We start from the raw sequence: 110,469 nt of genomic DNA on the forward strand, positions 1-110,469 counted from the left end.
GGCGACCGCCAGATGGTTCTGCATCCTGAGCAGCGCATCGATCATGTCGTCGGAAAAGCCGGTGTTGTGGTCCGTCGACCAGGAACCCATCATGCCCTGCACCGAGCCGTCGCCGAAGGGCTGCACGAAGGCGAGGTAATCGGTGATGCCGTCCTTGCGCAGGTCCTCGAAAATCGGAAATTCGTTCGGCCCATCCTGGATCAGCCGGCGGCGGATGTGCTGCAGATTGTTGTCGAGCAGGTAATAATACGGGCTCTGCAGGAAGCGGTCCGGCTTTTGCCCCGCGGGCATGCGAAAGCCCTCGATGGTGACGCCGCTGGCGCGCCGCCAGGTGAAGCTCAGCGCATCGTAGAGCGGGTGCAGCATCGAAAAGGAAAGATGCACGCGCGCGAGCGGCAGGCCCGCGGCAGTCAGCCTTTCGCAAAAACCGCGGACAATGTTTTCAAGCTCGTCTCCGGCCAGCGAAGAGTTCGTCAGCCATTCAGCGACCCGGTCCAACAGGATGGACGACACGCTGGATTCGATCGTGCTCATTCTCGGTATGATCCTCATAAGGCACGCCATCCCCAAGAGCCAAAAGTCCCCCCGGCCGGCCCATTTTCATGCGCAGGTCACAAGGAAATCAGGATGTACGAGCGGTATTATTGTGTCAACGGATCCGCCGAAAGCCCGGCGGCGGCGCCCCTCGACTCCCCATGGCGGGATCGGACGGGTAATCCTTTCCAGGTGGTTCAATATCGAAAGTCAAAATAGGGATGCTGCAAGTGCGAAACAATGGGATCTATATTTTTTTGTGCGCTGAAGTTGCAGCAAACAGCATGGCCTGAGTCATTTCCGCAACACCCGACCAAGGGCCTTGTGCTGTTAGGAGATCGGCTGACGAGGGGCAGTCATCGACGCGAACAGGACAGCAGCACCGCCAGCGCAAGAGGAAGATCCGCGCCTGGGTTTAATTTGCCTGGATCATGCATTAGATCAACCTTCTCTTCCCCGTTTGAAAGATCCCGCCTTGGCCAGCTCCTCCTTCGATACGCTTTTGCAGAAGATCGAAACTCGCACGGCTCGCGCCGGCATCATCGGGCTTGGCTATGTCGGCCTGCCGCTGGCGATGGCGGTGGCGCGCAGCGGCTTTGCTGTCACCGGCTTCGACATCGACCCGGGCAAGATGGTGGCGCTCGATGCCCGCCGCTCCTATATCGACTCGGTGACCGACGCAGCACTTTCGGCCGAGATCGATGCCGGCCGCTTCAAGGCGACGAACGATTTCGCCGGACTTGCCGAGTGCGACGTTGTCATCATCTGCGTGCCGACGCCGCTCACCAAGCATCGCGATCCCGACCTTTCCTTCGTCGAGGCGACGTCGCGCTCGATCGCCGCGCATTTGCGCCCCGGTCAGCTCGTCGTGCTGGAATCGACCACCTATCCCGGCACGACCGATGACGTGGTGAAGGTCATTCTCGAAGGCACCGGGCTGAAATCCGGCTCGGACTTCTTCGTCGGCTTCTCGCCGGAGCGCGAGGATCCCGGCAACCAGCATTATCATACCGCCACGATCCCGAAGGTCGTCGCCGGCGACGGGCCCGAGGCGCTGGCGCTGATGAAGGCATTCTATGGTGCGGCGGTATCCTCGGTCGTTCCCGTCTCTTCGAATGCGACGGCCGAGGCCGTGAAGCTCACCGAAAACATCTTCCGCTCGGTCAATATCGCTCTCGTCAACGAACTGAAGACCGTCTACGCGGCCATGGGCATCGACGTCTGGGAAGTCATCGACGCCGCCAAGACCAAGCCCTTCGGCTACATGCCGTTTTATCCCGGCCCCGGCCTTGGCGGTCATTGCATCCCGATCGATCCCTTCTACCTCACCTGGAAATCGCGCGAATACGAGCTGCCGACCCGCTTCATCGAGCTCGCCGGCGAGATCAATTCGGCAATGCCGCGTTATATCGTCGGCAAACTCGCCGAAGCACTCGACATCCGCGCCGGCAAGGCGCTGAGCCGCAGCCGGGTGCTGGTGCTCGGGCTCGCCTATAAGAAGAACGTCGCCGATATCCGCGAGAGCCCGTCGCTGCGGCTGATCGAGATCATCGAGGAGCGTGGCGGACACGCGGACTACCATGATCCCTTCGTCGCCGAGATACCGCCGACGCGCGAATACCAGGCGCTGAAAGGCCGCAAGTCGGTGACGCTGACGCCTGATACCATTGCCGGCTATGATGCGGTGCTGGTCTCGACCGATCACGACAGGGTGGATTATACGGCGCTCGCAAATAGCGCCCCGCTGATCATCGACACGCGCAACGTCTTCAACCGGCTCGGACTTTCGGCCGATCACGTCATCAAGGCATGATGGAAACGCCTTTGCTCGGAATCAATTCAAGGGCGAAAGATCCGAGCCAAACAAGCGAGCAGAGCGGAAAGGGCGAACCGGAAGTCTTTCCGTTGTCGATAGTTTTGCGGGGCCTGCCCCGAGATAACCGCATATGGGCCAGGCGGCTCGATCAGTAGCGGGCGGGACATGATGGCGGCTGCCGTCACCATCCGGCAAATGTTGGGGTCAGCCCATCGGCCTACGAGGAGGCCTGTGAAGCCCTCGGGCAAGTCGGGGCGGCGAACGCAATCGCCTGCATCCACGAACGGGCGGGCCACATCAATTCGGCTGGCAGCCACCTTCGGGATTTGACAGCGAAGGCGCGGCGAGTTTTCGCAAGAGCCGATGTGTTTACGCAGCCAAGGCATCGCAATTCAAAACGTCTCCCGTTAGCAGGCGTCTGATCATCTCGGCGCCAGCCTCTGTGCTGAGGTTCCGTTCCGCCTTCTCTGCCATCCGCGGCCGACGGCCGTCTCATTCAACGCTTCGCCACTGCCCATGGCGACCCAGCGCAATCGATCCGGGAACATTTCGGACAGGATTGCGATGGGGTGAGCCAGCACCAGCTTCCCGGTATGGCGAGGCTCCCGAACGGGACTGTTGTTTTCGCCATGACTGCGCCGAGCGGGGCCCAGTTATTCCCGGAATTCCCCTGCCTCGAGCTCCACGGCGCAAGGTGATCCGAGGTTATCACAGCCTGAAATCCGGCCCCTCCGCTGCCTGGACGCGCTCCAGGAGCTGCCTAGGAGAGAATTGCTCGTGCGAAGCGTGGTAGCCGATCAGCATAGCTTGACCAAGAAAAAGCCCCCGCCATACTAGCGGGGGCGGGTACACGATTACTTGTTCAGCTCCGTTGCCATCTGAAGATGATGCTCCAAAGCCGGCCGGGTTTTTGCCGCCCAAGCCTTCAGCTCGGCATTTTCACCCTCGTCGCCGTAACGCTTGAATAGATCGACCGCGTCCTCATGCACGTCTTCCTGGTCAGAATGATACTGCTTGGTGAAGTCATCGCCCTGAAGTTTCGCCAGATCGTCTAGCATTCCCTGATGAGAAGAGGACATGGCTGCGGGGATCGTCCCCTTCACCTTTCCGGATGTGACCATAGCCTTCAACTCGTCCGACGTCTTCTGGTGGTCGGTCAGCATCTGCTGTGCAAATGCCTTGGTCTTGTCGTCCGACCGTTCCAGGGCGAGCTTGCTGGATTCAATCTCGAACATGTCGCTGCTGGCCGCCTCGACGACGAAATCTTCGGTCTTCGGTGCGACACCCATCACGGAGTTGACGCCGGTTTTCTCGGCCGTGGACTGGGCGAAGGTAGCGGATCCGGCGGTTGCCATGAGGATAGATGCCAGAATGAGGGTTTTTTTCATGCAGGATGCTCCCGTTGTCGATCGCCCCATAAACTTTCGCGACGCAATCGAGTTCCGAGAGAAGGAACAATTTCATATCCCCATGGTTTGCAGCGCAAGCAGGGAGAGCAGTAATGGTAGCCAATGACATTTTGAACGAGGACGTTTCGGATTTCGCGACCCGGCTTGAGGCGATGACGAGCGATGAGGTTTTTGCTGCCATGAGCTCGCTGGAAAAGCATAGCGAGCATGACATCAGGGATAGGGAGGAAACCCTGTCACGGATTACGCTCGTGGAAGAAGAGATCGAGCGGCGCTTTCCTGGGCAAATGCTGACCCCTTACCGGGACTGGAAGAAAGAGCAGCCTCTGCTGTCCTGAGTTACCTCGGCAGATAACGATAAGCCAAACAGGCTACGGATCAAATGGACCAAGACCAGCTGTCAATATCTCGGACACTCGGGGTCACCGCCGATTTCGATGCGGCGCTTGAGGTTCGGCGTCGCATCGATTTCCTGGGCCGTTATCTGCGCCAGGCTTCCTGCCGAACTTTCGTTCTTGGGATAAGCGGTGGCGTCGACTCGCTTGTCGCCGGTCTACTCGCGCAAGCCGCAGTCTCGGAAGTTCGAGCGGATGGATGCGATGCGCAGTTCATTGCAGTTCGACTGCCGTATGGTATCCAGGCCGACGAGACAGACGCGCAAAAGTCGCTAGACGTCATTGGCCCGGATCGTGTCGTCACGGTCGATATACAGCCAGCAGCAGACGCCATGCTCGACGCGGTCATGGCCGAGGGAGAAGATCTGGTGGAGCCGGCTCGCAAACATTTCCATCTCGGCAACATCAAAGCACGCCAGCGAATGGTCGCGCAGTACGCGCTGGCTGGGTTAACCAGAGGATTGGTGATCGGGACTGATCAAGCGGCCGAAGCTCTCATGGGGTTCTTCACAAAGTTCGGCGATGGAGCAGCTGACATATTGCCGCTTGCCGGCCTGACCAAGCGACGGGTGAGGGCCATGGCCGAGCATATGGGCGCTCCGCGGGAACTGGTATTCAAGGTGCCGACTGCGGACCTTGAATCTGACGCGCCTCTTCGTCCCGATGAAGATGTCTATGGCGTCACCTACGACAACATTGATGATTTTCTCGAGGGGAAGGCGATCGCCGAGCCAGCAAGGAAGCGTATTCTCAAAACTTACTGGGCAAGTGCGCACAAACGCGCGCTGCCCGTGGCGCCGATCGACGAAAGAGCGGGGTGAAAAGCGTCGGCCGCCGTTGGGAACCGCAGTCTGTGATGTTGGTTCGTGTTGGAGGGAGGAGACGATGAACGACAGCCACTGGATTCACTTGTGCATCGACATGCAGCGGATGTTCGCGGAAAACACGCCCTGGCATGTGCCGTGGATGAAGGAGGTCTCGCCTCAGATCCAGGAAATTTCGCGGCGCTATCCGCAGCGCACGGTGTTCACGCGCTTCGTGCCGCCCAAGCGGGCAGAGGACATGCATGGCATGTGGCGGAGCTACTACGAGAAATGGGACACCATGACCCTCGAACGACTGGGACCAGACATGGTCGATCTCGTCCCGTCACTCAAGGCGTTGGTTCCACCCGCCCGGATCTTCGACAAGATGACCTATTCTCCGTGGACCACCGGCGAGCTTCACCGCGTCCTGGCAGGGGAAGGGGTTCAGACCCTCGCGATCTCGGGCGGGGAGACGGACGTATGTGTGCTGGCTGCAGCCCTTGGAGCTATTGACCTTGGCTATCGTGTCATCCTTCTGAAGGACGCCGTTTGTAGCGGTGCCGATGATACTCATGACGCCTCGCTCGAATTGTTGGGGGATAGGTTCTCGGTGCAGTTGGAAATCTCGTCGACGGAGGACGTTCTCCGCCAGTTATGAACTAGCGCTGGAATCTTCCGGCGCGCAGCTACCTTCTCTTGCCGGACAGCGAAGTCAGATCTCCCATCCCTACAAGGACCGTAGATTCGCGGCGCGTCGCGGACTTTTTGACACGGGAACTCACCATGTTCAGTCACATCATGATCGGCGCTCGCGACCTTGAGACAATGGTTTCATTTTTCGACGATGTCTTGGCACCACTCGATCCGCGGCGAGTCGTCGAGTTAGAAGACGTGGCAGGTGTCATCCGGCGTAAACGCGAAAGGCGTTGGCCGCGGTTCGCTCTTCGGCGCCCGATCAATGGTTTGCGGGCGACATGCTACCTTGACAACACGCACGACCCCCGTCTGTCCGGTATCGTCAACACCGGCCTTTCGACCAGCCACCACCTTAATCAAATCAAGAAGCTTTCTGGCAAGCCTATAGCTACGACGCCAACCGCAATCTTCTCCGATGGTGAGCGGACTTACTCCCTTTCTTTTGTTAAGGCAGATTTCATCACCGCGCTTTAAGCTGCTGATCTTGCCACAACCATTTCGGGGGCGGATTGGATGAGTTCGAGGGAGGACTATCTTGAAGAGTTTTGTTGCCGCGGCTATCGCAATCGGTGTCATGTGCTCCTGCGCTTCTGTCGCATCCGCGCAGACCAAAGGCGACTGGGTTCTCGGAAACTACAAGGGGGCCGGTTATTGGTTCCCTGGCGTAATCGACAGCGCCTCGGGCGGGAAGGTCACGATCCGATATGATGACGGCGATAAGGAAACTGTTTCCTTGAGCGATGTGCGTCCTTACGACTGGGTCATCGGGATGAAGGTAGAGTGCAACTACAAGGGTGCTGGCGATTGGTATGCGGGCAAGATCACCTCGCTTGGCGGCGAGAAGATCGGTATTGCCTATGATGACGGCGACAAGGAAACCACGCGGACCGGTCGCTGCCGTTCACGATAAAGTCTTTGCTTGAACCAACGCGAGATCAGCCCGTCGCCGTCAAAGCGATGGGTTTATTTTTCTTCGGGCGATCACGTTTGATGCGGCGCCGTCGCAAGCACCTTGCCGGTCATCCGGCTTGCGGCCACCGCGTAACCGCCGGCCGCGCCGTCGATGAAATGCATGTGGTCGCGCGAGATCGGCGTCGGCACGAAGCAGGTCATCAGCGCCGAGGCCTGACGATGCAGGCCGTAGCGGGCAATGCCCTTGGCGCGTGCCGCTTCCAACAGCGTCTCGATCCGTTTCAGATGTTCGGCGTCGACGTCGATCGTCATCTTCAGCCCGTCATCGAACTTGCGGAAATCGGAATTGCCGGCGACGTCGCGCTTGTAGCGGCGGGCGTCGAAGCGGCCGAGTGGAATGCCGAGCCTGTAGAACACGACCGTGATGGCGAGCTGCAGGAAGATGATGAGCTTCTGCCGCAATCGCCGACCAGCCGGCGCGGTGGCCTTGGCCTCGCGGTTGATGCCGTGCAGCGAGAAGGCAAGGTCCGGACCATCCGCCGGCACCGGGTGGCTGTCCCGGTTCTGCTCGGTGGTGATGGCGACGATGCCGTTGACGAGGTCCCGAAATTCCTGTCCCGGCCGGCCTTCGCCGGGCACCGCGATGATCGAGACGATCTCGCCGTGCCTGGCGTCGATCGGGCTCCAACGGCAGGAAAGGCCGGTCAGATCCGGGCGTGTTCCCGGGGCCGCGCGATCGATACCGTAGCGGTCGAGCTTCATCTGTCTTTCGGCCCAGCTGGTGCCGCCGCCCCAGAACATCGCATAGGTGACATGAGGGCTTACGGAGTAACGGGCGACGCGGACGTCGAGGCCCTCGGCGCGGGTGTCGGCGACCGGCACGATGGCGATGCGCAGCGTCAGGCCCAGATCCTCCTCGACCCAGACCTGCACGGCGGCAAGGGCGTCGCGCGCCGGCTTTTCCAACGATCCCGGAAGCGCAATCAGCGCGCCGTCGCCGCCGAAGACGAAGGGATAATCGCCCTTGCCGACGGAATTCAACACCGCTGAAATCACACTGGCGCCCGCCATGTTGACGTCCTTGTAACGGCCGGCGGCGATCGCCGCCGTCGAGCCGACGATGTCGGCCAGCGCCAGCACCCAACCATCCGGCAGCGGCCGGTAGTTGGCGGCGTCGGTCACGCCCTCGAATTTGTTGAAGAGCGGCACTTCGGCAAAGAAATCTTCGTCGGTCACGGTTTTCATATCGTCCAGCTTAGCACAGACCCATGTCGCCACTGCAACGCCAATTCCCATTTACGGCAATCGACGTGGCAAGGTTTCATGTGCTAGAGCATTTCGTGCTTTTTCGGACCCACGGAAACGCTCTATCTTTTTGTTTTTACGCAATTCCGGACGCAAAACCGCTCTCGCACTTTTGCTGGAGTTCCACCAGGACCGCCGACGATTTCATGACGGATATAGATTAGATGAGCCGCCTCGACAGCTTCATTCGCCGGTTGACGGCCCAGCGAGACATTTTGAACTCGATCATCGATCTGGTGGGGGAAACGCCAGGCCCGGTGCTGGAGTTAGGCCTTGGCAACGGCCGCACCTATGATCATCTGCGCGAGAACTTTCCCGGCCGGCGCATCGTCGCTTTCGACTGGGAAGTCCGTTCCTATTCGGCCTCGACACCAGCGGCAGAAGACATGGTGACCGGCAATATCCGCGAGTCCGGCCAGGCCTTCGTCGGCATCGGCGCGGCCCTTGCCCATGCCGATATCGGCACCGGCCATGACGAGATCGACGCGGTGACGCTGACCTGGCTGCCGCAACTGATGGCCGGCGTGCTTGCCCATAACGGCATCGCCGTCAGCGGGCTGCCGCTGGAGCATCCGGAGCTGGTGGGGCTGCCGCTGCCTGACGGCATCAAGGAAGGCCGTTATTTCCTTTACCGGAAGACGTAAAGGACAGCATCGGCCTGACTTGCGTGATTCCTGAAATCGCCATCGATTTAGGGCTAAAATCATGCAGCCATTCAAAGTGCTACAGCGCCGCGGCTCTCGAAAAGACGCGGCGCTCTCGCGTTTTGGTTCACGCCACCAGACCCTTGGTCAGTTCCAGCGCCTGGCGCTCGAACAGCCGGCGATAGATACCGTTATTGAGCCGGATCAGCGCCTGGTGGTCGCCTTCCTCGACAATCTTTCCCTTGTCGAAGACCAGCAGCCGGTCGAGCGCCCGCACCGTGGACAGCCGATGGGCGATCACCAGCGTCGTGCGGCCGTTCATCAGGCGTTCCATGGCCTGCTGGATCTGCACTTCGCTTTCGCTGTCGAGGCTCGACGTCGCCTCGTCGAGGATCAGCACCGGTGCGTCGGCCAGGAAGGCACGGGCAATGGCGACACGCTGCCGCTCGCCGCCCGACAGCTTGACGCCGCGTTCGCCCACCATCGTCTCATAGCCCTTGGGAAGGTCCATGATGAAGTCGTGGGCGCTCGCCTGTTTCGCCGCCTGTTCGATCTCGCGCCGCGAGGCGTTCGGCCTGGAATAGGCGATGTTTTCCGCCAGCGTACGGTGAAACAGGATGGGCTCCTGCTGCACGATGGCGATCTGGCCGCGCAGGCTTGATTGCCTGACCGCTGCGATATCCTGTCCGTCGATGCGGATTTGGCCCGAGTTGACGTCATAGAGGCGCTGGATGAGCTTGACGAAGGTCGTCTTGCCGGAACCCGAATGTCCCACCAGGCCGACGCGCTCACCCGGCTTGATGGTGACCGAAAAGTCGTCATAAAGCGGCGTGGGATGGGCGCCATACTGGAAGGTGATGCGATCGAAGACGATCTCGCCCTCGCCAATCTCGATCGGCGGGGCGTTGGGCTTGTCCTCGATGCCGAGCGGCATCTTGTCGAGCAGCACCAGTTCCTCCATGTCGTTGACGGCACGCTGCAGATTGCGGATATCCTGGCCGACATTGCGCAGATAACCTTGTAGGACGAAGAACATCGCCAGCACGAAGGTGATGTCGCCAGGCGTCGCCAGCCCCTGCCGCCACATGATCAGGCCCGTTCCCAGAATACCGGCCTGCATGGAAACCATCAGGAAACCCTGGATCGTGCCGCTCAACGTGCCGCGCTTCCACGTCCGTCGCGTGCGGCTGTCCCATCTGGCCATCACCTGGCGCAGGCGCACCTCTTCACGGCCTTCGGCGCCGAAGGCCTTGACCACCGAGTTGCAGCTGATCGCATCCGCCAGCGCGCCACCAAGCTTGGTATCCCAGGCATTGGCAAGCCGTGCCGCCGGCGACACGAAGCCCATGGAAAGCGCCACGGTCACGCCGATATAGATCAGCGAGCCCGCGGCCACGATCAGGCCCATGATCGGCCAGTAGCTGCCGAGCACGATGCTGGCGCCGACCAGCATGACGATGGAGGGCAGCAGTGCGACCAGCAGCAGGTCGTTGAGCTGGTCGAGCGCCCACATGCCGCGGGTGATCTTGCGCACTGTCGAACCGGCAAAGCTGTTGGCGTGCCAGTCGGTCGAAAACCGCTGCACCTTGTGGAAACCGTTATTCGTCACATCCGCCATGGTGCGCAGCGTCAGCCGGATGATGCCGTTGAAGATGAACCAGCGCAGTGCCACGCTGGTCAGGCCGAGCGCCACGACAACGACGAAGGCGCGCAGCGCCCGCTCAGCCGCGTTGCCGCCGGCGATGGCATCGACGATCTGGCCGGAAAACACCGGCACCATGACTTCGGCCAGGGTGCTGGCAATGACCAGCACGACAATAATGCCCACCAGTAAAGGCCGATGGCGCCAATGATGGAAAACAAAGCCGAGCACATGGCGATAGGCATCGGCGCGGAAATCGAGCTTCTTGCGAGTCATTTTAATCGCTCGGCGCCGTGTCGGCAGCCGGTCCTCAGGATAGAGAGTTGGATGGCACGGCCCAAGCGGGAGACGAAATAACCCCCTCAGATCAATCGGGCTATGAATTAAGGGAAAACCGCGTGTCGGGCGCGCTTGCGGCGGGCCGCGAGTGGAAATGACCTAGTGTCGGGACATTTCGCAAGGGAAGGTTTCGATGATTGCTGGCATGCAACGCCTCCCTATGTTTGAACTAAAGCGGTGAGCGTTTTGTACCGAAGCATTTCGCCATTGCCAAGCGGATATTTGCAACCTTACAGAAAGTGATGCGGAAACGACACAGCTTGTGCGCTTGCAAGGTGACGGTTCGGCCGGCTCGTTCGCCCAAAGCGGCATCGACAAAGACCGTTATTCCACTACCGCAGGACGTAATCCCCGCTCAGGAAGCGCAAGAATAGGATGTGGCCGGGCGCGCGGTCAGTTTTGCCTCGAAGTCGGCGGCGATCTTGTCCAGCGTGACGCTGTCCAATCGCTGCAGCAGCAGGGCCTGGGCCTCCTTCATCGCGTCGCCGAGAACGACATTCACCGCCTGTTCCACCAGGCATTCCGGCTGGTCGTCGGCCGGGCCGATGGCGAAGAGGTGTGGTTCGCCGATGGCGCGGTAGACGTCGAGCAGGGTGATCTCGGACAGCGGACGCACCAGCGTCCAGCCGCCGCCATGGCCCTTTTCGGAGCGGACGTAGCCCTTTTCGCGAAGGCCGGCCATGGTGCGGCGGACGACGACGGGATTGGTGTTCAGCATCTTGGCAATCATGTCGGAGGTCGCCGAATGCTGGTGCTTATCCATGTGGATCAGCACGTGCAGCATGCGTGAAAGGCGGCTGTCATTGCGCATGGTTTTCTTCCTGTCGATCGGGCGGCTCATTATCGCAACCCGATCGTAACAAGACAAGTAACATGATGCTTGACGGCGCCAGTTCATGTAACTTATGTTGAGTCATGAGTTCAATATCCAAGGAGAGCCCCATGCCGTTCGACGCCATCATCATCGGCGGAAACTTCGCCGGCCTTTCGGCCGCGATGCAGCTCGCCCGGGCGCGGCGGCGGGTTCTGCTCGTCGATGCCGGCGCGCCGCGCAATCGGTTTTCTGAAGCCTCGCACGGGTTCTTGGGCCAGGATGGACAAACGCCAGCGGCCATCATGCGGGAGGGCAAACGGCAGCTTTCGCTTTATCCGACGATCACCATCCGCGAGGGGAAAGTCGTCCGCGCGCGGGGCGATGGTGACGCCTTCATTGTCGGCACCGAAGACGGCGGCGAAGAACGAGCCGCGCGCATCGTGCTTGCAACCGGCGTCAGCGACACGCTGCCCGAAATCCCCGGCCTGCGGGAGCGATGGGGCCGCTCCGCGCTGCATTGCCCCTATTGCCACGGTTTTGAGGTCAGCGGCGGCAAGCTCGGCGTTCTCGCAAACCATCCGCATTCGGCCCATTCGGCCGTAATGATCCCGGACTGGGGTGCGACGACCTTTTTCACTCAAGGGCTGTTCGAGCCCGATGAAGAGCAGTTGGTGAAGTTGACTGGCCGTGGCGTCCGGATCGAGCGCAGCCCAATCGTGGAACTGTTGGGCGACGATCCGAAGCTTGAGGCCGTTCGCCTCGCCGATGGCCGCATCCTGCCGCTCGACGCCGTCTTCGTCGCGCCTAAAACCTCGATGGCGAGCCCGGTTGCCGAACAGCTTGGCTGCGCCTTCGACGACGGCCCGTTTGGGCCGGTCATTCGCACCGGTGAGAACAAGGAAACCACCATCAAGGGTGTCTTCGCCGCCGGCGATGCGGCAAGCGCCATGCACAATGCCACACTCGCCTCCGCCTCAGGCGTGCTCGCTGGCGTGCATTGCCATCAATCGCTTGTCATGCAGTCGGTCGCATAGGGCGCAAACATCACGTTAGGCGGGCCGCTGGGGCAGTTGGCCGGTCGAGAGGCCATTCGTGCCAAGCCGGCAAGTTCGGGAGAGGGCGATAAACCGCAGCAATGCCGCAATGTGCGTACGCGAAAGACATGCTGGCCCGCCTTCCGCTCGCGTGCAGTCTTTTATGCATTGACATGGCAAGCGTTCGCCTGTTCCAGCAGCGAGGAAAGCGGCGGAGAAGGTGGGATCCAAAGAGGCGCGGCGCGCAGACCCTCCGAAGAACTTGATGTCCACGAGTGCCGTCGCCGCGAACTCGTGGATGACTACGACCGGCTGCTTTTCCGCCGGCTCGCCATCAGAACCGCGGATCCGGCCACGCCAGAGATCGCCGAACCGAGCAGAATGCCGATCTTGACCTTGTCCTGTACGGCTGGGTCATCGAAAGCGAGAAGACCGATAAAGAGACTCATTGTGAAGCCGATGCCGCAAAGAAGCGCGACACCGGTCATCTGCGTCCAGTTCGCCATTGCCGGAAGCTGCGCAAAACGTAGCTTCACCAGGAGACCAACGACGGAGAGAACCCCAAGCAACTTGCCAGCAAACAGTCCGGCGGCGACGCCAATTGTATGAGGGTCTCCCAAACTCGAGATGGACGTGCCGCGAAGGGAAACGCCGGCGTTGGCCAAGCCAAAGAGTGGGACGATGATGAATGCCACTGGTCGATGAAGCAGGTGTTCGAGCCGGTGCAGCGGAGATTCTTCGTCGCTAGCCTCCGGAGCGCCGGGAGAAAGCTTAATCGGTATCGTCAAGGCCAACAGCACGCCCGCAAGCGTGGCGTGGATCCCGGAGGTGAACATCAACACCCACAAGGCGACGCCAAGGCCGAGATAAAGCGTCAGCGTCTTCACGCCGGCTCGGTTCATGAAAAACAGCAGGGCAAGAACCGCGGCGGCTCCGGCAAGGGCCAGGAGGTTGACACCGTTTGTATAGAAGAGTGCGATGACCAGGACGGCGCCGAGGTCGTCGATAATGGCAAGCGCCGCCAGAAAGATTTTCAGGGACGCCGGAACCCGGTTGCCAAAGAGCGACAGCACTCCGAGCGCGAAGGCAATGTCGGTGGCCGTCGGTATCGCCCAACCGCGGAGGCTTGCTGGCGTCCCGGCATTGAAAGCCAGATAGACGAGGGCTGGGGCGAGCATTCCTCCGGCCGCGGCGGCACCGGGAAGAATTCGCCTGCTCCAGGTCGAGAGCTGGCCATCGAGCATTTCGCGCTTGATCTCCAGACCGACGAGCAGGAAGAACACGGCCATCAGGGCGTCATTGATCCAGTGCTGCAAGCTCAGTGGCCCGAGGTAAAGATGGAGGGCATGAAAATAGGCTTCCGCCAGCGACGAGTTCGCCACCGCAAGGGCCATGGCCGCGGCTGCCATCAAGACGACGCCGCCGGAGGCCTCGTTGTCAAGATATCCGCGGAGAGTGGATTGAATGCGACCGGTCGTGATCGGCAAGGACATGGTTTCGCGCTCCCTTCTGGAAGGTTGATCTTCGTCTCCGTCGATTTCGGGGAAGCCCGCGGCGCACGCAGCACACGCCATCCGGAAAGGGATACCTAAAAGCAGCAGGGATTTCCAGGGGGCCCCCCGACATCGTTCCCGTGTCGTAACGTTCGACGATGATGGACATCCAGTGTCGATCAGCGCTTGTCATAATAGGCGATGGAGCTTGGGATGCCGCGTCTATCACTGCCTTATATCGTCAGTTCTTCCGAGATGATCGGCAGAAAAAAACCCGCTCCAGCGGGGGAACCACGGAGCGAGCCAGGTGCCCTTGGCGTTCAAACGCCTCAGGAGAGCATCCTCAGATTACACCCACGGTCATGCGAAGTAAAATTATCGGCGGCTCTGATAGGTTCGATAGCCCGCTCGAGAGATGAACCATGGTTCGCCGCGATCTTCATTGGATCCGCCGACGAAAACGTAGGCTGACTGCCTGCTCCCATGCGACGAATTTAGACCTAGGGAAGCCTGGACGGAACGGTTGAACGTGAGCCTCCGTGCTCGGCGCGCGCGCCCGCGGTCGTGCCCGCGATCGACCTGCTGCAAAGGGGGTGATCTTCGGGCGCGATAGCGCTAGTAAAGGACAACCCCGCCCCGCATCGCCGAGCCCGACATGCCGCCATCCTATCGATATTCCAAGCTCTTTCGCCGCTCCCGCGTCTTATGGGGCTCTTTCTCAATTTGGCGGCCAAGACTGGTGTTTTGGTGCGGGGCCTTGGCAATCGGGGTGATCAGCGTCGGCTTTGCGAAGCTTGCGGATCTGGCGCAGAAGGGCTTCGGGTCTCTCACCTCCTCCGGTGAATGGGCCTTCCTGCTGCCACTTGCGCTGACCCCGCTTGGCTTCATGCTCTCGGCCTATCTGGCGGCGAGGCTGTTTCCGAACTCGCAGGGGAGCGGCATTCCGCAGGCGATTGCCGCCAGGCACCTGAGGGACGACGAAGACCGAACCCGGCTGCTGTCGCTGAAGATCGCCTGCGGTAAGATCGTACTGACGGTGCTCGGGCTCTTCTCCGGCGCCTCGATCGGCCGCGAGGGTCCGACTGTCCAGGTCGGCGCGTCGATCATGCTCGCTGTTGCCCGGTTCAGTGGCATGGCGCAGGCGCGCGGGCTGATCCTTGCCGGATCGGCGGCGGGCATTGCGGCCGCCTTCAACACGCCGCTCGCCGGCATCGTCTTCGCGATCGAGGAAATGAGTCGGACCTACGAGTCTCGGGCGAACGGGCTGGTGCTCACGGCAGTCATCCTCTCCGGCCTTGCCGCGCTCGGGATTTCCGGAAGCTACAATTATTTTGGCATGGCATCGGCTGCACCCACGGAGCTTGGCGACTGGGGACTGGTTCTGATCTGCGGCGTCGGCGGCGGCGCGCTCGGGGCAGCCTTCAGCGGTTTCGCGCTGCACTTTGGCCAGAAGATCCGCCGCTGGGCGCAGCCACAGCCGCTGAAGCGCATGCTGGCTCTTGCAGGCACCTGCGGACTGACGATCGCAGTTATCGGAGTGGCATCAGGTGGCACGACCTTCGGTACCGGCTATGAGCAGGCACGAACTGCGGTCGAAGGCAACGCCCTGCCTCTGCTCTTCTTCGTCGAGAAGTTCGCCGCAAGCTTCCTGTCGATGCTGTCAGGTATTCCGGGCGGCATCTTTGCGCCGTCGCTCGCCGTCGGCGCCGGTTTCGGCAGCACCGTCGGCTCCCTGCTCGGCACCAGCGTCGCGCTGGCGGCCATCCTCGGCATGGCCGGCTATTTCGCGGGCGTCGTGCAGGCGCCGATGACGGCCTTCGTCATTATCCTCGAAATGACAGGCGATCATCAGGCAGTCATCCCGATCATGGCAGTGTCCATGATCGGTTACGTGACTTCGCGCATTCTTTCGCGCGAACCGCTTTATCATGGCCTTTCGCGGGTCTTCGTTGCGGCGGCGATCCGGGCGCGGCGTGCGGTCGAACGGGAGTCGGAGCAACTTTAGTTCTGCACAGACGACCGGCGAATATGCGCGATCATCTGCCGAGTAGTTTGCTACGAACATGGACCTGACACCTGATGGCACTGTTCGATCTGTCCGGCGGCCTGGCGGCGGCAATTAAAACAGCTACCAGGTGCGTGCGTTTGCTTTCGCGGACATTATTTTAGCGGAGCACGGAATGAAACGAGCAGCCAGTTGTTCATGCGGCCAGCTTTCGATCACCGCCGACGGAGAACCTGTCAAAATCTCCGCCTGCCATTGCCGGGCCTGCCAACGTCGCACCGGCAGCGCGTTCGGAGCAGGCGTCTTCTTCCACGCCGATCAAATAGAGACGTCCGGGGTCTCGACCAGCTACGTGCGGTGGGGCGACAGCGGCAAATCGGTCGAATTCAGCTTCTGCCCGGCATGCGGGTCGACAGTTTTCTGGATACTGGAATCCAGGAAAGAGCTGGTAGCCGTCGCATTGGGACGCTTCGCCGATCCCTCGTCGCTCGCGCCAACGCAAAGCGTCTACGAGGAAAGTCGTCTGGAATGGGTGTCGTTCGATTTGACCTAGATGCCATACAGAATGACACGTTAACAGATACTGCCCCGAATGCCGGTAACAAGCAGCCTCTAAGGCAAAAACAGCACGTTGTACTGATCGAATTCGCCCGGCAGGTCGCGGACCTTCATCTCCTCTTCGCGATCCTCGAAGATGACGAGACAATTCTCGTAGAAGCCGGATAGCATTGATATGAAGGCCTTCGTTCCTTCTACTCCGTAAAAGAGCGGGGTGAATTCCATGTAGAGCGGCACGCGGCGGGTAAGCAGCGGCCGCATCGAGCGGCAGGCGACCGGCTCGTAGCCTTCGATATCCATCCAGACGAGGCCGATCGCGGCCGGGTCGATCGAAAGTCCGGCGAGGATCTCGGAAACCGGCTTCACCGGCACGCTGATCTTCTTGTCTGTCGGGCTTTGACGGATGGCGCTGCTCTTGCCGTGATTGCTGAGGTTGAGAAAGAAATCGATCTCGCCTTCGTGCTCGCCGGCGGCGCAGTTGACGAGGCGGACCTTCGCCTCCAGCCGATTCTGGCGGATGTTGAGGGCAAGCAGCGGGAAATTGCGCGGATCGGGCTCGACGCTGACGATATGGGCATAGGTGTCGCTGAGGGCGAAATAGACGGTCTGGGTGCCGATATTGCCGCCGATCTCGAGCAGCGTTGCGTCCTTTCTCACGAGGCCGCGCTCGCGCAGGATGACGATCAGCCGGTCGACGGCCTCGCGTTCGAAATGGCCCTTCCGGAAGACCTTGCGGCCGATATAGTCCGAAGGCGAGAAAGTCATCAGATGGTCGCCGGCGTCGACCGTCACCGAGACCACGCGCGGGCCGATATTCTCGATCAGCAGTCGGCGGCCAAAGCGGGTGTCGAAGAAGCGCGAAGCGGCGGCGTTGCGGGCCTTGCGAAACAGGCGGCTCCAGTATTTGGCGGTCAGCCAGGGCTTGCCGGGCATCAGGTTTTTCCTTCGAGCGGCTCTGCCGCTTTCTCTCTTGGAATGACGTAGACTTTCAAGGGCAGGGCCCGGCCGCGCACGCTGATTTCACGGCTTTCGATGCCGGAAAGGTTAGCACCCGAAAGGCTCGCCACCGGTTCGGAGATGACGATCGCCGCTTCGAATTCCTTGGCGGCTGTTTCCAAACGGCTCGCGACATTCACGGTATCGCCGATCGCCGTCATGCTGCGCACCCGGCCGTATCCCATCGTGCCGACGACGGCCGGGCCGGTGTGAATACCGATCGCGATCCGCAGCGGCAGCGCCAGTTCGTCGGCGAGTTCCGCCGCGAGTTTCTCGATCTCGGCGACGATCGCTGCTGCAGCGTTGAGCGCCTGGCGGCAGGCTTCCTCCGGCGCGGTGTTGAGCCCGAAGAGCGCCATGGCGCCGTCGCCGATGAACTTGTCGAGCCGTCCGCCCGACTGCTCCACCGCCTTGCCGATGATGGCGAAATAGCGGTTCAGCAGGAAGACGACGTCGAAGGGCAGGCGGGTTTCCGTCAGTGTGGTGAAATGGCGGATATCGACGAAGAGCACGGCGATCTCGCGCTCGCGGCCCGGGCTCGTCTCCTGGCTGTTGGCGGGAAGGGCCGTCTCGATCGCCGGCACGAGAAGTGGCGCGACGGCAACGTCGCGGTTCGGACGAAGCTGGCAGGCGAGCCGGACATCCGGGCCGGCATTGATGCGCTTCAGCGTCGTCTGCTCCATCTTGTCGGGGATCGGCAGGCTGTCGTAGTCGCCAAGGATCTGCACGCGGCAGGTGGAGCACTGGCCCTTGCCGCCGCAGACGGCATAATGCGGCAGGCCGCCAAGCCGGCTCGCTTCCAGAACCGAGAAGCCGCGCGGCACGCGGATCACCTCGCCGCCCGGATAGTTCACGGCGACTTGGTCAAGCCGCTCCTTCAGCTTGCGCCGGGCACGCGCGATGACGACGATGAGCAGCGAAGCCGAGAAGGCGCCGTAGAGCCCGGCGCGGATCATGGCGACCTCACGGTGAACTTGCGGGTTCGAGGCGTAACGGGTGTTGATGCCCTCCTTGTAGGCGCTGACCGTCATTGACTGCTGGTAGGAAGGGTCGGCGAGCGTTCGGCCCATTTCGACGAAGCCGAGTAGCGAAAGCACCGGCACGAGGATCGCAATCGCCAGCAGCAGCGGAGCGAAGTCCGGGTACCAGGAGCGGTAGCGCAACCAGAAATGGATGCCGATGCAGCCGTGGATCCAGACGGCGACGACGGCGAGCGCCTGCCGCAATCCGTTCGCCGGGTTCTTGATCCAGAGCATGCCGACAACCGTCTCGTAGTCATCGATGTAGCCGTAGAATTCGTGAGCAATGCGTGTGCCGATGACATGATCCATAAGCAACAGCGGGATCATCAGGCCGAGCACGATCTGGGCCATTTCCCCTTTCGGCATGACGAGGCTGCGGCGCATGTAGATGGCGCGCAGCACCAGCGCGATGTGGATGAGCACCGACGAATAGAAGATGGCGGTCCCCAGAGGATTGCGCCAGATCGCCAGAAAGAGGTGGGCGGCTTTATCGGCGGCGGCGACTGAAATCAGGCCAATCGCATGGTTCGACAAATGCAAGAGGACGAAGATGAAAATGACGAGGCCGGAACCGAGCCTCGCCCTTCTGATCGTACGTTCCGAAAAAATCCCTGTGGCCGAGACCGTCGTCATTCATTCCCGTTCTTGTCGATGTAACCGCAGGCCCATAGAGATTGAGAAAGAGGCGGAATTGCTTCGATCGCGATCACATTCCATATGCTTATGCGCAAGTTTTCGGCAAAGGGACAATAGCGGAATTTTCCCGACAGGCGTGAAAGTTGTAAACAGTGTGTCTTACCTGAGGTGTCCCGATGCGGGTGGCTTTCTACGCGCCGATGAAATCGCCGAACCATCCGGTACCGTCGGGCGACCGGCTGATGGCGCGACTGCTGATCCGGGCACTGGAGCTTGGCGGGCATCAGGTCGACGTCGCCTCCGAATTCCGCGCCTATGCCTCGACACCGGACGCGGCACGGGCGCTCGAACCCGCCATCGGCGCCGAGCTGGAGCGGCTGCGGCTAAGATGGAAATTCGCGCCGCGGCCGGACCTCTGGTTCTGCTACCACCCTTATTATAAATCGCCCGATCCCTTCGGGCCGGCGATATCCGCCGAATTCGCCATTCCCTACGTCACCGCCGAAGCCTCCTATGCGGCAAAACGCGATCGAACCGGCTGGGCAGCTTCGCAGAAGCTGGTGGGCGATGCGATCATTCGGGCGGCGGTCAATATCAGCTTCACCGGGCGCGACCAGGACGGGCTTGCCGCCGCCTTCGCGCAGGCGCGCCTCGCCAGGCTTAACCCCTTCATCGACACGGCGCTGTTCGAGAAGGTGTCGCCGGCGCCTGATCCGCGCCGGCTGATGACGGTCGCGATGATGCGAGCCGGCGACAAGATGGACAGTTATGTCATGCTTGCAAATGCGTTGAGGCTGATCGAAGACCGGCCCTGGACGCTGGCCGTCATCGGCGATGGTCCGATGCGGCAAGAGGTGCGGGCGCTGTTTGCCGACTTTCCCGGCCGCATCGAATGGCTGGGCGAGCGCAATGCCATCGAGATCGCCGAACTGCTCGGACGCGGCGGCCTCTATGTCTGGCCCGGCTGCGGCGAGGCCTACGGTCTCGCCTATCTGGAAGCCCAGGCCGCTGGCCTGCCTGTCGTCGCGCAGGAAACGGCAGGCGTGCCAGCGGTGGTCGAGGCTGGCGTGACCGGGCTGTTGACGCCAGAGGGCGATGTTGCCGCCTATGCCGAGGCCGTGGCCGCCCTGCTTGACGAGAGGCAAAGGCGCGACGCCATGGGGCAGGCGGCGCGGCGCCTGGTGCTTGGCGAGCGCTCGCTTGCGATGGCGGCGCAGGTATTGGACGGAATTTTGCGCGACAGCGCAGCAACAGGAGTGACGTGATGACCGACGGAATAGCCTGGGACCCCCTGCGCCGCGAGCTTGACCGCTGGCAGGCCGCCGGCCGCGTGGCGCGGTTCTGGCTGCGAGATGACGACGCCGTCGAGCCGACGCAGCCGCTGGAGACGCTGTTGGCGCTGACGGGCGAAAGCGGGGTTCCGCTGATGCTCGCCATCATTCCCGGCCTGACCGGCGAAACGTTGGCCGCGCGCTTGGCGGAGGAAACATCCGTCGCTGTCGCCGTGCATGGCTGGTCTCATACCAACCATGCCGGGCCGCAAGGCAAGAAGCAGGAACTCGGCGGCGAGCGGCCGGCGGAGGCCGTGCTCGGCGAGTTGGGTGAGGGGTTCCGGCTGCTGCGGCGGCTGCATCCGGCCCGCTTCCTGCCGGTGCTGGTGCCGCCGTGGAACCGGATCGACGCCGCCCTCATCCCGGCGCTTCCGGCGCTCGGATTTGCAGCCCTTTCGGTCTATGGGCGAGCCAAGCAGGACGGCCCGATGCCGCTCCTCAACACCCATGTCGACATCATCGACTGGCATGGCACGCGCGGCGGACGGGGCGAGGCGGAATTGGTGGCCGAACTGGTGGCCGAGCTTGACGACCGGTTTGCCGGCGGCGACGAGCCTCTCGGCGTGCTCACCCACCATCTGGTGCATGACGTAGCGGCATGGGATTTCCTGTCGGCCTTGTTCGCGGTGACGACCCGACATCCGGCCGTCCGCTGGTCATCGGCGTCGGAACTGCTAGAGCACATCGCGTGAAACTGTGCCGCGGTGTTGCGATAGCGCATGCGCAAAAGCAAGACCTGAAGCGCGAGGAGCGAATCTCAAAGATCGCGACACGATATAGGGCATTAGACATTGTCGATCAGGTGGCATGAACGCGCCCGAGGAAGTCTGGCATGATTGCGACGACCTCTTCGAGATGTGTCTCGAGCAGCCAGTGGCCGCCGCCGAGCAGATGCAGTTCGGCATCCGGCAGATCCCGTAGGTAGGCTCGCGCCGATTTTTCCGGCATGTAGTGGTCGTTCGGACCCCAGACGATCAAGGTCGGAGGCTGGTATTCCTGGAGGTATTTCCGGTGTTCCGGGAACCAGGCCCGGTTCTCCTTCAGTCCAACGATCAGGTCTCTGGCGATGTCCTTGCGCCGTGGCGTGATCAGCGACCAATGCAGCTTCCAGAGGTCTGGCGGGATCGCATCGGCCAGAGGAGGCGGCAGATCGTTGAGGAATTCCTCCTTGAAAGTCTCCTCGCTGACCGCCTCCGCCAGCACCTTCCTCATCTCCGATCTCGGAAGCGTCCAGGTCGCCTCGATATCCGCATATTTTGGTCCGAGGGCATCTTCATAGGGAATGTCGCCATTCTGGATGATCAGCGCCACGATGCGTTGAGGGGCTCTGATCGCCAAGCGGGTACCGATTGGCGAGCCGAAGTCGTGGAGGTAGGGGACGAACCGGTCGACACCTAGGGCGTCGACGAAGGCCTCCAGCCAGGCAGCGTATCCATCGAAACTGTAGTCGAAATCTTCAGGCGTGCCACTATAGCCCGCGCCCGGGAAATCCGGCGCGATCAGGCGCCACTGGTCGGCAAGGCGCGGCATGAGATTGCGAAATTCATGGGACGAGCAGGGATATCCGTGCGGCAGCAACAAGACCGGAGCATCTTCCCGGCCGGCCTCGCGGTAAAAAGTCTCGACGCCTGCAACCGTCATCCAGCGATGTCGGACGAGAGTGGTCATGGACAAGCTCCTCGGAACCGTTCTTCACGTTCGGTCTTCGTCATACTGCTTTGCGCCTTCCACCGGTCGCAGCCACGGCTCGCGGCGTTTGATCCAGAGTTCGTAGCTCGGCACAAGAGGCGTCGGGGCCTCGGAAAGGATGCCGAGCTTGATTTCGGCCTCCTGGTCATCGGCGGAAAACAGCCGCGAGCCGCAACCGGTGCAGAAATGTCGACCCTGGAACTCGCCGGTTTTCCCTGAATGTTCGAACTGGCCGGCGGGCCAGATCCCATAGAAGGTAAAGGCCGAACCGCTTTCTTGCCGGCAGTCGGTGCAATGACAGATTCCAACGCGCAAGGGTTCGCCCCGGACAGAAACATGCACCTGCCCGCAAAGACACTTTCCGGAAAGCACGGTCATGACGGATCCCTGTTTCGTTGATTTTTCGCTGCCGGGAAAACGGTCCGGCCGGGCATCTGTTCCGTCGTGACGTCGCAGGCCTGCTCGGCTCCACGAATAGGATACTCTGTCGAAGAGCGTCAGACTGGACAAGATGAAGGCGGCTTCAGCGGCCTGCTAGATCATCACGATCTGATTGTCGCGCGCGGCAAAGGATTCGGGGAAGGCCGCCTGCGCCTGCGTTTCCATCTGCGCCAGCTGTTCGTCGGTGCGGGAGGGAGCGTGGTGGAACAGCGCGAAGCGCTTGGCGCCCGCGATCTTCGCGAGCTCGGTGCCGTGCTGCCAGGTCGAATGGCCGAAGCCCTTGAAACGCTGCATCTCGTCTTCGTTGTAGGTGCAGTCGTAGACGACGAGATCGGCGTCCTGCATCATTTCGAGCGAGACCGGATCGTAGTTGCCGGGATCATGTTCGATATCGTAGATGAGAGCGACCGAACGGCCCTGCCATTCGATGCGGTAGCCTATGGCGCCGCCCGGATGGTTCAGCATGAAGGTCTTGATCGTGACGCCCGGGCGCGGGTTCAGCACCTGGCCGGCATGAAAATCGCTGAAATTCATCGTCGCCTGACAGATGTCGGTCTTGACGGGAAACCAGGGCGGGCTGATGAACTGCTCGACCATTTCCCGCGTGCTCATCTTGCCATCGAGATGGCCGGACCAGATGTTGACGTTGATCGAGGGATAATAGATCGCCTTGAAGAAGGGCAGGCCGATGATGTGGTCGTAATGGCAGTGGCTGAAGAACAGGTCGACGTCGGTGACGCTGTCGGCGAGCAACGACAGCCCCGCCTCGCGCAGGCCGGAGCCAGCGTCGAAGATCATCCGATGTTCTCCGCAGCGAATCTCGATGCAGGAAGTGTTACCGCCGTAGCGATCGAACTCGGGGCCAGACACGGGAATACTGCCGCGGACGCCCCAAAATTTTACCTGAAACAGTTCTGTCGTCATCGTTCTTCAAACCGGCCTTCCCGCATCGCCATCGTAGTCATAGTTCGTCCCGATGCGAAGCAGCAGAATTCCACGGGTTTGTCTGTTCCCCTTTGTATTCTCCCAACCGATAGCGGAAGAAGAAGTAGATTTTCCTAAGCAATCGGCTTTCGGTTCGGAAAGCAAGCCAGTATGGTTGGTTTTCGGTATACGCGCTGCTCAGGGCGGGGACATTTTCCCGTAAGTCATGCCTATTAGATGGTTGCGCGCGATTGAAAAAACAATTGCCGCCCTGTCGAGCCGAAAATCCAGTTCCGAAGGTTGGGGGGACCGCTATATCCGACGACGGCTGACTGGGCTCTGACAATCAGCCTTCTTTCATTTTGCATCTCGCGGCTTTGTCTGGAACGTCTGGTCTAAGTTCAACTATAGGGCGGGCCGCTCTGCGCTATCGTGGAATCCTTCGGGCGGTCGTCTAGGCCGGTGCTGACCTTCGACATCGTCACTCGCGGTTTGCCGTCTGCGGCGCGGGGATGCGCGTCTTCGCATCGGACCGACCAGTCTCTGGTTCGGCGTCGGCGACGCCGTCACCGGCCTCGCGGCTGTTGCCCATGTTCACGGGCGGGGCGCGCTGTTCGTCGACGTTGATCTCTGGAAGCTCGTCGTCCTGCGTGTCTTCGTTCAGCGACTTTGGAGGAAGCTTGGCGGAACTGGGGATTGAGTTCGTCGTCATGTTGGTTCTCCTTCTGGAGAAGGAACTCGCAGACGCCGACGCGGTTCCACCCGCCGCCGTCGTGATCCTGCCATCCTTTTTCGCGATCAACACCCGCCACGCCGAGGCGTGATTCTGAATGAAATGAGGAGTTTGATATGCTGAAGACCACATTGGTCGCGACGACAACGTTGCTTGCCCTTACCCAGTTCGCCAGTGCTTCCAGCGACAGCGCATGGAACGCACTGTTCGCGAAGGCGAACGGGACCTGCATCGGTCAGTCGCGAATGGTGTCACCGGAAGCGACCGCGCCGGTGGTCTTCGACGATGCGACTGGCAAGGTAGCAGTTCTTCTCCGCGAGAAGAGCTCGAAGTCGAAGAAGCTAGTGAACCTCATCTGTCTGTACGACAAGAAGTCGGGCAAGGCGTCCATTGCCGAGTATCAGTGGCTCGGACAGTAGGGACCGGCGGCCAGGGCGATGTCAAAGCGGCGGTTGAACGCTCAGGTGATCTGTAGAGTATAGCGGGGGCCCGGCTTACCTACCGTGCTGTTCTGTTTAACGATTGCGGGGACTATCATGGGCGGCAATATTCGCGCATGCGTTTCCACCTTACGATCGGCAAACGAGGCCGAGTCACGATGGTTATGGTTGCGAAGAAAATCAAAGGCGTTCGATTTCAATCACGCGAATGACGATCTCCTCCTGACGGAACCGCGCCTCCAGTTTCTTGCGGTAGGACGACCACCAGGCGCGGTCGAGATCAGGGGTCATTAACTCGGCGACAACGATGCGGTCCTGCTCGATTTCGCCGTCGTCGCGCCACAGTCCTTCGGCGGGTGAGTCGACGTGAAGGGTGACCCCGCCGAACTTCGCCATGAGTTCGTCCCGGACAAGGTTGACGTTCGGCCGGCTCCCACGAGGGTGTGAAACTGGAAGGAGGATTTCGACGAGATACGGCATCCTGGTTAACCGGCGTCGCGACCGGAAGTTCCTGGTTGCCGGCGCCGTCGGCGATCCATCCTGAAAGTGTGAATCGAGCGCCGCCATCGGCGAACATGCGGTGGAATGACGCTGGACGACATCAACTCGGCTGTCTTATGAGATTGATCAAGGCGTCAGCCGGTCAAACCTGAATGTCTTGGTGCCTGGTTTTCTCTCGCCGCAGCGTCCAGCTTTTTCAGTAAGTCCCCGAAAACATCTTCGCAGTCGGTGGGCAATGAGAATTCTGGCAGCCCACGCAAACGTGGTCCCAAGCGCTTCAAGGTATCGCGCTGGAAGATTCCTGCTGTGGTTGTTTTATATGTTTCAGACATGATGTCACAACGAGGGCGCCAGTGTTAGGTTCCGCAATGACGGCGACAGGTGATTTGTTGGGTTATGAAAGTGAAGGCGTGGGATGTTGAGCGTGTTTTAGTCCGCGAGGTGCATGGAACATCATTCCCGAGGCTGCTCGCCCCGTCGCCAGTTCCGCGCGGCAAGCCTCACCGAAATCCAGGAGAAAGTTCATCGCGCCGGAATGCGCAAGGTCCCGCATTTCCGAAAGCGAGCGATTGGGGTCAGGTAGGTTTTGACGATCCTTGCCATCGCCAGTTCGGCTGCATCCACGAGCCGTCTCGACGAGATCAGACGCATCTGGGCGACCAGTGCGTAAAGTAGCACGAGATCGGAAACATCGTCCTTCTGGTGGCTTATCGCATCGGCGTAAAGTCGCGTCGCTTCAGCTATGAAGTCGGAAAAAAGCTTTTCCCGCTTGGCGGCCTCGAGCTCTCGCTGTTTTTCCCTCACTTGTGAACGGTGCGTCATCCAGGCGGTGGCGAACGAGGCGAGACCGCCGATAACGACGCCGGCAAGGCCCATCAGGGCGGAGATGTATGGTTCCATGAGAATTTGCCTTTCGCAACGATCGGGCTCACCAACGACGTGGCTATGATCCTACCCCGCCAGCGGAGGACCTACCCATACGCCTTCTGGTACCGCGGGGATGCTGTTCACCAGATCTTCGCGTGAGGTTCACGGTATCCTCATGTCAGCGCCAGAAACGCTTGGTGTCGATGACCTCGTCTACTAAGGACTGGGCCATGCGGATCAACGCATTCTTGTCATCGTGGAAAACGACAGAATCGCGAGCAGGGTGGTCGGCCAGTCCATGCTGCTCGAGCACGCCCGGTCCCGTTGCCAGATCGTTCAATGCTCCAAGATGGTCCTGCAGATCCCCCATCGCAGCGATAAATTTCCGGTGCCGACGGGCGCCGCGCTTGTCGTCGAACAGCGATCCGAAGAACTCGGCCGCGTAGCGAAGCTTTTTAGCATCCTTGCGAACCTGGTGACGATGCTCGTCGTCGGTCTCGGCCAGCGCACTGCCATGCTTTTTCAGCTTCTTCCGCATCTTGTCGAGGGCCCTCGCGGCAAACTCCGGAACCGACGCGTCCTCGGAAGTTGCGCTGCCACCAGCGCGATCGAGGTGACAGTGAAGCCACTCGTTGAAATCGAGCATCAGCGCGCGCGCTCTCGCCGACTCCAGCGCCTCGACGGCGTCACCGTACGCCTTGTTGCGGGCATCCTTGAGCTGGGCCCGAAGGTCGGGGTCCTTCGCCTTCGTCAGCAGGACGTCGAGATTACGCGCTTCGCCGAGGACGCCGGCGAGCCACCGAAACTCCCTCTGCAGCCCACTCGGCTCGTCGCCCTCCAAGAGCGGCTTGAACAGCGAGAACGCGGAGCGGAGACGCCGCAGAGCTACCCGCGCCTGATGAAGGGCTTCCGAATTTCGTCGCTGGAGAAGGATATCTTCGTTGAGACGGAATTGCCGAAAGCAGGATGCGGCGATTTCTCGAAAGGCGGCAGATGCCTTGATGTTTCGCTCGAGATCGAGGCGCTCTGCCTTGAACATGAATTGCTGCCTGTCCAGAAGCGCGAGACCCCGTTCGGACTTGGACTGAATTCCGAACCGGAAAGGTGCGATCGCGTCGATCTTGCGAATGAATACGAAGAGGTTCTTCGGATCGCCGTCCTCGAGTTCGACCTCGATTTCCTGAACAGGCGAGCGCCTGTTGCCAGACACAAGGTCTCCCCGGTCGACGACCACCTCCAGCCGAGAGCCATTCAATTCGAACTTCCAGACGCGGCGCTCAATGAACACGGTGAAAGCGGCCTCCACCTCAAGTTCCGGTCCGAACTCGCTTATGAGCGGGCTCGTATGGTCGAGGACGGGTTCATTGCCTTCAATGGGAGTCTCCCATTCTGAACGGACAAACAGTGATTTCGCCGGCCCGGATGCCTTCACAGTCTGGACGTTGGAAGCGCCGGTAGAGCGGATACGCAGAGAGAACCCTTTCTGCGACAGCCGACGATCGTCTGTCTCGAAGTAGGTCGATGACTGTTGCAGTGCCTCGTCAGGCCCTCCGAGAAGATCGGAACCCAAAAGGCGCTCAAGGGCTTCGTTGGAGAGGTCGAGCTTGATTTCGATTTCCGATGGCAAGGCGGGCTCCATTCTGATTGGACGCTCATCAACGCTGGAGGTCCTGTCATAGTTCGGTCGCGTCACGACGTGATGAAGCAAACTGGACTCTTCAACGTTGCCCAGCTAGCTTGCGCGGGCTTCGAAACCGGAGGCGGACGATGCTCAACGAAAACCCCCAGATGGAACTTACGAAAACCGAGTCTGGTCGCGATGTCGCGCAGGCTGGTGCTCTGTGCTACCGTCGGAACGAAAACGGTCGAGTTGAGATCCTTTTTGTGGGCAGCCGACGGAACGGTCGATGGGGAATTCCGAAGGGGCACCTCGACGAGGGTGAGACTAGCAGCGCCGCGGCGCTGAGAGAGGCGTTCGAGGAGGCCGGGGTCGAAGGCGTCGTCGACAAGACCGTGTTCGGTACGTTTTCGTACCGGAAGGACACGAGTCCCAACCAATACCACGTGGCCGTCCACCTTCTTCAGGTCTCGAGGATAGCGGACAAGTTTCCGGAGAAGGATGTCCGAAAGACGCGATGGTTCCCCTTGGAGAGCGCGCTGCGGCAAGCGGCGCAGCCGGGCTTGCGGATGCTACTCGCAAGTTTAGAAGGGCGCCTTCCAATGGCGGGAAGGTGGCGATCACCGACAAGCAGGCGGAGATCTTCCTGCGGCTCGACGACGACATGAAGCGGGCGATCGCCGTCCGGGACGAAACGTCGGGCGTGCCGGCTGGCCAAGCGTTGAGAACACCGTTCATGCCGAGATGCCAGCGACGCCGCCCCCTTCGAACGGCTGAAGACCGCCTTGTTCCGGACTAGGGGACGAACCCGCTTCGATCGGGCGGCGGCCGACGGGATCCTCGACGACCTCCGGCATGTCCCTTACCGGAACGGCGTCGCCGCGGCGCAGGTCTTCTAGTTCCTCGATCAGGACTCCATCGACGCGGACGAAGACTTGTCGATGGCGCAGGACGACCTGCACCGGATGTCGCGAAACCTGCCGTTCCTCCGTAAGGATACGGCCGTTGTCGAAGAGATTGAATCCATACGGGCGGATATGTCGGAGGAGGCTCGAATCTTCTTTGGATGGCGGCCGTATGCGGGGAAGTGGTCGTTTCCGAATCCTGTGTGGAGCGAACTCCGCCAGGCGTTTCAGGAGGGCGGGGACGATGCACCGGTGGAGCTGTGCGCTGCCCCGTCTTTTTCCTGACGGGCAGTACAGCTTCTCAACGCCGGCCCGGTGCGGCCGGTGGATCGACTTGTTCCAGCAGTTCGGGGCCGTCTTCCGGAACGTTCATCTCGAACACGTCGCGCACGACCGCTTCCGCCGCCTCGATTTCGAGGTCTGTCATCTTTTCGAACTCCCGCCGGCGGCGCTTCTTCGCCAGGACGCCGTCGTTCTGCCGCACGAAATTGATCAGCGAGGAGATCATCCCATCAGGCATCTCGATGAAGCTCTGTATCCGCCCCTTTGCTTCATCAAAACGGGCGAGATACTCGATCTCCCTTGGCAGGTCGTGCTCGATCGTAGTCACGACGCATTCGTACAGGAACTCGGTGATCTCGGTATAGTCTCCGAAGCGGTAGAGATCGGCGGTGTCGTTGATCACGCGGACGTTCTGCTTGTCGGTAGGCACCCATTCAACGAACTGGAGCAGTGGTCCAGTGAAGGCTCGAAGTTCCTCGCCGTATTCGGCCTGACGCTTCAGAAGCACTGACGATACAGGAAAGATCATGCCCGTCGGAGTGTAGCCGCGCTCGGAGAGTACGTGGTGGATCATATACCGGTGAAGTCGCCCGTTGCCATCCTCGAACGGATGGATGAAGACGAAGGCGAATGCCATGACCGACGCCTGCAAGACTGCGTCGACGTCGCTCTTTGCCATCCGCTCGCCGCAGGCGATCACCCCTTGGAGAAGATCGGCGACATCCTCGTGCCGGGCGGGCACGTGCTCAGGGCTGGGATCGTTATTCCAGTCGCGGCCGCCGATGAACCCGCCGGCGTCGCGTAGTCCGCGCTTTATGAACCGGTCTTCCTCGATGACGATGTGCTGTAGACGCACCAGTTCGTCTATTGACAGCGGTCTGCGCCCTGCTTGAGCGACCGCGCGCATCCACAATTCAAGTCGGTTGCGTGGAGGGCGTTCCCCTTCGATCTGGTAGGTGGCTTGGCTGTCGGCCAGCAGAAGGAAATTCGCAGCTCTGGCGATCACCTGCCTGTCTATCTTGCCGATCAGTTCCTTCGCAGCCTCGTTCCAGCGGTGGTCGACGGTTTCCGAAAGGAAGTTGCTCCGGCGGAGCACTGGACAGAACGACGGTGTTCCAAGAAGGTTGTCGCGCACCCGGTGGCGTGGCGAATTGACAGGCTGCGAGGTAAAGTACTCTCTTGAATCCAGAGCCTCCACGTAGTTGCCTTGATCCAGGTCAGGAAGGGGAACCCTCTCGTTCGTGAGCCACTCGTAGAAAAACCAGATCCTGCGTGTGGTCGCGCCAGTCGGCGCAGCCTCAACTATGGGCGCTATATCGTGAGCGGAGACCTTCTGGAACAGCCGCTTCAAAACAAGGAGATCGGTCTGCTCGTTCCTGAACGCAAACGCGAGCTGGCCTGCCAGGGAATTTTCCGGCATGAACCGCTTGTCGAAGATCGTCCAGCCGTCCTGATGCTTCCTTCCTCCCCTGACCGAAGCGTTCGCAACGGCGGAAGGCGCGCGGACAGGCGCGTCGACCCCGTACATGGCGATCAGCGCGGAATATCCAGCCAGCTCTGAGCCGACTGGGATAATCCACTCCTTGAAGACCCTTGGATTGGCCGGATTGCTAGGCATTTGATCATCCCCGCGTAACCGTCGCGAAACGGTTATATGCGCCGTCATCCTGCATAGTTCAATTGCCGATGTCGCGATACGATTAGAATGCGCCAACTATGTCACCAAACAGTTATTCGGGCGATATTGAATGAAATGTCGCAGTATTATTACTGAAGTCGCCAAACGATTAGAATCGCAGGCCTATGTCGCCGAATGATTATTCCTCGGAACGAAATGGCATTTCGGAGCCTGCACATCGTCTGAGCGGGCCGCCTTCGCTGAGGGCCGGGGCAGTTCAATTACCGAACTTGGATGCGAATCGCCAAAAACAATTCCGATTTCATCAACAAAAGTGACGCGGTAATTCCCAGAATTCCCGGTTAGTGCCATGTGATCTTGCGGGTTACGCGAAGAGCCTAGCCGAAACGACTTATGGCGCGTGTATTGCGTTTACCCCCGTTCGCCTGCATCTCCGGGAAAACCACCATCATATGAGAAAATTGTGCATCCGATTTGTGGGAATGTTTCCTTGCTTTAGGATGCCAGAAAGCGATATATCCGACGATACGGGAAATATAAGAGACTAGCGATGTTGCCGCCGATTATCAACGAGACCATCGCCGAGAGCAGCTACAGGCGCATTCGGGCCGACATCATTTTTGGCCGGCTGCCTCCCGGGCAAAAGTTGAAACTGGAAAGCCTGAAGGAGACCTACGAGACCAGCATCAGCACACTTCGGGAAGTGCTGAACCGGCTCTCCTCCGAGGGGCTTGTCCTCGCCGAGGGACAGAAAGGTTTCGAAGTGTCTCCGGTGTCGGTTTCAGACCTCAAGGAGACGGCGGCGCTGAGGCTTCTCTTGGAAACACATGCGCTGGAGCAGTCGTTCGTGCATGGCGACGTGGAGTGGGAAGCTCCGCTGGTATCGGCGCATTACAAATTGGCGCGGATGGAACAGGTGATGGCAACCGGCGACACCAGCAGGGCTGAGGACTGGAAGCGCTACGACTGGGAGTTCCACCAAGCCCTGATATCTGCCTGCGGGTCGAAACTGCTGATGGAGACGCATTCGGTGATCTTCGACAGATATCTCAGATATCAGATGGTTGCCTTGTCCTATCGAGGCGATGTCGCAGCCAATGAACATCAGCAGCTTTTGGATGCGGCATTGCGACGGGACGCGGAGACGGCCAAGCGGGTGCTTGCCCTGCATATTCAAGGCGGGGTCGAACATGCGCTGGCGAGAGGGACGCTGAGATAGAAATTGTCCGGAGGTTCCAACTCGAGCTTTAGGTCCACCACGTAAATTGCATTTCGGCCAAACCAGGAAAAGCCATGCTCAAGCAAGTCCACGACCCGGCTGAAACAGTAAGCGATGTCGTCTTCCGGCAGATCCGCGAGGATATCATATCGGGGACATTGCCGCCGGGGGCCAAGATCAAGCTGGAGCAGGCCAAGGAGCGTTACTCCATCGGCATTTCATCGCTGCGCGAAATCCTGAGCCGTCTGACCACGGAAAACCTCGTCGTTGCCGAGGGGCAGCGCGGTTTTGAAGTCAGCCCTGCTTCGCGCCGCGAACTTCTGGAGCTCGCCGACCTCAGGATTGTTCTGGAAACACATGCGATCGGCCTTGCCTTCGCTGCGGGAAATCTTGAATGGGAGGGGCGCATCGTCGCCGCCCATCACCGGCTGGCTGCCGCGGAACGCAAGCTCCTTGCCGGCGACGTCTCGCGGACGGTCGACTGGGTTCGATACGACTGGGAGTTCCATCAGGCGATCGTCTCGGCCTGCAATTCAGCGACGTTGATGGCGACATTGTCGTCCGTCTTCGACCGCTTTCTCCGCTACCATATGCTGGCCGAAAGTTTTCGCGGAAAGCCCGTCGTCGATGACCACAGGGTTTTGTTTGAACTTTCCATTCGGCGCGACGTCGCTGGCGCGACCGACGTCGTCAGACGGCACGTTCAAAGCGGCGTGGACCATGTGCTCAAGAGCGGCCGGATTACATAGAGAAATTCCAGCAAAAAGTGCGACGCGGTTTTCCGTCCGGAATGCGCAAAAGAAAAGGTTAGAGCGCGGCTCTGCGCTTTCATGAAAAGCTGCGCCGCCCCTAACCCATGGCTCAAAAGGCGTCTTTCGGAATTCCTTCCGGACGCATCTGTTTCTTCAGGGCGGCGATCCGGAAAATCGCGTTCGGGGCGCCATAGCCGCGGTAGCCGCGGCGTTCGACGATCTCGAAGAAGAACCCCTCTCCATAGGTTCCGCTGTAGAGCTGGAAATATTCGCCATGCTCATCGCGGTCATAGAGGATGTTTTCCGCCTTCAGCCGCTCGGTCAATGCAGGATCGAGACCGAAGCGGGCTTCGACGTCGTCGTAGTAGTTCGGCGAAATGTGCAGCGATCTGAAACCGCAAACACGAAGGCTTCCCGCGGTCGCGAAGATGTCGTCGGTCAAAAACGCCAGGTGCTGGATGCCGGCCCCGAATTTTTCGGCGATGAAATGTCCCGCCAGGGTGCGACGATTTTCGGCGCCGTTCATGGTGATGCGCAGCGCCCCGGTGTCGTTCTCGACGACTTGACTGCGCACCACTCCGGCCGGATCGATGATATCGACCATCGGGGTCTTCCGCGTCTCGAAAATCGACGTGTAGAATAGAAGCCAGGTGAGCATTTCATCGTAACCCACCGTCTGGGCGACGTGATCAATGCGCAACAGCCCCGCGGACGGCGCGTCGGTATCGTCCGTGACCGGCTGAAAGTCGATTTCGGAGAAGCGACCCAATGCGCTCTTGTCGTCGATGAGATAGATGATCCCGCCCCCGACACCCCGAATGGCAGGCAGCTCGAGTTCACCGTCCGCGACAGGCTGGGTGAATGGCTCGGCATCCAAGGCGAGCGCGCGCTCATAGGCCTTGGCGGCATCGTCGACGACTAGCGCCATGGCATATGCAAAAGTACCGTGAACGGCGTAAGCGGCGTTGGCGAATCCCGCCTGATCGACATTGACGAGGATCCGTATCTCGCCCTGCTCGAAAAGAGAGACTTTCTTCGTGCGGTGGATTGCCGTCCTTTTGAAACCGAGGGTGCGCAGCAATGCGACCAGCTCGACTTCGTCTTCCTCGTCCGTGGCGAACTCGACGAATCCGACGCCCTTGACGGAAGGCCTTTCCGGCATCGCCGCTCCGGTCATGCTGCCGATGCCGAGATGGCGTCGGACCTGATCGCCAAGATAGATCAGCGAGCGGTGGCCATCGGCGGCAATCGCCCGCGACAGACCGCCTCGAAACTGGTCGTTGAAGATCTCCAGGGAGAAATAGCCATCATAACCTGTCGCCGCGACGGCTTCGGTAAACGCCGTGACGGGAAGATCGCCTTCCCCTGGCATGTTTCGGAAGTGGCGGCTCCAATAGAGCAGGTCCATGTCGATCAGCGGGGCATCGGCAAGCTGGACGATGAAGATTTTCTCTTTGGGAATTGAGCGGATCGAATTGACGTCGATCTTGCGCGACAAAGTGTGGAAGCTGTCGAGGATAAGACCGATATTCGGATGATCGGCGCGACGGACGATCTCCCAGGCGTCGCGGTGGTCGCTGATATGCCGGCCCCAGGCAAGCGCCTCGTAGCCCACCCTCAGTCCCCGCCGGGCGGCACGCTCGCCGAGTTCGTGAAAGTCCGCCGCCGCCCGGTCGATGCCGCCGATGGCTGCCGGCGAGACGTTGGAGCAGACCAGCACCAGATCCGTTCCGAGCTGCTGCATCACGTCGAACTTCCGTTCCGCGCGATCAAACGTTCGGCTTCGCAGCGGCTCCGGCATGCCCTCGAAATCACGAAACGGCTGAAACAGGGTGATCTCCAGGCCATGATCGCGGACGAGTTTTCCGACATCAGCCGGGCTTCCGTCAAAGGCGAGGAAATCATTTTCGAAGATCTCGACGCCGTCGAAGCCCGCTCGGGCGATCGCCTCGAGCTTCTCGGGAAGTTCGCCGCTGATCGTTACAGTCGCAATCGAGGTCCTCATGTCAAAGCCCTTCCGATATCGGTGCGAGATAAAACGAGCGCCGAACACGATGATGCGTTCCAGAAAACCGCTCGCTACTATTATGGCAAATGTCGTGAGGAATTCAAATAGCGTGTCTTATTATAAATTCTCATATGATTTTGAAAAACTCTGTTGATTTGCGCGTCCGTCTCTGGCAATCATGCCTCTCACAGTCAAAAGGTGAGGTTGACTGTCCGGTCCATGGACCGTTCCAAGGAGGAGAAATTACATGTTCAAGTCTATGCTAACGCGTCGAAACGCGATGCTCGGAGCCGCCGCCCTCGTGGCAGCCGTCACCCTGGCGCAGCCGGCCGCCGCCGTCACGCCCGATGAAATCAAGGCTCGTGGCAAGATCATCGTCGGAATTCAGGGCGACAATCCGCCTTGGGGCTTTGTGACCAGCGGCGGCAAGCAGGACGGCCTCGACGCCGACATCGCAACGCTGTTTGCCAAGGAACTCGGCGTTTCCGTCGAGTTCGTGCCGCTTGAAGTCAACAACCGCATTCCGGCACTGACGGCCGGCCGAGTCGACGTTCTATTCGCAACGATGGCGATGTTGCCGGATCGCGCAAAAGCCGTGCAGTTCAGCAAGCCCTATGTTGCCAATGCCATCGTCCTGATCGGTCCGAAAAAGGCTGAGATCAAAACCAATGCCGACATGGCCAAGTTCACGGTCGGCGTCGCCAAGGGAGCTGCTCAGGACACGCAGGTCACCAAGAACGCGCCGCCCAGCACCACCATCCGCCGCTATGACGGAGACGCCGCGAGCGTCCAGGCCCTGGTGTCCGGCCAGGTCGAAACGCTCGGCGGCAACATCTTCTACATGGACCGGCTGGAGAAGGCCCGTCCGGGCGAATTCGAAAACAAGCTTGAATTCCAGAAGCTCTACAACGGTGCTTGCACGCGTCTCGGCGAAAAGGAAATCAATGCGGCGCTCAATACGTTCATCGACAAGATCAAGGCCAACGGCGAGCTCAAGGCCGTCTACGACAAGTGGATGAAGGTTCCGGTTCCGGAATTCCCGGAAACGCTGGAAGGCATTCCGTTCGCGGCGAAGTGAAAGCTCATAGATCGAGCGTTTAGTCGAGGAGGTGGGCATCCCTGGGGATGCCCGCCAACGCTACCATCATGTTTCGAGACCGGCTTCGGCCCGCGTCCGGGAGCGCGACCAATTTTTGTGCTGAATGGACCCAATCTCAATCTTCTGGGTCAGCGCGAGCCGGCAATCTACGGGATCACGACGCTGGCCGACATCAACAAAAGATGCGTCGCCAAGGCACGGTCTTTGGGGTTCGACGTCGAGTTTCGGCAGACCAATTTCGAGGGCGAACTGGTTGAGAGCGTGCACCAGGCCCGGACCGATGCTTGTGGCATCATCATCAATCCCGCCGGTTATACCTTCACATCGATCGCTCTTCTCGATGCCTTGAAAATGTTCGATCCGCCGAAGATCGAACTGCACATCTCCAATGTCCATGCGCGCGAGAGCATCTACCACAATTCGCTGATCTCGCGCGTTGCCACGGCGATCATGATCGGCTTTGGGGCCGATGGCTACGAACTGGCTATCCAGGCGATGGCTGGAATGGTCAAGCGGGACTGAATTTTCAGGAAGACGGACCGGAAGGATCGCCATGAATTATAAGTTGGATTTCACCCCGGTCATAGATGGCCTGCCGAACCTTCTGCTCGGCTGCCTCGGGACATTCCTGCTTGCCATTTGTGGGATGCTGCTGGCGATCGTCATCGGAATTGGCGGCGTTGCGCTGCGCGACTCTGCCCTGAAGCCAGCACGATGGCTGGTCATCGCCTTCGTCGAATTGATCCGCAACACGCCTTTTCTGGTGCAGATCTTCTTCATCTACTTCGCGCTTCCGCTGACGGGCATCAGGCTGGATCCGACGCCGACGGCGATTATCGCGCTTGGCATCAACGGCGGCGCCTACGCAATCGAGATCATTCGCGGCGGCGTCCAGTCGATCCCGAAGGGTCAGATGGAAGCGGGTTTGGCCCTTGGTCTGCACAAGGCTCAGGTCTTCCGGCTGATCATTCTCAAGCCGGCATTGCGGGCGATCTATCCGTCTTTGACCAGCCAGTTCGTCCTGTTGACGCTGACCACCAGCATTGCATCGGCGATCTCGGCCTACGAGCTGACGTCCGTTTCGCAGCGCATCGAATCGGAGAGCTTCCGCAGCTTCGAGGTCTACTTCACCGTCACGGTTTTCTATTTCGTGATCTCCTGGCTGATGATGCGCATCTTCGCGCTGTTTTCGGCGCGCTACTTCAAATATCCGGTCAAGTAGGAGGAATTCCATGGGTCAAGAAGAATTCGTCTTCCTCCTGATCGGCCTGAAATGGACCGTGCTCCTGTCGGCCGTCGGCTTTGTCTGCGGCGGCGTTGCAGGGCTCGGCGTCGCTCTTGCGCGCGCCTCGGGCATACCGCTGCTGGAACGTCTGACGGCCGGCTATATCGCCGTCTTCCAGGGAACCCCGCTGCTGATGCAGCTTTTCGTCGTCTATTACGGCCTGGCCCTGGTGGGGCTGATGCTCGATTCCTGGGTGGCCGTTGCCATCGGCCTGACGCTGCATGCCAGTGCCTATCTCGGCGAGATCTGGCGCGGATCGATCGAAGCGGTTCCGCGCGGCCAGACGGAAGCGGCAAAGGCTCTCAGCCTCAGATACATCTCGCGCATGAAGGATGTCATCCTGCCGCAGGCGCTGCGCATTTCGCTGCCCGCCACGATCGGCTTCCTGGTGCAACTGATCAAGGGCACCTCGCTTGCGTCGATCGTCGGCTTCACCGAGCTGACGCGGGCCGGCAACATCATCTCCAACCAGATCTTCCAACCGCTGACGGTCTTCGGCGTCGTCGGCATTCTCTATTTCCTAATGTGCTGCCCACTGACGATTCTTGGTGCTCGCCTCGAACGAAGGTTCGCCGCCTCCGCGCGCTGATCCGCATCCCTCGTCTTCGACGCGGTCCAGCCCACCAATATGGAGTTCTACCGATGACCAGTCCCAGTCCCGCTCAAGGCGCGGAAACCATGATCACCATGGAGCGGGTGGAGAAGTGGTATGGCGCTTTTCAAGCCCTGCGCGACATCAACATATCGGTTCGCAGCGGCGAGAGGATCGTCCTGTGCGGGCCCTCCGGCAGCGGCAAGTCGACGCTCATTCGCTGCATCAACCATCTCGAGACCTACGAGAAAGGTGAAATCCGCGTCGGCGGAATTCTTCTCGGCAATCAGGCCAAGACCATCGATGCGATCCGTCGTGAGGTCGGCATGGTCTTCCAGCAGTTCAATCTGTTTCCGCATCTGACCGTGCTGCAGAACTGCATGCTGGCGCCGATGAAGGCAGCCGGGATCAGCAGGGCGGAGGCCGAGGAACGGGCACGCGGGCTGCTCGAGCGGGTCAAGATCCTGGAGCAGGCCGACAAATATCCGGTGCAGCTTTCGGGCGGCCAGCAGCAGCGCGTCGCCATCGCCCGCGCGCTTTGCATGCGGCCGAAAGTCATGCTGTTCGACGAGCCGACGTCGGCGCTTGACCCCGAGATGGTCAAGGAGGTGCTGGATACGATGATCGGGCTGGCCGATGAGGGCATGACGATGATCTGCGTCACCCACGAAATGGGCTTTGCCCGCCAGGTCGCCGATCGCGTGATCTTCATGGCCAGCGGCGCGATCGTCGAGGAAGCCCCGCCTGCCGAGTTCTTCACAAACCCACAGCATGAGCGAACCAGGAAATTCCTTGGAGAAATCCTGCGGAAATAAGGGGCTCAAGGTCGATGCGTCTGACAAATATACCTCTGGCAGATTCCAGGAGCCGGCAATGAAGCCACTGGAGATTGCAGTCATGGGAGCCGGCCTGATCGGCAGGCGCCACGTCGAGCGTGTCATCTCCGAGCCCGGAACCGTTCTCTCGGCGGTGATCGATCCTTCCGCCGCCGGTCGCGACTTTGCCGAGACTGTCGGCGCCCGGTGGTACCGGAGCTTCTTAGACATCCGCGTTGAGGACAGGCCTCACGGCGTGATCGTCGCAACGCCGAACCAGCTTCACGTCGAGAATGGAATGGAGATCGTCGCTGCCGGCATCCCTGTCCTGATCGAGAAACCGATCGCCGACGATGTCGATGCTGCCGCAGGACTGGTTGCCGCCGGCGAGAAGGCGGGCATACCGCTGCTGGTTGGCCATCACAGGCGCCACAATCCGATGATCCAGGCGGTCAAACAGATCGTCGACGGCGGAAGGCTTGGCCGGATCGTCACGGTGCACGGCACGTTCTGGGTCGCCAAGCCCGACGACTATTTCGATATCCCCTGGCGGCGCGAAGGGGGCGCCGGCCCGGTCTTCGTCAACCTGATCCACGATGTCGATCTCTTCCGATATTTCTTCGGCGAGGTCGAAGCCGTCCATGCGATGGAATCCCACGCCGTGCGGAACCATGCCGTCGAGGATACGGCTGTCGTCACGCTGCGTTTCGCAAACGGAGTGCTTGCAACCCTCAACGGCAGTGATGCCGCGGCCGCGCCCTGGAGCTGGGAGACGACCACCGGCGAAAACCCCGCTTTTCCCCATTACGATCAATTCTGCTACCAGATCGGCGGCACCAAGGGTTCTCTCGGAATTCCAGATCTGACGCTGTGGACAAGCCTTTCGAGGCCCGATTGGCTGGAGCCGCTTGCCGAGGAGCGCGTGCCCTACGCAGCTGCCGATCCCCTTTGCGTTCAGCTCAGACATTTTTGCGACGTCATTCGTGGCGATGCCCCGCCTCTGGTGAGTGGCCGCGAGGGCCTTGCCACGCTCAGGGTCGTCGAGGCGATCAAGAGATCGGCGGGCGCGGGACAGATGATCCACCTCTCCAACGCCAGCGCCTCTTCCGATCCCCAGAAAGTCTGACCACATGATCACCGGGACGACCAAACTCATCGCGCACCTCGGCTATCCGACGGAGTCCTTCAAGGCCCCGCTGATCTACAATCCGTACTTCGAGAAGAACGGAATTGATGCCGTCGTCGTGCCGATGGGCTGCAGGCCGGCGGACTATCCAGTATTTTTGAAACTTCTGTTCCGACTATCCAATATCCACGGTGCTCTGATCACCATGCCGCACAAGATTTCGACGATGGCGCTGCTCGACGAAACGTCGACCAACGCCAAAGTCGCCGGTTCGTGCAATGCAGTGCGTCTCGGTTCGGACGGCAGGCTGGTCGGTGACATGTTCGATGGCGAGGGCTTCGTTCGGGGCGTCTTGCGCAAGGGTAAAAAGGTTGAAGGAGCGCGTGCGCTCATTGCCGGTGCCGGCGGCGTCGGCTCGGCGATTGCGGCGTCCTTGGCACAGGCGGGGGTGGAGCATCTGGCGATCTTCGACGCCAATGAGACGACCGCGACCGCGCTGCTGGACAGGCTGAGGAAATACTATCCGCAGCTTGAAGTGACGGTCGGCTCCGCCGATCCTGAAGGTTTCGATATCGTCGTCAACGCGACACCCCTCGGCATGCGGCGCGGTGACCCGCTGCCGATCGATATCGACCGCATCTCGCCCTCGACCTTCGTCGGCGAAGTCGTGATGACCAAGGAGATAACCCCTTTTCTCGAGGCCGTGCGGGCGCGCGGCTGTGCATTTCAGGTTGGGACGGACATGTTGTTCGAACAGATCCCCGCCTATCTCGAATTCTTCGAATTCCCGACGACGACGGCCGACAATCTGCGGGCAATCGCCAAACTCGGATGATGCGATTTTAACGCATGATGCCAAAAGGTGTGAGGGGTTTCGAAGGACCTTGCTCTCGCCAAACTCGCTTCAGCCAAAACCTGGATGCGCTCTAAACTTGAACCAGCTCTCGATGACGAGCAAGGCGCAAACTTCTGGCTTCACGTTGGGCAGTCGAGCGCGGCGTTGGCCGACCGTGAGATTACACCGGATGTTCGGAGTAAGGGAAATGGCCAGAAAATGTGCCCTCATCTTCCGTGCGATATCGCCTTTATTTTCGAGTTTAATCAGCACCGCGACAGCGAATAACCAAGTCCCCCAAGTCCTTCAAACCCCTGCCGCCCAGACATAAGTTTCTTGACTGATTCGTCCATACCGCTAGACCGATCAAGTCCCGCGCCCGTCATCCCGAAGACGATTCGTTGCCCATCACGCCTAATATAATACAGCATATACTGGCCGCTCCCGGTCGAATCTGGCCAAGCCACGATTTCCCCCCTTGATAAAAGAACGTATCTCATTCTTGTCGCACCAGGCGTACTTGCGAAGGATGCGCTCAATGTTCTGTCGTTCAACACGCTAACGCGGACATACGGCAGCTTGTTACGACAATAAATTCCATTGAGGTCATCACCGCCGAGGTTTGCCGAGGCAGTCTTCTGTCGAGCTGCTTCTTCCCGTACGTTGGCCCCCGCAGCATCCAAGCGGATTTTCAAGTCTTCTTCCGTAACCTCCGCCAGATTTGGCTCACCGTTCTGGCCTGGCTCAAAGAGGTAGTAGTGTTGAGCTTGGGCAGCGTAATGAGTGCCTTTCCAGATGATAGTATACTCGGTCGGTGCATTTCCGTCCTCGCAGCGCAACCCTTGTGAAGACATCGCGGGGAGCTTGACCTCCGTTTCGTCGCAACCCTGAGCCTCGTCCTCGAAATTAAACGGGATCACCTGGTTCGTGACGTTGCCAATAATTACAGGTGAGCCCCGCTTCCACGTATACATTCTTCCCCAACTTTGTTTGTTCTGCCACTTCCTCCCTTCACTGATGAAATGGTCGTAGAATTCGTAGATGGCAATCCCCGTGGTCACTGGCTCGGCGTTGGGAATTGAGGGATAGCTGAAGCCAAAAATTGCACAGGCGGCCGCAAATTTGGTCAGTGAACACTTCATGTCCATACCTCCACTAGGGGAACTAGAATACTCCCTTTCCTTGCCCTCACATACAGGCGCTCGCTTTTATGCGGTGATGTGACCGTTATCGCCTGGTGAGGCGCCCCAGTTCGGCCTCTATCACAGCTAGCGACTTTTCCACGGCAGCTCTGTCGTCACCCGTGATACTTGCTAGCCGACTGCGCAACCGCTCGCGTTCTCGTTCGAGCCTCGGGCGCTTTTTATTCTGGTCATAGCAATCCATTTCCGAGTTTTCGTCTTTTGGTAACGGTGACATTATTTGTCTTCCTCCTTCATAGATGGTGCCTTCGAACTCACTCCTCTCAGGTATTGCTTGAAATGCTCGACCACGGGCGCGAAGACTTCGAAATGGAATTCGGTAGCAACCGGGCCAGCTCTGATCTTCCATTGCCGAGCGCCAACGGGCGGGTCCGCATCCCATAGACCGACGGATACCATCTGAACGATTTTCGCCCGCACGGCCCCCTGCTGGGCCCCTGGCTCATACAGGTATAAATCCAGAAGGTCGCCGAGATTGACGCTTCCTATCGTGTTGGGGTCTTCTCCCGATGCCTTGGCCTTGAGATACGATCTCATCAGCCGCTCGTGCAGAAACCACTCGGCCAGATTTGTTGAGGCGTCATTATAGCTGTTTGCAAACTTCGGCAGCGCATCGGTCTCGTTCAGGATGCCAATCATGCGGCAAGCCCCCTCGCCAAAGGTTTTCAGCCGAAGACCCGAAAGCCGAAGGTCCAAGCGGATGTTGTCGGCCGTTTCTTGAAGTTGTGGCAATGGAGCGTCTTCTATCTGGACCCACGGCTCCGGCTTTCCGATTCCTCCCTGGGGAGTGGGGGTGTGATCGTATTCGAGCAAGAAGTCGTGCGTTCGACTTGCGCTGCTCTTCACCAAGTCGCGGATTTCCTGCTGGCCAAACCACTCCTTGAATTGGGTTACTAGCTCGGCTGCCTCCTCAGCTTTCACGGTGCTGAGATGGAGCGGCATGATCGGACGAGCAACTGACATTGACCCCCCTTTTTTCAATCCCCGGCGATAGTAGATGTTTTACCTACGATTTGAAATCCATGATAAAAAGTCTTAGAAAAGAGCAATAAAATCAATACTTTACGACGAATTAGCAATGTCGTATGTTTTCTCCATCGAAACGACGACGGGGTGTTGTCGGAGCTTAAACGAAGGAGACTAACATGGTATTCAAGGCTGTCATTGGAACGGTCGCCGGCTTCGCCGGGCTGATCGGGGTTCTCTCGGCGGTGCCCGCCGACATGTCCCAGCTTCGCTACATCGATCGCTGCGTTACGCAGATGATGATGCCCATGCCCATGGGCTGCGGCCCCTACAATATCGACCTCACGAAGGCCGACGAACAGAAGTCCTACGAGGAGGCGATCCTCCTGTTCTTTTTGAATGGGTCGTCGCGTGTGGCGTCTCTGTTCGTTTCCCTCGAACCGACCGAGGATATCGATCAGAGGCTCGTCGCCCTGCCTGCCGAAAAAATCGGCGGCAAGTTCGAGCTGGCTTCGGTCACTTCGACTTCCGGGAGCCAGGTCGAAACTGCTGGCTTGCTGCAGTGGTTGATCGCGGGGATCATCCTCGTTTAGGTCCCAGAAATGAAAAGGGGAGGTTACGGCCTCCCCTTTTTTGTTGTCTATTTGCAGACCGAGGATGCATGAGCGATTTCATCGCGCAGCGCGTCGTTCGTGCTCCCGATTGCAACGAAGATGGCACCGGAGTTCGTCGGGAAGGTCAGCTTACTACCGTCATAGAGATCGCGAAGAGGCTGCCGCCGCCGGCGGCGAAATCATAGTCGATCGATACCCGATCCCCCTCATCAAGGGCGGTCCTGACCACGGAGTAGGCCTGTCCGCTGTATCGCTGAACCCACTTGCGGGCCAGCCAGGAGGCCCTCGCTCCCCACCGCGCGGAGACAAGCGCGGACGTAGGAGCTAGAGCGAGGCTGTGATGCCGCCGTCGACGGTCAGCATATGGCCGTTGACGAAGGAGGAGGCATCCGAGGCCAGGAAGACGGCGGCGCCGACGAGCTCCTTGACCTCGCCCCAGCGGCCGGCCGGCGTGCGGGTTTCCAGCCAGCCGGAAAACTTCGGATCGTCGACGAGCGCCTGGTTGAGCGGCGTGCGGAAATAGCCGGGCGCGATCGCATTGACCTGCAGGCCGTATTTCGCCCAGTCGGTCGCCATGCCGCGCGTGAGGTTCTTCACCGCGCCCTTGGTCGCGGTATAGGGCGCGATGCCGGGACGGGCGAGTTCGGCCTGGACGGAGGCGATGTTGATGATCTTGCCGCGGCCCCGCGATATCATCGCCTGGGCGACCGGCTGACTGACGTAGAACAGGCTGGAGACGTTGGTCTTGAAGATCTCGTCCCATTTGTCGACCGGGAAGTTCTCCAGCGGTGCGCGGAATTGCATGCCGGCATTGTTGACGAGGATGTCGATCGGGCCGATCTCCGCCTCGATATAGGCGATGGCGGTTCGGCTCGCCTCCGCATCGGTGACGTCGAAGGCGGCACTGACGGCGTGGCGATGGCTGCGACGGATATCTTCAGCGGCGGCCTCGGCCTTCTGCGCATTGCGGCCGTTGATGATGATCGAGGCGCCGTGCTCGGCAAGCCCGACCGCCAATGCGCGGCCGATGCCCTGGCTGGAGCCGGTGACGAGGGCGCGGCGGCCGGAGAGATCGAAGAGGGGGAAGGTCAAGAGGCTGCTCTCATCTACTTGAAGGACATAGCACCCGGTGCTACTTGAAGACATGGTGGAACGGCTTTTAAAACCGGCTGGGTTACCAAGGCAGCTCGCAAAGCGCGGATATCGGATTCCGAACTATTGAAAGCTATCAGGCAGGTTGCGGAAGGCAAGGCCGATGATCTGGGCGGCGTCTGGAGATCGAACATGGCAAAAAGCATTCAGTACAAGAGCGATGCGTTCGAGGCGATTCACGCGTCCGCGAAGGCTATGCATAAAATAGGAACGATCGACAAGGAAACCATGCGCTCCTTCGATGAGAGCTGCCTGGTTTCGCCGCACGCATTTGGTCCCAAGGCCATCAAGGCATTGCGGGAAAGCAATCGCGTCAGCCAGCCGGTTTTCGCCCGATATCTAAATACCAGCGAATCCACCGTGCAGAAGTGGGAAAGCGGAGCCAAAAGGCCAAGCGGGATGGCGTTGAAGCTGCTCTCGATCGTGCAGAAGCACGGACTTCAGGTTCTGAGCTAGGCCGTTCCAAGCCTCTTGATATTTCCCGTCAGCTCCTTGGCCAGCCGCAGGCTGGCGGCGGTTGCCATCGTCATTTGCGGCAGCAACAGCCATTCGAGCGTCCAGGCGGCGCCCGAGCGTTCCTGTTCGTGGACCAAGGACTGGTGGATGCCCGATAGGAGAGTGGCGTTGAAGCGGGCGAGCGAGACGAGGACTTCGGCGGAAACGGGGTTCTGCTTGTGCGCCATCGCCGACGAAGTGCCGCCGCCCGAGATTTCGATTTCATCGCCGGCCTGGGCAAGCAGCGCGATATCCTGGCCCATCTTGCCGAGACTGCCCGATATCGATGCGAACAGGCCGGCAATATCGGCGATCGGCAGACGCCCGCTCTGCCATTGCGGCGCGTCTGTGAGGCCGAGTTCCTGGGCGAGCGAGGCACGGATGGCGGCAGCCTGCGATCCGACCTTGTCCAGCGTGCCGGCCGCACCACCGAACTGAACGGGAAAGCTCTGTTCGGTCAGGCGGTCGCGATAGGTCGTCAGCGGCTCCCGCCACGCGTTGAGGCGATCAGAGACGGTGATCGGGATCGCCGCCTGCATGCGGGTATGACCCATCAACTGGTTCCGGCCGAACTGGCCGTCCAGCGCATCGAGCCCCGCGGCGATGGTGGAAAGCCGGCCGGCAAACAGGAAGACGACCGCCTTCAGGCGGATCATCAGGCTGGTATCGATGACGTCCTGGCTGGTCGCGCCGAGATGCAGGCTCTTGGCCGCTTCCTCGCCGACGTCAGCGCGCAGCTGCTTGACGAGGTCGGGAACGACGACACCATCCCTTGCCGTTGCCGATCGAAGACTGGAGATCTCGGGTGAGAAGGCAGCGCAGGTGTCGGCGATGCGCCTTGCGGCTTCGGCGGGAATGAGGCCATGAGCCGCTTCAGCCTTGGCGAGGGCGGCCTCGAAGGAGAGCATGGCCCGTATATCGGCCTCGGCGGAGAAATAGGGCGCGATTTCGTCGTCGCCGAGCAGGCCGGAAAGGAAAGGATGGTCGAAGGGCGATGCGGTCATGATCGTCTCGGTTTGTGGTGGTGGCCACTTCATCCGGCTGCCGCCACCTCTCCCCACGGGGGAGAAGAGGCTCGAGGCGGCGTCCGCGCTTTATGGGCAGGTGATATCGTGGCACGTCCCCTCCCGCCGCGGGGAGAGGGTAGGGTGAGCTGGAGGCTACTTGCCCGGAGCCCTGCGAACAAGCGACTTGCGCGGCCCGCCCTCAGATATCGAGAAACACCGTCTCCTTCGGACCCTGCAGATGGATGTCGAAATGACAGGTCGCGCCGTCGCGGGTGGCGATCATCGTTGCGACGCGCTCGCGATGTTCGATACGGGAAAGCAATGGGTCGGCGGCGTTGGCCTCCGTCTCTTCCGGGAAATACATGCGCGTGTGCAGGCCGATATTGATGCCGCGGGCGACGATCCAGAAGGTGACGTGCGGGGCTTGTCCGCGGCCGTCCTTGAAGGGGACGCGGCCGGGCTTGACGGTCTCGAAGCTGTAGACGCCGTCCTCGGCGCGGGTCGGGCAGCGGCCCCAGCCGGTGAAATTGGGATCGGCGGCACCGCGCATCTCCGACGGGCTGTTGTAGAGGCCGGCGCTGTCGGCCTGCCAGATCTCGATGACCGCATCGCGCACCAATGCGCCTGCGCCATCGAAGATCCGGCCGGTGACGGTGATGCGTTCGCCGAGGGTCTTGTCGTTGACCATCGCGACGCCGAGATCGGTGTCGTAGACGCCCGAGATGTCGCAGAAATTCGGCGTCAGGCCGATATGGACATAGGGGCCCGCCGTCTGCGACGGGGTTTCCTTGAGATAGCCGAGCTGCTGCATGGTCAGTTGCCCTCCGGTCTGTTTTCGAACATCGTCGAGCGGCGGCCGCGCAGGACGATATCGAATTTATAGGCGCGTGAATCCATCGGGATGGTGTTGCCCCAGTCGAGCGGCGCGATCAACTGCTCGATCGCCGCCTTGTCGGGGATGGTGCCGACGATCGGACATTTCCAGATCATCGGATCGCCTTCGAAATACATCTGGGTGATCAGGCGCTGGGCAAAGCCATGGCCGAAGATCGAGAAATGGATATGGGCGGGACGCCAGTCGTTGATGCCGTTCGGCCAGGGATAGGCGCCGGGGCGGACGGTGCGGAAGTGATAACGGCCATCCTCGTCGGTGATGGCGCGGCCGCAGCCGCCGAAATTCGGGTCGATCGCCGCCAGATAGGTTTCTTTCTTGTGGCGGTAGCGGCCGCCGGCATTGGCCTGCCAGAACTCGACCAAGGCGCCTGGAACCGGCTTTGCCCGCTCGTCGAGCACGCGGCCATGGACGATGATGCGCTCGCCGATCGCGCTTTCGCCGGGCTGCGCGTAGTTCAGGATCAGGTCGTTGTCGAGTTCGCCGATCATCGAATGGCCGAAGACCGGACCGGTCGTTTCTGAAATCGTGCCGTCGAGCGATAGCAGCGCGCGCTGCGGCGCGCGCAGCACCGAGGTCTTGTAGCCCGGCGTCAGCGCCGGCGCATGCCAGGCGCGGTCGCGGGCGAAGAAGCCGCCGGTCTCGGGCTTGCGGTTCGGTCGTTCGGACATGTTCCTCCCTCAGGCCGCCTTTTCGGCGTCCATCTGTTCAAAAGCCTGCTTCGCGATCTTGATCGCGTGATTGGCGGCGGGAACGCCGGCGTAGATCGCCACATGCAGCAGCGCCTCGCGGATATCCTCGCGGGTCGCCCCCGTATTGGCGGTGGCGCGCACATGCATGGCGACCTCGTCGTCCTGGCCAAGCGCGGCAAGCAGAGCGATCGTGATCATCGAGCGCTCGCGCTTCGTCAGCGCCGGGCGCGACCAGACATGGCCCCAGGCGGCTTCGGTGATCAGCTCCTGGAAGGGACGGTCGAACTCCGTCGCAGTCGTGGCGGCGCGATCGACATGGGCGTCGCCGAGCACGGCGCGGCGGGTCGCCATGCCCTGGCGATAGCGCTCGGAGGAGGACGCGGTCTCATTCATGGGCTGACTTCTCCAGGCGGAATGGATGTGAGGAAGGCGCGGATGATCGCCGTCAGTGCCTCCGGCTGCTCGACGCAGGGAATGTGCGCGCAATTGGGGATGACCTCGTAGCGGGCGTCGGAGATCAGCTTCGCGGTCGAAAGCACGAGATCGGGCGGCGTCGAGCCATCCTGGTCGCCGACGATGCAGATCGTCGGGACGGTGATCGTCTTCGTGACCTCGGTGAAGTCGGCATCGCGGATCGCGGCGCAGGCGGCGAGATAGCCTTCGACTGGCTGGCGCGTCAGCATGTTGCAATAGCCGGCATAGGCGGTACTCTCGGGCCGGCGGAAGGCGGGCGTGAACCAACGCTCCATGACCGCGTCGACGATGCTGGCGATGCCGTTTTTTTCGACGGCGGCGATGCGGGCGTTCCAGCTGTCGGCCGTGCCGATCTTGTGGGCGGTGTCGCAGAGGATCAGCGCGCGGACCAGGTCCGGCCGGCGGTGATAGAGCGACTGGGCGATGAGACCGCCAACGGAGAGGCCGCAGATGACGGCATCCTTGACCGATAGCAGATCGAGAAGTCCGGCGAGATCCGTCGCGTGGTCCTCGATCGACGAGGGAAGCTGGCCGACATCGGAAAGGCCGTGGCCGCGCTTGTCGTAAAGCACGATCGCGAATTCACCGGCAAGCCGCACCACGACATCACGCCAGATGCGGAAATCCGTGCCCAGCGAATTGGCGAAGACGATTACCGGCCTGTCGGCGGGGGCACCAATAATCTGATAATGGATCGTCACGTCGTTTATGCGGGCGAATTGCACGTCACTCTCCTCCTGTTGGTCAAATTGACTGGTTGATCCGGTTAAGTAAAATGATATTTATTGGGGTTTCGATAACCGTGGAGTTATGCGAGCGATGATCGACAGCCGGGTCAAGTTCCGCCATCTGCAAACCTTTGTCGAGGTGGCGCGGCAGAAGAGCGTCATGAAGGCCGCCGAATTGCTCCATGTCAGCCAGCCGGCGGTCACCAAGACGATCCGCGAACTGGAACAGGTCCTGGGTGTCGATGTCTTCGAGCGCGACGGCCGCGGCATCAAGATCACCCGCTACGGCGAGGTCTTCCTGCGCCACGCTGGCGCGGCACTGACGGCGCTGCGTCAGGGTCTCGATTCCGTCTCGCAGGAGCAGTTTTCCGATGCGCCGCCGATCCGGATCGGCGCCCTACCGACGGTGTCATCGCGCATCATGCCGCGGGCGATGGACCTCTTCCTCAAGGAAAAGACCTGGAGCCGGGTGAAGATCGTCACCGGCGAGAACGCGGTGCTCCTGGAGCAGCTTCGCGTCGGTGATCTCGACCTCGTCGTCGGACGTCTGGCCGGGGCCGAGAAGATGGCGGGCTTTTCCTTCGAGCATCTTTATTCCGAGCAGGTGGTGTTTGCCGTGCGCGCCGGCCATCCGCTGCTCGACGGCCGGCAATCGCCGTTTGCCAGCTTCGGCAACTATGCGGTGCTGATGCCGACGCGCGGTTCGATCATCCGGCCGGTGGTCGAAAATTTCCTCATCGCCAACGGCGTTTCCAGCCTGCCGAACCAGATCGAGACGGTGTCGGATTCCTTCGGCCGCGCATTCCTCAGGGCAAGTGATGCGATCTGGATCATTTCCAACGGCGTCGTGGCCGGCGATGTCGCCGACGGGCGGCTGGCGCTTCTGCCGATCGATACCGGCGAGACCAAGGGGCCGGTCGGCTTGACGATGCGCGCCGATGCCGTGCCGTCCCTGCCGCAATCGATCCTGATGCAGACGATCCGCGAGGCGGCAGGCGAGGTTGCCTGAAGCAGCGAAGGTCGGATCGAAGAAGGATCTGGGCCGGCGCGCAACGGACGCGACGGCGAAATTCGTCGTGACGCTTTCGGTCTGGGTGAATAAGCGCATGCTGCCAAAACAAGCTTCCGAGCCGTCATGGTGAATGACGCCGGAAGATCGTTCCACCGGGCGAGAAGATCACCCGGCTCCGGAAGGTCGGTTCGCGGCCGCAATTGGTACTCGTCCGCTTTCAGGCCAGCGTGCGATGAGGTCCGGCTCGATCGGGATGGCCTGCATGGTCATCAGCTCTCGAAAGCCCTGAGCGCGGGTTCCGCTCTTTTAGCCTTTGTCGGGGCGGCGCGCGGCAGGAAAATGCTCGCCATCAACTGCGGGCCGGCAACTACTCAGCTCGGGAAAAGCAGCTGTGCTTAGAACTTGTAGCCGACCTGCAAGCCGGCGCGCGTCATGCCGTCGTTTGGCCCGCCGCAGAGATTGGCGTGCGATGAATGGGCGATCTGGGCCATCACATTCCAGTGCGGATTGAAACGATAGCCGGCGCCCAGATATTCGTGGAAAAGGACGCGACAGCCGAGTTCCGGGCCGTCGTCATCGCCGTCGAGCTCGCCGGTATGAATGACGCCGCCGAAGCCGGCTTCGGCAAAAAGCTTCTCGTTGAAATCGACCGTCCAGGTGAATCCGGTGAAGAACTGGGTGGCCTCGCCTGACGTGCCGATCGAGGTGCCGAGATGAACACGAGGATGCAGCAGCTGTTGCTGCCAGCCGACCGCAGTGTTGTAGCCGAAGGGATCGAAGAGAGCGGTAATCTCCGGAAAGACGCCGTCTTCCCTGGAATGGCCCGATTGTACGGAGGCCGAGACGCCGAAGCGTAGTTCATCGAATATCTGCTCGCCGGCGGTCGCCGAGCCCGCAACCGAGATGGCGGCTGCTGCCAATGATGCCATACCCAAAAAACGCAACGCGACCGTTCCGAAGTCGACCCTCATTTGTTGTCCTTTGATTCGCGTCGGGCGGGAATAAGGAAGAGGTAACATTGGCGCTACGGTTGGCAAAGACGTTTTGCGGAAAAGGCGTGGTGATTTCCAACTTATATTCCCCACGGGCTGCTGCTTGGACTATACGAGCCATCGGAGCCATCAGCAGGTGCGTTTGATCAGATGCGCTTGAAAAAAGACCAGATCTGGACTAAGTCTAGTTCAAGACGGGAGACTTATCATGCGGCATGCGCCAAGGGTGCAACGAGATGGCCGGGAAGAACAGCGGTTGGAACCCGAGCGGTTCGCTCCGATCAACCGCAAGAGGCTGAGCGCCCCGGCACTGCGAACCTTTCTGGCGATCGCCGATCTGTGGGGGCTGACCGAGGAGCAGCGTCTGCTCGTGCTCGGTTATCCCTCGCGGTCGACTTACCACAATTGGGCCAAGCAGGCGCGCGAGCACGGCTCCTTCACGCTCGATGTCGATACGCTGACCCGGATCTCGGCCGTGCTCGGCATCCATCAGGCGCTCGGCGTGCTGTTTTCCGATGAACGCGCCGGCGTCGCCTGGCTGCGCACACCGCATCAGGCGGCGGTTTTCGGCGGCCACCCGCCGCTTGATATCGTGAGCAACGGGACCCAGGACGGGTTGATGACCGTCCGTCGGTTTCTCGATGGCGCGCGAGGTGGTCTCTACATGCAGCCAAATATCCTCGACGACGCGTTCACGCCTTACGAAGATGCGGACATCGTCTTCCGGTGAGGGATCGTTTTGCCGAGGCGCCGCGTCCGTCGTTCCGGCTGATTCCGTCGCAATTTCCGCCGATCGGACTTTTTGAGACGGTGACAAGGGCGGCCGATCTCGAAGCCGTGATGGAGTTGGTCGGCTGGACCAACGACCGTCTTGTCGCCGACCGCATCCGGCGGCTTCCCGAGGCAGAGTGGGTTTATGGCACACCCAACTCCAGCATAGTGATGGCGGCGTTCCTGCATGTCGCACCCGGCGGAATGCGCTTCAATGGCCCGGATCTCGGCGCCTGGTATGCCGCCGACAATCTGAAAGCAGCCGCCGCGGAGGTCGGCCATCACCTGAGGCGCGAAGCCGTCGCGCGCGGAGTTACGACGATGGCGCGCACCTATCGAAGCTATTCGGCCAATCTGGCTGGTGATTACCTCGATATTCGCGGAGAGCAGACGCTAAGGCCCGATGTCTATGACGGCACCAGCTATGCGGCCTCGCAAGTGCTGGGAGAAGAGGTGCGCTCGAGCGGCGGCGCCGGTATCCTCTATGACAGTGTCCGGCTGAGAGGCGGCGTCAACATTGTCGCTCACCGGCCGCGCAATATCCGCGACGTGGTGCAGGTCGACCACTTCGAAATCACGGTCTCCGCCACCGACCGGCGCATCGATGTGAGGAAGCTTGCAAGTAGGCGGCGACCAAGAGGCAACGCCTAGACTGGGAGACGCTCGGCCCATGCCTTCACCGCCTTCGCCATCGTGGCGAGGTGGTCGGCAGTGGAGAAGCCGGAGATCGTCTTGCGCGGCTTGAGATCGTGGTCGCCATCCTCGAGCCAGAGGATCTCGATCCTATCGGACAGATCGTAGCCCGGCACTTCATCCCGCGTACCGAATTCGTCGCGGGTTCCCTGGCAGATCAGCGCCGGCGTCGTCAGTCTCCTGAGATGGCCGGTGCGCAGCTTCCCAGGCTGGCCGGGCGGATGGAAGGGATAGCCGAGGCAGAGCAGGCCGGCGATCTTTCCTCGACGATGGAGATCGTCGGCCACCATGCTGGCGACCCGGCCACCCATCGACTTGCCGCCGATGATCAGCGGGCCGCTAGCGCCGAGCTCGGCAATCGCCCCCTCGTATTCGGGATTGAGTGTTTCGGCGCGCGGCGGTGGTTTACGACCTTCCGAGGTACGGCGGGCCGCCATGTAGGCGAATTCGAAACGGGCGACACGGAAGCCGACGCCGGCGAGCGCATTTGCCGCCGATGTCATCGATGCCGAATCCATCGGCGCGCCGGCGCCATGCGCGAGAAGGATCGTGAAGCGCGCGTCCTCGGGCCCCAGCAGCAAAAACCTGTCAAGCATCAGTAATCCTCCATCCCATCACCGGAACCATGTCGATGGTCATGACTTCCTCCTGGAAAGGAGACAGACAATGTCGACGAATGATCAAAACGTAAAGCCCGAGCAGCGGCGACCCAAGGATGTCGGGGCCGTTCCCGAGAAACCGGAGCCGGCCGACGCGGAATCGATGGCGCCGCCGGTGGTGCAGCCGGCCGGGGTCAGGGACAAAAGCGAACGACCCGTGGTCAATCCGATCACTGGTGTCGCCTCCTGATCGACCGCGGTCGATTATCGTGTGGAACCGCTGAACCGCCTCTTGAAACCTCGGAGGAAAGGGTCCATATACCCGTCCTGCCTGAAAAATGGATGCGCGTGGTATCGACGTCGTCGAGCTGCTCGTGTCCGACAGGATAAGGGCGCTCCCCGCAAGGGTCGAGCGCCCTTTTTGCTCTACAGCCATTGTGCTCATGGCCGCTACTTGCATTCGCCTTGTCCGCCCAGTCTAGAGGGCACGGTGTTTAAGGCGTCAGCCCGCCTCGCGCGACCTCAGTGCGCTTTCTTCGACCGATTTCCGTCATACCGATTGAGTTTTGCCTGAAGGCGCGCAATTTTCTCAATCAACGTTCTCGACGGAGAGCTTTTAGGCTTTCAGAGAGAGACCTGATGAGGCGGATGTTTTCCTCGATCGCCATTCCCTTGGTGTGAGAATGCTGGTGACGTAGCTCTGCGTCCAGTTCTTAATGGCAATCCGCTTCATCGATGACAACAAAATGCAAACGCGGTATTCGCAGGCTCCGACGCGGGAGCCGAGCATTGGGCGACAAACTCCTCCCCTGGCGCCGCCATGAACACTATCGTGAAATGATTACTTCCGCCTGGGGGTATTCCCGCTCTTCCTTGTAAAGAATAATGTAGCCGGGCAAGGCCGTGGCTTGCCACCCACCGGGCAGGTGGCTCACGATGCTTTTGATCGCCTCTCGTGGTGTCATCGGCCCGCCCTTGGCGGGGAGGGACACGGATGCTAGGTCCATATGGGGTTTTCGGCTCCCACCGCCCTTTCCTTGATATCGGAAAGTGTAAGGCAGGGCATCCTTCAGCCGTGCGAGCGCGCTCGCCGCGGTCTCATTCTGATCGATGGCGAACGCCATCTCCCTATCGATGTCGATTGGGAACTTTGCGTCGAAGTTCCTTGGATCGACCCTGGTTGTGTCTCGCTCGCGGCCCGGATCGTTCGATCCGAAGCCACTACCATTCCAATCAATAGCCTTGACGCCGCCGTAATGACGGATCAGGTCAGATTCCAGATCCACGGCGGTAAACACGAACACGCGCACCGCCTTGAAGCTTACACGAGCAGGGTCGAGGCCGACGCGATGCATCACCTTGCGTGCATGGCGCGACAGGCGCTTGTGAAGGCCGGCGTCGGCATCGGTTTTGCCGATGTAAACAAGCTGATCGTCCAGAAAAAGCTGATAAACGCCTTGTTCTTCCGGAATGGCGGCGAGGTTGGTGGTGTTCAAGGGCACGGCACCCAAGCCGTCCAAAACTTCGATCAGTCGAACAAGCAGGGCTCCAGGAAGATCGAACTCAAATTCGACATAACCTGTCATGCGGCGATTCCGGAAGCCTTGAACTGCAAATGCGCGTTTACGCTCGACGCCACGACATGCGCTAGCTCAACCGGCACGGCATTACCAAGCTGACGCATGGCCTCGGACCATGATCCATGCAAACGGAAGTCGTCGGGGAAAGTTTGAAGCCGCGCGCTTTCGCGCACGGTGAAATATCGGACGCTGCCATCGGGACGCAGCAGCATGTTTTCGCCACCAGGCACGCCATGGACGCCCGCCTTGAGCGTCTTCGCCGGCTCGTCGAGCGGACTGCCCGTATGCCCCGGATATGATCTGGCTCCGGGCTGGAAACGGTGATTGAGGTAGGTCATGGATTGCTTTGGCTCGCGCTCCGGATCCGGCAGGTCGGCGATCGCGTCGCGCGTGGTCCGCCACGGCAGGGTATCCGGCTGCCGACCCAATCGCGCCACGCGTTGACGATAGCGGTCCCCTATATCCCGATCGGCCTCTCGAACTCGATGCCGATCCCAATAATCACCGTGAACCTGGTCCCACAGAAGGGCGTCCAGGGAATGAGTTTCCGCGGGAAATGCCCACTTGATATCAACGTCCGACCGGAAGCCCACGAAGACGACGCGCTCCCGACGCTGCGGCACACCATGGTTGGCGGCGTTGAGCACGCGATACACGACGCGGTATTCTAGCCCGGCGACCCGCCGGCGGCTGGTATGGTGGCGCTCTAGCCGCTGAAGGTGACCTTCCCAGCCCTCCTCGGATTTCGCGACTATGTCCGGATAGGTCATTTGCAGCAGGATGTGAGAGACGTAGGTCGCGAAACTCTCGCGGGTCAGGCCCTTGACATTCTCGAAGATGAAGGCGCGCGGCCGGGTCTCCCGGACCGCGCGGACGGCCTCTGGCCACATATCGCGGCGATCGGCGTGAGCCTGGTGCTTTCCCCCCAGGGAAAACGGCTGACATGGCGGACCGCCAGTCACAAGATCAAGCTTGCCCTCGAACCCGCGAAAGTCGACGCCACGGACGTCGCCCTCGATCGGCATGGGCCAGCCTGCGAGAGAAGCGATCCCTTTCTCGCGATTCTCGCGGATCGTGTCGCAGCACCAGCGATCCCATTCAACGACGGCTTGCGGGGTGAAACCAGCGCGGCTCACCCCCATGCCTAGGCCGCCCGCCCCGGCGAAAAGTTCGATTGCCCGCATTATCCCTCCAGGAATTGCCTTAATTTGTTCTCTAATGGTTCACTATTCCGCAATTCACATTCCCAGACAACTAAAACCTGCCAACCCCGGCCCTGAAGATTGGCTTCCGCCCTGGCATCTCGCGCCACGGTCGTCTCGAATTTCGGTTCCCAAAACTCCAACCGCGACTTCGGCAGTCGCGCGAGGCGGCAGGTGGGATCGTCGTGACGATGCCAAAAGCAGCCATGAATGAAAATGACCTTGCGGCGTTTTCCAAAGACAATATCGGGCTTTCCGGGCAATCCCTTGCCATGCAAGCGATATCGATAGCCCATCCGGTGGAGGAGGCGTCGGACCACCATCTCCGGCTTGGTGTCCCGGCTACGCACCAATCCCATTCGTATACTGCGTTCTTCTGGTGTCAGGCTGTCCATGCGACGGCCACTCTCATCTGCTTGCCGGTTCAAAATCGGTCTTCAAATTTTACCTGCCGAACTAGCGAGATAACGCCAGTGAGTGCAAGGCAGTGAACCCGCACGCCGAGGTTTTATCCCACCTTTGTCGTTGCCAGGCACCGATCACCGCTCCGATCTTGAGAACCGGCCGGTGTACACACATGATCATTGTGGGATCGCAACGCAGCGTCCACCAAATCGTAGGTTGGATGCTTCGGCGGGTGCCTTGGCCTGCTCCATCATCAACGTAAAATGACGCGATGCTCGTTAGTGAACGTGGTCGCCTCCTGATGATCGAGGGGAGGGCTGGATAGAGTTCGTCTTGGCCATAGGTCTGGCGTTTTGCGAGGTTAGCTATTTGATCTGGATGCCTAGTTCGTTGCCTCTAAGACCGCTCAGTCAGGTCTATCTCGTGAGCCGGACGCCTTTGCCCCCGGTGGGCGCGTTTCCTTCTTCAAAAAAGATGATTCCACGCTCTTCATATACGCGCTTTATGGCGTCTATTGTAACCGGTTGCGGTCCGCGCGGGCCTGCATCATCCTGTTCGACGCGGCTCACTGTGTTCGCTGTCACCCTTGCCAATTCGGCAACTTCCCGGACGCCAAGCTTCAACATCGCGCGGGCGGCTCGAGCTTGAGATGGATTCACGAAGACCTCGTATTTATTTCGATACAGGGTATTGACGTATCGACGATGATGTTATAGATACACCGTATTCATAGTGCCATCAACGTGCAAGGCATGCTGGGAGCAATCGCGCCCGGCATACGGTTGCGCGCGCATCAAATACGGGGAGCTCCTCCACATGGAACTACGCCAGCTCTCCTACTTCGTCGCGGTGGCCGAGGAACTGCATTTCGGCCGGGCGGCCGCCAAGGTGCGCATCGCCCAGCCGGCGCTTTCCAACCATGTGCAGGCACTGGAGCGCGAACTCGGCTGCGCGCTGTTCATCCGCTCGACCAGGCGGGTGGAACTGACCAGGGCGGGGGAGATCTTCCACGAGCGCTGCGTCGGGATCCTGAGCGAGGTCGACCTTTCCGCCGAGATCACCAGGGCGGTGGCCGGCAAGACGATAAGGCAGATCAGGATCGGCACCGTCTATCCGGCGACCACCGGCGTGCTGCCGGCGTTCCTTGGAAAGATCGCCCGCAAGTACCCGGATATCCGCATCCATATCTCAAGCGGCAATACCGGCGACATCATCCGCGGCCTGGAAAACGGCCAGATCAATCTCGGCTTCATCCGACCGGTGGAAAACATCGGCTCGTTGCGCTTCTCCTCGATCGCCCATGAGCGCTATATGCTGGCGGTGGCGAGGACGAACCCACTGGCGGAGCGGACGGAGATTGGCATCGACGACCTGCGCTCGGAAAGGATCATCGCCTTCAATCGCAAGAACCTCTCCTACACCGAGCGGTACTTCAACGAGAAGTTCGAGGAATACGATCTGACCCGCAACATCGCCTATAGCTGCGACGACACCTATTCGCTGGTGTCGCTGGTCTCGGCCGGGCTTGGCATCGGCTTTGCGCCGGAATGGACCGAGGGCCTGCCGAACCGGGCCTTCGAGCTGAAGGCGGTCAGGGGCATCGACTTCAGGATCGGACTTGGTGTCGCCTGGAACAAGGAGGACCCAACCGCCTCGCGCGATGACATCGTCGATATCGCCCGGTCACTGGCACGCGCCTCCAAGTAAGGCGAGGGGCACCCAGGGGTGGCGGGGCGCTGAGCGGGAGACGCGCAACAGAGCATTGCGCGAGCAGTTTTAAACTAAAAGTCTGCATTTGCGGGGCAATGACAAACGGAGCCGCGGAGTGCTATAGCCCTACCGCCTTCCGCAGTGTCTCATTTATCCGGCTTTGCCAGCCTTCGTCTTTGGCCGTGAAAGCATCGACCACTTGTGGATCGAGCCGAATGCTCACGGCGACCCGTCCGAGCTTCTTTTCCTGGTGATCGCGCGGTAACGATGAGGGTCTGCGCGACCGATTGAGTGGACGGAGGTCTGGATATCGAACAGTCGGTCGCCTTTGCCCAGGCGATGGAAGGCAAGGGGTGCGATGCAATCCACGTATCAAGTGGCGGTCTTTCACCCGCGCAGTCCATTCCGATAAGCCCGAGTTACCAGGTACCGCTCGCACGGACTATCAAAGCTGCCGTCAACATTCCTGTCGTGGCGGTTGGGCTTATAACAGGGCCAACGCAGGCGGAAGCTATTGTTGCCACGGGCGACGCCGATCTCGTCGCTCTCGCCCGTGCGATATACTCTACGATCCGCGCTGGCCATGGCATGCAGCGGCGGAACTTGGCGGGCAGGTCACCGCACCGAACCAATATCTTCGGTCGCAGCCGTCCAAGTATAAGAGCTTGTTCGCGCCATGCTCGCGAAAATGGCTCCGTTCCTATCTAAGGTGATTGGCCCGCCACTCCGCTAGTTCCAGCGTAAGCGGGACTTCGCTCAGGCAATGCGGTCGGCCACCAAGTTCCTCCGCATGCTTGATCGTCGAGCGAAAGCGATATCCGGCCGCCGTGGATGGCGTTGCCCGTCGAGTTAAAGCCGCGTTGGAGCCCGCCGACGGTTTAGCAGCCAAGCGCAATGCATTTCCAATGCCGGGTGACTGATGAAGTGCAACTTTCAGACTTGACGCGGCTTACTCGCATCGTGACGCGATTTATTGCAGGGCTGCAAGCGATCGCTTTGCTCTTGTTTCCCACACTACCGCTCCTTGGAAAGCGGCGTATTCGAGAGCTTCTCGCATCATCTTTCCGGCTTCAAAGCGAAGGCCGGCTCTGGCAAGAACCTCACCGCGGAGGCGCATCAGCTCGGCCGTGTAGTAATGCTCCCCGGTGCGGGTACCTAGTGTCATGCCCTTTCCGACTGCGCCAGTTGCTTCGGCGAGATCGCCGACTTGAAGCAGACTGTCCGCCAATACGCCGAGGTAACAGGTCTTATCGACCTCCTGATCGCCCATATCGTCGCAGATGTTTTGCATCTGTGCGATGCCGGAGGGGTCATGTGATTCCGTCACCTTCAGCCAGCCCGAAAAGAAAATTGCCATCTTGAGCCAGAGCTGAAACCCGTTGCGGGTAGCAAGCGGGACAAGTTCGTCTACCAATCGGTTAAGCGTCGCGGTATCCTGTCTAAGGGACATCAGAATGCAGCCATTGCCGAGACACGCGGCAACTCGATAGTCGCTCTGGCTTCGAGCATCTTCCTCTGCCGCAAGGAAGAGCTCAAAAGCACGTTTATCTTCGCCGAGCATCTCGAGCGTCCACGACAGATACACCATCGTCATGCTCGGAAAGTCGCTGCCGATCCTGTTGGCGCTGGAATTGTGTGATAGGGCTCGTTCCAACGCCTCCCGAGCCTGCGAGAATCGACCACGGACAAACGCACACATGCCCGCAAATTGCAGCCCAAGCACCAGCGCCTTGAGATTGTTTTCGCGAACGCCGATTTCCTTCAACTGGTCGCTCGCCCATTCCGCGTCGGGAAAGCGCGCCGAATTGAAGGCTATTCCGAAGAGGCCGTCCAACGCGTTGATCGCCGCTTCTGGATCGCCGACGGTTTCGCTCAGGCGCATGACGTTGCGGTAGGCGGAGTTGCTGTCCGCTGTTAGGTAGCCGTACGCGGCGTAGAGGACATCGCCTCTTTCCAATTCTAAGGCGAGTCCCTTTCTATCACGAGTGGTCGAGGCAGGCATCCGTCGAACGCACTCAACGCCCTTGAGGAACATATTTGCGGCTTCCACCTTGGCCCATGTCGCTGCAAGCTTCCTAGCCGCGCTGAGCCAATAGTCGGCGGCGCGCTCGAACAGGCTGGCCTCGTCGTAGTGTTGTGCAAGCACCTCCGGATGCTCGACCACTGTGCGCGGTTCAGTAAGTTCGATCGCTTGCGCCACCAGGGCATGAAGCTGCCGTCGTCTGTCGCGCAGCAGCGCGCTGCGCGCCGCCTCCTGGAGCAGACTGTGTGAAAAAGTATAACGTGGCCAATTGCTGAAGGGCTGCGGCGCAACCAAGCCTACGTCTACCAGCTGCTCGATCTGGGGCCGGAGGACATCCGTCGACACTCCGACAACATGGGCAAGCGTGTTCAAGTCGAACTCCCGTCCGATCACGGCCGCCGTCTGGGCGACGACCTTTACTCCCCCGAGCTTGTCAAGTCGGGAAAGCAGGGCGGACTGCAGCGAAGCTGGAATGGTTGCCCGCCTGTCGCCATTTTGAAAGCTGTCCTCGCGCGCTTCCGCCGCGTCTTCGAGTGTCGAACGCGCGAGTTCCTCGAGAAACAAGGGAACACCTTCGGCCTTTGCCAGGAGCCTGTTGACAACCTCTGGATCAAGCTCGGTCTCGCATGTCAGGCTTCCAATCACGTTTCCGGCTTCTTCCCGGGAAAGCCTTGTCAGCTTTAGGTGGTCGAATTTCCCGTTAAGCACCGGAATATTGCGAGATGTCACGAGAAAGAGGATACGAGCTTCCGACGAGGCTCCCACGAGCGCCTGCAAGAGCCTTCGTGAAGACGGGTCGATCCATTGTTCATCCTCGACGACGCATAGTATCGGTTCCTCGCTCGCCAGATGCTTGAGCCAGCCGACAAAAGCAGCCGTGATCGTCTGCTCCTGTTGGGCGGAGTCGAGTTCGGACGGCGGGAACGAGGGATGCTCCAGGGCTAGCAATCGCGCGAAGATTGGGTAGCTGACCGACAGTGGTACTCCCGTCAAAGAAAGGAACGAGGTCAGTTTCTCGGACGCCAAGTTCGGGGGTTCGCCATCAGCGAGGCCGGCCTCCTGCTTGAGCAGCCGGAGGAACGGATAAAGGGCGCTGTTCGAAAAAGCCGGAGAACATTGCGCTATCAAAGTCTTTCTCTGTTGAAGCCCTCTTCGCAATTCGAAAACGAGCCTGGACTTGCCAATACCGGGCTCGCCGCTGATGGCGGTCACGCCGCCGGTTTCGGCGAGTTCGACTGATCGCCAGCTAGTCAGCAGCCGTTGCAGTTCGGAGTCCCGGCCTACCAGAGGAGTCAGTCGTGATTGCGCGCTAAATCGGTACGTACCAGACAACTCCTTGATCGCACGGCGGACGTGGATCGCGCGAGTGAAACCCTTCAGGCTTTTCGGCCCGAGATCCACGAACTCGAAATTGGTAGCCGTTGCTTCGTACGTATTCTGATCAACGAGTATGGTGTCTGGCTCTGCTAGCGTCTCCAGCCTTTGTGCAAGGTTCGGAACGGGACCGAACGCAACCGTGGAAACGCCAGCCGGAGCTCCTTCGATATCACCAACAACAACGAGGCCCGTGGCAATTCCTATCCGCACGTGCAGGGGTGTTCCATCAGGAGACTCCAACTGCGCGACGGCGGCCTGAACATCGAATGCTAGCTGCAACGCGCGCTCGGCGTTGTTTTCTTCCGAGGTCGGATAGCCAAACAGAACTTGAAACGCATCACCCACATAATTTGCTACGTATCCTCCATGGGAACGGGCAATGGCGCTGCAACGCGCGAGGTAAAGCTGGGTTAACTGACTGAAATCCTCCGGATCGAGACGCGCCGCGAATTCCGTGGATCCGACCATGTCACAAAAAAGGATGGTCAGCTGACGTCGCTCGACAGGATTTTTCTCTTCCCTCGCCATGGGCGTCTTCATTGCCGCAATCGCGGCAAGTAGCGTGCGTCGCGGACCCACGCGCACGCCCATTTCGATTAAATCATGTTCGGTGATCAATGGCAGATTGTTCAGATCGATTTGGGCATAGGCGAACTGTTCCGCAAGATGCTCTAGTCCGATTTCCGCCAGCCAATGCCCGACATCACTCATCGCCGCCCCGTATAATGTTTAACCGCCGGCTGCTACTAGAACTTGCGCATTATTTTAGTTGAAGCTACAATAGCACAGGGCGATATTCAACAATCGAACGATTTTCACTGTATTGTCAGCTTCGGCGGACAAGGACGTCTTTATAGACGAGGCTTCGGTTTGGTCCGCAAATGATGAAAGCCTATGCCAACGGTCCGAACCCCCTGTAATCATCAAGGAGGGACCTATGACTGCGCTTGTTAAAATTGCGACGTTGGCATTTGCCATAAGTATCGGCTTTTCAGTAAGCGCGTTCGCCCAAACTCCGCAATGCCCCGCAGACATAGCGGGAGACGGAGACGAATTCTTCAAAAAATCCAGAAGCTATGCCGTCCCGACCCCAGAAGAACGGCATGAAGTGGAGGATTTCATATCGCATTACGCATGGCTGATGGACAACAAAAATGCGGTTGGGGTGCGGGAGCTTTTCGAGCCGGGAGCCACCTATTTGCTGTGTCAGACGGGATCGAGCGATGAAAAAGATTCTGGGAAAGACGAAACACTCGAAGACTTGCTCAGGATGTCATTCACCGGGTTAGGTGACAAACGCGCGCGCCGTTTGTTCAGCAACATTCTCATCCGAAAGAACACCGCAAATCAAACGTACGAAGCGCTGATTTCGTCTGTCGTATTCACCCAGGGTCCGTCAACCAGTACGGAGCCACCAAAAGTCGATTACCTGGCGAGTCTCTACGCGACCATCGTCAGGGACTCTTTTGGCAACACCTTGAAGTTCGGGTCCCTGGTCGTTCTGACGGATCAGAACGGAATTAGTATCAGAGCTCGCTGAACCTTGATACCTAATTCGAAAAGGCCGCGTCCATGACGCACTTGGGGCGACTGTTCGCAATTCCGTTGATCGGACTGGCGGTCCAGGTCGGCTCAGTAAGACTGGGGTTCCAGGATGCGTATACGTCGCAAACAAACGTCTTCGCCGTCACCTCGGGATCATTGTCGGCAAGATTGACGTTGCCCGGCGACGCGGCGCTCTTCGATGACCTCGTGCTCAAGTGGAATGGTGACTATTCTTGGGCCCCGGCGACGGGCGGCAGCGATCCCGTGACCAGGTTCGGAGATGAGGCGAGATCCGTGTTCGGACCCATACCCGACGGTGCCTGCGCGGGACCGCAATCGAGATCACTCGGCCTCGAGGTCGACGGAAACTCGGTCGGAGTGGAACCAAATGTCGCCAAGCCCGGATCCCCGCTTGAGTTCGCCCACCGGGAAGCGGGTGGCCAGATAGTTAAATGGACAAGCGCTGTGGCCAAGTGCGACAAACCCTCCCTCGCTGGCGGCGTGACATTCTGTGGGCTGAACTCCCGCATCGCCAGAGTAAAACGGAACCGTGTAGAATGGCTGTTCCTTTGCAGGAAGTCCTCCGACGATCTCGAAGTCCATGCGCAACCCTACTGGACGCAGACCGATCCGCGTTTCTCGCGCTACAGCGCGATCGGCTACAACGAGATAACAGGCGAGATAGCCTTTATCGACGGGCGCAAGGACCGCAGCGTCTTCGATTGGTCAGAGCGCTTTCCGCCGCCCGGCGGACAATCGTATCAGGACGAAATGGGAAGGCGGGAGGCAAAAGAGCTTTACGACAAGACGTTTGAGGTTAACTGCGTATCCTGCCATGACAACAAGAAACCCGCGATCATCGACCCGCATATGCAACAGGCACGAGTGGGGTTCTCGGGCGACAGGCATGATGCGCGGACCACCGCGTTCAGTCTCGGAAGTTTTTTCCCGGGCAGAGTAGCCAACGTTGACGCGCCGTTTCGCGTGATCGGCTCGGGCTATGCCTTCGCCCATAGGGGAGCGATGCGAAACGCGAATGCCTTCGCGATAAAGGGTCACCCGTGCTTTGCCTGTCATAGTCTGACCACGCTGGAGTCCGGAAGGCGTTTCGCCGCGGATGCAACAGGGATGTCCCCCAAGGTCAGAGACCCGACAATAGGGCAGACCGTAGCGATCGCACAGGAAAAGGCGGCTCTTCAAATGGTCCGAGATCACCGGACAAAATGGGCATCCGAGTTCGGTGAGGGAGGGATCATGCCGTGGATGTTACCAAATCACGGCGGAAGACTCTCAGAGGGGTCGGGGCAACTAAGTGCTTCGGAATGGGAACAGCTCAGTGCATGCGCATGGGGAAGCGGCGGCGATATCTGCGGCTTCCGCCCCCTGTTCACAAGCTGCCCGATACCAGGCGAGAGCATCGACACGTTCGTACCCTTCGACTTCTCTGTCGCTTCCCAGCCGACGGTGAACGGCAACGAGCATAGCGCAATTAGGCTGACTTGGAGATATTTGAACGGATACGGAGCGGTCCCCGAAAGGGACGATGTACGGTTCGACGTTGCGCTGAAGCTGGAAGACATACCGTATTCGAGAGTTTCGCCCGACATCAGCGACTACCCGGGCGTGGACGAATCCAAATCCGCCATTGCTTTAGGCCCTGGCGTAGTTGTCAGTCGCACAGCAGAAAATTACCTGTTGATACGCAACGTGTCGTTTGAGGGGCACCGCAGATGGACCGATGCTCCAGCAACGAGTGAAACGCGCCGCTACTCGATTGCCATCCCGGATGTTTGTGGGAAACGCTACCTTTTTCGCATCTTGCCGAAACGCTTTTGTTTCGAGAACTCTGGAGTCGTTTCCGGCAAACGGGACTATCTAGCCTTTTACGATTCCGGCTGTGGCGAATAATCTCATTAAGTTGAGTGGGGTATCACGTGCCGCTAGAGCAACGCGACAAGATTTCCGTTCTGCGTCGGATCGGAGGGGAGAAGCCTTCGCCAGCTAATGCCGGGTGTCCAGAAGCGGTTCGTCGTCGTCGAAATTGCCGTTGCTGACGGCTTCGCATGAGTGTTGAAGCTACGGCCCCCACCTCCGGTTCCGTATGCGGTCAACTGCACCATCACGGCCTTCGCTCTTTCAAGGGCTTCATCAGCGCTGACTGCGTGTTCGTCGACGACCTTGTCAGAGACGGCGTCGCCGTCATCTCCGATGAAATCGATCTTCCAACCGCCAGCTTCGTGCTCGATCCTCGTATCCGCCAGATGCATGTCATCCAGCCTTCTTGTTCTTGCGTGATGCCGCCATCGAGCTCTACAACGAGGACTGTCGCTCGGTAGAGGAGATGGCGACCGTTCTGATCGGCACTTACGTCGGGCTTGCCGCCACGCGCGTAAACGCGCCATCTTCGAGCTCAGTGCATTGACAGGCCAATTCAGATCGGGCTGAACTCGACGAATTCGCACTGCATGTGATCCGACCGCGTCTTCATCCAGTCGTAATCCCCCTGGTCGATTGCCGAGCAGATCATTCCAGGCAACACGGTACCGGATGGATTGGTCGCCGCTTTCCGAGCGATGTACCGCCATAATATGCCCGAGGTATCGGACCGGTCCTTCTCGATACGAGAGAGTTGGACGACACCGCATGGATCTTCGGGCTGGGATGATACGACCCAAGCACCACCATTCGCGAAGTCGGAGACCCAGACGAACTCCTGCGTGAACGGGTTCGAGCTGACCTGGCAGGTCCGAAGATGCTTCGCGTGGTCGGCCCTGGTAATCTTCAGGGCGATGATCAACATTCCCGTTCCATCGTGACAGGTGCATGCACCAATCTCCTAAAGCCGCTGTGGCAACCTTATTCATGAGCCGTTTCGGGCAAGAAGTAGTTCCTCTCCCTTCACAAACAGCTGATTTTCGTCGGAAGGTCTTCTCGTTGTGTCCGTTCCTGACGACCGTGGCTTAAGGCTTGCCTTTCTTTTCCGTGCACTAGGTTTGGCTTGGATATCAAACGCTGATTGGACCCCAAATGTCTGTTTCCGACGATCTCACGCTACAAGTTGCAAATACTCGGCCCCAAGATGCGGGAACGGGGATAGCCAGGCTCTCAGCGGCAGCGATGAACAAAATCGGAGTGAGCGAAGGGGAATTAATCGAGTTGGTTGGCAAGCGTCACACGGCTGCTGTGGCCGTGCGACCATACCCCGAAGACGAGGGACTGAACATCATCCGTCTCGACGGTCTCCAGCGGGTGAACGCTGGTGCCACGAGTGGAGACCACATTGAAGTTCGAAAAGCTGAGGCCCGACCAGCCGCAAGGATTGTACTGGCACCAGCTCAGAAGAACCTTGTGCTTCAAGGATCGGGCGATGCTCTGCAGCGCGTCTTTTTGCGTCAGCCGATGGTCGCGGGGGATGTGGTCTCGACCTCGGTCCAGCAGAGGAGCCGAGACCCCCGAATGCTTCAAGCCTATGGCCTCCAGGAAATCCGGCTGGTGGTTGTCTCGACACATCCCCGCGGCGTTGTGCAAGTCAACGAGCAGACCGTTGTGGAACTGCGACCACAGTACGAGGAGCCCAAGGAGGCGCGGCGGGCGGATGTAACATACGACGATATTGGCGGGCTAGGCTCCTCGGTTGAGCAAGTCCGCGAGATGGTGGAGCTTCCATTGCGCCACCCCGAGCTCTTTCAACGCCTTGGCATCGATCCGCCGAAGGGTGTCCTGCTTTACGGGCCGCCCGGCACCGGAAAGACGCTGCTCGCTCGCGCGGTCGCCAATGAAACTGAGGCGAATTTCTTTCACATCGCCGGCCCTGAGATTATGGGGAGCAAATACGGGGAATCCGAAGAACGTCTTCGGCAGGTCTTTCAGGAAGCATCACAAAACGCACCATCAATCATCTTTATCGACGAAATCGACTCCATTGCTCCGAAGAGGGAACAGGTCACAGGAGAGGTCGAGCGACGGATCGTTGCGCAATTGCTGACGTTGATGGACGGCCTGGAACCGCGTCAGAATATCGTTGTCATTGGTGCAACGAACCGGCGCGACGCCATTGACGAGGCTCTACGCAGGCCGGGTCGCTTCGACCGGGAAATCGTCATCGGTGTGCCGGACCAAAATGGCAGGAGGGAAGTCCTCGCAATCCACACACGCGGCATGCCGCTCACCGAAGATGCGGATCTTGATGAAATAGCACGGACGACATATGGTTTCGTCGGCGCAGATCTCGGTGCTCTCGTGCGAGAGGCCGCAATGGATGCCCTACGGCGGGTCTTGCCCGATATAAATCTCAAGGAAGGCATCCCGCCTGAGATCCTTGAAAAGCTTATCGTCTCGCACGACGACTTCATGTCTGCAATGAAGCGAATTCAGCCGTCTGCGTTGCGCGAGATCATGATCCAGGCACCCAATGTGCGCTGGGAGGATGTCGGCGGTCTAGATGACGCACAAATGAAGTTGCGGGAAGGGGTGGAGCTTCCCCTCCGCGCCCCACAGTCATTCAAACGGATGGGTATTCGACCCGCCAAGGGCTTTCTGCTGTTTGGTCCTCCGGGCACGGGCAAGACGCTGCTCGCAAAGGCGGTTGCCCGCGAGGCCGAGGCAAATTTTGTCGCGACCAAATCCTCGGATTTGCTGTCAAAGTGGTACGGCGAGTCCGAGCAGCAGGTGTCGCGCCTCTTCGAACGAGCACGTCAGGTCGCTCCGACGGTAATTTTCATTGACGAGATCGATTCCCTAGCCCCTGCAAGAGGAGGTGGCCTCGGAGAGCCTGCGGTCACAGAGCGTGTGGTCAATACGCTATTGGCGGAAATGGACGGCTTGGAAGACATGCAGGGGGTCGTTGTCATGGCGGCCACCAACCGTCCCAACCTATTGGATCCAGCCCTGCTGCGGCCAGGCCGGTTCGATGAGCTTGTGTATGTCCCCGTGCCTGATACCAAGGCGAGATTGAAAATCCTTGGAATTCACACCAAGAAGATGCCTCTCGCCGCTGACGTGGACCTGGATGACCTTGCGGCGAAGACTGAACGCTTTACTGGCGCTGATCTGGAAGACTTGACACGTAGGGCCGGCCTGATCGCGCTTCGTCAGTCCATCGACGCCGAGATCGTGACAAGCGCGAACTTCGCTAAAGCACTCGAAGAAGTTCGACCGTCCGTAACACCCGAGGTCGAGCGAGAATACGAGGAAATGCTTCGAACGCTGAGACAGGAAAACCCGCAGCGAATGCAGATCGGATTTACACCGTTGAAGATTTCAGGAAAATAGAACGCAGACGACAACAAACCGGCATTCGCGTTGCTGTTGCCGGCTATGAAACCGGGCGCGAAAAGCTGGTAGGAGGCACTTCGAGGCTTGCCCGACGTTGGGAAACGAGGATGCGGACGCCAGCAAAAACCAACAGGAGCAACCAGGGCATTTAGTATAACGGCTGGGATAGTAATTCACCTGACCTTGCCCCGTTGAAATAATCCATTTTGAAGTAAGCTCTGGCCCTTGAGAGGACCAGAGGATGAAGCGCAATCGTTTCACAGACGAACAGATCATCGGCATATTGAAGGAGCACGAGGCAGGCACGCCGGTCTCGGAGCTTTGCCGCAAGCATGGCGTCAGCGATGCCAGCATCTATAAATGGAAGAAGTTCGGCGGCATGGAGGTGTCCGTGGCCAAGCGGCTGAAGACGCTTGAGGACGAGAACACGAAGCTGAAGCGGCTTCTGGCGGATGCGATGCTCGACAATGCTGCCTTGAAAGACCTTTTGGGAAAGAAGTGGTGACGCCCGCGGCCAAGCGGAAAGCTGTTGCGCATCTGATGAGCCATCATGAGATGAGCGAACGGCGGGCGTGTAAAGCCATTGGTTTTTGCCGAATGACGGTCCGTTACGAGACCAGGCGCGACGATGATCATGAGCTTCGCGAGCGAATGAAGGCGTTGGCGCATGAACGTCGCCGCTTCGGATATCGACGCATTCACCGGTGAGCGGCTGATGTCGACTTCCGCGCGTGTTCCGCATGATAACCGGCAGCCGCTTGCTGAAGCTTTGATGGCGCGGCAGGCAGGGCAGGGCGAGCGGCTTGCGAACAATCTCGCGGAAGGCTTCGATACGGGAAGCGACAAACGTCGCCATCTCGACGACCTCGGCACTCTTGGCGATTTCGGTACCCAATGGTGCGAAAGTCGAGGCGAAAATCCGACTGATGTTTTCATCTAGCGCCACGACCAACTCCGCTCTCGTCCATGACCCGGCCAAAGGTGTGCTTGTCGCTGGTGGCAATGACTCGGGTGGAAACGTGGGCACTATGCAGGTCGCAAGCGGCTTTGCGGTCGGGGGAGGCGATGTCTGGACGAACACCAGCAGGCAGGTTCGATACGTGGCAGGTGCTGGTGGCATCTGGGTTTGGAACGACGGGTTCTATTTCCCATGCGGGAGGATTTCATAATGGCTTATGTGTCTCGATCGGACGACGGCGCAATCGATAGCGTGTTCGAACAACTGCAGGAGGGCAGGGCGGAGGAATTTCTGTCTGATGACGATCCGGCAGTTGTCGCGTTTCGGAATGCCCCGCCCATCGTGTCGTCGGTATCGGCGCGACAATTCCGCCTGATGCTTCGGCGCTCCGGCCTCCTCGACCAGGTCAAGGCATGGGTGGCGCAGCAGGATGGCGAGACCCAGGACGCCTTCGAATACAGCGGCACCTTCGTCAAGGACAACCCAATGTTGGCGGCCGGCTTCGCGGCCATGGGCTTCGCGTCGCAGCAGATCGATCAGATTTTTGCGGCCGCGGCTTCTCTCTAACCGTCAGGGGGTCAAATAGCCGGCGTGTATACCGTATCGAATGGCTATCAAAAAAGCGCCCCCGATGCCGACGGCGAGGAGAACTGTCATACGTGTTTCGTCCTTCAGCAATTTTAACTCCTCACAAAAAAAAACTATGAAGTAGGCCTTCCAGGCCGTCAGTATCGGGTAAGGACATACTTGCGTGGATGGCAGATGGTAACAATCTCCGTGTGAGGACGGTACGGCGGGCGGTACTCCACCAATAGCTGACCGCACTCGTGAAAGGTCTTCCTGACATACACCTTTTTAGGGTGGTAAACGACGTGGCGCGTAGCCGGTGGTGGGCGATAACCCTCGATCATGTCAGCTGCAAAAACCGGCTGGCACAGGATAGCTGTGGCACTGACAGATAGAGAAACGGCTAGTGCTCGAAACATATTTCCCTCCTTGATGGTGTTAAGGAAATATGGCGAAGGGCGAAGATGTCGAGTCTTGGCTACCCCACCTCCCTGACATCATTTGATGCGCTGCCGCGCTAAAAAGCCAAGCCGCCTCCGAGCGGCATTTTCACATCCAAAATCGGAGAACTCTCCATGCTCGTCCATAACTGGCGCGAGGTGCTTAAGCGCGCCTGGTCGGTAGTTAATATGCACATAGAAATTACCTGAGCAGAGGAAACGATAATGCCGAACGAAACGATTCTGGCAGCCGCCGAAGGGTTGCCGAAACTGAGCAGGCGAACGCTTCTTGGAGCCGTGACCGCCATCATCCCGGCGGCCGCAACTCCTGCTAAAATGAAGGCTTTCGACTGGGATGCTTTCTTCGCGGAGGCAACTCCGGCCCAACTTGCCAGCTTTCACGCAAAAGCCCTCACCGAGGCAATGGCCAAGCTGCACCCCGGGCTGTCATGGCGTCATGTGATCGACCACAAGGTTCAGTTCGTTCTCGTCGTGGGCGACGAACGGCCGGCCGTTTCACCTCGTCAGGAGGTGTGACCATGCGCATCTCGCGGTTGGTGCATATACTTGGCTCAATGAGCGAAGCCGAAAAACTCGGCATCGTCGCCAGAGTCAACCATCGTGCGAATATTGAAGCCTGTATTGAGGATCTGATCGGCATTCTCGACTTCATGGACGGCGACGAGAACCTGGAACCTGACAACGACAACGAACCCAGCCTCGGTCCCCTGAGCATGTCACGCAAACGCATTTGAACCGCACCGGGTTTGCCGGAGGCCATTTCGTTTAAGTTATGCGGCCACGGCCGGTGCGTCCAGCATGGCATAGTATCGTTCTTCGGCCTCGGCTGGCGGTATGTTGCCGATGGGCTCCAGAAGGCGGCGGTTGTTGAACCAATCTACCCATTCCAGCGTGGCGAATTCCACGGCTTCGAAGTTTCGCCACGGTCCTCGCCGGTGGATGACCTCGGCCTTGTAAAGACCGTTGATCGTTTCGGCGAGAGCGTTGTCGTAACTGTCGCCAACGCTTCCGACAGACGGCTCGATGCCTGCCTCCGCTAACCGCTCAGAATAGCGAATGGACACATACTGCGAGCCGCGGTCGGAATGATGAACCAGGCCGCCGCGGTGAATGGGCCGCCGATCATGAAGTGCCTGATCGAGGGCATCGAGCACAAAGCCCGCATGGGCAGTCCGGCTCGCCCGCCAACCGACGATGCGGCGAGCGAAGGCGTCAATGACGAAAGCCACGTAGACGAAGCCCTGCCACGTCGCCACATAGGTGAAGTCTGAAAGCCACAACATGTTTGGCGCTGGCGCACAGAAGTGTCGGTTCACCCGGTCGAGTGGGCATGGGCCGGTCTTGTCACTGATCGTCGTGCGGATCGGCTTGCCGCGAATGATGCCCTGCAGCCCCATCACCCTCATAAGCCGAGCGACAGTGCAGCGGGCGATGTCGAAGCCTTAACACTGACGCCTCCCGATGCTGCCACCAGGGCGGAGATTCTTCGGTGCCATACCGGGGTAAGCATGCCACCTGAATCCTTGATCGAGATTGCAACGGTCTCGAAGGCAGGTCGCCTGCTGCACTGGAAGAGTTGGTGGGAACGGCGCGGAAAGAAGCAAGGGACGAGGGTCGCGAACTTGATCTACGCGACCTGCAAGCGCAAATACCGGAAAAGCGAAAGTACACGCCGCAACAGTTGTTCCGCCTCGGCGTGCACGAGGCCGGACATGCATTGATTTCGCTGGCACTCGGCTATGCGACATCTGCCACAATCGAAATCAAGGAATCGTTCGACCCAACTGCAACCTCATATGCCGGCGGACAAACGTCCTACGACCTTGTCGACGACCACCTTCCCACCGACACCACCCTTCTTAACAGAATTGCGGTCGCAATCGCTGGAATGGCAGCGGAAGCTACCGTTTTCGCTGACCGGTCGTTGGGATCAGGAGGACTTATTGGTAGTGACGTGGAACGCGCAACTGCAATTGCTCGGCGACTGGTTGCATCTTACGGCCTGGGCAAAACACCGATCTTCTTTGCTGCGGTCGAGGAAGTAGCCGGTACGACGTTACCCGCTGCTCTGGAGAATGAAGTCGTCAAGATATTGCGCATCCAATATGAACGTGTCCTTGGCATTCTGGTCGATCAACGACATCGACTTATTGCTGTGGCTGGTGACGCCGCCGCCCATGGTAGCCTAAGGATCGAGCGAGACGTACGGGGAAACGCAGCTTAATGGTGCCCGTGGCGCGGTACAGCGAGGCTCTCACGCCCCGGTTCTCAAGAGTTATCAGTCCAAATTTTGGTTCGATCAATCCTGATTTTGGTTCGCTCGTAGGTGGAAAAAAGCAGTGGCTTCTTTAGGTCGTCACATAAGCGCGAAGTCCGGTTCACTTCGTCCATAGCTTTGAGAAGCTCAAGAAGCCAGCGATCCGCCATCGGGCCGGGCTTCGCCCTTTTACATCCAAAATGCAACTTTCTCGAACCACGGCAACAGCGTCGATGTGGGGTTGATCATTCGGCGCAACGCTTCCTTAAGGTAGATGGTGTCGAGCGGCGGAATTTCTGTCTGACATTGTTTCCTCCCCGTTTGGTAAGTCCGGGCGCGCCTTACGCGCTTATTCGCACCAAAGGATACGCCCCTCGCGAACCCAGAAGTGAGACCTGCACCCGGATTTCCGCCAAACCGACGGATGTAGCGAAGGCCGCCCGACTTCGTTGATGCTGATGTCCCACCGCGGGAGGGTGCCCTCAAGGATCATCATTTCGATCCGTTCGCCACAGCCACAGGGGCACCGCATGCCGACACTCCAGTCATCACCGTCATCGCGGGTCAAAAAAAGATCACGGGCAGGAAGAACGTCAGGCAGCGCGTCTCCGTCGACGATCACCAGGCGGCGGGCAGGTCCGTACTTGTCCCAGATGCGGCGAAACCATCTCATGATATTCATGCCGCGTCCTTCCGTGGTCTGCGGAAGAGCGGCAGCCCAAGCAGCGGCTCGGCGGCGCCGCGACCGAGAAGCGCGTTGTCGCCACGTTCGAAATCGTCTTCCGAGAAATGATCCTCGTCGCAGGCCGCCAGGCTGAACGCGACGCGCGCATAGTTGCGGTTGGCTTCCTGTCGGAACGGATAGGCTCGAGCGATGAACTCGTTCATCATGGCAGATGCCGCCCGCATGTTCAGCGTGATCACCGACGGCGCCTCCTCAAGGATTCCCTTGATGTAGCCTGCCTCAAGTTCGGCACGGAAAGCGTTGGGGTCGGTGCGCTGTAGGTATTCGGCGCGCAGGCTTTCCTGCGTGTACACACTACGGTCGGCAAGGGTGGAGCCGCCAGGCTGCACGTAGTCGATGCGGCCGCTGACATCGGCAATGGCGACATTGCCGCCGTCGAGAGACGTCGGGATCGTGACTCCCACGTCGAACAGCGGAATGACGAACGCGGAGGCGATCAGATCGGCGTACTGACGACCCTCCTTGCTGTCGACGCAGCAGAAGATGACGTCGCACTGCCCGACAGCCTCGATCGCTTCACGCGTTCCAAGTGTATCCGCGACAGAAACCGCGACCCCGTCACCGCGGTGGCCCGCAATTGCCTGCGAGAACATTTCGACCTTGAGCCGGCTGCGCGCTGCATCCACTGAAGTCGAATTGAGAATGCGGTTGAGGTTCTTCTTCTCAATCTTGTCGGGGTCGACGAGTGTCACCGAGGCGAATCCAAGCCGTGCCACTACCTCCGCACCGATGGAACCGGTGCCGGACACACCTATCACTGCGGCGGATAGTCGACCGAGCTCCTGGGTCATCGATCCGGTGAAGGGAAGAACTCGACCCTGTGGAACAGCGTTCTCGATGCCGTCGTTCCACCAGTAAACGATGTCATCGCCAGCTATCGTCACGAGATCGACAGCGCGCATTCCCATGTCGCACGAATAGAGACGGGCACGGATTGCGCCTTCGGGGGTCATGATCGCCGAGCCATGGCGGTCGCCGAATGCCTGGAAAAGGCCCGGGATGACCCGGCGGTCGCTTTCATCATCGACATCTGAAAACTGCAACCACCCACCCGGATGCGAGTGCAGCAGGATGATTACGAGTGCTTCCGGGTCGGCGATATCGATAGCGTCCTCGATATAGGAACCGGGCCAGACAAGTGCATCCGGCTTGCGAAGGGGACAGGCGTCGTGCGGAACAAGGATGGCCTGCCGAACAACCAGTCGATCACGAGGTCCGGGCGAGGGAGCGCAGATAAGGATCGCTGCAGCTTCGTTCCCGTCGGACAGAAGATGCCCCTTGAGATTCGAATGTGTGATCCCGGCCAGTGCCAGGGTGATAGCGGGCATCATTCGCCGACCTCCTTGATGAGCGAGGACTCTACAAGCGCCAGATGGGTCACGACGTTGTCGTGCTGAGGATTCCACGGAACAACGCTGCCGCGGTGGCGCGACCAGCGCTGAAACGGCCGGCTGCCAATGGTCTGGGTGGCCTCCGTTGCGGGGATCGCACCACCAGTCACCCGCTGGAGAGGCGGGTAGACGTAGAACATGTCGATTTCGGTCTGGGGATACGTCGGCGGGATCATCAAAGCCATCGTGGTGGCCTTGGCAGTGTAGCCGTCGGGAACGGGGTAGTCGCGGATGATCAGCCAGCGGTGCCCGTCGCTGCTGCGGGTCTCCCAAGCATAGCCGAGACCGTCGAGGTAGGCTTCGTCGACTTCAAGGAGAGCGAAGTCACGGGAAGGCGCAACGCGCGCCTCCCCGTTGCTCACGTCCTTCGCGGTCAGGCGAACCTTCTCGATGCCCGGCGCGCGGAGATCGATCTCATCACCGACGGAGAGCTGGCGCTTGGGCTGACCCGCGATCTTGAGGATGATGATCCAAGCATTCGGATCGAATCCTGCACGGGTGAGCGCGTCCACCACCGAGATCACAGGAGTGATCGAGACGATCTTCTTGCCCTGCACGTTCAGTTCCCAGGTCTGCGGCTTGCCGCTGCGGAACTGCTCGATACCGTTCTTCCTGATCTTGACGACGTCATCGTCGCCAAGCAGGCGATCGGGTTCGTCAGTGCGCTCAAGATACAGGCCACGCTCGGAAGGGATGCGGCCCAGCTTGCGGACGACGGCACCGGAGATTTCATCCGCGGGCCAGTCGAAGGATTCGCCTTCGATTGCGATGCGGTTGGTGCCGTCGGCGACCGCAACGATGAACCTCGTGCCGCTACGCAGGTCGGCTTCCTCCTGATCGCGGAGTTCCTCGAGATCGCCGTCATTGCGCCACTGGAAGACATACGGACGCTGGTCGGAGTTGAATCCTGCGAGCTTGGCAAGCTTACCACCGGTGGGCGTGCGGGTCTCGGGATCAAAACCCTGGAAGTTGAGATCAATACCCGCGATTTCGATGGTCGCATGCTTGTCGCCGGGCGGTTCGTGGTGTTCGATAGTCATGGTCTGTGATTCCTCACTGTTGAAGGGTGGACTGGGATGTCCACTCTGTTTGCGGAGGAGCCTCTCGATTCCGACATGGAAAAAGTTTTGTCGGAATCCGCATGTCAGTGCGCAAACAGAGTGGAGATCATGGAGGAGGTCGACACATGTGGCAGAAGATGCGGAGGAACAGGTGGATCAGCCTGGAGAACAGTACTACTCGGCGGACGAGGCGATTGCCGCGTTCCGGGCGCTATCTGATACCGATCTGAACAAGCTCGGCAGGATAGCGAACTTCTTAGCAAGCTCGGACGGATACGCTCCGCCGCAGGAACTCATCAACGAATCCTTCATCAGGATCGCCGACGGTAGAAGGCAGTGGCCCCGGTCGCTACCGTTTCTCGTTTTCGTCGGCGGGGTTATGAAGAGCCTGAGGGGCGATAACTACCTGATATCCGAGAAGAGGAAGATTGTTCGGCTGAAGCAGGGCTTCGCCGTCGTCAAGACCGAAGAGCTCCCGATGGTGGCCGCGAACGACGACAGCGAAGAGCTTGCGCGGAAGGAAGAGCTGGAAGACGCCATGTCGAAGCTGCAGGCGCACTTCGCGGGTGACGAGGAAATGGAAATGCTACTGATGGGCATCGAAGACGGCCTGCGTGGGAAGGACCTGCAGGATGCCGTCGGCGTGGACGCCAAGCGCCTCGAGGCGCTGCGCACCCGGATGAACCGTCACATTGAAAAGCTCGCCAGCGGATGCTCGGCGAAAGAAGGACGGCCCTGATGACCGACAAAAAGAAGGACGCGATAGATAGCTTCATCGACTTCATTTTATCCGATGACAACCCGGTTAGTCCGGAGGATGAGGCGAATGTTCAGATGGTCAAGGATGCTCTCGCAGATGCAGCGATTAAACTCGCGAGAGCCCGCTTCGAGCGCGCCCGGACAGGGGCGTTCGCCAGCAACATGAAAGGCATCGCGAGTGACTTGAGCGTCGAACGGGCGAGGAAACTCTACGAGCGCGCCAAGCAAGGCGATGCGACAGCGGGCCTCACTCTGGCCGCAAGGTTCGGCGACGGCTCCATGGATGGTGACCTCGATGCGATCCTGGAAGATCTTGCCGAGCTCGAAGAAGACGCAGACGATGCCAAGGATTGACCCGATACCCGTAAACCTGTCACCGGATTCGCTTCTCCGGTCACTCGGGATCATCCAGCCACGAGACATCGATGTTGAAGCCATAGCCTTTTACGTGGGGCTACGCGTAAAACGCCGCTGCCTGAAATGCTGCGAAGCGATGATCACGGGGCTGGGCAACAAGGGCATTATTTCGGTAAATCCGGGCGGTATGCCTCAGCGGGAACGGTTCTCGATCGCGCACGAGCTTGGACACTGGGCCTACCATCGCGGCGAGACAGTTGCGTGCCGGGCGACGGATATCGGGAAGTTTTCTCGAGCCAATCCGGTCGAGCGTGCCGCGGATCAGTATGCCGCCGACCTGCTGATGCCTTGGCCTATGTTCAAGAACGAGTGCAAGCAGCATCGGAAGCTTGACCTGAAGGCATTGAAAGCCGTGGCCGGCGCATTCAACACCAGCCTGACTGCCACCTTGATCAGGATGATCGACAGCGGAAACTATCCCACGGCGATCATGGTGAACCACGGCGTCATGGGGAAGAGCTGGCACAAGCCAGCGGCGGGAGTACCAGGATACTGGAAGCCGAAAGACGATCTCGACCCCGAAAGCTTCGCCTTCGAGCTACTGCATGATCCGCTGTCGAAGGATGAAGGCTTTCCTCGGCGCATCGGCGCGGATGCGTGGTTCGACAACTGGGCTGCCGAGCGATACGAGATATTCGAACAGTCCTTTCGGATACCGGGTGAGGGCGTGATAACTATTTTGAATCTTGACGCCAACATGGTGCCTTGAGATCGGTTACTGATGCTGTCACAGTACGCATTGCCTGATAGGCGGTCGCGTTTATGTGGCGACGGAAAGCGCCGCACTGCTTTCTTCCGTTAATTTTCTCGACAGAGTCACTCCGGGCCCATGATCACGGCTGCCGTCAAGAAATATGATGCCCTGCGTTTCCAGTGCGACACGTACCTTCGTCACAGCATCCACCAGGACGCTGCCATCCGCTTTCTCGTAACCGCCCGATTGGAACCGCCTGCCGCCTAGCGCCCTGATGGCCTAAGACACGTGTTTAACGACGTCGTTAGCGACGTGTCTTAGGCGAGGATTGCGATGCGCGTTGAAATTCTTGGGCAGGAACGTCGACGGCGGTGGCGCGAAGAAGACAAGCTTGCGATTGTCATGTCGGTTGGGGTTTCTGGAGCCACGATCACAGAGATTGCTCATCGTCATGATGTAACGCGGCAGCAGATATACGCCTGGCGTAGCGAGCTCAAGAAGAAGGGGCTGCTCCCGGTGTCTTCGAATGCATTGTTCATTCCCGTCGATCTGAATGCCGTGCAGAACGATGCCCCTAAATTGAGGGAGAGCTGCTCCGGGATGATTGAGCTACGATTGATCTGCGGCCGCACGCTTCGTTTCGAGAGTTCTATGGCTCCCGATGTCCTGACGCAGATTATCCGGGCAGTGGAAGCAGCATGATTGGGCCTGGGACCGGCGTTCGGGTGTATCTTGCGTGCGGGATCACGGATATGCGCAAGGGAGTAGAAGGCCTTGCCGCGCTTGCGCAGGATGTTTTGCGTCAGAAGCCGACTGGCGGCGCGGTCTTCGCCTTTCGCGGCAAGCGTGGCGATCGTTTGAAGCTGCTGTATTTTGATGGCCAGGGCTTCTGCCTGTATTACAAGATCTTGCAGAAGGGGCGGTTTCCTTGGCCTTCGGCATCCGACGGGACTGCCCGGCTGACGTCGGCCCAACTGGCGATGTTGTGGGAAGGGATCGATTGGCGTCGTCCTGATTGGGGTGCGCCACCGGCCCGTGTCGGGTGATTTTATCCCACTGAAACCACTGGTTTTTATGGAAATTTATCCTGTCTCGTGGTAGTCAGGATCATGTCTAGCGCGACGACAAATCTTCCGGACGATCCAGCCTTTCTCAAGGCAATGATTGCCGCTTTGCAGGCGGAAAACGCGAAGATGTCGGCCACATTGCAGGCGCATGATCAGTTAATCCAAACGCTGCGGCTGCGCATTGCCAAGCTGAAGAAACAGGTCTTCGGCAAGTCGTCTGAAAAGATTGAGCGTGAAATCGAGCAGTTGGAACTGGCGCTTGAGGATCTGTTGATCGCCGCCGCTGAAGGCAGTACGGCGCCAATCGATGAACCTGATGAGGCGGCGTCTGTGGTTCCCTTGGCGGATACGTCTGAAAAGATCATGCGCCGGCGCCCACGCGTCTCGGACAAGGCGGTTCGCGAGCGCCGAGAGCTCGATCCTGGCTCCTGCTGCCCGGAATGCGGAGGTGAATTGCGTCTTGTCGGTGAGGACGTCAGCGAAATCCTCGACATGATCGCCGCGCAGATGAAAGTCATCGAAGTTGCTCGACTGAAGAAGTCCTGCCGCTGCTGCGAGAAAATGGTGCAGGTGGCAGCACCCAGCCGCCCGATACCGGGCAGCATGGCCGGCGCTGGCCTCTTGGCGTACATTCTGGTCTCGAAGTTCGACGACCATTTGCCACTGTACCGTCTGAACGAGATCTTCGCCCGCATGGGCGCCGACATTCCCGACAGCACGATGGTTGATTGGTGTGGTCGCGCCATGCAGGTTCTGCAGCCTCTCATCGAGCGGATCGAAACGGCGGTCATGGCAAGTGACCTGCTTCATGCGGACGACACCCCGATCAGGGTGCTGGATCGCTCGCTGCGAGACAAGGGGTTGGGCAAGGGTGTGAAGAAGGGCAGGATCTGGACGTATGTCCGCGATCAGCGTCCATGGGCAGGCAGTTCCCCGCCCGGTGCAGTCTACTATTTTGCTCCTGACTGGAAAGAAGAGCACGTCCACCGCCACCTCAAGCAATCAAGCGGCATCCTTCAGGCTGACGGCTACAAAGGATATGGCAAGCTATACTCGCCTGGAGAAAAGGGAGAATCTCGCTTCAAGGAAGCCGCCTGCTGGGCTCATTGGCGACGAGACTTCCACGATATCTGGACATCAAACAAGTCCGAGATCGCGCGAGAGGCTCTTCATCGCATCGGAGCGCTTTACGACATCGAGCGTGGCATCAATGGGCAGCCTCCTGAGATCCGTCTTGCTGCGCGTCAAAAGCAGAGCAAGCCTAAGGCCGATGCATTCCGCCACTGGGCTGAAGCTCAACTCACGCGCATTCCGGGCAAAAGCGATCTGGCGACAGCTTTCCGCTACGGATTGAGCCGATGGTCTTCGCTCTGTCTGTTCCTCGAAGACGGTCGCGTTGCGATCGACAACAATGCCGCCGAGCGGGCACTGCGTCCGATAGGCGTGGGAAGACGAAACTGGCTCTTCGCGGGAGCCGATACGGGAGCGGAGACCTTGGCACGCGCCATGACGATCATCGAGACGGCAAAGATGAATGGTCTTGATCCGCAGGCCTATCTGGCAGACGTGCTCGATCGCATCCACGATCACAAGATCAATCGGTTAGACGAATTGCTTCCGTGGAACTGGTCGGCGATCACCACAATCGACGCGAAGGCAGCCTGATGGCGACAGTCACCTACGTCCGTACGATCAAATTTGTTGCCGAAATCCTCGAAGAGGACCCGGAGCTTCTTCAGGCAATTGTCTCCAACGATGATAATCTGAGCTACGGCAGCATCATCTCCGTGTACACCGGAGACGACGAATCGGTGACCGCACTGACGGACGACGGCATGGACGAATTGGAGCAGATGCTCAAAGATGCCCGCCGCTCACCCCAAGAATGGAACGACTTCCTCGACAGCTTTGTTGACGACGAGCTGCTCGTCGCTCGCATCAAAGCAAAATCGCCGCGGTAGCAATCGGGCGGTTACGCTTTCTCGATCCGCACGACAATTTGTCGGCTCACCCCGGCGACGTCAGCCAGCTCTTCCTGACTGAGTCCTAGAAGTGACCGCGCAGCGCGGAGAGCAATCATTATTTCCGGCAACGAATCCATCGGCTCACATGGCCAAAAGGCTCGGCGGTTGTCAACAATTCATGAGTTCACTGGCCGCGACCTGAATCCTTGCCAGCAGCAGACTAGGTCAATGCGACTTTACTGCAGTTTTAGATATGCTGCGTGCGTTCGACCATCGACCACGGCGCCGAATGTCGTCGCTAATCGTGCAGCGACTTCTTGAGTGCATCCTGCGCATCCGCGTAAAAAAGGACTTGAATCTTCGTCGCCACCTCATCTGAAAGGTCAACGAGAGTTCTTCGGCAGGACACAGGCATCATCACCGTTGTGGCCCCCTTTTCAAGTGCCAGCTCAACGACATCAACGGGATTGTGAATTGGGTCGATCGAGCCCCCTAGATTGATCCCTCCAACAATAATCAGGCCACCCTTCAGCGGCTTGCCAATGAGTGCGGAACTTAGAGCGATCAGCACTCCAACACCCGTTTGAGAACCGCTTTTCGCCGCGTCGAACGAGCGGATTTGAACCGAGAATTCGTGCGCGCGGGGATTTCTGTCACCGACTAACTCCATCGCCCTTGAATATAGGTTTTGCTCGGCAAACTTTACGCTCTCTCGGAAAGAAGGAGGCGGTGATTGGTTGAGGATGCGCACTCCGCTGCCTGAGCCTTCGGTCACCTCGATCCGAAACAAGCCGGTCGCTTCGTCTGCCCCGCCAGGACTTATTACCCAAACCTGCCCCGCGGGAAGAGGATCAGAACCAATACTATCCTCGCTTTGAAGTTCGGGCGTCGCGACGAACTTCTCAACGCCATCCATTCCAAACATGTAACTGAACTGCGTGTTGCGAAACTCTGCGGAGCCGATTCGCTTCTGCTGCTCTTTCACTCTGCGACGCACCTCAAGCGCCAGGCGAACCGCCCATTCGAGGTCCTCGTCAGTTACTTTCATTGATGAATCTGGATACAAAAGCTTTAGCAGACCGGACACGGTTTTGTTGACCGCATTTTGGTCTCGTCCGGAAAGCGCGCCGCCGAAATGGACACGCCCGGGAAGTGCGTTCACTCGTGTTTGCGCTCGCAGCCTTGAGAAGCATTCCGCCAGCACGTCGCTCACCATGCCGAACCGGCTAGTGAATAGATCCTTGCTTACCTTCGGAATATCCCATCCTGGGAGGTAGCAATGGATTCGATCCATAAAGGCGGTATCATTGCGCATCTCCGGAGGCATCGGCCCGAACAAGTGGCCGACGCGCTGTTGATGCTGTACGTCTATGTCAAAATTACCCACCATGACGATGCTGCCCTCGGCTCGAATACTTTCGCGACCACGCGAGAATTCGCCCGACTCCATGTAGCCTTTCATGATGTTTACGCCGTCCTTCTGGTCGAAGGAGATGCCTGACACCTCATCGAAACAGACAACATCGTATTGACACACCAAGCCACGTTGCCCGTTCGACATATTCACGAACATCCGGGCTACGGTTGCCTTGCCGCCCGAAACAAGGTGTGCATAGGGCGAAACCTGCTGGAATAGGTGACTTTTCCCCGTACCGCGAGGCCCGAGCTCGACCATGTTGTAATTGCTCTCAACGAAGGGCACCATTCGTAAAAGCATACCGTCTTGCGCTCTCGGCGACAGCTTGTCAGCCTCAAGGCCAACGCTCCGAAGAAGGAAATCTCTCCACTCCTTCGTTGAGAGCTGCGCGCGTCCATGTGCAATCTTTTCCAGGATGTCACGGCTGGATAGCTGGATTTCCCGCAGACTCATGATTTGGAAAGGTCGACCGCCAGTCTCCTGCGCAATGCTCGCGTCATAGCCAAGTTCGACTTCGGCGTAGAAACCGCCTGTGAGCATGCGCTCGTGCGCCTGCACCAGCTTGTCGTCAATGCGTACATCCGTCAGCCGCAGGCTGGGCAATGCTGCGAGATAGCTGTCCGTCTTGGCGTCCAGGCGTGCGGTGACAATATCAATAATCTTGACCGAACCACGCTCTCTCGCCCGGGCCTTAAACAGCTCTTCCTCGCCGGCACGAACCGTGCGATCGGAGAGCTGCGACTGCACCATCTCCAGACCTTCTTCGATCTCAACTGGATCGGTGCTGGCGGCGTATCGCCCCAGCATGAACTCAACGACGTAAGTCGGTACCGGGAACTGGCCGCGAAAACGACGCACCAGGTCCTTTCGCACGATGTACCCCGGGAAGGCTTCTGCGGCCTTTCTGTCAAGTGCGTCGAGTTCCAGCATTTATTCTCCCCCGACCTTCAGGACGCGATGGGCCAGAATGGTACCGTTGTCGTCCACTAACACCAGGCAGGCCGTGTGGCCAACGTTCTCGTCGCTAACCAAGAAGGATGTTTTTCCCTTGTCATCCAGCACTCGGCCACCTTTGATCATGCTCGGACCGCTTGTCTCCGATCCTAATCGAAGATCAACGCGGAGGTCAGTTGCGCCAGATACCTCGACCCGAAGCCTCAAGCCTTCCCACTTTGTCTTCACGTCACCAATATCTTGTTGCGGAACCCCACTCGCCGTGATGTCCAGGATGGGCAATATGCATTCCTGTGGGCTCACCCCGCCGTGAGCATATTCCTGCCCAGCAAAGAATGAATGCGCGCCTGTAGCTGTTGCGACAAACACCTCCGGGTTCCATGTCCACGGGATTTGAAGATAGGTGGTGTGGGCCTTCGCCTTCACCATCGCGCATCGCGATCGCTTGCCTTGCGGTTCGACGAGACCGGTCTCGAGGGCAGCCTTAGGAAGCCCACCCGGCATCAACAACCAGCCATGGTCTGTAACGATGCGGACAGTCCGTCCACTACGTATCAACTGCACCACAGAATCGGCTACATCGCGAATCCCTGCTGCAAGCTGGCCAGCGAGCCTGGCGCCTAGTGCGTGGCCGTCCTCGTCAAACCGTCCGGCCTCTGCCCAAAGCTTGGTGTCAGCGAGCAAGGCATTGCCAGTTTCCCAACCTTGTTCTTCCAGAAGTTTGTACAGCACCGGCTTTGTAGCCGCCTTGCCCTCTGAGGTCACGGGTAGCATGTCTGATGTGATGGGCGGTCCGGAGAGAAGCGAAGCGACGGGCGAGACGAGCGCCTTACAGGTGGCGGTCACCGTGGGGAAACCAGACCATTTCCAGGACTGAACGACGTTCAAGTTTTCGGATTCGAGAATGCGAGCCAACTCTTGCGCCAGGTCCATGCGCAAGCCATCGACAAAAAGGATAGTGGTCGCCGCCGATTTCGCATCCTCTGGTTTCTGTAGCTTCAATCCGCCTGACCGGATCAGTTCCTGAAGGGCGTTGGCTCCGTCCTCAAGCCACGGTAGGTAGACCGCTCGCAAAGCCACTGAGACTGCATTGCGATCGACGTCACGGGATGCCGCTGCCAAGGCCCGCATGGCTGCGAAATCTACGGCGGCGCCGCTCTCGATATAGGCTTCCGCCAAGGTGTTGCCGTCATGAGCCTGGAGCGGTTTGGCCTTAGCTACCTCGACCAGAAAGGATAGCGCCTGCGCCAAGGGCGCTTCTCCACGTTTCGCCCATACCGTCTCCCGCCGCCAGCCATGCTGGCCCTCCAGTTCCAGGATTCGCGAGCGAGCATCAGGAGCCGAGAAGCTCTCCAGCTTCGACAGGCTGTCCCTCAGCTCTTTTTCACCTTTGAGGTTCTGCTTGGGATAGGCTTCTGCGTTCTCGAAGAGCGTAGCTGGTTCCTCTGCCCCTAGCAGACCGACGACGCCACCATGCCCCATGCCTGAGGCGAAGCGTGACCAGACATCCGCCCAGTTTCCCTCGCGTTGGGCCAAGCGCCTGGCCGCGTCCTGGACAGATAGCTTGCGGGGATCGAACTTGAGCTGCTTTTCGGCGATGCTGGCGAACGCAGTGAACCGAGCCGGATCTGCTGCGGCGTCGAACACGCCGTCCATCCAATCCAACATGTCCGCCGCAAGATCCGGCGCCAAGAGGGCGTTCAGTGCGTCAGCATCCCACCGCTTTCCTTTTAATTCCTCAAGCGGCTTGGCGCCGAAGCGCAGGGCCGCATGGGAGAGCGCCATCCGGGTGGAGGCATCGTCGGCGATATTGAGCTTCAGTGGCCCTCGATCCGAGGTCAGGAAGGCGCGCAGTGTCCAGTCCTTGCCGTTCACATGGCCGAAGAGGTTTCCCGCCACAGTGAACCAGACCAACGGCTGCAGCAGCGTCGGGCAATCCTCGGCACCCTTCAACACTTCCCGGCCTACGCCAGGGAGATAAAGGATCGGTGTTGCCTCGTCTGGGATTGAGACTGACGGAACAGCCCTGGCTACCACTGCCCGCAGCCAGACTGCGGGTCCGGTGCGGGTGACCGGGTCGTGAGCGCCATAGGTCACGAGTTCCGGAAGGCGCTCGCTTAAGGTGGGAATGAGCGTCAAGAACTCCCCGTTCGGATCGCACCAAACGATGGCCTCCGGGGCTGATTCCGCGCCTGGATTGAAGTTCGCAGTCTCGCGCAGCGCGACGACCAATGAGTCGAGAGGCGTCGTCACTTCTTTGCCACCGTCTCCGGATTGCCTGCCCGCGCCGCGCGCTTCTCCTCAATCGTAGTATGATGATCGTTGATCCGCTCACCTTTGAAGACCGGATACCAGGGAGCCGACGGCACGTCGTTGCCGCGGTCCTTGGTCCACTTGATCCCCTTGGGTTGCTCGCGCAGGATTCCCGCCTCCATGAATGGCCGAATGTTCATGCGGACCCCATCATCAAGGTCTGGATCCCATCCGAACGGCTGCTCCGCCAGCGGCTTCCAGCGCACGAAGATGTCATACGGCGCTTCGCCCTCTAACACCAACTCCAACTTCTGCTGAAGCTCGCGACCCTTTTCGTAGCGCAGGTCGTTGTCCTCATCCTTGGCGCGGCGTAGCCAATCGCCAAGCATTGTGTAGGTCAGCTTGCGTAAGTTCGCCTGGGTAAAGCGGTGATAGTGGACGAAGACGGAAAAGCCATCTTTCAGCCCGTCCCAGATGTGCCAAAGGAAAGGACGCTGCTGGAATAGTGCGCAATGCTGACGGAAGGCGCGGTCGCGCAGCCAAGCTTCCAGGGAACCGTCCTTTCCCTGCTTCTTGTCCAAGACCTCGTCGGACTCAGCGACCAGTCTCCTCTCCAGCGCATCAGACCATTCCGCGCCGAAGGCTGTGGAAAGGAAGGTGCGGAGGCGGTCGGCGAGCGGCTTTTCTCCAGCCACTCCCGCGACTGAGAGAAGACCGTCTCCATCTCCTTCTGGGAGTATCCCCGCCTTTTGCACCCATTCACGTGCCTCAGCGGAAAGCCTAATTGCCTGCTCGGTCTCGGCAGGCCAGCGGTGACCACAAAGACGGGCGAGGGCAACATGTAGGACAGCGCCCGAGTCGGTCTTCGCTGGATGTCCATGAAAGAGCCACTGTATTGGATCACCTGTAAATGGCTCAGGTAGCCCATCAGGATAAAGTTCAGTGGCGACCTGAGCCCAGTGTGCACGATCGTATGGAACCTTCACCAAGGTGCCGGTCGTGACATGAACTGCACGGTCGATCTTTCGTACTTCTTTGAGATATTCACCAGATCCTAGATACGCCGCCACCGCAGATAAATTATCTTCATCAACGATAAGCACAGCAGTGGCCTTGTCGTGACGTTCACCGAAGTAGAAGTTCCAGTTCAAGTCTCTCATGCCGCTTACTATCAGCCCACGTTTTCCCCATGCGCCGTGACCCTGGATGCGTGCTCCCGATTCTCGTGCCAAGGCTCCGCGGCCTTTCTCCCATCGTACAATTTGGTTGCGACCAGAAAACGGTCTCCCCTCGTTCGGAGAACCTATAAAATACTCAAACTTCTGCCCGAGGTCCGCCTGCTCCCAAAACATAAATAGATATCGCCCGGAGTCGCCAGTTGACATTCCCTCGACTGATTGCGCGACTTCAGATAGCAATTTCGCCCTAGGGCGAGGATGTGAAGAGATGACTTGATCAACATTCTGGCGTTGGGCTGTTTGGCTCCATATCGCGACGTTGTTTTCCCTCAGGCCTTTCTTCTTGCTATTGCGGTCTTTTATTTCAGACACATCCAAAATTGCGTGTGTGGCGGAGAGTGGATCTTGGATATTGCTGAATGCCATGAGAACAGTTTGAGGTCCGCGATCTCCGAATTGCTCCCATGCTTCTTCACCGAGTGGAACGAAGAAGTCGATGCCGAGGTTGTCCAACAGTTCTCGACGATATTCTCTATAGCTGCCTTGAAAAAAGCAATGCTGGGGCGAAACACAGGAGAGTGTCCCCGACGGAGAAAGAAGCCGAGATATTCGACTTATCATAGTTGATGCAAGGTCGGCTTTCGCATTGGCAAAATGCCGCTCGACGAATTTCGCCAACCTCTCGTCCTGTTTGCCGCGTCCAAGAAAAGGCACGTTAGTAGCGACGAGGGTATAGTGCCGACTTAGCATCGCTGCCCCATCCGCCATTCCTCGCGCCGCGACGACACCTTCTGAGTGTTCGGGCTCGGCGGAACGGGTTCGCTGCACCAATTCATCAAGAAGTGAACCCACCTTTCCAAGCCTCTGAGGTGACATCAAATCGCCTCCCCTTGGATCGATCAAGCTTCCCAGGAGCGAAGCTTGAGAAAAGATATCAAAAAGCATCTCCAACCCCTTGCGCAGTTCTGTGTCACCATTGGCAAGGGAAGCGAATTCCAACTTCGGCAGTGGCGGGGGCGCGCCAACCCAAGCAATATGGGGCAACGGAAGTGTCTGCCACCCCCCGATCCGCCAGGCGGTCAGGGCGACTGCAAACGCCGCTATCTGGACGCAACGGCCATCGATTTCCAATCCATGCAGGTTATCACGCAGGGCGGCGGCGACTGCATCGGCCGACGTAAGACCTTCCTCAGCTTGGCGCAGAGCGGAGAGTATAGTTAGTGATTCTGTTAGAAAATGCCCGGACCCACAACACGGGTCGAGCATGGTGATCTCGCTAGCTTCTATCGGCCAGCCTGGAAACGTGCCCGCAGCCGGTTGCCAGAGTGCCTCTTCACCTACACCTTGCTTTACGAAACGCAATACGTCGAAGGCATAACCGGGTAAGCTGCATGCGGCTCTGAGTGCATCTTCGTCCGCCGCGCTCTTTGCCAGCTCAGGATTTGCGGCGAGGATCTTGCCCGCCCACCAGGCCCCCAGTGTGTTGTGCAGGAGAAAACGAACCATGTATGGCTCGGTAAAGAGTTGCGTGACGGCGGAAATTTCATCCGCACCGATCTTGTCGCCCTTCTTATTGACAGCGTCCTTCTCAGCCGCCCGCCAAAATTGGTAGGTCCAGCCAAGGCTATCCTCTGCCTGAAAGATATCATCGTCGAGATCTGTCACTAGGCGGTGCAAAGCTTGGTTCTGTGCAGCGTCTACCTTTAACGACAGGACGGGATCGTCAATGCGAAAAACGGCCGGAAGCATGGACGCCGCGTAGCGTTCGGCGACCACCCAGGCATCGGCTGCACATTCCTCTTGTGCGATCTCCCGGCAGTCTTCCAGCGTTACTGGCACATTATGCTCCGGGTGTCGCAACAGGCCACGCTCCGCGAGGAAGCGCGCAAACAGCATCCGGTGCCAATGGGCATAAGCAGCCGCCTCAATCAGCCGCTTAACCTCCTGTTCGTCAGAATCATTGTGTAGCTTGTCGCCCAGCGTGCGCGCATGCGCCCGCAGACGGCGCCGCAACTCCTTTTCCTCCTCCGACAGATAAGTCGGAGCCTTAGCCTCTGCGATCCCAAGGCGACGAATGGCGTCGGATGCCCCCGACTCGGCGACAACGCGGGCTTCCTTGATAGTTTTCTCAAGCGCACGCCGGAGGGATGTCGCCAGGTAGTGCTGGATCATGTTGTCACACCTTCGGGATTACGGGGCCGGCCACCAGAGCATTTTTCAGCGCCTCGCGCGCGGATTGAAGCCACGCTTCGAGGTCCTGGTCGTTCTTCAGTAAGCTGCCCGCAAGGGTGACGGTCTGCGCCGTCGGCTCAAGCAGGATTGCCGCACTCGCCAAGGCTTCATCAATCCTAGTTGGAAGCGCCTTCGTCGCATTCTCCCACCCCATGAATGAACGCTGACCGAGTGCGTCCAAAATCGAGACGGGCGTATCAACCTGAGGCTTGTCTAGGAGCAAGAGACCAGCTTCGTTGCGAATGGCGTGCTTCTGCTCGGGAGTCAACTTGTTCCAGGTCTCGCTGTTTAACAGGCGAGCTTCCCCGTCGTCCCAAGCCTTCTTCCAGGATTCATAGGCTGTGTTAAGCCGTCCGCGGAGCGCATCGGCTGCCGCGGATATGACCGGAGGAACAGGATCGGGGTCTGCCAGTAGCTGGCGATTGCCTCGAATAGTATCGAGTTCCGCCTTCTGGTCCTCCGCACCTAATTGTACCAAGCGCTCGGCGGTCCTGAATGCAGGCAGGCGCTGGCCGATCTTGGCCGATGCCGCCTTCCATCCTTTCAACTTGTCCCTAAGCGACGACGCGTCCTCCGCCACTGCAGCCAGGAGGTCGTTGCCGGATAGCAACTTGAAGCTAGAAAGGTTCGGTACCGTATCGGCCACCGGCGCAGGGGCGTTGCTGCCTGAATCCGTTGCAGCGGTTTCTAGCTTTTGGAGGAGAGCTGAGAGCGCGTAGGCTTCCTGCCCGTTTTCGAAGTGCACGCCAGCTTCGGTTAGCAGCCCACGGGCGGCCATTCGCTGACCAATAGTGATGACGATCGTTTCCGCGCGATAGGTGCAGACACCAATTTTGGAGCGCGGAAGGTCCGGCAGTGAAACCTGCTTTCCATCCTCTCCCGTGACCTTGATCACGCCTGCATTTGCGAGAACGACCAGGGCCCCGTCGATGGCATCTTGGGGCCAACCGTATTCTAGTTCGGTGAACTTCGTCCGCAGGTACGATCCTTTGCGCCCGGGACCAAGCTCGGCCAGAAGTGCCTTGCAGATGGGATGGGTTTCGGGCGCGCCAGAATGGTCCACTGCCTTCATGGCATCGGGGTCCTTCTTCATCCCGCGATCGAAGACCTTGCTCCATCCTGCGTGGTCGCCCTCCGCAAATCTTGGATAAAGGCGTGCTAGCGCGTTTGTAGCTGCTTCTTTTGCGGCATCAGCAAGAGCGCCATTCACGGCCTTGCCGCCTGCCTGTACGACTTTTGCCTGGCGAAGCGCTTCACGAATGAGTTCGTTGGCCTGGGATAGCGCTTTGGACGAGCGGGATTGCATAGCCTTTTGCGCTTCCACACCCGCATCTGTGCCGGGCACACCCTTCAACTGCAAAACACTATCGGCGGCTCGCCATGCGGCGATCTCCCGCGTCAGATCCTCTGGCCTATGTCGAGGCACCAAGAGATGGATTGTCGGATCGTTGGGAGACGCGCCAGCGATTTCCTTTTCGACCGTGGACAAATCCTCATCCCAGCCGATGCGGAGCCGCAGCGGCACACCGTCCGTCGGGGCTTTATCACCCACCTCGAGGCGATGGATTTTCCGCTGCTGCTTGCTTATGCCATGCGCTACGCTACCCGCGCCGGCAAGAGCAGTGTCTATCGCCCCGCCCAGAAGCTGACGGCGTTTCCCGGATAGGCCTGCTTGATCCGCTAGGACTGACTTCACCTCGGTTCGGTAAGCATTCTCCCAATCCGCGCTTTCCTTGGTCTGAAGCCGCCACTCGCCTTGCACCTCGATCGCGGCACCGTCTTCGAACAGTTCCTGAAGGAGCTGGGGAACCTGTTTCCGGAGCTCGGCATCGCCTCCGAGATCGACAATCATCAAGTCCGCTATCGTTTCCGGCGTTGAACGCACGCCATGCCGGTCCGCTTCACCGGAGATGCGACCGAGCATGTACACCAACATGAGGATCCGGGCCTTGCTTTGATCCTTCGCGTCACCACCCCTGAGAGCTTCGATTCTATTCCGGGTTTCCCCCGGAAGTAGCCCGGCATTGTACGCCTCATTCGAGAAGCGGCCGTACAGGAAATCCACTGCAACTGCATGCCCCAGGGGCTTGCCGCCATAGGACTTTGCGGCGTCGAGCGTTGTCCTCAACTGTCCACGGAGGGTACCCCCCAATCCTGTACGGTCAAGTTCGCGTAGGATGTGTTCCCAGACCCGCCGTCGTGAGGGAAGTAGGGGCCAATCGAGAACGGCTTCGTCGGTATCATTGACGGTGTGCGCCAGCTTACTGCCATGCAACTGACGACTGATTTCGCCTGCGTGTTTGCCAAGCATCCCCTTGATGTCGGTTTCCGCGCCCGGCTTCTTGCGAAGCACAGTTTTGCGAATGACGGTATCGATGTCGGCCTCGCCGAGTGCGACTTGGACTGGGAAACGGTCGAGTAGCTTCTGCAGGTTCGGGACGTCGCTAAGAGCCTGCTGCCCGGTTCCGACTATGAGGATCCGACCATTGAACCGACTCGACAGACGCTCGACCAGAGTCTGAATCTTCAAGGTAAGGCTAGGGTCCTGGCGGATGAATTGTTGCACCTCGTCGAGAACGATCAACGTCAGCGGCAATTCATTTCGGCCGAGAAGCAGCGCCTTACGCGCCATGCTCTCCAGTAGATCGACTGTTACGGGCGGGGGCTCAGGGAATAGTGCCTGGAGTTTCGATCCCAACTCCCGCGGGGACTCGGCAAGTTCCGGTTTCGCTTTAAGAACAGCGGTCCCGAATTTCGGCGAAAGGATGAAGTTGCGGATATGGGTGTCGAATCCATCGCCGAGCTCGGCGCGAACCTCGTCCAGGATACCGGTATCGTCGAGCCAGAACGCCACTTGAGCGGCTCGCAGATCGCTCGGCAGGCCCACGGCGCGGAGGATGATGCCGAGGGTAGCTTCAGCGGGATCCTCAGCTCCTGTTCCGAGGGTGTCGCCTGCTGCGACAACGCCGCCCGCACGTTGTGCGGCGATGCGCAGTTCCTTCAACGGAGCAGCGACTTGTGGCGGGAGATCGGTTAACCCCTCGGCTGTGGCGCCGTCCGCAAATTTTGGATTTGTCCAAAGAGCCGCGAGCATGCTTGCCAGGTGCGATTTTCCAGACCCGTAAAAACCGGAAATCCAGACAGCCGGAGAGGAGCCCCCTTTGCTGACCGAGCCCAGAAACGCTTCCAGGATCCGAGCCAACCCTTCCGCATAAGCCCCATCGCAGACAAAAGTTTCCAGTTCTCCACGCAACGTGTCCAGGCCTTCGGGCGCTGGTGGAAACTGAATCTTTGCGACACCCTGATTTGCGAGACGATAGTCGGCCGGATCCTTGTAGAACGTATCCTTGTTAAGCATTTAATCTCACCCTCATAGCGCGTCGTCCGGTGGTATAGGAATAGCGTGATAATTCCAACCATCCCGTGCATCCAGCAGCCGATAGACGCCCCCGGCCTGTTTGCCAGGGAATGTCACCATCATCCGCCCTGGTATCGCATCCGCGATCTTGCCGATTAGGGTAGAGACTCGGACGAGGCCGAACAAAGATCCGAAGCCGTCCAAGGCCAACACATCATTAGACGTGCACTGACCCAGAGCGCCCCTCAACTCGCCAACAAGCGCCCTCTCGGCGTCGGTCAACAATCCTCGTATCTCTTGCGGATGCTCGACAAGCGCTTCGAAAAATTCATGCTTCGCAATCCATCGTCCAAACCACGGAGCAAGATCGATGTGATGCCATCCGCGACCCGCCTTCATCGTAGCGTATTCGAACTCGCCGATCCTTCCCGAGATTTTCCGTTGCATCGACTTGTCGTACCACAACAGCCAGACCCGCCCCGCAGGGGGAACGTCATCTAGCCAAGGCAACTGAACTTGCCGGTCATAGGCGCCGAGTATGTCGTCAAACGTATTCAAGCTCAGGAATCCCCAAAGTTGTCGCAAGCTGCTGCCTGACCGAAATCTCTATGACGTCGCCTGCCGACCTGAGCCGAGCGAGTCCCTGGACTTCTGCCGATCGCAACGCATCCATGGCGGTATCAGGGTTAAGGTCGAGGATACGAAACCATCCAGATGAAAGAATTGCAGGGCCGCTAAATCCACATACCGTCGAGATTAACGCCGCCAGAGCAGCGGCTGAGGCAGAGGGATGTACTCTTTTTCGTACCTTTCCGCTGCCCTCGAGGTGGCCGCTCTGTGTCCAAGTGGACGCGCAATTCTGTGACAGGGATCGAACCATCTTCTCGCTGAATCGTCCCGGATAGATGGCGTTAAACTTCGCTGCAAAGCTCGGCCACTGAATGGACACCCCCACTGCTGTGCCCGCAACAGGGGATGCAGTGTCTCTTAACAAGGGATCGCGTGCTAAGGCGATCAAAACCGCAAGCAATTTTAGGCCTGCGTTGTCGTCCTTCGCCAATCGCAGAAAAACTCTAGTCAAAAGAGGAGCGGTGGACAGGCCGTAGAGAGAAGAAAGATTTTTGAACACCGATTCGCGGCCGCTTGATGTTGCCTTTCCTAAGATATTCTCATCCAATACTCTTGATCGAAAATCAGTCGCGTCCGTGGCGCCTGCTCGCATCAGTTCAGCTATTTCGGCAAGCATAAGAGTTTTTGACTGGTGAGCCCCGCCACCGGAAAGGCGGAAACCAAAGGTGATAAGACGCTCGTCTTTTCGCGTTGGACCGTACCAGGTAAGGGGCCCATCAGTGGGTGCTAGTTGTCCCGTCGGACTCATTTCGATTTTCTCTTCACCAGTTCATTTCTCCGGACGCCGCTTTATGGACCGGATCATTTCCTATAATCAATCGATAGTGGTCATGTTCGCGAATTGGTCGATGCGACGGTTTTTGTGAAACAGGAGCATTTTCGCCGACATACTGCAGTCGCAGACAAGTTGTGCTCACAAGGGGCTACCTTTGTTTGCACCAAGATGCTGGGACCTTACGGCGCCTATCTGCACGTGGGCGCAGTGTTGATTTTCTAATTCATAGAGCGAACGAAAAGTAAACTTCGTCCCGAAGCCAAGACAAAGGTAATTCCAGATCCGCCCAACCTGGGGACTGGGTTCAACAGGACTGGACAGAAACCGCGCTATGTACGAGCACGCAGCGGACGCGCTGTGCACACATAAGGGATCCGACGGTTCTGCAGATGCCCGATCGCATTGATGTTACCATTCGTCGTGGCCAGTAGGCGAAGGATTCACAGTCCATCTTCAGATGGCTCTATTACTTCGTTGTGCGGGCCGTCCTTCAAGGACTCGGCCGTGTGTCCTTGCTGCTATACAGCCCTAAAAAAATATTCTCTTTTCAGGCAACCAAAAAAACGCAACAAAAGCGAAATTATCTTCTATTTTATTTAAGCATTAACTAATTAAATAATCGCAAAATTTCGCACAAAAAATAGGCATTTTAAGGATTCGATTGGCGCATAACAGGACTGAGTCCTTCCCTTTACGGGTCCGAGTTGCCCTCTAACATCATCAATTCCCTACCGTTTTTCACGGCAAGCCGATACGGAAGCGCTGTTAGACGACATGGTACTCACAGAAGTTGAGGCGCACCTCCTGGGCAGTGGTCGCCTCGCAAATGTGCTTGGTCGCCTGAAAAGCGAAATGAGTAAGGAGAAAGAACAGAGCAACCTCAGGCTCGCAAACCTTCGACAGGAAACCGCGAAGGCGCGATCAGTCTTTAACAACCTGCTGAACGTCGCTTCACTCACGGATGATCTGCAATCCGATCTCGTCCTCATCGAACGAATCGCAGAAGCACAGGGCAACGCCATGACTGGAACGCGCGCTAGAAAGCCAAGTCTCTCTCATCGACGTTTCGGCCGACCCCACGTCTGATCAAATTGATCAGTTCTCTACGGTAATGGCGGAACGATTGAGGTCGGACGATCGTCGACTCGCCAAGGGATTTCTTAACATCATGTTGTCGGAGGTTCTCGTCGCTGCCGACCAAATAACGATTACGGGATCTGTAACAGATTTAAAGCGGCATATCGCGAAAATGGACGCGGAAGTCATTGAAAACCAAGCTATGCCAGCGGTTCATAGATATGGACGTAGATGGTGCACCCGACAGGATTCGAACCTATGACCTTTGAAATTGATTTCCGGAAGCTAAGTTGCGAATAAACGAGGTTTACTCGGCTCAATATCAAGCGTCATCAATAGAAGAACGAAGCCGCACCCCGATTCCTCCTCCGGTGACTTCGCCATCAGCCTGAAAGATGATTCCTGCGGCTTCGAAGGTGAGCGTCAGAAGGCGAAGATTGCTTTCACGCATATCTCCACCTTTTTCAAAGGCGCGTATCGAAACCGCGCTTATCGATGTTCGCTCAGCCAGGTCCCCTTGGGTCCAATCCAAAAGCGCTCTTGCAGCGCGACATTGCGAGTGCTTCAGCATAAAACTTTCGTTTTTAGAAAGTTGGGTATTGAAAACAAAACTTCAGACTGCTATTCTGGCGCAACTTACCTTTTACGAAGCATCGTTGCAACAAATGCGACGTGCGGCGGAGCTCGTTCATGGAACTACGGCAGCTCTCCTACTTCGTCGCGGTGGCCGAGGAACTGCATTTCGGCCGGGCGGCCGCCAAGGTGCGCATCGCCCAGCCGGCGCTCTCCAATCACGTGCAGGCGCTGGAGCGCGAACTCGGCTGTGCGCTGTTCATCCGCTCGACCCGGCGGGTGGAGCTGACGAGGGCAGGGGAGATCTTCCACGAACGCTGCGTCGGGATCCTGAGCGAGGTCGATCTGAGTGCCGAGATCACCAGGGCGGTGGCCGGCAAGACAATCCGGCAGATCAGGATCGGTACCGTCTATCCGGCGACCACCGGCGTGCTGCCGGCGTTTCTGGCCAAGATCGCCCGCAAGCACCCGGATATCCGCATCCATATATCAAGCGGCAATACCGGCGACATCATCCGCGGCCTGGAAAACGGCCAGATCAATCTCGGCTTCATCCGGCCGGTGGAAAACATCGGCTCCTTGCGCTTCTCCTCGATCGCCCATGAGCGGTATCTGCTGGCGGTTTCCCGTACCAACCGGCTGGCGGAACAGGCGGAGATCGCCATCGATGATCTGCGCGGGGAGAAGATCATTGCCTTCAACCGCAAGAACCTCTCCTACACCGAGCGGTACTTCAACGAGAAGTTCGAGGAATACGATCTGACCCGCAACATCGCTTATAGTTGCGACGACACCTATTCGCTGGTGTCGCTGGTTTCTGCCGGCCTTGGCATCGGCTTTGCGCCGGAATGGACCGAGGGCCTGCCGAACCGGGCCTTCGAGCTGAAGGCGGTCAGGGGCATCGACTTCCGGATCGGGCTCGGTGTCGCCTGGAGCAAGGACGACCCAACCGCCTCGCGCGATGACATCGTCGATATCGCAAGGTCACTGGCTCGGCCGGCCAGGTGAGGCGAGGGAGCCCACGGGTCCGCCCAAAGCGGAACGGCTTGCAGGGACGGGGGATCAGGCGAGTAATGGGAGTCAGGCGGTTCTGGCGCAACTGCCTCGCTGATCATGCCCCTGCGTCATCTGCTGCCAGATAGATCGACTCCTCGATCTAGTACCCTTCGATCGCAGTGAAAGCCTTTAATCGCCGCGCAACAGCAAGCCTGCCTAAACCGATCGACTTATCATAGCGCGCCCGGTCGCTTCGAGGGGATTGGTTGCGAAGATGCAAGACGTCACGCCGCAGGGTTGGGAGCTGGGTTTCCGATAGCGACGGGGAAGGTGAGGTTGTCGAGCGTGTGGGTGCTGTGACATTAGCACCACGTTCGGGACTCGGAGGCGTAAGGCTGATCGGGACGTTCTTTGGTGCGATTGAGGGCGTGGGACCAGAACTCGCCGGGAACTCGACTCTCTGAGCGCTGTGTACGACCGCGACCCGGATCCCACTGACGATCCCGGCGACGAGGTCGACGAACCTTCGAATGGCCGGCCCGCTGCCCAAGACTGACCACGCCGTGGGGTCAGATTGGTTCCTTGTTCAGGATCCATGAGCACTGAATTTCTTTGCTCGCAAGGCTGCTGAAATGCTTTTGACCACGGATGTATTGGCACTGGTAAGAAGGCGATGATGAGGAGGGTGTGCGGTTTAGCCCCCGGCCCTTTCTGTTGCTGAGGGGCTGGGGTTCCCTCAGGGCGGATCAGTGCCACGTATCCAGCAACGGCTCGTCGTCGTCAAAGTTTCCATTGCTGGCGGCATCGTACGAGTTGATGCTCCGGCCGCCGCCACGCGTGCCATATGCCGTCAACTGCACCATGACCTCTTTCGCACGCTCGATGGCCTCGTCTTCGCTTGCAGCATGACCGTCCGCGACCTTGATCGACACCAATTCCCCGTCGTCGCCGAGAAAGTCTACCCGCCATCCTGTTGTCTCGTGAACAATCTTCGTTTCCAGCAAGTGCATGTGACTACCCTGACTTCCTACCTTTGAGATCTGCCTCGACGCTCTTCCGGAGCGCGTCCATGATGCTGACCACATTGGACTTCGGAGCGGCTTCGGCCGCCTTACCCTTCGCCGCCTTTTTCGGCTTCAGCGCCTTCTTTTTCTCAGCGATGAGCTTGAGCAGGCTCTCCTGGATTGGATCACTCACCATGTCCGGAGACCACCGCGCGGTCTTCTGCTTGATAAGCTGCTGCACAAGGGGAATGAGATCCGGATCGGCCTGCTCGTCGATGTCTTCGAAATAGTTCTCTTCCGGTCGAACCTCGTCGCCGAAACGCAGCGTCCAGAGGACGATGCCTTCGCCGCGCGGTTCCAGGACGACCGCCCGCTCTCGGCGGCCCATCACGAGCTTCGACACGCCGAAGACCTTGTCGGCTTTCATGGCATCCCTGATCACCGCGAATGCCTCGTTGCCGACGGCGTCGTCCGGCATGAGGTAATGCGGCTTCTCGAGATAGACCCACTCGATGCTGTCGGCCGGCACGAACTTGTCGATGTCGATCGTCTTCACCGTGTCGAGCGCGACGGCATCCAGATCGTCCTCCGTGAGGATTACGTAGTCGTTCTCCCCGCGAGCGTAGCCCTTGGCTTCGTTCTCGTCCTTGACGGGCTTGCCCGTGACGGAATCGATGTACCGGGAGACGACGCGGTTCCCCGTCTCCTTGTTGAGTGTATGGAATCGAACCTTCTCGCTTTCGCTCGTGGCCGGGGTCATGGCCACGGGACAGGTGACCAGGGATAGTTTGAGATAGCCTTTCCAGTAATATTTCGGAGCCATGACCTATCCCCCTAGCTGGCCTTGCGCCGCGGAGCGGCCCCGGAAGAGGCGGCTTTCGAAGCCACTCCGCGCGCGGCGCGCTGCCTGCCAGTGCCTTGATTGGCATTGGCCGCAGTGCGTTTCGGTTTATCGTCAGCGGCCTTGATCATCCCAGCACTCTCGCGGAGCGCGGCCAGAAGATCGTTTGGCTTCGAGACCTGCACCTTCTTCGGCTTCGGAAGCGACTTGCCTTCCAGCTTCGCCTTCACCAGATCCGCGAGGGCGGCTTCGTAGCGGTCGTCGAAGGTCGCCGGGTCGAACTCGCCCTTCTTGGTGCTGATGATGTGCTTGGCCAGATCGAGCATTTCGCCCTCGATCTTGAGCTTGGGCATCTCCTCGAAAGCCTTTTCGGAGGAACGAACCTCGTAGTCGTAGTTGAGCGTGCTGGCGATCAGCCCCTTGCCATGCGGCCGTATCAGCACCGTACGCATTCGACGGAACAGGACGGTGCGGGCGATGGCCGCGACCATCGACTTCTTCATCGCATCGCGCAGAGCAGCGAACGCGTCTCCGCCCATCTTGTCGGGCGTAAGGTAGTACGGCTTGTCGAAGTAGACGTCGTCGACGTCGGAGCAGGGGATGAACGCCTCGACCTCGAGCGTCTTGTTGCTCTCAGGGATCGCGGCGGAAATTTCCTCGGGATCGATGATGAGGTACTGGCCGTTCTCGATCTCGAAGCCCTTGGTCTGGGCTTCCTTCGGCACCGGATCCTCGGTCTCGCTGTCTATGAAGATGCGGTTGACGCGGTTGCCCGTGGCCTTGTTGATGGTGTTGAAGGTGATGCGCTCGCTGGTCGAGGCTGCCGTATAGAGAGCGACGCCGCAGCTTACCTCGCCGAACTTCAAAAAGCCTTTCCACTGCGCACGCTGTCCTGACGGCATGACAAATACTCCGAATCACTGATACGCGACTCAAAGACGTGTCAGGGTGATTCGTTCCGACTCAAAACGAATCATTTTTCAATACTTTACGGAAATTCTCTCCCAAATTGATTCCGCCGTCTCCGCTGGTCGAATTGCGCCCGGCAGTAGTGGAAAGCGGTGGAGATTGTTTAGTTCGAGAGCCACAGCAACCTGATTCCTCCAGCGCCATGCCGGGGAGCTTAGGGAATTCCGCGGCCGCTTCAAGCGCGGCATCATCCACTATCTCCCGGGAACCACCGGAATCGTTATGAGTTTCTACTTCGGACGTTCATTTGAAGGAGAAACCCGATGGCACAGACACCGACATCCCGAGGCCGCGCGCAGGATCGAGCCCGCGTGGCCGGCGGCCAGGATCACGAGGTCAAGTACGAAGCAAAGAAGGAGGGCGTCTCGAAAGATGCCGTCAAGAAGGCCGTGAAGAGCGCTGGAAACTCAAGGAGGAAGGTCGAGGCCGAAATTGACCGCCGTTAGGCGACCCGAACGAAGTTGCTTCGTCCACGGAGGAGGCAGGTCCCGTGGGTGTTCCTGGCTTTCCTAATCCGGGATAATGGCGACGCCGGTGTCTCGTAACGAGAAGCAGTCATAGCCACGCAAGCCTGCCGCCTCCATGTCTGGGGTAAAGCATGTCCAAGTGCATAGAGAACGACCACCTGCTGATGTCGAAGGCGGTCCGTGAATGGTATCGGTACTACGAGGTGGAGTGGGACGATCAAGCCTCCTCGTTTTTGTGTGATGCCGCCATCGAACTCTACAACGAGGGCTGTCGCTCGCTAGAGGAGATGGCGACCGTTCTGATCGGCACTTACGTCGGGCTGGCCGCCACGCGCGTAAACGCGCCATCTTCGAACTCAGTCCATTGACAGGCCAGATCAGATCGGACCGGACTCGACGAATACGACCTGCTAGCCGTTCAACGAGTCCTTGCTGCGACTCTTGGTGTCTTAGCTTTTCGGTGCTCGCGCTGTCGCGCCGTTGCATGGGCCGCGTCGCTGCCGCGGGTCTGGGGCCGACCGTTGCGATCGACATGGGTGCGTCTGATCGCTGTCCGAAGAGAGCACGGCGAAGATGCCGTTAACGCGAGACCGGACGTCGAGCGCTCCCCTATTGCCCGCCCAGCTTCCAACTGTCCCCAGACGGACAGGCCACGCCGTTGAAGCGGGTGATGCCGTCGAGAGATTGCCGACTGGTCACAAAACCGCGACATCCGTCAGGCCCATCGTTACTGGCATCGATCTGCTCGATAACACCCGCGCTGCCCGTCGATGGGTTGGCCCAAGCAAGCGCAGTTGCTCCTACGGCACTGTGACCCACCGTATCTGCGATCACCGCTTGATCGGTCAAAGGCGACTGGTGCGGGATTGCTGACTGGGCGAGGGGCGTCTCAAGCGGCTCGATATGCGAGCATGCCGCCAAAGCCACGATACTGATTGCCGAGATGGAGTGCTTCAGATTAGGATAATGAGGTTTGCTTGTCGTGTTTCAAGTTACTAATGGTTCACAATGTTGCGAGGTCTGAAGAAGGGGCGCGGTCGCTTTGAGACGGCGCGAACGTGTTCTCCAAAGGGGTCAAGAGACCTTCAATGAGAACGGCCGGACAATGATCTCTACGCGTTTTCAGCCGTTCGTTACGATCACCGCAATAAAGCGGGTGGGTTCCCGGTCCGGCTGAAGCCGGAAGACTGGAAGAGTGGTGACACCGTTTGGCTGCTCGACGTGATCGCGCCAACGCGCGAACTGGCAACGATGGTGCTAACGAATTTCCACCAGGTTGCGAAGCAAGACAACATCAAGATCCACCCGATGGTCGCGCACCTCGTTGATCCTGAGGTTCTTGCGAAACTCTCCAAAATCCCCCAAGCGTCGGCCCACGGCGAGCAACACGCGAATACTTTGAACTGACGCCCGTAGGGCGTCAGTATCTCCGATCCTTTTGGCGTTAGACAGGCATGTCGATATAGTGTGGCTGTTGCGCCTAATGGCGAGCGGAGTAGCATTCAGTCCTGATGCCTAGCTTAGGATGTCGTGCTGAAATCATATGCCTGTGATCTGATCGCGAAGTATCTGCAACAATATAATTGCTTCTTCGAATTTGAGCGGAAATATGCGCAACTCCAAGATTGTACTTCCCACACCAAATGAAATCAATGAAGCGTTTTCATACATAAAACAAAACGCACCAAAATTGATTGAAAATTACAGAATCGCAGCCCTGCAGCTTTCTAAGGCGCCGAAAGATTACAGCTTAAGTGACGAAGAAAGAGCAGCTAGCATAATTGTGCCTGATGATTACATAAATCTGCGAAATTTCATAAACGATGCGTACAAGGGAAGAGATCCTGTGTATTTGTCGCGCCTATATGCAGGAATACATAAAATTATTATTTCATCCGAGGCGTAGAGATGACCGACTTTATCGTGGATGCAGCTAATTTTCGCACGCTCGCTCGCATGAGCGATTCCTCCGGTCTGGAGGTACTTCAGACGCCGGTTTCGCTCCGCGCCGACGACCATGCGGGCGAAGACACCGCCATGTGGCCCGGCCAGCAGGCGGTAGCAGAGTTCGCGCTTGACGCCGGGATAGAGCAGCGGGATTGCCTGCGGCTCGCCAAGCAGGCTGACGGCGCGCGCGGCGCAGCCGAGGATCGCCTCGTTGAGTTCCATAACGAAGGCGGCGGCATGCTCGTCGGAGGCCGGAGTGGGCGGTGCCTCCATGCTTTCATAAACTTCGCGTAGGATCGCCTGGTCGAGTACGATGACGGCGCTGAGATAGGGCGCATCCGGTGCGCTGTGCACCACCTGGCTTGCACCCGGCATCTCGACGCTGACGACCATGGCCTGGCTGGTGCGATAATGGAGCCTTCGTTCGCCGAACGTCGTCCATTTCGCGCCCTGCACCACGGTGCAGAGCGCCGGCCGGTGGATGATGAACAGACGCACATTTTCGAAAACTTTGCTCGTCGGTGCTGCCACGTCACTTGTTGCGACACATGCCGGCCTGGCCGCCACCACGCCTCCAAAGGCGCGCAATGTCGTTCTCGTACATGGACTTTTCGCCGACGGATCGTGCTGGACCGAGGTTATCGCCCTGCTGCAAGCGAGGGGCCTAAACTGCACGGCGGTCCAGAACCCGCTCACTACGCTGCCCGATGCCGTGGCGGCCGCCCGGCGCATTCTCGACCGGCAGGACGGTCCGACCGTCTTTGTCGGCCACTCCTTTTCGGGAATGATCCTCACCGAAGCAGGCGTACATCCGAACGTCTCTTCACTGGTTTATGTCGCTGCCCGAGCACCGGATGCAGGTGAGGACTATGCAGCTTTGGCAAAAACCTACCCGACACCACCCGCAACCGCGGGCATTGTTTTCGACGGCGACGAAGGACGGCTGACGGAGGAAGCGTTCCTGCGCGATTTCGGGGGCGAACTTCCCGAGGCCAGGGCGAGGGTTCTCTATGCCGTTCAACAACCATTCCAAAAGGCGTTGCTCACCGGCAAAACCTCAAACGCTGCTTGGCGTTCCAAGCCAAGCCACTACGCCGTTTCGACACAAGATGGAACGATTAATCCAGACCTGCAGCGTTTCATCGCCAGACGCATGGGCGCTAAAGCCATCGAACTCGAATCCAGCCATCTGTCGCTCATTTCACATCCGAATGAGATCACCGAGCTCATTCTGGAAGCTGCCGGGCAATCATGACATTGAATCCCCTGACGCCGCGCGAGCCGACATTCCGAGCCTAATCGCTGCCGGCAAGGCCAACGGGGAGACCGCCGAGGCACAGGTCGGCGAACGCTTTGCGGCACCCAATGGCAGCGTTTGGTGGTCTGAGCCATGCGTATCACTTGCCAAACAGCCAGCCAAGCAGGCCTCTGCGAGCAGGCTGCTGGCGGGCATCTGGCATGACTGGGGGAACTGCGGCGCTCGGTGGTTGTTCACGATGTTTGCGAGGTCTGAAGAAGACGGTCGCTTTGAGATGGCGCGAACGTTAATGAGCACGGCCTTACAACGATCTCTACGCGTCAGCCGTTCGTTACGATTATCGTGATGACCAAGTCTTCGTTGCTGACCCAAGCGACACCCAGTAATCTCGCCATCTCATCGACATATCGGCAGTGGCAGGCAGCGATTTCATGGCAATTCTCTTCAAAACAACAATCAGCGAAAACACCGCATTCGAGATGATCGAGCGGTCACTGTCAGGCGTTTACCAATATGACGGTTACCTCAATGTCGCGAGCGATGCGGGCGAGACGGCATTGTCTTGGGGTCCGGCAATGCATGCCGAAGAGTTCAAGGCAGAGGTCAGTCAAATCCTACGGCAGACTTGGGATGCTGCCCGCTTCTGGGTCATCTATGAGCGCCGCGAAGACCGGAAGGATCCGGTAGGGACTGACATCCGCAACGCGGCTTTCCGCCTAACGCGCGGATACAGCGGCGTTATCGTTGTCACGCTAAGCCTCCTTGGGAAGCGCGACAGCGCCAATGACCTGGAGCTCATCTTCGTCTGCTTCGAGCAGGATTTTCACAGAAGGAATTTTCGCGTGCGCTACGAGGGGAAGCCGTTACCAAACCAGGATTGACGCCGAGCCGAGATCTCGCGACGGCAGGGAACAAAACATACACCACAAGAAGATGGGACAAGTTATGGTTGCGGTAGGATTTCCAATAAAATTATACGAGTTAATTCGAGCCGACGATGGATCTGTACCGGGCACCTGCACGACAGTGTAGCTCTCGCCGCAAGCGTCGCGGGGGATGGGGTCGGAAACAAGCCTTCGCTGCCGACGTCGGGTAGCGTCATCTTCTGGTCGCGCAGCATCGCCGCCGTCATGGGGATCACCGGGGTTCCCGCCGTTTCGCTTATGCGTCCCAGTCCCCTCGACTTGACTCGTTGATGCTCGCGGGCGAAGATGGAGTTATGAAGACCCGAGAGATATACTCCTGCTCTTGCATCCGGATCTGCTCTATCGCGGAGCACTAGACCCGGACCGGGTTCTGTCGCTCCCGCGTCTTGGGTTCAATCTATATAGCTCCTGCTTTTGTACGCGACGAGTTTGCGAAACCGCAACTGTGCTGGAAGATTCAGCGATCTGCGGTCGCGAAGAACGTAGCCATGCGGTCGGCAAAGCCTGCCGCCGACGTGCCGGACCGCATCAAGCGACCGACGCGTCTCAGATCATGGGAATAGAAACATGTTCAATCCTTCACTGGATGTGTCGGGCGATGCAGTCGTCAACCAGATACCAAGTCATATTGTTTTCGCCACCGACTTCACGGCGCGATGTGATCGCGCGCAGGATCGCGCGGTGCAGCTTGCCATCGAATGGAGTGCCAGTCTCACAGCTGTTCACGCAATCGACGATGCCGGCATAGCTGCCAACGCCTCGATCCGCCATGCTCATCAGATCGCTGCGCGCCGAAAAGCCAAGCGCCTGCGCGAGGATCTGGCGGGGATCGAGGGTCTTCGTTCGTCCGTTCTCGTCAAAAGCGGAAGACCGGCAACAGTGGTTCAGGCACTGGCGACGAGAGAGCGGGCTGATCTGATCGTCACCGGCCTGGCAAGAAGCATGATACTGGGCGTACTGCCGATGGGCAGCACCGTCATGGCTCTGGCGCGGTCATCAATTGTTCCGGTGCTCGTGGTGAAGAAGAAGCTCCTCGACACAAGGTCACGAATGTTGGTGGCCACCGACCTAACGGCGTCCTCTAGCACCGCTTTGCAGGTTGCCCTGAATTGGTTCCCCAATGGCCGGCATGGACTTTTTCACGTAATCGATCCGCCTTACCGGATGTGGGCGGAGGATAAGGCGGCTTACCTACGCCAAGTTGAACAGTTCGCGATCGATGAGTGCGCGCGGTTCGCCGTCGAGGCCGCTGGCGCGGCCGCGCCGAACAGGTTCGATATCACTGTGAGACATGGTGACGTGGTGGACGTCCTGCGCCCAGTGGTAGACCAGGGGGACCTCGACCTTGTCATTGTTGGGACTTATGGCCGCACAGACGTGATGAATTTCCTCCTGGGCAGCGTGTCATCTCGAATTGTGAATGAGATCGAGAGTGATGTGCTGGTGGTTCCTCCCAGTTTTTAGTGGGCTCCGCTCTGGAATGCCGACGTTGGGCTGAGCTGAATAGCGATGAGTTTGCTGAGTTCATCCTGGAGACGTGACCTTGCCCCGTTGAAATAATCCATTTTGAAGTAAGCTCTGGCCCTTGAGAGGACCAGAGGATGAAGCGCAATCGTTTCACAGACGAACAGATCATCGGCATATTGAAGGAGCACGAGGCAGGCACGCCGGTCTCGGAGCTTTGCCGCAAGCATGGCGTCAGCGATGCCAGCATCTATAAATGGAAGAAGTTCGGCGGCATGGAGGTGTCCGTGGCCAAGCGGCTGAAGACGCTTGAGGACGAGAACACGAAGCTGAAGCGGCTTCTGGCGGATGCGATGCTCGACAATGCTGCCTTGAAAGACCTTTTGGGAAAGAAGTGGTGACGCCCGCGGCCAAGCGGAAAGCTGTTGCGAAAGGGACAGGACAGCTCAATGAATCAGTTCCGCGGCATGTTCATCACCGGTGCGTCGCTGGCCGCCGAGGGAGAAGTGACAAGGACGTCATCCTCAGGTCCGGTCATGGCGGGCGGTTCATCGGTCTCAGAAGCATCGTCGTCGCCGAACGTCGCGATCTGAACCATCAAGGCCTTCGCCCGACGCACGGCACCGTCGCCGTCGACGCTGCCGTCGGTGGCCATGCGAACGGAGACCGCTTCATTACCTTCCCCGGTGAATTCAACGGTGATCGTGCCTTCGTGAACATTGCCTACGCGAGTGTCTAAGATCTGCATTCTATGTCTCCTGTTCGAAAACGTTGAAATGCACAGATGCCGAGCGGGTTCCCGTCCACTTCATCATAACTGGCGCGGGTTCAGGTATAGGGCTGGGAACTGCACGGCTCCTCGCGTCGCACGGACATGACCTCGCTCTGTTCGACCAAGACCTCGAAGCCTTCGATAGCGACAACTCTCGTGGACGGTGAACGCGTGCTTTGCATAGGTGGCGACGTCTCGTCCGAAGCTGACATGGGCCGCGCAGCCGAGGATATCGCTACGCGGTTTGGCCGGCTGGATGCGGTCGTGGCCAACGCCGGCATTAACGGCGAGTGGGCGCCTGTCGACGATCTGACGCCTGACGAGTGGGATACCACTATCCGGGTCAACCTGCGCGGCACGTACCTGGCGCTCAACAAGACTGTTCCTCTCCTCAAGGCGAACGGCGGCGGGGCGATCGTCGTTGTGTCGTCCATCAATGGTGTCAGGACGTTCACCAATCCCGGTGCGACAGCCTACAGCGCCACCAAGGCCGCTCAGGTCGCGATGACCGAGCAGCTTGCGTTAGAACTTGGACGTCACCGCGGTTATCGAACTCTCCACGCGCTAACCGGAGAGGACGATCTTCACGCGGTTCGTGCCGCCGCCGAACCCGGCGGCGGCACGTGGAACGTGGAGGGCCTACTATGAGAAGTGGTGGATGATGACGGGCGAGCACCTGCACTCGGAGCTTGTCGACCTCCTGCCCGAATTGCGCAGTCTCGTTCCGCCCGCGCGCGTCTTCGACAAATCGGCATACTCGCCCTGGGTGGACGGAAGGCTGGACGGCCAGCTTCAAAGCGAGCGCGTCCGAAAGCTGGTTGTGACCGGCGGTGAAACCGACGTCTGCGTAAGCGCCGCGATCTACGGAGCCATCGACCTGGGCTACCAAGTCATCCTGCTGAAAGACGCCGTCTGCAGCGGCGCCGACGAGACTCGCGACGCATCCAAGAAACTGCTGGGAGAGCGGTTCTCCGTCCAGTTAGAAATCATGAAGACGGCTGCTTTTTTGTTTCAGGTCCGCTAGATGAGACCTCTTTCCCGGACCTAAGTCCCTGGTGCGGAACTCCTTTACGCTTGACCACGTTTTCCTGAGCAGGGAGCACAGGAGATACCATGTCGAAGTTCTTTTCAAAATTCGCCACTGCCATCGCAGATCTCTCCGGCAAGCCTGGCACCTTCGTGCTGGCGGCCGCGCTCGTCCTTGCCTGGGCGGTCTCAGGCCCTTTCTTCGGCTATTCCGAGACCTGGCAGCTCGTCATCAACACCTCGACGACGATCATTACCTTCCTGATGGTGTTCGTCCTTCAGAATTCGCAGAACAGAGACGGCAAGGCGCTACAGGCCAAGCTGGACGAACTGATCCTGACGTCGCAGGCTCAAAACAAGTTTGTAGGCATCGAAAGGCTCGACGAGGAGTCCTTGCGCGAGATGAGCAGGACGCTCGCCGAAAAGGCGGAATGCGTCGAGGACTCGCGGACGAAAAGGCGCAGCGCAACAAGGCGTCTGCCTGACGCGCCTGGCGTTCGCAATTGCTGGGATTGACGTCGTATGAGGCATCGCGTGATCCGTGATGACGACGTCCGGCAACGGACCTAGCTCGAGTACCTCGTCGAAGTCTTTGTGCTTGGAGACACATGTAGTGGATCGATGCGCCCAAACAACCGGAGACAAGCGCCTGCATTTGCGCCACTAATCGGTCTCCGCGACCCTCGGGATCCGATCTCGCCCGCATAATCATCGACCGCTACCCCGGAATTCCGCTGATCCTGGCGACAGGCTACGGCGATCTTCCAAGCGATGAGGAATCGACGCTGCCGAGGCTCGCCAAACCGTTCGGACAGGCACAGTCGCAAAGGGCGCTCGCTGCCGCCGTCGCCGAAAACTAGATACCGAAAGGCCGGGAACTGGTCCCGGCCTTGGCGCGTGGTGCCAGTACATCCGTGGTCACCGACGCTCATGACAGTTGGATTGTCAACTCGCGAAGAATTCAGCCCGCCTTCGGCTTCAGCGTGTCGAGATGATCGATATGCTCCTTGATCTGACCGCGGGCCAGCTTGGTGACGCTGAGGTGCTCTCTGTCCTGACTAACTTTCAAGTAGCCTCCTGGATCGTCAGCAGCTTCTTGTGTCCGTCGAGCTGCGCGGTAAGGTAGCGGCGTCGAACTCCCGGCCGGAAGCGTTCTTCAACTCGTCGAGAGACGCCTTGCCTTCGGCGTCGAGCATCTTCTCGAGTTCGACGGTGGCTTCAATGTACCTTCGGCCTTGCCGCCCATCTCCATGGACTTCAGGATGTCGGCAATCGTCTCCTGCTCGGCAACCTCCCACTTCGCGACGGTGCGACGGCTGCGATCTTCAGCATGTTACGGCGGTTCATCGGATTCTCCCTGCTTGACGCGGTTGCTGATGCACCGATTAACCTCCACGTCCGCGGTTCGTTCCGACCGCACCCTGGGAGCGCACCATGCTCGCTTCAAGGCCGTCCAGAGGCCGGCAGGGCAAACGCCAGGAGTAAGGGCGGACACCAGGCAGAAATAGGAAGGCGAGGCGGGACCGACGCGGCCAGAAGCGGGTTCAGTCATGGCAGCTTCCGACCGGCTCCGAGAATATCGGGTTGACATTGCTTCAGTCGGATGAGGACGCAGGCCAGAGCGAGGAGCGCCGCCATGCCGATAGCGGTTGCCGCTACATATGTTCCAGACTGGACGAGTCCCGCGAATAGGAACAGCAGCCCTGCGATAGCGCCGATAACGGAGAGTCTTGATAGCATGGGAACCTCCCGGTGACATTCCATGGGAACGTCGGAGAGACGAGAGGGTTTCCGTACGACGCCGGACGAAGAGGGGTCGGAACGTCCTCGCGGTCGCGGGAAGCAGGGTCCATAGTCCGGGCATCGTGTGTAACTTTACCGGCGCGCGCGACTGGGAGACGCTTTTCTCTTGCCACATCGTTGGGGGCATCGTCATGCCTCAGTCCGAAATTCGAGATGATCTTCTCGCTTCTCTTTCCGTCGATGCCTGGGCGCTGGTTCCACCTCCAGCCGATCGATCTACCTCGGGACTTTCAGATCGGTCACAAGGACAGCGCGATCGCCTATGACTACTTCCCGGAGGCCGGCGTCGCCTCAATGGTGGCGGTGTCCTCGGCGAACGAGCGGAAGTCGGCCTTGTCGGCCGTGAGGGCGTCACCCCCTTGGCAACGATGGCCGACGCCAGCCGGCAGCCCTTCGAGTTCATGATGCAGGTTTCGGGTCACGGCCATCGTATCGGCCGGGACGCTCTCCGGCGCTTGGTTGAAGAAAGCCGGTCATCGAGAGAGACGCTCGAGTCCTTCACCGCGCGTCTCTTCACGCAGACCGCATATACGGCGCTGTCAAATGCAGTGCACCACGTCGATGCGCGACTCGCTCGGTGGATCTTGTTGATCGACGACCGTGTCGATGGCAACCACATCGACGTCACGCATGAGTTTCTGGCTGTCATGATAGCGTCCCGTCGCTCGGGCGTCACGGACGCGCTGCATGTACTCGAGGGAAAGCGCTTGATATACTCCAACCGGAGTTTGGTGACAGTCCGCGACAGGGCAGCGCTCGAAGAATTTGCGGGACCCGCATACGGACCGGCGGAGCGAGGCCTCGTCCATGAGCTCGCCTCATAGGAACGGGTCGGAATTGATCCGCCGTTGCTGTTGTCAACCCTCGACGCTGTCGAACGGTCGTCTTCGAAGAAGGCCAGGTCGACGCTTTGGCACACCATGCGCGACTGCATGATCGCGGCAAGCGCGTCCAGGAAAGCTTCACTGCGTGCTCAAGTTCGAAATCAAGTTCGAGTCTTTACCCAATGCTGATCGGGGGTTTTCTACCTATGTTGGACAAAGCCGGCGAGGCATGCGAGACCATGGCGAACTTTACGAATTGGACGCAAATCGGCTCCCGGTGCTCGACAAGCTCGAGGACGTCGGCAAGCCTGGAAGCTTCAGAAGAATTCGCCAAGTCGCTCTGATAGGCGGCGGCGTTCCCATTTCTGCGATCGGCTATTTGCAAGCGAGGAGTGGCTGAAACCGCTCCATTTCGAGGTAATGCTTGGTTTCGTGATTAGGCATTTTTGCGATACGCGGGTCCGGCGTCGCGGCCCGACACAACCGAGCGCGTCTCACGCGAGAGCGTGGTCAATACGTGCGAGGTGGTTTTGAGGAACCTCCGCGCCAGGTTCCTCCGCAGCCGCGATTTCCGCCAGAGTGAGGCCAGTTGCTACAGCAAGGTCTTCCAGACTGTAGCCTTTGGCGAGCCGCGCCTCGCGGCGATGAGATGCCGCGGTCTTGGGAGTGGAGATCTGCTCCATATCTCGTCGTTTCCGTTGTAAATGGTCTTCAGTTTTCAGAGGCGACACGTAGCTGTCGGAGGCGTTCGTTCTTCTCCTCGCGTCGTCTGCGTTCCTCTTCAGCGGCTTCGGCCGCGGCCTTGTTTGTTCGCTCGAATGCTTCCGCGCGTTCCTGCACGGTCAGAGTGCGTCTGTCCTGCTTACCATTGGAATGTTCCTTGAGGGTTTTCCCATATATGGGTGGATTGCCAAGCCGCTTCAACACCTTGAGCGAAGTGTCTGGTAGCGTACCGCCCTTGAGCGGGCGCTTGCGAAGGGCGCGATCGGCACCCATCTATGTCGGGCCACCCCATAATCGCGAAGCTCCGCAGATGTCCGCCGGCGTCCGCGTCGATGCTCGAGCGTCGGGTGAGAGGGCGGCTCCCCTTCTTCGGGTGAGCCCCCTCGGTCCATTTCAGCAATCCACGGAAAACCATGGCCTCTCACGATCACCTCGTCATATTCTTGCACGGCATCGGGGCGTCTGGCGCTCAGCTCATGCCATTAGCGTCATCATGGCGACCAAAGCTTCCGAACACCCGCTTCGTCGCTCCAGACGCCCCGATGCATCATCGATATGGGCACCAGTGGTTTTCGACCGAGGGAAACCCTCTCGATGCAGCACGTATCCGAACCGCGCGCGAGGCCTTCGACGTTCTCATAAGCGACGTCGTCCGCAGGGAAGGTTTTGCCGAGGCTCATGACAGGGTTGCCTTCGTCGGCGTCTCGCAAGGTGCCATCGTCGCGCTCGACGCGGTTGCCTCCGGCCGCTGGCATGCCGGCGCGCTCGTCGCGTTCTCAGGTCTCCTTCCGCCGCAGCCGATTTCGCCCTCAGAAAAGAGCACGCCGATCCTGCTCGTTCATGGAGAGAACGATACGACCATACCGCCTATCGCTTCGAGGCTCGCCGCCGCGCAGCTCGGAACGGCCGGCTTCAAGGTCGAGCTGGACGTCGAGCGCGGAACGGGACACACGATCTCCAGCGCTGGCGCACAGAAAGCCCTGTCTTTCTTGAAGAAGAACCTTCCTTGAGCGAACCGCATGCCAACTTGACCGTTTTCCTTTGATGACCGACGAGCAACGCCAGCAATCTGGAGCAGACGAACCGTTACAGGAAACGG

The 110,469-nt window shown here is 59.2% G+C and carries 114 protein-coding genes and 9 pseudogenes (2 of these 123 running past the window's edge); 67 read left to right on the forward strand and 56 right to left on the reverse strand.

What is annotated here, in order from left to right:
* Positions 1-534, reverse strand: the beginning of a protein-coding gene (locus AC244Q_RS28540) for an adenylate/guanylate cyclase domain-containing protein (protein ID WP_003553531.1). The gene continues 810 nt to the left of window position 1, outside the view; the window shows 534 of its 1,344 coding nt (coding positions 1-534); it begins with the start codon at positions 532-534; its stop codon lies beyond the left edge, outside the window.
* Positions 535-1,009: 475 nt separating this feature from the next.
* Between AC244Q_RS28540 and AC244Q_RS28545 the strand changes: the two genes are divergently transcribed.
* On the forward strand, positions 1,010-2,347 hold the full coding sequence (locus AC244Q_RS28545; protein ID WP_017996820.1) for a nucleotide sugar dehydrogenase: 1,338 nt from the start codon (positions 1,010-1,012) through the stop codon (positions 2,345-2,347).
* 59 nt (positions 2,348-2,406) lie between these two features.
* Positions 2,407-2,697, forward strand: a pseudogene (gene repC / locus AC244Q_RS28550) (replication initiation protein RepC); the annotation flags it as partial.
* Between the two features lie 507 nt (positions 2,698-3,204).
* Here the strand turns inward: repC and AC244Q_RS28555 are convergent.
* Positions 3,205-3,738 carry a DUF4142 domain-containing protein gene (locus AC244Q_RS28555; RefSeq protein ID WP_003553535.1) on the reverse strand — a complete coding sequence of 178 codons (534 nt, stop codon included), beginning with the start codon at positions 3,736-3,738 and terminating at the stop codon, positions 3,205-3,207.
* Positions 3,739-3,851: 113 nt separating this feature from the next.
* Between AC244Q_RS28555 and AC244Q_RS28560 the strand changes: the two genes are divergently transcribed.
* From AC244Q_RS28560 to AC244Q_RS28580, 5 genes are all read left to right on the forward strand, one after another.
* The gene (locus tag AC244Q_RS28560) at positions 3,852-4,097 is read left to right on the forward strand and encodes a hypothetical protein (protein ID WP_003553537.1); all 246 of its coding nucleotides are present in this window, start codon (positions 3,852-3,854) and stop codon (positions 4,095-4,097) included.
* A 44-nt stretch (positions 4,098-4,141) separates the two neighbouring features.
* Entirely contained in the window at positions 4,142-4,975 is an 834-nt protein-coding gene (nadE, locus tag AC244Q_RS28565; protein ID WP_128407028.1) for an NAD(+) synthase, read from the forward strand.
* A gap of 64 nt (positions 4,976-5,039) precedes the next feature.
* On the forward strand, positions 5,040-5,618 hold the full coding sequence (locus tag AC244Q_RS28570; protein ID WP_128407027.1) for a cysteine hydrolase family protein: 579 nt from the start codon (positions 5,040-5,042) through the stop codon (positions 5,616-5,618).
* A 125-nt stretch (positions 5,619-5,743) separates the two neighbouring features.
* On the forward strand, positions 5,744-6,130 hold the full coding sequence (locus tag AC244Q_RS28575) for a VOC family protein (protein ID WP_245460548.1): 387 nt from the start codon (positions 5,744-5,746) through the stop codon (positions 6,128-6,130).
* A 61-nt stretch (positions 6,131-6,191) separates the two neighbouring features.
* Complete coding sequence (locus AC244Q_RS28580; RefSeq protein ID WP_003553546.1) at positions 6,192-6,566, forward strand: tudor domain-containing protein; 375 nt, start codon at positions 6,192-6,194, stop codon at positions 6,564-6,566.
* 71 nt (positions 6,567-6,637) lie between these two features.
* Here AC244Q_RS28580 and AC244Q_RS28585 read toward each other — a convergent pair whose 3' ends face one another.
* Complete coding sequence (locus tag AC244Q_RS28585; protein WP_128407026.1) at positions 6,638-7,813, reverse strand: DUF3095 domain-containing protein; 1,176 nt, start codon at positions 7,811-7,813, stop codon at positions 6,638-6,640.
* A gap of 224 nt (positions 7,814-8,037) precedes the next feature.
* Between AC244Q_RS28585 and AC244Q_RS28590 the strand changes: the two genes are divergently transcribed.
* Complete coding sequence (locus AC244Q_RS28590) at positions 8,038-8,517, forward strand: class I SAM-dependent methyltransferase (RefSeq protein ID WP_128407024.1); 480 nt, start codon at positions 8,038-8,040, stop codon at positions 8,515-8,517.
* A gap of 127 nt (positions 8,518-8,644) precedes the next feature.
* On the opposite strand, the gene AC244Q_RS28595 is transcribed toward AC244Q_RS28590, so the two are convergent.
* A complete protein-coding gene (locus tag AC244Q_RS28595; RefSeq protein WP_128407506.1) occupies positions 8,645-10,435 on the reverse strand; it encodes an ABC transporter ATP-binding protein in 1,791 nt (596 codons plus the stop codon).
* 418 nt (positions 10,436-10,853) lie between these two features.
* Positions 10,854-11,309, reverse strand: coding sequence for an Rrf2 family transcriptional regulator (locus AC244Q_RS28600; protein ID WP_128407507.1), 456 nt, complete (start codon positions 11,307-11,309; stop codon positions 10,854-10,856).
* A gap of 131 nt (positions 11,310-11,440) precedes the next feature.
* Between AC244Q_RS28600 and AC244Q_RS28605 the strand changes: the two genes are divergently transcribed.
* On the forward strand, positions 11,441-12,346 hold the full coding sequence (locus AC244Q_RS28605) for an NAD(P)/FAD-dependent oxidoreductase (RefSeq protein ID WP_128407508.1): 906 nt from the start codon (positions 11,441-11,443) through the stop codon (positions 12,344-12,346).
* Positions 12,347-12,648: 302 nt separating this feature from the next.
* Here the strand turns inward: AC244Q_RS28605 and nhaA are convergent, their stop codons facing one another.
* On the reverse strand, positions 12,649-13,839 hold the full coding sequence (nhaA, locus tag AC244Q_RS28610; RefSeq protein WP_128407509.1) for a Na+/H+ antiporter NhaA: 1,191 nt from the start codon (positions 13,837-13,839) through the stop codon (positions 12,649-12,651).
* Positions 13,840-14,494: 655 nt separating this feature from the next.
* On the opposite strand from nhaA, the gene AC244Q_RS28615 reads away from it, so the two are divergent.
* Positions 14,495-15,844 (forward strand): chloride channel protein, encoded by a 1,350-nt coding sequence (locus tag AC244Q_RS28615; protein WP_128407510.1) that lies wholly within the window; start codon positions 14,495-14,497, stop codon positions 15,842-15,844.
* Positions 15,845-16,019: 175 nt separating this feature from the next.
* On the forward strand, positions 16,020-16,397 hold the full coding sequence (locus tag AC244Q_RS28620) for a GFA family protein (RefSeq protein WP_128407511.1): 378 nt from the start codon (positions 16,020-16,022) through the stop codon (positions 16,395-16,397).
* A 59-nt stretch (positions 16,398-16,456) separates the two neighbouring features.
* Here the strand turns inward: AC244Q_RS28620 and AC244Q_RS28625 are convergent, their stop codons facing one another.
* Together AC244Q_RS28625 and AC244Q_RS28630 are read right to left on the reverse strand one after the other, a co-directional pair.
* A complete protein-coding gene (locus tag AC244Q_RS28625) occupies positions 16,457-17,335 on the reverse strand; it encodes an FkbM family methyltransferase (protein WP_128407512.1) in 879 nt (292 codons plus the stop codon).
* A complete protein-coding gene (locus AC244Q_RS28630; protein ID WP_128407513.1) occupies positions 17,335-19,053 on the reverse strand; it encodes an adenylate/guanylate cyclase domain-containing protein in 1,719 nt (572 codons plus the stop codon). The genes AC244Q_RS28625 and AC244Q_RS28630 overlap by 1 nt, the downstream gene beginning before the upstream one ends.
* Before the next feature lie 179 nt (positions 19,054-19,232).
* Here AC244Q_RS28630 and AC244Q_RS28635 point away from each other — a divergent pair, with 179 nt between their 5' ends.
* Entirely contained in the window at positions 19,233-20,321 is a 1,089-nt protein-coding gene (locus AC244Q_RS28635) for a glycosyltransferase family 4 protein (protein ID WP_128407514.1), read from the forward strand.
* On the forward strand, positions 20,321-21,079 hold the full coding sequence (locus tag AC244Q_RS28640; protein WP_128407515.1) for a polysaccharide deacetylase family protein: 759 nt from the start codon (positions 20,321-20,323) through the stop codon (positions 21,077-21,079). The genes AC244Q_RS28635 and AC244Q_RS28640 overlap by 1 nt, the downstream gene beginning before the upstream one ends.
* 106 nt (positions 21,080-21,185) lie before the next feature.
* Here the strand turns inward: AC244Q_RS28640 and AC244Q_RS28645 are convergent, their stop codons facing one another.
* From AC244Q_RS28645 to AC244Q_RS28660, 4 genes are all read right to left on the reverse strand, one after another.
* Positions 21,186-22,055, reverse strand: coding sequence for an alpha/beta fold hydrolase (locus AC244Q_RS28645; protein WP_128407516.1), 870 nt, complete (start codon positions 22,053-22,055; stop codon positions 21,186-21,188).
* A 24-nt stretch (positions 22,056-22,079) separates the two neighbouring features.
* Positions 22,080-22,454: a GFA family protein gene (locus AC244Q_RS28650; protein WP_128407517.1), complete on the reverse strand. Its 375-nt coding sequence runs from the start codon at positions 22,452-22,454 to the stop codon at positions 22,080-22,082.
* A 156-nt stretch (positions 22,455-22,610) separates the two neighbouring features.
* Positions 22,611-23,441, reverse strand: a complete 831-nt coding sequence (locus AC244Q_RS28655) for an MBL fold metallo-hydrolase (RefSeq protein ID WP_128407518.1) — start codon at positions 23,439-23,441, stop codon at positions 22,611-22,613.
* Between the two features lie 481 nt (positions 23,442-23,922).
* Positions 23,923-24,153 carry a hypothetical protein gene (locus tag AC244Q_RS28660; protein WP_012763524.1) on the reverse strand — a complete coding sequence of 77 codons (231 nt, stop codon included), beginning with the start codon at positions 24,151-24,153 and terminating at the stop codon, positions 23,923-23,925.
* Between the two features lie 137 nt (positions 24,154-24,290).
* On the opposite strand from AC244Q_RS28660, the gene AC244Q_RS28665 reads away from it, so the two are divergent.
* On the forward strand, positions 24,291-24,593 hold the full coding sequence (locus AC244Q_RS28665) for a hypothetical protein (RefSeq protein ID WP_017996800.1): 303 nt from the start codon (positions 24,291-24,293) through the stop codon (positions 24,591-24,593).
* A 201-nt stretch (positions 24,594-24,794) separates the two neighbouring features.
* On the opposite strand, the gene AC244Q_RS28670 is transcribed toward AC244Q_RS28665, so the two are convergent.
* From AC244Q_RS28670 to AC244Q_RS28680, 3 genes are all read right to left on the reverse strand, one after another.
* Complete coding sequence (locus tag AC244Q_RS28670) at positions 24,795-25,094, reverse strand: hypothetical protein (protein ID WP_017996799.1); 300 nt, start codon at positions 25,092-25,094, stop codon at positions 24,795-24,797.
* 543 nt (positions 25,095-25,637) lie between these two features.
* Positions 25,638-26,015 (reverse strand): hypothetical protein, encoded by a 378-nt coding sequence (locus AC244Q_RS28675; protein ID WP_432431727.1) that lies wholly within the window; start codon positions 26,013-26,015, stop codon positions 25,638-25,640.
* Between the two features lie 145 nt (positions 26,016-26,160).
* Positions 26,161-27,609 carry a CYTH and CHAD domain-containing protein gene (locus AC244Q_RS28680; RefSeq protein ID WP_245460624.1) on the reverse strand — a complete coding sequence of 483 codons (1,449 nt, stop codon included), beginning with the start codon at positions 27,607-27,609 and terminating at the stop codon, positions 26,161-26,163.
* Between the two features lie 140 nt (positions 27,610-27,749).
* Between AC244Q_RS28680 and AC244Q_RS28685 the strand changes: the two genes are divergently transcribed.
* Positions 27,750-28,268: an NUDIX hydrolase gene (locus AC244Q_RS28685; protein ID WP_128407520.1), complete on the forward strand. Its 519-nt coding sequence runs from the start codon at positions 27,750-27,752 to the stop codon at positions 28,266-28,268.
* 66 nt (positions 28,269-28,334) lie between these two features.
* Here AC244Q_RS28685 and AC244Q_RS28690 read toward each other — a convergent pair whose 3' ends face one another.
* Positions 28,335-28,562 carry a hypothetical protein gene (locus AC244Q_RS28690; protein WP_128407521.1) on the reverse strand — a complete coding sequence of 76 codons (228 nt, stop codon included), beginning with the start codon at positions 28,560-28,562 and terminating at the stop codon, positions 28,335-28,337.
* Between AC244Q_RS28690 and AC244Q_RS28695 the strand changes: the two genes are divergently transcribed.
* Complete coding sequence (locus AC244Q_RS28695) at positions 28,542-28,790, forward strand: hypothetical protein (protein ID WP_128449950.1); 249 nt, start codon at positions 28,542-28,544, stop codon at positions 28,788-28,790. The genes AC244Q_RS28690 and AC244Q_RS28695 overlap by 21 nt on opposite strands.
* Positions 28,791-28,806: 16 nt before the next feature.
* Here the strand turns inward: AC244Q_RS28695 and AC244Q_RS28700 are convergent, their stop codons facing one another.
* The gene (locus tag AC244Q_RS28700) at positions 28,807-30,453 is read right to left on the reverse strand and encodes a Fic family protein (RefSeq protein ID WP_245460626.1); all 1,647 of its coding nucleotides are present in this window, start codon (positions 30,451-30,453) and stop codon (positions 28,807-28,809) included.
* A 523-nt stretch (positions 30,454-30,976) separates the two neighbouring features.
* On the opposite strand from AC244Q_RS28700, the gene AC244Q_RS28705 reads away from it, so the two are divergent.
* Positions 30,977-31,645, forward strand: coding sequence for a GntR family transcriptional regulator (locus AC244Q_RS28705; protein WP_003553638.1), 669 nt, complete (start codon positions 30,977-30,979; stop codon positions 31,643-31,645).
* 74 nt (positions 31,646-31,719) lie between these two features.
* Positions 31,720-32,394 carry a GntR family transcriptional regulator gene (locus tag AC244Q_RS28710; RefSeq protein WP_003553640.1) on the forward strand — a complete coding sequence of 225 codons (675 nt, stop codon included), beginning with the start codon at positions 31,720-31,722 and terminating at the stop codon, positions 32,392-32,394.
* A gap of 112 nt (positions 32,395-32,506) precedes the next feature.
* Here AC244Q_RS28710 and AC244Q_RS28715 read toward each other — a convergent pair whose 3' ends face one another.
* Positions 32,507-34,402: a bifunctional sugar phosphate isomerase/epimerase/4-hydroxyphenylpyruvate dioxygenase family protein gene (locus AC244Q_RS28715; RefSeq protein ID WP_128407522.1), complete on the reverse strand. Its 1,896-nt coding sequence runs from the start codon at positions 34,400-34,402 to the stop codon at positions 32,507-32,509.
* 250 nt (positions 34,403-34,652) lie between these two features.
* On the opposite strand from AC244Q_RS28715, the gene AC244Q_RS28720 reads away from it, so the two are divergent.
* The 7 genes from AC244Q_RS28720 (at position 34,653) to AC244Q_RS28750 (ending at position 40,157) form a co-directional block, all read left to right on the forward strand.
* A complete protein-coding gene (locus AC244Q_RS28720) occupies positions 34,653-35,483 on the forward strand; it encodes a transporter substrate-binding domain-containing protein (protein ID WP_017996795.1) in 831 nt (276 codons plus the stop codon).
* 111 nt (positions 35,484-35,594) lie between these two features.
* Entirely contained in the window at positions 35,595-36,026 is a 432-nt protein-coding gene (locus tag AC244Q_RS28725; RefSeq protein WP_487764163.1) for a type II 3-dehydroquinate dehydratase, read from the forward strand.
* A gap of 31 nt (positions 36,027-36,057) precedes the next feature.
* Positions 36,058-36,726, forward strand: coding sequence for an amino acid ABC transporter permease (locus AC244Q_RS28730; protein WP_003553649.1), 669 nt, complete (start codon positions 36,058-36,060; stop codon positions 36,724-36,726).
* Positions 36,727-36,736: 10 nt separating this feature from the next.
* On the forward strand, positions 36,737-37,378 hold the full coding sequence (locus AC244Q_RS28735) for an amino acid ABC transporter permease (RefSeq protein WP_128407524.1): 642 nt from the start codon (positions 36,737-36,739) through the stop codon (positions 37,376-37,378).
* Between the two features lie 53 nt (positions 37,379-37,431).
* Entirely contained in the window at positions 37,432-38,196 is a 765-nt protein-coding gene (locus AC244Q_RS28740; protein ID WP_128407525.1) for an amino acid ABC transporter ATP-binding protein, read from the forward strand.
* A 58-nt stretch (positions 38,197-38,254) separates the two neighbouring features.
* Positions 38,255-39,322, forward strand: coding sequence for a Gfo/Idh/MocA family protein (locus AC244Q_RS28745; RefSeq protein ID WP_128407526.1), 1,068 nt, complete (start codon positions 38,255-38,257; stop codon positions 39,320-39,322).
* A gap of 4 nt (positions 39,323-39,326) precedes the next feature.
* Positions 39,327-40,157: a shikimate dehydrogenase family protein gene (locus tag AC244Q_RS28750; RefSeq protein ID WP_128407527.1), complete on the forward strand. Its 831-nt coding sequence runs from the start codon at positions 39,327-39,329 to the stop codon at positions 40,155-40,157.
* Positions 40,158-40,423: 266 nt separating this feature from the next.
* On the opposite strand, the gene AC244Q_RS28755 is transcribed toward AC244Q_RS28750, so the two are convergent.
* Complete coding sequence (locus AC244Q_RS28755; RefSeq protein WP_128407528.1) at positions 40,424-41,299, reverse strand: hypothetical protein; 876 nt, start codon at positions 41,297-41,299, stop codon at positions 40,424-40,426.
* A gap of 276 nt (positions 41,300-41,575) precedes the next feature.
* Positions 41,576-42,322: a hypothetical protein gene (locus tag AC244Q_RS28760; protein WP_128407529.1), complete on the reverse strand. Its 747-nt coding sequence runs from the start codon at positions 42,320-42,322 to the stop codon at positions 41,576-41,578.
* A gap of 182 nt (positions 42,323-42,504) precedes the next feature.
* Between AC244Q_RS28760 and AC244Q_RS28765 the strand changes: the two genes are divergently transcribed.
* Together AC244Q_RS28765 and AC244Q_RS28770 are read left to right on the forward strand one after the other, a co-directional pair.
* Positions 42,505-42,918 carry a hypothetical protein gene (locus AC244Q_RS28765; protein WP_128407530.1) on the forward strand — a complete coding sequence of 138 codons (414 nt, stop codon included), beginning with the start codon at positions 42,505-42,507 and terminating at the stop codon, positions 42,916-42,918.
* A gap of 68 nt (positions 42,919-42,986) precedes the next feature.
* Positions 42,987-43,124, forward strand: coding sequence for a hypothetical protein (locus AC244Q_RS28770; protein WP_164902363.1), 138 nt, complete (start codon positions 42,987-42,989; stop codon positions 43,122-43,124).
* A 139-nt stretch (positions 43,125-43,263) separates the two neighbouring features.
* Here AC244Q_RS28770 and AC244Q_RS28775 read toward each other — a convergent pair whose 3' ends face one another.
* Complete coding sequence (locus tag AC244Q_RS28775; RefSeq protein ID WP_033183766.1) at positions 43,264-44,031, reverse strand: SDR family oxidoreductase; 768 nt, start codon at positions 44,029-44,031, stop codon at positions 43,264-43,266.
* 126 nt (positions 44,032-44,157) lie between these two features.
* Between AC244Q_RS28775 and AC244Q_RS28780 the strand changes: the two genes are divergently transcribed.
* On the forward strand, positions 44,158-44,547 hold the full coding sequence (locus AC244Q_RS28780) for a helix-turn-helix domain-containing protein (RefSeq protein ID WP_206641117.1): 390 nt from the start codon (positions 44,158-44,160) through the stop codon (positions 44,545-44,547).
* Here AC244Q_RS28780 and AC244Q_RS28785 read toward each other — a convergent pair.
* From AC244Q_RS28785 to pcaD, 5 genes are all read right to left on the reverse strand, one after another.
* Positions 44,544-45,590: a 3-carboxy-cis,cis-muconate cycloisomerase gene (locus AC244Q_RS28785; protein WP_128407532.1), complete on the reverse strand. Its 1,047-nt coding sequence runs from the start codon at positions 45,588-45,590 to the stop codon at positions 44,544-44,546. The two genes, AC244Q_RS28780 and AC244Q_RS28785, sit on opposite strands and share 4 nt — an antisense overlap.
* Positions 45,591-45,792: 202 nt before the next feature.
* Positions 45,793-46,404: a protocatechuate 3,4-dioxygenase subunit alpha gene (gene pcaG, locus AC244Q_RS28790; protein WP_012763509.1), complete on the reverse strand. Its 612-nt coding sequence runs from the start codon at positions 46,402-46,404 to the stop codon at positions 45,793-45,795.
* A 2-nt stretch (positions 46,405-46,406) separates the two neighbouring features.
* Positions 46,407-47,156: a protocatechuate 3,4-dioxygenase subunit beta gene (pcaH, locus tag AC244Q_RS28795; RefSeq protein WP_128407533.1), complete on the reverse strand. Its 750-nt coding sequence runs from the start codon at positions 47,154-47,156 to the stop codon at positions 46,407-46,409.
* 9 nt (positions 47,157-47,165) lie between these two features.
* The gene (gene pcaC, locus AC244Q_RS28800; protein WP_012763507.1) at positions 47,166-47,570 is read right to left on the reverse strand and encodes a 4-carboxymuconolactone decarboxylase; all 405 of its coding nucleotides are present in this window, start codon (positions 47,568-47,570) and stop codon (positions 47,166-47,168) included.
* Positions 47,567-48,376, reverse strand: coding sequence for a 3-oxoadipate enol-lactonase (gene pcaD, locus AC244Q_RS28805; protein WP_012763506.1), 810 nt, complete (start codon positions 48,374-48,376; stop codon positions 47,567-47,569). The genes pcaC and pcaD overlap by 4 nt, the downstream gene beginning before the upstream one ends.
* 94 nt (positions 48,377-48,470) lie before the next feature.
* Between pcaD and pcaQ the strand changes: the two genes are divergently transcribed.
* The gene (gene pcaQ, locus AC244Q_RS28810; RefSeq protein WP_128407534.1) at positions 48,471-49,388 is read left to right on the forward strand and encodes a pca operon transcription factor PcaQ; all 918 of its coding nucleotides are present in this window, start codon (positions 48,471-48,473) and stop codon (positions 49,386-49,388) included.
* A gap of 398 nt (positions 49,389-49,786) precedes the next feature.
* On the opposite strand, the gene AC244Q_RS28815 is transcribed toward pcaQ, so the two are convergent.
* Positions 49,787-50,362, reverse strand: coding sequence for an acyloxyacyl hydrolase (locus tag AC244Q_RS28815; protein ID WP_128407535.1), 576 nt, complete (start codon positions 50,360-50,362; stop codon positions 49,787-49,789).
* Positions 50,363-50,591: 229 nt separating this feature from the next.
* On the opposite strand from AC244Q_RS28815, the gene AC244Q_RS28820 reads away from it, so the two are divergent.
* Complete coding sequence (locus AC244Q_RS28820) at positions 50,592-51,113, forward strand: MbcA/ParS/Xre antitoxin family protein (RefSeq protein WP_128407536.1); 522 nt, start codon at positions 50,592-50,594, stop codon at positions 51,111-51,113.
* Positions 51,110-51,805, forward strand: coding sequence for an RES family NAD+ phosphorylase (locus tag AC244Q_RS28825; protein WP_128407537.1), 696 nt, complete (start codon positions 51,110-51,112; stop codon positions 51,803-51,805). Before AC244Q_RS28820 ends, AC244Q_RS28825 begins: the two co-directional genes overlap by 4 nt.
* Here the strand turns inward: AC244Q_RS28825 and AC244Q_RS28830 are convergent.
* Positions 51,802-52,443 (reverse strand): alpha/beta hydrolase family protein, encoded by a 642-nt coding sequence (locus tag AC244Q_RS28830; protein WP_128407538.1) that lies wholly within the window; start codon positions 52,441-52,443, stop codon positions 51,802-51,804. The two genes, AC244Q_RS28825 and AC244Q_RS28830, sit on opposite strands and share 4 nt — an antisense overlap.
* A gap of 70 nt (positions 52,444-52,513) precedes the next feature.
* On the opposite strand from AC244Q_RS28830, the gene AC244Q_RS28835 reads away from it, so the two are divergent.
* The gene (locus tag AC244Q_RS28835) at positions 52,514-52,696 is read left to right on the forward strand and encodes a hypothetical protein (protein ID WP_003548476.1); all 183 of its coding nucleotides are present in this window, start codon (positions 52,514-52,516) and stop codon (positions 52,694-52,696) included.
* 577 nt (positions 52,697-53,273) lie between these two features.
* Here AC244Q_RS28835 and AC244Q_RS28840 read toward each other — a convergent pair.
* From AC244Q_RS28840 to AC244Q_RS28850, 3 genes are read right to left on the reverse strand one after another with little or no spacing between them, the layout of a single operon-like run.
* A complete protein-coding gene (locus AC244Q_RS28840) occupies positions 53,274-54,032 on the reverse strand; it encodes a GIY-YIG nuclease family protein (protein WP_017996775.1) in 759 nt (252 codons plus the stop codon).
* Complete coding sequence (locus AC244Q_RS28845; protein WP_128407539.1) at positions 54,029-55,210, reverse strand: DNA cytosine methyltransferase; 1,182 nt, start codon at positions 55,208-55,210, stop codon at positions 54,029-54,031. Before AC244Q_RS28845 ends, AC244Q_RS28840 begins: the two co-directional genes overlap by 4 nt.
* Complete coding sequence (locus AC244Q_RS28850; RefSeq protein WP_128407540.1) at positions 55,210-55,623, reverse strand: very short patch repair endonuclease; 414 nt, start codon at positions 55,621-55,623, stop codon at positions 55,210-55,212. Before AC244Q_RS28850 ends, AC244Q_RS28845 begins: the two co-directional genes overlap by 1 nt.
* Before the next feature lie 826 nt (positions 55,624-56,449).
* Between AC244Q_RS28850 and AC244Q_RS28855 the strand changes: the two genes are divergently transcribed.
* Complete coding sequence (locus tag AC244Q_RS28855) at positions 56,450-57,340, forward strand: LysR family transcriptional regulator (RefSeq protein ID WP_128408306.1); 891 nt, start codon at positions 56,450-56,452, stop codon at positions 57,338-57,340.
* 121 nt (positions 57,341-57,461) lie between these two features.
* Here AC244Q_RS28855 and AC244Q_RS28860 read toward each other — a convergent pair whose 3' ends face one another.
* A complete protein-coding gene (locus AC244Q_RS28860; protein WP_348625840.1) occupies positions 57,462-57,566 on the reverse strand; it encodes a BrnA antitoxin family protein in 105 nt (34 codons plus the stop codon).
* An 8-nt stretch (positions 57,567-57,574) separates the two neighbouring features.
* On the opposite strand from AC244Q_RS28860, the pseudogene AC244Q_RS28865 reads away from it, so the two are divergent.
* Positions 57,575-58,056 (forward strand): annotated as a pseudogene (locus AC244Q_RS28865) (oxidoreductase); the annotation flags it as partial.
* A gap of 257 nt (positions 58,057-58,313) precedes the next feature.
* Here AC244Q_RS28865 and AC244Q_RS28870 read toward each other — a convergent pair.
* Complete coding sequence (locus tag AC244Q_RS28870) at positions 58,314-61,454, reverse strand: adenylate/guanylate cyclase domain-containing protein (RefSeq protein ID WP_128408196.1); 3,141 nt, start codon at positions 61,452-61,454, stop codon at positions 58,314-58,316.
* Positions 61,455-61,680: 226 nt separating this feature from the next.
* Between AC244Q_RS28870 and AC244Q_RS28875 the strand changes: the two genes are divergently transcribed.
* Both AC244Q_RS28875 and AC244Q_RS28880 read left to right on the forward strand, forming a co-directional pair.
* Entirely contained in the window at positions 61,681-62,283 is a 603-nt protein-coding gene (locus tag AC244Q_RS28875) for a nuclear transport factor 2 family protein (RefSeq protein ID WP_128408195.1), read from the forward strand.
* A gap of 32 nt (positions 62,284-62,315) precedes the next feature.
* Positions 62,316-64,196: a hypothetical protein gene (locus AC244Q_RS28880; RefSeq protein WP_128408194.1), complete on the forward strand. Its 1,881-nt coding sequence runs from the start codon at positions 62,316-62,318 to the stop codon at positions 64,194-64,196.
* A 93-nt stretch (positions 64,197-64,289) separates the two neighbouring features.
* On the opposite strand, the pseudogene AC244Q_RS28885 reads toward AC244Q_RS28880, so the two are convergent.
* Positions 64,290-64,555 (reverse strand): annotated as a pseudogene (locus tag AC244Q_RS28885) (hypothetical protein).
* Between the two features lie 164 nt (positions 64,556-64,719).
* Positions 64,720-65,088, reverse strand: a complete 369-nt coding sequence (locus tag AC244Q_RS28890; protein ID WP_128408193.1) for a hypothetical protein — start codon at positions 65,086-65,088, stop codon at positions 64,720-64,722.
* 227 nt (positions 65,089-65,315) lie between these two features.
* Between AC244Q_RS28890 and AC244Q_RS28895 the strand changes: the two genes are divergently transcribed.
* The 7 genes and pseudogenes from AC244Q_RS28895 to AC244Q_RS28925 all read left to right on the forward strand — a co-directional run bounded on the left by AC244Q_RS28895 (position 65,316) and on the right by AC244Q_RS28925 (position 70,282).
* Positions 65,316-67,559: a CDC48 family AAA ATPase gene (locus AC244Q_RS28895; RefSeq protein WP_128408192.1), complete on the forward strand. Its 2,244-nt coding sequence runs from the start codon at positions 65,316-65,318 to the stop codon at positions 67,557-67,559.
* A gap of 244 nt (positions 67,560-67,803) precedes the next feature.
* Positions 67,804-68,264 (forward strand): annotated as a pseudogene (locus AC244Q_RS28900) (transposase); the annotation flags it as partial.
* Positions 68,230-68,502: a hypothetical protein gene (locus AC244Q_RS28905; protein ID WP_128408191.1), complete on the forward strand. Its 273-nt coding sequence runs from the start codon at positions 68,230-68,232 to the stop codon at positions 68,500-68,502. The pseudogene AC244Q_RS28900 and the gene AC244Q_RS28905, both read left to right, overlap by 35 nt.
* A pseudogene (locus tag AC244Q_RS28910) lies at positions 68,402-68,731 on the forward strand (hypothetical protein); the annotation flags it as partial. The gene AC244Q_RS28905 and the pseudogene AC244Q_RS28910, both read left to right, overlap by 101 nt.
* Positions 68,731-69,087 carry a hypothetical protein gene (locus AC244Q_RS28915; protein WP_128408200.1) on the forward strand — a complete coding sequence of 119 codons (357 nt, stop codon included), beginning with the start codon at positions 68,731-68,733 and terminating at the stop codon, positions 69,085-69,087. The pseudogene AC244Q_RS28910 and the gene AC244Q_RS28915, both read left to right, overlap by 1 nt.
* A 665-nt stretch (positions 69,088-69,752) precedes the next feature.
* Entirely contained in the window at positions 69,753-70,064 is a 312-nt protein-coding gene (locus AC244Q_RS28920) for a hypothetical protein (protein ID WP_012763484.1), read from the forward strand.
* Positions 70,065-70,066: 2 nt separating this feature from the next.
* Entirely contained in the window at positions 70,067-70,282 is a 216-nt protein-coding gene (locus tag AC244Q_RS28925) for a hypothetical protein (protein WP_164902427.1), read from the forward strand.
* 36 nt (positions 70,283-70,318) lie between these two features.
* On the opposite strand, the pseudogene AC244Q_RS28930 reads toward AC244Q_RS28925, so the two are convergent.
* Positions 70,319-70,990 (reverse strand): annotated as a pseudogene (locus AC244Q_RS28930) (IS3 family transposase); the annotation flags it as partial.
* Between the two features lie 137 nt (positions 70,991-71,127).
* On the opposite strand from AC244Q_RS28930, the gene AC244Q_RS28935 reads away from it, so the two are divergent.
* Positions 71,128-71,772 (forward strand): ATP-dependent metallopeptidase FtsH/Yme1/Tma family protein, encoded by a 645-nt coding sequence (locus tag AC244Q_RS28935; RefSeq protein ID WP_164902428.1) that lies wholly within the window; start codon positions 71,128-71,130, stop codon positions 71,770-71,772.
* Positions 71,773-72,154: 382 nt separating this feature from the next.
* Here AC244Q_RS28935 and AC244Q_RS28940 read toward each other — a convergent pair whose 3' ends face one another.
* From AC244Q_RS28940 to AC244Q_RS28950, 3 genes are read right to left on the reverse strand one after another with little or no spacing between them, the layout of a single operon-like run.
* The gene (locus tag AC244Q_RS28940) at positions 72,155-72,487 is read right to left on the reverse strand and encodes a ubiquitination-like system serine protease family protein (protein ID WP_128408189.1); all 333 of its coding nucleotides are present in this window, start codon (positions 72,485-72,487) and stop codon (positions 72,155-72,157) included.
* Complete coding sequence (locus AC244Q_RS28945) at positions 72,484-73,881, reverse strand: ThiF family adenylyltransferase (RefSeq protein WP_128408198.1); 1,398 nt, start codon at positions 73,879-73,881, stop codon at positions 72,484-72,486. The genes AC244Q_RS28940 and AC244Q_RS28945 overlap by 4 nt, the downstream gene beginning before the upstream one ends.
* Complete coding sequence (locus AC244Q_RS28950) at positions 73,878-74,981, reverse strand: multiubiquitin domain-containing protein (RefSeq protein ID WP_128408188.1); 1,104 nt, start codon at positions 74,979-74,981, stop codon at positions 73,878-73,880. Before AC244Q_RS28950 ends, AC244Q_RS28945 begins: the two co-directional genes overlap by 4 nt.
* Positions 74,982-75,129: 148 nt before the next feature.
* Here AC244Q_RS28950 and AC244Q_RS28955 point away from each other — a divergent pair, with 148 nt between their 5' ends.
* From AC244Q_RS28955 to AC244Q_RS28985, 7 genes are all read left to right on the forward strand, one after another.
* Positions 75,130-75,741 (forward strand): transposase, encoded by a 612-nt coding sequence (locus AC244Q_RS28955; protein WP_245460725.1) that lies wholly within the window; start codon positions 75,130-75,132, stop codon positions 75,739-75,741.
* Positions 75,741-76,115 carry a hypothetical protein gene (locus AC244Q_RS28960; RefSeq protein WP_128408187.1) on the forward strand — a complete coding sequence of 125 codons (375 nt, stop codon included), beginning with the start codon at positions 75,741-75,743 and terminating at the stop codon, positions 76,113-76,115. Before AC244Q_RS28955 ends, AC244Q_RS28960 begins: the two co-directional genes overlap by 1 nt.
* Positions 76,102-76,887, forward strand: coding sequence for an ImmA/IrrE family metallo-endopeptidase (locus tag AC244Q_RS28965; RefSeq protein WP_128408186.1), 786 nt, complete (start codon positions 76,102-76,104; stop codon positions 76,885-76,887). Before AC244Q_RS28960 ends, AC244Q_RS28965 begins: the two co-directional genes overlap by 14 nt.
* Positions 76,888-77,205: 318 nt before the next feature.
* Positions 77,206-77,574, forward strand: a complete 369-nt coding sequence (gene tnpA, locus AC244Q_RS28970; RefSeq protein ID WP_012756395.1) for an IS66-like element accessory protein TnpA — start codon at positions 77,206-77,208, stop codon at positions 77,572-77,574.
* Entirely contained in the window at positions 77,571-77,918 is a 348-nt protein-coding gene (tnpB, locus tag AC244Q_RS28975) for an IS66 family insertion sequence element accessory protein TnpB (RefSeq protein ID WP_003554417.1), read from the forward strand. Before tnpA ends, tnpB begins: the two co-directional genes overlap by 4 nt.
* Before the next feature lie 63 nt (positions 77,919-77,981).
* Entirely contained in the window at positions 77,982-79,604 is a 1,623-nt protein-coding gene (tnpC, locus tag AC244Q_RS28980; protein WP_012756396.1) for an IS66 family transposase, read from the forward strand.
* A complete protein-coding gene (locus tag AC244Q_RS28985) occupies positions 79,604-79,900 on the forward strand; it encodes a hypothetical protein (RefSeq protein ID WP_003554972.1) in 297 nt (98 codons plus the stop codon). Before tnpC ends, AC244Q_RS28985 begins: the two co-directional genes overlap by 1 nt.
* A gap of 11 nt (positions 79,901-79,911) precedes the next feature.
* On the opposite strand, the gene AC244Q_RS28990 is transcribed toward AC244Q_RS28985, so the two are convergent.
* The 7 genes from AC244Q_RS28990 to AC244Q_RS29020 form a co-directional block, all read right to left on the reverse strand.
* Entirely contained in the window at positions 79,912-80,040 is a 129-nt protein-coding gene (locus AC244Q_RS28990) for a helix-turn-helix transcriptional regulator (RefSeq protein ID WP_487764160.1), read from the reverse strand.
* A 161-nt stretch (positions 80,041-80,201) separates the two neighbouring features.
* Positions 80,202-82,250, reverse strand: coding sequence for a protease Lon-related BREX system protein BrxL (gene brxL / locus AC244Q_RS28995; protein WP_206641130.1), 2,049 nt, complete (start codon positions 82,248-82,250; stop codon positions 80,202-80,204).
* On the reverse strand, positions 82,251-84,527 hold the full coding sequence (gene pglZ, locus AC244Q_RS29000) for a BREX-1 system phosphatase PglZ type B (protein ID WP_128407958.1): 2,277 nt from the start codon (positions 84,525-84,527) through the stop codon (positions 82,251-82,253). It abuts the gene before it with no gap.
* Positions 84,524-87,877 (reverse strand): BREX-1 system adenine-specific DNA-methyltransferase PglX, encoded by a 3,354-nt coding sequence (locus tag AC244Q_RS29005; RefSeq protein WP_128407957.1) that lies wholly within the window; start codon positions 87,875-87,877, stop codon positions 84,524-84,526. The genes pglZ and AC244Q_RS29005 overlap by 4 nt, the downstream gene beginning before the upstream one ends.
* 4 nt (positions 87,878-87,881) lie before the next feature.
* Positions 87,882-91,295, reverse strand: coding sequence for a BREX system P-loop protein BrxC (gene brxC, locus AC244Q_RS29010; protein ID WP_128407956.1), 3,414 nt, complete (start codon positions 91,293-91,295; stop codon positions 87,882-87,884).
* A 12-nt stretch (positions 91,296-91,307) separates the two neighbouring features.
* On the reverse strand, positions 91,308-91,853 hold the full coding sequence (locus tag AC244Q_RS29015; protein WP_128407955.1) for a DUF1788 domain-containing protein: 546 nt from the start codon (positions 91,851-91,853) through the stop codon (positions 91,308-91,310).
* The gene (locus AC244Q_RS29020; protein WP_128407954.1) at positions 91,840-92,541 is read right to left on the reverse strand and encodes a hypothetical protein; all 702 of its coding nucleotides are present in this window, start codon (positions 92,539-92,541) and stop codon (positions 91,840-91,842) included. Before AC244Q_RS29020 ends, AC244Q_RS29015 begins: the two co-directional genes overlap by 14 nt.
* A gap of 933 nt (positions 92,542-93,474) precedes the next feature.
* Here AC244Q_RS29020 and AC244Q_RS29025 point away from each other — a divergent pair.
* Complete coding sequence (locus AC244Q_RS29025) at positions 93,475-93,786, forward strand: hypothetical protein (protein ID WP_128407953.1); 312 nt, start codon at positions 93,475-93,477, stop codon at positions 93,784-93,786.
* A 313-nt stretch (positions 93,787-94,099) separates the two neighbouring features.
* Here AC244Q_RS29025 and AC244Q_RS29030 read toward each other — a convergent pair whose 3' ends face one another.
* Entirely contained in the window at positions 94,100-94,348 is a 249-nt protein-coding gene (locus tag AC244Q_RS29030) for a helix-turn-helix domain-containing protein (protein WP_003553710.1), read from the reverse strand.
* A 119-nt stretch (positions 94,349-94,467) separates the two neighbouring features.
* On the opposite strand from AC244Q_RS29030, the gene AC244Q_RS29035 reads away from it, so the two are divergent.
* Positions 94,468-95,358: a LysR family transcriptional regulator gene (locus AC244Q_RS29035; RefSeq protein WP_128407952.1), complete on the forward strand. Its 891-nt coding sequence runs from the start codon at positions 94,468-94,470 to the stop codon at positions 95,356-95,358.
* Positions 95,359-96,092: 734 nt separating this feature from the next.
* On the opposite strand, the gene AC244Q_RS29040 is transcribed toward AC244Q_RS29035, so the two are convergent.
* The 4 genes from AC244Q_RS29040 to AC244Q_RS29055 form a co-directional block, all read right to left on the reverse strand.
* The gene (locus tag AC244Q_RS29040; protein WP_003553714.1) at positions 96,093-96,356 is read right to left on the reverse strand and encodes a hypothetical protein; all 264 of its coding nucleotides are present in this window, start codon (positions 96,354-96,356) and stop codon (positions 96,093-96,095) included.
* Positions 96,357-96,360: 4 nt separating this feature from the next.
* Positions 96,361-97,173: a non-homologous end joining protein Ku gene (gene ku, locus AC244Q_RS29045; protein WP_128408288.1), complete on the reverse strand. Its 813-nt coding sequence runs from the start codon at positions 97,171-97,173 to the stop codon at positions 96,361-96,363.
* Positions 97,174-97,184: 11 nt separating this feature from the next.
* On the reverse strand, positions 97,185-98,093 hold the full coding sequence (gene ku, locus AC244Q_RS29050) for a non-homologous end joining protein Ku (protein WP_128408309.1): 909 nt from the start codon (positions 98,091-98,093) through the stop codon (positions 97,185-97,187).
* Positions 98,094-98,154: 61 nt separating this feature from the next.
* On the reverse strand, positions 98,155-98,355 hold the full coding sequence (locus tag AC244Q_RS29055; RefSeq protein WP_128408132.1) for a hypothetical protein: 201 nt from the start codon (positions 98,353-98,355) through the stop codon (positions 98,155-98,157).
* A gap of 68 nt (positions 98,356-98,423) precedes the next feature.
* On the opposite strand from AC244Q_RS29055, the gene AC244Q_RS29060 reads away from it, so the two are divergent.
* The 3 genes from AC244Q_RS29060 (at position 98,424) to AC244Q_RS29070 (ending at position 100,034) form a co-directional block, all read left to right on the forward strand.
* Positions 98,424-98,606: a DUF3606 domain-containing protein gene (locus AC244Q_RS29060; RefSeq protein WP_012763478.1), complete on the forward strand. Its 183-nt coding sequence runs from the start codon at positions 98,424-98,426 to the stop codon at positions 98,604-98,606.
* Between the two features lie 152 nt (positions 98,607-98,758).
* On the forward strand, positions 98,759-98,995 hold the full coding sequence (locus tag AC244Q_RS29065) for a hypothetical protein (RefSeq protein ID WP_012763477.1): 237 nt from the start codon (positions 98,759-98,761) through the stop codon (positions 98,993-98,995).
* An 853-nt stretch (positions 98,996-99,848) separates the two neighbouring features.
* Entirely contained in the window at positions 99,849-100,034 is a 186-nt protein-coding gene (locus tag AC244Q_RS29070) for a hypothetical protein (protein ID WP_431675046.1), read from the forward strand.
* A 387-nt stretch (positions 100,035-100,421) separates the two neighbouring features.
* Here AC244Q_RS29070 and AC244Q_RS29075 read toward each other — a convergent pair whose 3' ends face one another.
* Complete coding sequence (locus tag AC244Q_RS29075; RefSeq protein ID WP_431675047.1) at positions 100,422-101,033, reverse strand: AraC family transcriptional regulator; 612 nt, start codon at positions 101,031-101,033, stop codon at positions 100,422-100,424.
* Positions 101,034-101,055: 22 nt separating this feature from the next.
* On the opposite strand from AC244Q_RS29075, the gene AC244Q_RS29080 reads away from it, so the two are divergent.
* From AC244Q_RS29080 to AC244Q_RS29095, 4 genes and pseudogenes are all read left to right on the forward strand, one after another.
* On the forward strand, positions 101,056-101,829 hold the full coding sequence (locus AC244Q_RS29080) for an alpha/beta fold hydrolase (RefSeq protein WP_128408133.1): 774 nt from the start codon (positions 101,056-101,058) through the stop codon (positions 101,827-101,829).
* 434 nt (positions 101,830-102,263) lie between these two features.
* Positions 102,264-102,713: a hypothetical protein gene (locus tag AC244Q_RS29085; RefSeq protein WP_003553728.1), complete on the forward strand. Its 450-nt coding sequence runs from the start codon at positions 102,264-102,266 to the stop codon at positions 102,711-102,713.
* Between the two features lie 612 nt (positions 102,714-103,325).
* Positions 103,326-104,222, forward strand: coding sequence for a universal stress protein (locus AC244Q_RS29090; RefSeq protein ID WP_128408134.1), 897 nt, complete (start codon positions 103,326-103,328; stop codon positions 104,220-104,222).
* A 137-nt stretch (positions 104,223-104,359) separates the two neighbouring features.
* Positions 104,360-104,652: pseudogene (locus tag AC244Q_RS29095) on the forward strand (transposase); the annotation flags it as partial.
* 24 nt (positions 104,653-104,676) lie between these two features.
* On the opposite strand, the gene AC244Q_RS29100 reads toward AC244Q_RS29095, so the two are convergent.
* Complete coding sequence (locus AC244Q_RS29100; RefSeq protein ID WP_012763472.1) at positions 104,677-104,970, reverse strand: hypothetical protein; 294 nt, start codon at positions 104,968-104,970, stop codon at positions 104,677-104,679.
* Between the two features lie 210 nt (positions 104,971-105,180).
* On the opposite strand from AC244Q_RS29100, the pseudogene AC244Q_RS29105 reads away from it, so the two are divergent.
* The 3 genes and pseudogenes from AC244Q_RS29105 to AC244Q_RS29115 all read left to right on the forward strand — a co-directional run.
* Positions 105,181-105,534, forward strand: a pseudogene (locus tag AC244Q_RS29105) (SDR family NAD(P)-dependent oxidoreductase); the annotation flags it as partial.
* A gap of 28 nt (positions 105,535-105,562) precedes the next feature.
* A pseudogene (locus AC244Q_RS29110) lies at positions 105,563-106,018 on the forward strand (cysteine hydrolase family protein); the annotation flags it as partial.
* 89 nt (positions 106,019-106,107) lie between these two features.
* Positions 106,108-106,536: a low affinity iron permease family protein gene (locus tag AC244Q_RS29115; RefSeq protein ID WP_245460585.1), complete on the forward strand. Its 429-nt coding sequence runs from the start codon at positions 106,108-106,110 to the stop codon at positions 106,534-106,536.
* Positions 106,537-108,089: 1,553 nt separating this feature from the next.
* On the opposite strand, the gene AC244Q_RS29120 is transcribed toward AC244Q_RS29115, so the two are convergent.
* Positions 108,090-108,251, reverse strand: coding sequence for a hypothetical protein (locus AC244Q_RS29120; RefSeq protein WP_487764164.1), 162 nt, complete (start codon positions 108,249-108,251; stop codon positions 108,090-108,092).
* Between AC244Q_RS29120 and AC244Q_RS29125 the strand changes: the two genes are divergently transcribed.
* Together AC244Q_RS29125 and AC244Q_RS29130 are read left to right on the forward strand one after the other, a co-directional pair.
* The gene (locus tag AC244Q_RS29125; protein ID WP_409566181.1) at positions 108,228-108,647 is read left to right on the forward strand and encodes a Crp/Fnr family transcriptional regulator; all 420 of its coding nucleotides are present in this window, start codon (positions 108,228-108,230) and stop codon (positions 108,645-108,647) included. The genes AC244Q_RS29120 and AC244Q_RS29125 overlap by 24 nt on opposite strands.
* Before the next feature lie 145 nt (positions 108,648-108,792).
* Entirely contained in the window at positions 108,793-109,047 is a 255-nt protein-coding gene (locus AC244Q_RS29130; RefSeq protein WP_128407349.1) for a gamma-glutamylcyclotransferase, read from the forward strand.
* A 94-nt stretch (positions 109,048-109,141) separates the two neighbouring features.
* Here the strand turns inward: AC244Q_RS29130 and AC244Q_RS29135 are convergent, their stop codons facing one another.
* Positions 109,142-109,330 (reverse strand): helix-turn-helix domain-containing protein, encoded by a 189-nt coding sequence (locus AC244Q_RS29135; protein WP_003553116.1) that lies wholly within the window; start codon positions 109,328-109,330, stop codon positions 109,142-109,144.
* 28 nt (positions 109,331-109,358) lie between these two features.
* The gene (locus tag AC244Q_RS29140) at positions 109,359-109,643 is read right to left on the reverse strand and encodes a hypothetical protein (RefSeq protein ID WP_128407350.1); all 285 of its coding nucleotides are present in this window, start codon (positions 109,641-109,643) and stop codon (positions 109,359-109,361) included.
* Positions 109,644-109,783: 140 nt separating this feature from the next.
* Here AC244Q_RS29140 and AC244Q_RS29145 point away from each other — a divergent pair, with 140 nt between their 5' ends.
* Both AC244Q_RS29145 and AC244Q_RS29150 read left to right on the forward strand, forming a co-directional pair.
* Positions 109,784-110,380, forward strand: a complete 597-nt coding sequence (locus tag AC244Q_RS29145) for an alpha/beta hydrolase (RefSeq protein WP_128407351.1) — start codon at positions 109,784-109,786, stop codon at positions 110,378-110,380.
* Positions 110,381-110,414: 34 nt separating this feature from the next.
* Positions 110,415-110,469, forward strand: partial view of a hypothetical protein gene (locus AC244Q_RS29150; RefSeq protein WP_128407352.1) — the start only. Its footprint extends 851 nt past the window's final position; only the first 55 of its 906 coding nucleotides appear in the window; the start codon lies at positions 110,415-110,417; its stop codon lies beyond the right edge, outside the window.

The sequence above is a fragment of the Rhizobium sp. CB2179 genome, assembly GCF_057653455.1.

Bases quoted from the DNA above. Each gene is read 5' to 3' on its own strand.
- AC244Q_RS28555 (WP_003553535.1), bottom strand. From the start codon at position 3,738: ATGAAAAAAACCCTCATTCTGGCATCTATCCTCATGGCAACCGCCGGA.
- AC244Q_RS28560 (WP_003553537.1), top strand. From the start codon at position 3,852: ATGGTAGCCAATGACATTTTGAACGAGGACGTTTCGGATTTCGCGACC.
- nadE (WP_128407028.1), top strand. From the start codon at position 4,142: ATGGACCAAGACCAGCTGTCAATATCTCGGACACTCGGGGTCACCGCC.
- AC244Q_RS28570 (WP_128407027.1), top strand. From the start codon at position 5,040: ATGAACGACAGCCACTGGATTCACTTGTGCATCGACATGCAGCGGATG.
- AC244Q_RS28575 (WP_245460548.1), top strand. From the start codon at position 5,744: ATGTTCAGTCACATCATGATCGGCGCTCGCGACCTTGAGACAATGGTT.
- AC244Q_RS28585 (WP_128407026.1), bottom strand. From the start codon at position 7,813: ATGAAAACCGTGACCGACGAAGATTTCTTTGCCGAAGTGCCGCTCTTC.
- AC244Q_RS28590 (WP_128407024.1), top strand. From the start codon at position 8,038: ATGAGCCGCCTCGACAGCTTCATTCGCCGGTTGACGGCCCAGCGAGAC.
- AC244Q_RS28595 (WP_128407506.1), bottom strand. From the start codon at position 10,435: ATGACTCGCAAGAAGCTCGATTTCCGCGCCGATGCCTATCGCCATGTG.
- AC244Q_RS28600 (WP_128407507.1), bottom strand. From the start codon at position 11,309: ATGCGCAATGACAGCCGCCTTTCACGCATGCTGCACGTGCTGATCCAC.
- AC244Q_RS28605 (WP_128407508.1), top strand. From the start codon at position 11,441: ATGCCGTTCGACGCCATCATCATCGGCGGAAACTTCGCCGGCCTTTCG.
- nhaA (WP_128407509.1), bottom strand. From the start codon at position 13,839: ATGTCCTTGCCGATCACGACCGGTCGCATTCAATCCACTCTCCGCGGA.
- AC244Q_RS28615 (WP_128407510.1), top strand. From the start codon at position 14,495: ATGCCGCCATCCTATCGATATTCCAAGCTCTTTCGCCGCTCCCGCGTC.
- AC244Q_RS28620 (WP_128407511.1), top strand. From the start codon at position 16,020: ATGAAACGAGCAGCCAGTTGTTCATGCGGCCAGCTTTCGATCACCGCC.
- AC244Q_RS28625 (WP_128407512.1), bottom strand. From the start codon at position 17,335: ATGCCCGGCAAGCCCTGGCTGACCGCCAAATACTGGAGCCGCCTGTTT.
- AC244Q_RS28630 (WP_128407513.1), bottom strand. From the start codon at position 19,053: ATGACGACGGTCTCGGCCACAGGGATTTTTTCGGAACGTACGATCAGA.
- AC244Q_RS28635 (WP_128407514.1), top strand. From the start codon at position 19,233: ATGCGGGTGGCTTTCTACGCGCCGATGAAATCGCCGAACCATCCGGTA.
- AC244Q_RS28640 (WP_128407515.1), top strand. From the start codon at position 20,321: ATGACCGACGGAATAGCCTGGGACCCCCTGCGCCGCGAGCTTGACCGC.
- AC244Q_RS28645 (WP_128407516.1), bottom strand. From the start codon at position 22,055: ATGACCACTCTCGTCCGACATCGCTGGATGACGGTTGCAGGCGTCGAG.
- AC244Q_RS28650 (WP_128407517.1), bottom strand. From the start codon at position 22,454: ATGACCGTGCTTTCCGGAAAGTGTCTTTGCGGGCAGGTGCATGTTTCT.
- AC244Q_RS28655 (WP_128407518.1), bottom strand. From the start codon at position 23,441: ATGACGACAGAACTGTTTCAGGTAAAATTTTGGGGCGTCCGCGGCAGT.
- AC244Q_RS28660 (WP_012763524.1), bottom strand. From the start codon at position 24,153: ATGACGACGAACTCAATCCCCAGTTCCGCCAAGCTTCCTCCAAAGTCG.
- AC244Q_RS28665 (WP_017996800.1), top strand. From the start codon at position 24,291: ATGCTGAAGACCACATTGGTCGCGACGACAACGTTGCTTGCCCTTACC.
- AC244Q_RS28670 (WP_017996799.1), bottom strand. From the start codon at position 25,094: ATGCCGTATCTCGTCGAAATCCTCCTTCCAGTTTCACACCCTCGTGGG.
- AC244Q_RS28675 (WP_432431727.1), bottom strand. From the start codon at position 26,015: ATGGAACCATACATCTCCGCCCTGATGGGCCTTGCCGGCGTCGTTATC.
- AC244Q_RS28685 (WP_128407520.1), top strand. From the start codon at position 27,750: ATGCTCAACGAAAACCCCCAGATGGAACTTACGAAAACCGAGTCTGGT.
- AC244Q_RS28695 (WP_128449950.1), top strand. From the start codon at position 28,542: ATGGCGCAGGACGACCTGCACCGGATGTCGCGAAACCTGCCGTTCCTC.
- AC244Q_RS28700 (WP_245460626.1), bottom strand. From the start codon at position 30,453: ATGACGGCGCATATAACCGTTTCGCGACGGTTACGCGGGGATGATCAA.
- AC244Q_RS28705 (WP_003553638.1), top strand. From the start codon at position 30,977: ATGTTGCCGCCGATTATCAACGAGACCATCGCCGAGAGCAGCTACAGG.
- AC244Q_RS28710 (WP_003553640.1), top strand. From the start codon at position 31,720: ATGCTCAAGCAAGTCCACGACCCGGCTGAAACAGTAAGCGATGTCGTC.
- AC244Q_RS28715 (WP_128407522.1), bottom strand. From the start codon at position 34,402: ATGAGGACCTCGATTGCGACTGTAACGATCAGCGGCGAACTTCCCGAG.
- AC244Q_RS28720 (WP_017996795.1), top strand. From the start codon at position 34,653: ATGTTCAAGTCTATGCTAACGCGTCGAAACGCGATGCTCGGAGCCGCC.
- AC244Q_RS28730 (WP_003553649.1), top strand. From the start codon at position 36,058: ATGAATTATAAGTTGGATTTCACCCCGGTCATAGATGGCCTGCCGAAC.
- AC244Q_RS28735 (WP_128407524.1), top strand. From the start codon at position 36,737: ATGGGTCAAGAAGAATTCGTCTTCCTCCTGATCGGCCTGAAATGGACC.
- AC244Q_RS28740 (WP_128407525.1), top strand. From the start codon at position 37,432: ATGACCAGTCCCAGTCCCGCTCAAGGCGCGGAAACCATGATCACCATG.
- AC244Q_RS28745 (WP_128407526.1), top strand. From the start codon at position 38,255: ATGAAGCCACTGGAGATTGCAGTCATGGGAGCCGGCCTGATCGGCAGG.
- AC244Q_RS28750 (WP_128407527.1), top strand. From the start codon at position 39,327: ATGATCACCGGGACGACCAAACTCATCGCGCACCTCGGCTATCCGACG.
- AC244Q_RS28755 (WP_128407528.1), bottom strand. From the start codon at position 41,299: ATGAAGTGTTCACTGACCAAATTTGCGGCCGCCTGTGCAATTTTTGGC.
- AC244Q_RS28760 (WP_128407529.1), bottom strand. From the start codon at position 42,322: ATGTCAGTTGCTCGTCCGATCATGCCGCTCCATCTCAGCACCGTGAAA.
- AC244Q_RS28765 (WP_128407530.1), top strand. From the start codon at position 42,505: ATGGTATTCAAGGCTGTCATTGGAACGGTCGCCGGCTTCGCCGGGCTG.
- AC244Q_RS28770 (WP_164902363.1), top strand. From the start codon at position 42,987: ATGAGCGATTTCATCGCGCAGCGCGTCGTTCGTGCTCCCGATTGCAAC.
- AC244Q_RS28785 (WP_128407532.1), bottom strand. From the start codon at position 45,590: ATGACCGCATCGCCCTTCGACCATCCTTTCCTTTCCGGCCTGCTCGGC.
- pcaG (WP_012763509.1), bottom strand. From the start codon at position 46,404: ATGCAGCAGCTCGGCTATCTCAAGGAAACCCCGTCGCAGACGGCGGGC.
- pcaH (WP_128407533.1), bottom strand. From the start codon at position 47,156: ATGTCCGAACGACCGAACCGCAAGCCCGAGACCGGCGGCTTCTTCGCC.
- pcaC (WP_012763507.1), bottom strand. From the start codon at position 47,570: ATGAATGAGACCGCGTCCTCCTCCGAGCGCTATCGCCAGGGCATGGCG.
- pcaQ (WP_128407534.1), top strand. From the start codon at position 48,471: ATGATCGACAGCCGGGTCAAGTTCCGCCATCTGCAAACCTTTGTCGAG.
- AC244Q_RS28815 (WP_128407535.1), bottom strand. From the start codon at position 50,362: ATGAGGGTCGACTTCGGAACGGTCGCGTTGCGTTTTTTGGGTATGGCA.
- AC244Q_RS28820 (WP_128407536.1), top strand. From the start codon at position 50,592: ATGCGGCATGCGCCAAGGGTGCAACGAGATGGCCGGGAAGAACAGCGG.
- AC244Q_RS28830 (WP_128407538.1), bottom strand. From the start codon at position 52,443: ATGCTTGACAGGTTTTTGCTGCTGGGGCCCGAGGACGCGCGCTTCACG.
- AC244Q_RS28835 (WP_003548476.1), top strand. From the start codon at position 52,514: ATGTCGACGAATGATCAAAACGTAAAGCCCGAGCAGCGGCGACCCAAG.
- AC244Q_RS28840 (WP_017996775.1), bottom strand. From the start codon at position 54,032: ATGACAGGTTATGTCGAATTTGAGTTCGATCTTCCTGGAGCCCTGCTT.
- AC244Q_RS28845 (WP_128407539.1), bottom strand. From the start codon at position 55,210: ATGCGGGCAATCGAACTTTTCGCCGGGGCGGGCGGCCTAGGCATGGGG.
- AC244Q_RS28850 (WP_128407540.1), bottom strand. From the start codon at position 55,623: ATGGACAGCCTGACACCAGAAGAACGCAGTATACGAATGGGATTGGTG.
- AC244Q_RS28855 (WP_128408306.1), top strand. From the start codon at position 56,450: ATGGAACTACGCCAGCTCTCCTACTTCGTCGCGGTGGCCGAGGAACTG.
- AC244Q_RS28870 (WP_128408196.1), bottom strand. From the start codon at position 61,454: ATGAGTGATGTCGGGCATTGGCTGGCGGAAATCGGACTAGAGCATCTT.
- AC244Q_RS28875 (WP_128408195.1), top strand. From the start codon at position 61,681: ATGACTGCGCTTGTTAAAATTGCGACGTTGGCATTTGCCATAAGTATC.
- AC244Q_RS28880 (WP_128408194.1), top strand. From the start codon at position 62,316: ATGACGCACTTGGGGCGACTGTTCGCAATTCCGTTGATCGGACTGGCG.
- AC244Q_RS28890 (WP_128408193.1), bottom strand. From the start codon at position 65,088: ATGTTGATCATCGCCCTGAAGATTACCAGGGCCGACCACGCGAAGCAT.
- AC244Q_RS28895 (WP_128408192.1), top strand. From the start codon at position 65,316: ATGTCTGTTTCCGACGATCTCACGCTACAAGTTGCAAATACTCGGCCC.
- AC244Q_RS28905 (WP_128408191.1), top strand. From the start codon at position 68,230: ATGAACGTCGCCGCTTCGGATATCGACGCATTCACCGGTGAGCGGCTG.
- AC244Q_RS28915 (WP_128408200.1), top strand. From the start codon at position 68,731: ATGGCTTATGTGTCTCGATCGGACGACGGCGCAATCGATAGCGTGTTC.
- AC244Q_RS28920 (WP_012763484.1), top strand. From the start codon at position 69,753: ATGCCGAACGAAACGATTCTGGCAGCCGCCGAAGGGTTGCCGAAACTG.
- AC244Q_RS28925 (WP_164902427.1), top strand. From the start codon at position 70,067: ATGCGCATCTCGCGGTTGGTGCATATACTTGGCTCAATGAGCGAAGCC.
- AC244Q_RS28940 (WP_128408189.1), bottom strand. From the start codon at position 72,487: ATGAATATCATGAGATGGTTTCGCCGCATCTGGGACAAGTACGGACCT.
- AC244Q_RS28945 (WP_128408198.1), bottom strand. From the start codon at position 73,881: ATGATGCCCGCTATCACCCTGGCACTGGCCGGGATCACACATTCGAAT.
- AC244Q_RS28950 (WP_128408188.1), bottom strand. From the start codon at position 74,981: ATGACTATCGAACACCACGAACCGCCCGGCGACAAGCATGCGACCATC.
- AC244Q_RS28960 (WP_128408187.1), top strand. From the start codon at position 75,741: ATGACCGACAAAAAGAAGGACGCGATAGATAGCTTCATCGACTTCATT.
- AC244Q_RS28965 (WP_128408186.1), top strand. From the start codon at position 76,102: ATGCCAAGGATTGACCCGATACCCGTAAACCTGTCACCGGATTCGCTT.
- tnpA (WP_012756395.1), top strand. From the start codon at position 77,206: ATGCGCGTTGAAATTCTTGGGCAGGAACGTCGACGGCGGTGGCGCGAA.
- tnpB (WP_003554417.1), top strand. From the start codon at position 77,571: ATGATTGGGCCTGGGACCGGCGTTCGGGTGTATCTTGCGTGCGGGATC.
- tnpC (WP_012756396.1), top strand. From the start codon at position 77,982: ATGTCTAGCGCGACGACAAATCTTCCGGACGATCCAGCCTTTCTCAAG.
- AC244Q_RS28985 (WP_003554972.1), top strand. From the start codon at position 79,604: ATGGCGACAGTCACCTACGTCCGTACGATCAAATTTGTTGCCGAAATC.
- AC244Q_RS28990 (WP_487764160.1), bottom strand. From the start codon at position 80,040: ATGGATTCGTTGCCGGAAATAATGATTGCTCTCCGCGCTGCGCGGTCA.
- brxL (WP_206641130.1), bottom strand. From the start codon at position 82,250: ATGCTGGAACTCGACGCACTTGACAGAAAGGCCGCAGAAGCCTTCCCG.
- AC244Q_RS29005 (WP_128407957.1), bottom strand. From the start codon at position 87,877: ATGATCCAGCACTACCTGGCGACATCCCTCCGGCGTGCGCTTGAGAAA.
- brxC (WP_128407956.1), bottom strand. From the start codon at position 91,295: ATGCTTAACAAGGATACGTTCTACAAGGATCCGGCCGACTATCGTCTC.
- AC244Q_RS29020 (WP_128407954.1), bottom strand. From the start codon at position 92,541: ATGCTTGCCGAAATAGCTGAACTGATGCGAGCAGGCGCCACGGACGCG.
- AC244Q_RS29025 (WP_128407953.1), top strand. From the start codon at position 93,475: ATGGTACTCACAGAAGTTGAGGCGCACCTCCTGGGCAGTGGTCGCCTC.
- AC244Q_RS29030 (WP_003553710.1), bottom strand. From the start codon at position 94,348: ATGCTGAAGCACTCGCAATGTCGCGCTGCAAGAGCGCTTTTGGATTGG.
- AC244Q_RS29035 (WP_128407952.1), top strand. From the start codon at position 94,468: ATGGAACTACGGCAGCTCTCCTACTTCGTCGCGGTGGCCGAGGAACTG.
- AC244Q_RS29040 (WP_003553714.1), bottom strand. From the start codon at position 96,356: ATGCACTTGCTGGAAACGAAGATTGTTCACGAGACAACAGGATGGCGG.
- ku (WP_128408288.1), bottom strand. From the start codon at position 97,173: ATGGCTCCGAAATATTACTGGAAAGGCTATCTCAAACTATCCCTGGTC.
- ku (WP_128408309.1), bottom strand. From the start codon at position 98,093: ATGCCGTCAGGACAGCGTGCGCAGTGGAAAGGCTTTTTGAAGTTCGGC.
- AC244Q_RS29060 (WP_012763478.1), top strand. From the start codon at position 98,424: ATGGCACAGACACCGACATCCCGAGGCCGCGCGCAGGATCGAGCCCGC.
- AC244Q_RS29065 (WP_012763477.1), top strand. From the start codon at position 98,759: ATGTCCAAGTGCATAGAGAACGACCACCTGCTGATGTCGAAGGCGGTC.
- AC244Q_RS29080 (WP_128408133.1), top strand. From the start codon at position 101,056: ATGATGAACAGACGCACATTTTCGAAAACTTTGCTCGTCGGTGCTGCC.
- AC244Q_RS29085 (WP_003553728.1), top strand. From the start codon at position 102,264: ATGGCAATTCTCTTCAAAACAACAATCAGCGAAAACACCGCATTCGAG.
- AC244Q_RS29090 (WP_128408134.1), top strand. From the start codon at position 103,326: ATGTTCAATCCTTCACTGGATGTGTCGGGCGATGCAGTCGTCAACCAG.
- AC244Q_RS29100 (WP_012763472.1), bottom strand. From the start codon at position 104,970: ATGCAGATCTTAGACACTCGCGTAGGCAATGTTCACGAAGGCACGATC.
- AC244Q_RS29115 (WP_245460585.1), top strand. From the start codon at position 106,108: ATGTCGAAGTTCTTTTCAAAATTCGCCACTGCCATCGCAGATCTCTCC.
- AC244Q_RS29125 (WP_409566181.1), top strand. From the start codon at position 108,228: ATGCAGGTTTCGGGTCACGGCCATCGTATCGGCCGGGACGCTCTCCGG.
- AC244Q_RS29120 (WP_487764164.1), bottom strand. From the start codon at position 108,251: ATGGCCGTGACCCGAAACCTGCATCATGAACTCGAAGGGCTGCCGGCT.
- AC244Q_RS29135 (WP_003553116.1), bottom strand. From the start codon at position 109,330: ATGGAGCAGATCTCCACTCCCAAGACCGCGGCATCTCATCGCCGCGAG.
- AC244Q_RS29140 (WP_128407350.1), bottom strand. From the start codon at position 109,643: ATGGGTGCCGATCGCGCCCTTCGCAAGCGCCCGCTCAAGGGCGGTACG.
- AC244Q_RS29145 (WP_128407351.1), top strand. From the start codon at position 109,784: ATGGCCTCTCACGATCACCTCGTCATATTCTTGCACGGCATCGGGGCG.